The sequence below is a fragment of the Corynebacterium sp. 32222D000AT genome, from assembly GCF_053546955.1.
On sequence record NZ_JBPPVW010000005.1, the window covers coordinates 1 to 112,447 of the forward strand.

Consider the following 112,447-nt stretch of genomic DNA (forward strand, 5'->3'; position numbering starts at 1 on the left):
GCGGGGCCAAGTCGCGCCGCGGCGGGCGCGCGAACAACGCCCGCAAGGGCGGCAAGAATACCCGCACCCATTCCAAGTCCCGCGGCGGGCGCGGCGGCAACAACTCCCGGCGCCAGGCGGCGGCCAGCCACATGACCACCCGGGACGAGACTTCGGCCGGCGGCCTGGTGGTCTCCGGCCTCGCCGAGGCCGTCCACGACGGCGGCGAGGTGGATCTCACCCGCATCTACGTGGCGCTGATCGGCCGGCTCGACCGCCGCGGCCGCCTGCTGTGGTCCATGCCGAAGGGCCACGTGGAGCCCGGGGAGCCGCGGCACACCACCGCCGAGCGCGAAGTCTGGGAGGAAACCGGCGTGCACGGCGAGGTCTTCGCCGATCTCGGCACTATTGATTACTGGTTCGTCTCCGACGGGGTACGCATCCACAAGACGGTGCACCACCACCTGCTGCGCTTCGTCGACGGCATCCTCAACGACGAGGACCCGGAGGTCACCGAGGTGGCCTGGATCCCCGTCTCCGAACTCATCGAGCATTTGGCCTACGCGGACGAGCGCAAGCTGGCCCGCATTGCCCACGACATCCTGCCGGACATGGCCCGTCAGGAGGCAGCCGCCGGGAAGGCCACGCCGCGGTGATGGGACGCCGACTCCGCCGCCTGACCGCCGGTACGACCGCCTGCCTGGCCGTGGCGCTCGGAATCAGCATCGGCGGCCCGGCGGCCACCCCCGACGCGACCGCGCAGGACGCTGACTCCGCCGCCTGGGGCCAAGCGCGCCAGCCGGGCCAGCTGGACCTCGAGCTCATCGAGGCCAGCCCGGTCCAGGTGGGCGACACGCTGACCGTGCGCTTCCGGATCCACAACCCGACCGATCAGGCCGTAGACGACCTGCAGGTCACCACCCGGCGCGGGGATGCGGTGGCCACCACCGCCGAGGCCCGCACGCAGCTGGCCCAAGGCTCCTTCCCGTATTTCGGCGCCAGCGCCAACCCCGGGGCCCTGGGCCCCGGGGAGACCCGGGAGGTCAGCCTGACGATCCCGACCGGGCTGGAGGGCGAAGGCTCTTTGGCCATCACCGAGGCCGGCATCTACCCGTTGCTCTACACGCTGACCGGCACCCGCGACGGGGAACCGGTCAGCCTGTCGGAGGACCGCACGCTGCTGGATCTCGCGCCGCAGCCGGGGGAGGAGTCCCCAAGCGACGCGGCCGAAGACGCAGAAGACACAGAAGAGACAGAGAACTCCGAGCCCCACGACCTGTCTGTTATTTATCCGATTACTGACACGGTGGACATCGTGCCGGGGGATACCGGCGGGCAATCGCTGATTCTGGAGTCCGATCACCTGGCCCAGTCCCTCTCGCCCGGGGGACGGCTGGACCGCCTGGTGGATAGCTACCTGTCCCACGACCTGCAGGGCGCGGCCTGCGCGGCGCTGGACCCGGCGCTGCTCAGCGTGGTCGAGCGCATGGAGGACGGCTACACCGTCCATGACTCCCGGCCCTCGGTGGCGCACCAGGCCAAGCGCCTGCGCGATTCGTGGTTCAACGAGGACGCGGACTATCGCGGCGAGTCCGGGCAGGGCAGTAGGGCCGCCAGCCAGTGGCTGGCCAAGATCAAGCAGCTCGACTGCGTTATGGCCATGCCCTGGGCGGACGCGGATCCTTCGGCCGTGCGCAGCGTGGACAACGCCTGGCTCGATCACGAGGCCTTCGCGCACGGCGCCGAAATTATCGAGCGCCTGGCCGGCCGCCCGCTGGCCAGCAACGCCCTGGTGGGCAGCAAGGGCTACGTGACCGAGGACCTCGGCCGGCCCGCCGTGGTGGCCAACAACAGCATCTGGGCCGGCCAGGCGCTTTCCTTCGACCCCTCCCTGGGTAGCCTGCTGGCCCAGACCGGCACGCGGCCGCAGACCACGGCCTATTCCAACCCGGAGCTGCGCTACGACTACCGGGTGGACTCCGTCCTCGCGCGGGACTTGAGCGCCGCCGCAGCCCTCCGGCTGGGCGCCCAGGAAGACGACACCCTGGCCGTGCTGCCCGCCACCCTGGAGCCGGCCACCGCCGACCAGGTGCTCGCCGCGGGCGAGGCCGTGCTGGTAGATCACACCGCGCGTGCCAAGCCGGTTTCCGCGCTGCCGCTGGAAACCAACGAGGCGGCGGAGCAGGGCCTGCCGGCTGGCAGCCCCTACGTGGACCCGGCTGCTTTCGATGCCACCCAGACCGGGCGCATCAAGCAGCAGGCGAAGTACGCCGACGAGCTGACCAAGATCATGGTCAACGATCCGCATATCGCGCTGACCCGCTACGGCTTTACCCAGCCGCTGCGCCACGATCTGCTCACGGCGCTTTCGGCCACCCGGCGGACCAGCCTGCCGACCACTAAGGAGTCGGAAGAGGCCTCCGTCCGGCGCCTGGACGCCAACTCGAACACGCTGCAGGAGCTGCGCTCCTCGGTCACGCTGCTGCCGCCCGGCAACGTCTACACGCGCGTCTCGGAGTCCTCGCCGCTGCTCATCGTGGCGGAAAACGGCCTGCCGCTGCCGGTGGAGGCCACGCTGGAGTACCAGGGCCCGGATAACGCCCGGCTGAACACGCCGGAGCGGGTTCGGATCCCCGCCACCGGCTCTATTACGGTGAACATGACCGCCGATCTTCCCGAGCAGACCGACCGCATCCGTATGGAGCTGTGGCTGGCCACCCCGGAATCCGACATGATCTCGCAGCCAATAAGTATCGCCGTGCAGACCCGAGCCGGTATCCTCAGTGTCTATGGCATCGGCATCGCCGCTGCACTCGCAGTAGGTTTGGCCCTTCTTTTTAAGGTCGGGCGCAAGAAGAAATCAGAGACGTAAAAGAGCTTAAGTTTTTCTATGACCAACCAGCAGGGCCGCGAGGCTGAATCAGAATCCAGGCACGAAGAACCGAAACCCGCCGGCCTCCGCGGGCGGATCGTTTCGGCGTCGCCGCCGGCTCCCGTGCCCACCCGCCGCGAACCGGTGAACGTGCCGGCCGCGGAGCCGGTGGAGGACAAGTCGGATCTGCGCGGCAAGAACGCCGAGCAGTCCACCAGCGACCGCGACGTCGTGCGCGCGACCGGCACGATGGCCATCGCCACGCTGCTGTCGCGTATCACCGGCTTCCTCCGCCAGATGCTCATCGGCGCCACCCTGGGCGCCGCCGTCGGCACGGCGTTCAGCTCCGCCAACCAGATCCCGAACCTCGTCACCGAGATCGTCCTGGGCGCGGTGCTGACCTCGCTGGTCGTGCCGGTGCTGGTGCGCGCGGAGAAGGAGGACTCCGACCGCGGCGAGGTCTTCATCCGCCGGCTGTTCACGCTGGCCTTTAGCCTGCTCGGCGTGGTCACGCTGCTCTCGGTGCTGTTCGCTCCGCTGCTGACGGAGTTGATGCTGCCCGAAGATTCCAAGGCGAACTCGATCCAGGCGATCTCCTTTGCCTACTTCCTGCTGCCGCAGATCTTCTTCTACGGGCTCTTCGCGCTGTCCCAGGCGGTGCTGAACACGAAGAATATCTTCGGCCCGGGCGCGTGGGCGCCGGTGGTCAACAACATCATCTCTATCTCGGTGCTGTTGATGTACCGCTTCCTGCCGGGCAGCCTGCACCCGGACGCGCCCAGCGCGGTGACCGACCCGCACGTCATCCTGCTGGGCTTGGGCACCACCACGGGCGTGGTGGTCCAGGCGCTGATCCTGCTGCCGTACCTGAAGAAGGCCGGCATCAACATGCGGCCGATGTGGGGCCTGGACGAACGCATCAAGCAGTTCGGCAGCATGGCGGTGGCCATCATCGCCTACGTGGCCATCTCCCAGGCCGGCTACGTGGTCACCTCCCGGGTGGCCGCGCACGCCGACGCCGGCGCGCCGCTGGTCTACCAGAACGCCTGGCTGCTGCTGCAGGTGCCCTACGGCATCATCGGCGTCACGCTGCTGACCGCCATCATGCCCCGGCTGTCGCGCAACGCAGCCGACGGCGACGTCGACGGCGTGGTCCGGGACCTGACGCTGAGCTCCAAGCTGACCTTCATCGCGCTCATCCCGATCGTCATCTTCATGACGGCCTTCGGCACGCCTATCGCGCGCGCTCTTTTCCAGTACGGTTCCTACGGCGCCGACAGCGCCGAGCAGCTCGGCCTAACCATTAGCTTCTCCGCCTTCACGCTGATCCCTTATGCGCTGGTGCTGCTGCACCTGCGCGTCTTCTACGCCCGCGAGGAAGCCTGGACCCCGACGTTTATCATCGCCGGCATTACCTTCACCAAGGTGGTGCTGACCCTGCTGGCGCCGCTGGTGGCCAGCACCCCGGAGCACGTAGTCATCCTGCTGGGTACCGCCAACGGCTTCGGCTTCATCTCCGGCGCGGTCATCGGCGCGTTCCTGCTCAAGCGCAAGCTGGGCTCCCTGGGCGGCAAGGAGCTCAGCCGCACGATCGTGTGGGCCACGATTTCCGGCGTGGTGGGAGTCGCCCTCACGATGGCCGCGAACTGGCTGGTGGGCCTGGTGCTGCCGGATCCCATGCCGTCCATCTTCTACCTGCTGCGCGTTATCGTCTTCGGGCTGCTCTTCGTCGTCATCACCGGCCTAGTGCTGTCCCGCTCCGGCCTGCCCGAGGTCCAGAACCTGGGCCGGGCCCTGCACCGCATCCCGGGCATGGCACGCTTCATCAAGGTCGACAACTCCCAGGCCATCGAGGTCGAGGAGCCGGAGCTGCAGGAGATCCAGTCCGTGTTCACGCAGGACTCCTTCAACTCCTCGCCGGTCCCGCCGCCCATGTCCGCCGGCATTGTCCGCGGCCCCCGGCTGGTCCCGGGCGCGCCGGTCTCCGACGGCCGCTTCCGCCTGCTCAAGGACCACGGCTCCGTGGCCGGCGCCCGCTTCTGGCAGGCGCGCGAGCAGTCCACCGGCCGGACGGTGGCGCTGACCTTCGTGGACACCACCAACCAGGCGCCGTTCGCGCCGGCGAACCCGGGCCAGGCCGCGCGCCGCTCCGCCGCGGTGGCCCGCAACACCCGCAAGCTGGGCGAGCTCGGCCTGACCTCGGTGGCGCCGAACATCGAGGTGCTGTCCTACCGCTCCGGCTGCCTGGTGGTGGCCGACTGGGTCGCCGGCACCGAGCTGAAGACGGTCGCCGCCTCCGACGGGCTGGACCCGCACGCGGTCGCCCACGCGATGGGCTACATGGTCGAGGACACCGCAACCGCCCACGAGGCCGGCGTACTCATGGGCCTGGATCACCGCGACCGCATCCGGATCTCCACCGACGGCGTGGCCGTGCTGGCCTTCCCGGCGGTGCTGAGCGACGCCGCGGAGTCCACCGACCGCGAGAGCCTGAGCTCCGCGCTCGACATGCTGGTCGAGTCGACCTCGCCCACGCCGAAGGTGCTGCGCGATATCGCGGCCGATGCCGGGCTCTCCGGCGAGGAGGTCGCGGGAGAGGTGGAACAGGCCTACCGCGAACTCGACGCCGCGGACGCGGACGACAAGGAAGACAAGCAGGAGGCGCTGGCCACCGCGCAGGGCAAGACCCTGGCCGGCATCGCCCGCCGCCTCTACGACTTCGCCCCGGACGATCCGGAAGGCGACGAGGCCCTACCGGTCAGCCAGCTGCCGGACGATACCCCGGAGGAGACCCCGGAACCGACCGCCGGCTTCGGCGGGCGCGGCTACTCCGGCTCCGGCGTGCTGCTCATCGGCGTGCTGGCCACGATCTTCGTGGTGCTCATGGCGGCCCTGACCACCTGGGTGATGTCGATCCTGGGCAACAACGCCGAGAACGCGCCCATCAATACCGAGGCCGTCAAGCAGGCCGAGCCGACCCTGCTTTCGGGCCCGCCGCTGCTCCTCGACGCCAAATCGGCCGACACCGTGCCGGCGAACAAGGACGCCAAAGAACTCATCGACGGCGACAAGTCCACGCGCTGGTCCACCGAGAAGGCGGAGACCGGCGTGGTCTTAAGCCTTGAGGACCCGGTGCAGCTGCGCGACGTCATCATCGATCAGTCGGGGAGCTCCCAGGCGACGGTGGAAATCTACGCGGTGGATTCGGAGACCTTCGATCCCACGAACCCGCAGTTGGAACAGCTGCCGCAGCTGGCCAACGAGACCCTGCAGGGCTCGCGCACCTCGCTGGACCTGAAGGAGAAGCCGGAGTTCTACGACGGCCTGCTCGTCTGGGTCAGCGAACTTCCGAAGAACAAGAAGGCCACCCTGGCCGATATCCGCGTCGCCGGAGTACCGCAGTAGCTTTTCTTCCGCTGCGGCCCCGGCGGATTCCCGCAGCTAGCGGTTAGTTTAGCCGTTAACTAAAAAATTATCTCCTAGCAGGGGTTGACAGATTTAAACCTTGGTGTATCATCGTTTGTAGACGCATCAACAACAGGTGCGCGGAGAATTTCATAGACTGGCGCTTGCCAAACAAACACCGCCTACTACACCGACTACTTCAAGGAGTAACAATGACCAACCTCGCAGGTAACTTCGTTCTGGACCCGGCCCACACCACCATCGGCTTCGTCGCCCGCCACGCCATGGTGACCAAGGTCCGCGGCAACTTCACCGAGTTCGACTCCAACATCACCATCGCGGACAACATCGCTGACTCCAAGGCCGAGGTCACCATCAAGGCTGGCTCCATCGACTCCGGCAACGCCGACCGCGACAACCACGTCAAGGGCGAGGACTTCTTCAACGTTGAGTCCTTCCCGGAGATCACCTTCACCGCCACCGAGTTCCAGCTGGACGAGTCCGGCAACGGCTCCGTCACCGGCGACCTGACCATCAAGGGCACCACCAAGCCGGTCACCCTGGAGGTCGAGACCGACGGTATCGCCGAGGATCCGTTCGGCAACACCCGCCTGGGCTTCGAGGCCAAGGGCAAGATCAACCGCACCGACTTCGGCGTTGACTTCAACGCCCCGCTCAAGACCGGCGGCGTGCTGGTCTCCGAGGAAATCAAGCTGGAGATCGAGGCCTCCGCCATCAAGCAGTAAGGCGCTCGCCCCCTTCCAACAAGACCCAGACCCCGGGTCGGCTCGCAGACTTTGCGGAGCCGATTCCGGGGTTTCCGGCGTTTTCAGGCACTACTGTGGTGGCTATGACTTCCCAGACTGCCTCCGTGCCCGAACCCGCCACCCTCACCCAGGAGGCGGCGCGCCACCGCAGCGAGAACCTGCGGGTGGACTCCTACGATCTGCACCTGGATCTGAGTGCCGCGGCCACCCAGGCGACCTTCGGCGTGCACGTCGTCGTGGAGTTTTCCACCGCTGACCCGCACGTCTTCCTGGACTACCTGGGCGCCAGCGTGGATAGCGTCACCCTCGACGGCCAGCCGTGCCCGTTTGCCTTCGCCGACGGCTGGTTGACCGTCGACGACGTACCGGTCGGCCAGACCGTGCGCCTCGAGGTCCACGGCCAGAGCCGCTATTCCCGCACGGGGCAGGGCCTGCACCGCATGGTGGACACGGCGGACGACGCCGTCTATATCTACTCCCACCTGGAGCCCTCGGACGCCCGCCGCATCTTCCCGTGCTTCGACCAGCCGGACCTGAAGGCCGCATTCACCGTCCACATCACGGCCCCGGAGGCCTGGCAGATCCTGTCCAACCAGCCGGAGGTCAGCCGCACCGACTGCGACGAGGACTACGTGACCTGCACCTTCGCGCCGACGCCGCCGCTGTCGACGTACCTGACCGCCTTCGCGGCCGGGCCCTACCGCGTGGTGGAAGATAGCTGGACCCCTCAGAGCGACAGCGCCCAGCCGATCCAGCTGCGCGCCTTCGCCCGTGCGTCCATGGCGGACCACCTCGACGCCGAGATCCTCGAGCTGACCCAACAGGGCCTGGGGTTTTTCCACGCGCACTACGGATACCCGTACCCGTGGGGCAAGTACGACTCCATCTTCGTGCCGGAATACAACCTGGGCGCCATGGAAAACCCGGGCCTGGTCACCTTCACGGAGAAGTACCTCTTCCGCTCGCAGGCCACCCGCGCCCAGCACGCCGGGCGCGCGAACACCATCCTCCACGAGATGTCGCACATGTGGTTCGGCGACCTGGTGACCCCGCGCTGGTGGGACGATCTGTGGCTGAAGGAGTCCTTCGCCGAGTTCATGGGCGCGGATTCCTCGGTGGAGGCCACCGCCTACACGGAGGCCTGGGCGAATTTCGCCGGCAGCCGCAAGAACTGGGCCTGCCAGCAGGACCAGCTGCGCACCACGCACCCCATCAAGGCGGAGATCCCGGACGTGGACGCCGCCCGCCAGAACTTCGACGGCATCACCTACGCCAAGGGTGCAGCCGTGTTGAAGCAGCTGGTCCACTACGTCGGCCGCGAGGCCTTCTACGCCGGCGCGCGGGACTACTTCGCCGCCCACGCCTTCGCCGCCGCCACCTTCGACGACTTCCTGGACGCGCTAGCCGGGCACACCGACCGCGACCTGCCGGAGTGGGCGCGGCACTGGCTGCGCACCACCGGCATCGATAGCCTGCGCCCCAAGGTCACCGGCACCACGGCTATCGAGCACCTTTCCGTTTTAAGCGCGGACCCGGAATCCACCCGCCCGCACCGCCTGGACGTGACGCTGCTGGACGAGCACTTGCGCAAGCAGGCCACCTTCGACGTCGACATCGCCGCGGGCGCCGGAGCCACGGAGATCCCGGAGGCCGCCGGGCTGGACCTGCCCGCGCTGGTGGTGGTCAACGACTCGGACCACGCCTACGCCAAGGTGGGCTTCGACGCCCGCTCCCTGGAGACCATCCGCACCCGCCTGTCCGAGATCGACAGCGATCTGACACGGGCGGTGATCTGGACCGGGGTGTGGAACATGACCCGCGACGGCGCCTGGCCGGTCAGCCAGTACGTGGAGACGGTCACCCGGCATGCCGCCGCGGAGACCAACGCGACCCTGCTGGCCACCGCGCTGAACAACGCGCACTACGCGATCAACTGCTTTCTGCCGGAGGCCGAGCAGGACGCGGCCCGCACCGACTTCGCGGACCGGCTCTGGGATCTTGTCCACCGGGCCGCGCCCGGCTCCGACGAGCAGCTCATCCTGGCCCGCAGCACGATTGCCGCCCTAGCCGCCGCGCCCGGCGACGCCCCCGTCGCGCGCCTCAAGGCGCTGCTGGACGGGCAGCTTGCCGGGCTGCGCCTCGATACGGATGTGCGCTGGTCCCTGGTCAAGGCCCTGCGCGCCCGCGACGCCTTCAGCGCCGAGGATTTGGCGGCGGAAGAGGCTAACGATGCCACGCTCACCGGCGCCGCAGCCGCCCTCGGCGCGCGTTATTCCACCCCGGACGCCGCCACCAAGCGCGAGGTCTTCGACCTGGTGACCACCCCGGAGAAGTTCTCCAACGCCCAGGTCGACTCCCTGCTGGCCGCCTTCAACGCCCCGCGCTCGAAGGCCCTGCGCGAGCCCTTCGCCCAGGTCTATTTCGATAAGATCTCGCACCTCTGGGAGGCTCACCCCATCGAGATTGCCAACCGGCTCGTCCGCGGCCTCTACCCGTACCTGCCGGGCAGTGACGCCGCCACCACGGCCTTTATCGAAAGCCACCAGCCCCCGCGCGCGCTGGCCCGCGTGCTGACCGAATGCCAGGACGAGCTGCACCGCCGGCAGGCCGTGAAGGCCTCGCCGGCCCAGCGCTAGGAGCACCTCCCCGAGAAAACTTCGTCTCCCCGGGTGGCGCAGGTCGCAAAAATAAGGTGGAATAGGAGTCACCATCACTTTTTAAAACTCGGGGGTGTTTCAAGCGATGGGCTCGGGGGAGACTCTATCCAGCCATAAAACTGACCACAAAGATCACACAGCAGATCACGCAGACAAGACAAGCAGCGCAAACAGCGCAAACAGCGCAAATAGCACTGCCACTGCGGGGCGCGACAAGACCGATCAGGAACTCGTCGACGCGTATATCGGGGGAGACGGCAAGGCCTTTTCCGCCATCGTGGAGCGCCACCGCTCGCGCCTGACCACCGTGGCGCGGCGGTACACGCATAACGACACGGACGCCCAGGACATCGTGCAGGAGGCGCTGCTGCGCGCCAGCCGGAAGCTGCACACCTACCGGCGGGAGGCCCGGCTGGGCACCTGGCTGCACCGGCTGGTGATGAACTCCGGCTACGACTTCCTCAACCACCGCTCCAACCGGGAGAATTATTCACTGGACGCGGGCGTCGTGGAGGAGGACTACAACCACCTGCTGGCCTGCACCGACGACCGGGACGTGGATCTGCGGCTGACGCTCAGCAACGCCCTGCGCCTGCTGCGCCCGGATCAGCGGGTGGCGCTGTGGCTGATCGACGTCGCCGGCTTCGACGTGGCCGAGGTCGCCCGCCACCAGGGCGTGGCGCCCGGGACCATCAAGTCCCGCCGCGCCCGGGCCAAGGGTGTGCTCAAGGAAGCCATCTCTTTTTCGTCGTGAGAAACCGACGAATGGTTAAGGTTGTGTATCAACTTCCCGCAGGCCCGTGCTGTCGATGCGGGAGTTTTCCCTAGACCGAGTAGAATCTGGGGCGTTAAGCGACTCGATTTGAATCAAGGGGAGTTACACACACATGACCGTTCACAATGTCGCCATCGTTGGATCCGGCCCGGCCGGCTACACCGCGGCGCTGTATGCGGCCCGCGCGGAGTTAAACCCCATCGTCTTCGAAGGTTTCGAATACGGCGGCGAGCTGATGAACACCACCGAGGTAGAAAACTACCCCGGCTTCCAGAAGGGCATCATGGGCCCGGACCTCATGGAGGAAATGCGCGCTCAGGCCACCCGCTTCGGCGCTGACCTGCGCATGGAGGTCGTCGACTCCGTGGAGCTCGACGGCGAGATTAAGAAGCTGCACGTCGGCGACGAGGTCTTCGAGGCCCGCACCGTCATCTTGGCGACCGGCGCCGCCCCGCGTCACCTGGGCGTGCCCGGTGAGCAGGAGCTGACCGGCCGCGGCGTGTCCACCTGCGCGACCTGCGACGGTTTCTTCTTCAAGGGCCACAACATCGCGGTCATCGGCGGCGGCGACTCCGCCATGGAGGAGGCAACCTTCCTGACCAAGTTCGCCGAGACCGTGACCATCGTGCACCGTTCCGAGAACTTCCGCGCCTCCAAGATCATGCTGGAGCGCGCGCAGCAGAACCCGCAGATTAAGTGGGAGCTCAACCAGACCGTCGAGCGCGTTATCGAAGAAGACGGAAAGGTCAGCGGCCTGGAGCTGCGCGACGCGGTGACGGGGGAGACCAAGACCCTCGATGTCACCGCCATGTTCGTGGCCATCGGCCACGACCCGCGCTCGGCCTTCCTCGAGGGCCAGGTCGACCTCAACGAGGCCGGCTACGTCACCGTGACCCACCCGGGCACCCAGACCAACCTGCCGGGCGTCTTCGCCTGCGGCGACTTGGTCGATGACCACTACCAGCAAGCCATCACCGCCGCCGGCTCCGGTTGCCGCGCGGCGATCGATGCGGAACATTTCCTCGCGGAGAATCGTTAAATTATTATGAGCAATGTCAAAGAAGTGACCACTGATAACTTCCGTTCCGAGGTTATCGAGGCCGGTAAGCCGGTCGTCGTCGATTTCTGGGCGGACTGGTGCGGTCCCTGCAAGAAGCTCTCCCCGCTGCTGGACGAGATCGCAGAAGAGCTGGGCGACAAGGTCGGCGTCGTGAAGGTCAACGTCGAGGAGCAGCGCAACCTGGCGGCCATGTTCCAGATCATGTCCCTGCCCTCGGTGCTGATCTTCAAAAACGGCGAGAAGGTCGAGGAATTTGCTGGTCTGCGCAGCAAGGAAGACATTCTGTCCAAGATCAACAACCACCTTTAGCCGTGGTTCAGGGATGCTTGAAGGATGAAGGAATGAATGTGAATCGCGTTTTAAGTGTGGGCGACACCAGCGTGCGCGTCGCTGAGGCACGCGCGAACCTGGCCCGCCTCGGCCAGCTGACGCAGTACTCCGGCGAGGTAAGCGCCTGGAAGAAGCAGAGCTACTCGGAGCAAGACAAGTACTTCGATACTGAGTTGGCGGAAGCGATCAAGGCCTTCCAGCAGTCGCGCGGGATCATCCCCTCCGGTCGCATTGATGACATGACGCTGCGGGAGATGCGCCTGGCGTCCTATTCCCTCGGCACCCGTGTCCTGCAGTTCCAGCAGGGCAGCGAGCTGGTCGGCGACGACGTCTCGCAGCTCCAGTCCCAGCTGGAAGAGCTTGGCTTTTACCACAACCGCGTGGACGGGCACTTCGGCCAGTACACCCACGACGCGCTGGCTGATTACCAGCTCAACAGTGGCCTGCAGGCCGACGGCGTGTGCGGGCCGGTTACCCTCCGGGCACTGAGCCTGCTGGGCCGCCGGATCACCGGCGGCTCGGCGCACAACATCCAGGAGCGCGAGCGCGTGCGCAACGCGGGCCCGAAGCTGAGCGGCAAGCGCGTGGTGATCGATCCGGGCCTCGGCGGCTCCCGCAAGGGCCGGACCGTGACCGGGCGCTACGGCGACATCACCGAGGAAGAGCTCATCTGGGATCTCGCCCAGCGCGTTGAGGGCCGCATGATTGCCGCCGGGATGGAGACCATCCTCTCCCGCCCGCGCATGCACGATCCGTCGATCAAGGAACGCTCCGAGATGGCCAACGCCTTCGACGCGGACCTGGTTATTTCCCTGGCCTGTGACTCCTACGCCAACGAGAAGGCCAACGGCGTGGCGACGTTCTACTTCGGCTCCGAGTCCGGCAACTCCTCGCTCATCGGGGAGACCCTTTCCGGGTTCATCCAGCGCGAAATCGTAGCCCGCACGAACCTGAACAACTGCCGCAACCACGGCCGCACCTGGGAGCTGCTGCGCTTTACCCAGATGCCCGTCGTGCAGGTGGTACTGGGCTACCTGACCAACCCGCACGACACGGAGATCCTCACCGATCCCGCCAAGCGCGACGACATCGCCGAGGCCATCGTCGTGGCCGTCAAGCGCCTCTACCTCATGGACGAGGACAACCTGGCCACCGGCACGTACAAATTCGCCGAGCTGCTCGAGGCCGAGCAGTCCTAGGACTTAAAAAAGCCACGGTAAACACTAAAGCCAGCGTCGAGATTCTCGACGCTGGCTTTTGTTGTGCCCGGCAAGCCGCGGCTAGTTCTTCTCGCCCTCGATGAGGGACATGATGCGCTCGAAGTCTTCCTGGTCGCCGAATTCCACGACCATCTTGCCCTTGCGCTTGCCCATGGTCACCGTGACCTTGGTGTCGAAGCGATCGGACAGCCGCTCGGCGGAGTCGGTGAAGTACTGCGGCTGCACCGGCGCCTGGCGCTTGGCCGGCTGGTCGGCCTTGCCCTGGCGCTTGTAGAGCGTCACGGCCTCCTCAGTGGCGCGCACGGACAGGCCCTCGGCCACGATCCGGTTGGCGATTTCTTCCATCGCCTCGGCCGAATCCAGGCCCAGCAGGGCGCGCGCGTGGCCGGAGCTGAGCACCCCGGCGGCCACCCGCTTTTGCACGGCCACCGGCAGGCGCAGAAGGCGCAGCATGTTGGTCACCTGCGGGCGGGAGCGGCCCAGGCGGTCGGCCAGCTCGTTCTGCGTGACCCCGAATTCCTCCAGCAGCTGCTGGTAGGCGTTGGCCTCTTCCAGCGGGTTGAGCTGCACGCGGTGGAGGTTTTCCAGCAGGGCGTCGCGCAGCATGCTGTCGTCGGTGGTGTCCCGCACGATGGCTGGCACCGTGGCCAGGCCCGCCTTGGCGGAAGCGCGCCAGCGGCGCTCACCCATGATGAGCTCGAAGCCGCCCTCCTCCGAAGGCCGCACCACGATGGGCTGCAGGAGGCCGAATTCCTTGATCGAGTGAACCAGCTCCTTGAGCTCGTCCTCGTCGAAGACGGTACGCGGCTGCTTCGGGTTGGGCAGGATGTCGCCCACGGGCACCTCGCGGTAGGTGGCCCCGATAGCGGCCGGCTTCGGCTGCTTCTTCTTGCCAGTGTTCCCGGACTGGATGGTGGGAGCGCCCTTCACGCGCTTGCCCTCGGAACCGCCCTCAGCGGAACCTTCAGCGGGCGTGCGCGAGGTGGCGTTGCCCAGGATGACATCCGCCGCGGAATCCCCCAGGCGCGGCTTGCGGGTCGGCGCGTCCGGCCCAGACGGGATGAGCGCCGCCAGACCGCGGCCGAGGCCGCCGTGCTGCGCCTTCGGCGCCTTGCCCGCCTTGGGTGCTCCTGCTTTCTTGTCCGCCATGGTTTTAGCCTTCCTCCAATTCCGCGAAAATTTCCGGGCTTACCCCAATGGCGCCCGTGGTGGGGTGGGGGCGGTAGTCGCCCCGCTCGTCGAGTTCCCGGGCGGCCGCCACGTAGGCGCGCGCACCGGTCGAGGACGGATCATAGTCCACGACGGTCTTGCCGTAGCCCGGCGCTTCCGAGACCCGGATGGAGCGCGGGATGACGTTGCCCAAAACGACGGCGCCGAACTGATCGCGGACCTCGTCAGCGACCTGCTCGGCCAGCTTCGTGCGGGCGTCGAACATGGTCAACAGCACGCCAGAGATGTGCAGATCCTCGTTCAGGTGCTCCCGGATCATTGAGATATTGCCCAGCAGCTGGCCCACGCCCTCCAGGGCGTAGTACTCGCACTGAATGGGGATGATGACTTCTTCCGCACACGTCATCGCATTGATGGTGAGCAGGCCCAGCGAGGGCGGGCAGTCGATGAAGACGTAGTCGAATTCGTGCTCGTCCAAAAAGCCCTTGTGCAGAGCGTCGTACAGGCGGAACTCGCGCCGCACCAGAGAGACCATCTCGATCTCCGCCCCGGCCAGGTCGATGGTGGCGGGGATGCAGTAAAGGTTGTCCACGTCCGGGCACTTCTGCATGGCCTGTTCCGCGCGGCAATCACCCAGCAACATCTCGTAGCTGGAGTCCGTGCCGGAATTGTGAGCCGCCCCGACAGCGGTAGAGGCGTTGCCCTGCGGGTCCAAGTCGACCACCAACACCTTGTGCCCGGAGTCCGCCAGTGCGGCGGCGAGGTTCACGGCGCTGGTGGTCTTGCCGACACCGCCTTTTTGGTTGGCGATGGTGATAAGCCGGGGAGTAGTCATGCCCACTACTCTAGTTCACGCGCGGGACCCGGATGACGGTGGTTCCCCGCACCGTAGTGACCTCGGCTTTGCCGCCGCCGGCCCGCTTAATATCCGCGGCATCCCGCTCAAGCTCGTCGCGTACCGACTCGCCCTTTAAGGCGATCATCTCGCCGCCCTTGCGCACCAGCGGCAGGGACCACTTGGCCAGCTTGCCCAGCGGCGCCACCGCGCGGGAGGTCACCACGTCGCAGCCGCTAACGGCCTTCTTAATGGGGCCTTCCTCGGCGCGACCGCGCCAGACGGTGACGTTGTCTAAGCCCAGCAGGTCCACCACCTCGTTGAGGTAGTTGTAGCGCTTGAGGAGGGGCTCGACCAGATCCAGGTGCAGGTCCGGGCGGGCGATGGCCAGCGGGATGCCCGGCAGGCCAGCGCCGGAGCCGACGTCGACGACGCGGGCATCGGCGGCAATGAGCTCCTCGACCACGGCGCAGTTGAGCAGGTGGCGGTCCCAGAGGCGCGGGACCTCGCGGGGGCCGATAAAACCACGAGTGGACCCGTCCGTAGCGAGCGAGTCGTGGTAGGCCTGCGCCAGCGGCAGGCGGGAACCGAATACTACAGACGGGTCCAGTTGGGACACTCTATTCTCCGTTTTCTTGTGGTGTACTCCTGGGAAACTAGCCGAAGAGCTAGCCCTGGCGGCGCTGCTTCTTGCTGCGGTTGTCCTTCTTGCGAGCGCCGGGCTTGGGGGCCGTGGTGCGCTTGAGCTCGCGCTTGGCCTCTTCCTCGGCTTCTTCCTCAGCGTCCATCTTGGCGTAGATGGTGCGGGTCTGGACGAAGGTCCAGACGGTGTTGGCCAGCATGTAGAACAGCAGACCAATAGGCCAGATGAAGCCGGAGAAGACCAGCATGCCCGGCATAACCCAGAGCATCATCTTGTTCATCACGGCCATCTGCTGCTGCATCATCTCCGCGTTATCGCCCTGCGGCGCGTTGACCTTGCCGGACTGGCGACGCTTCTCCTGGCGGTTCAAGCTCATGCGCGCGTTGAAGTGGGTCAGGGTAGCAATGATGGCAATCAGCGGCACGATGATGACGGCCGCCTGCGCGACGGTGACGTCCTCGAGGACCGGGGAGTTCACGCGCAGGTTGGCTACCAGCGGAACGCCAAAGATCTTCGCGTCCAGGAACTGCTGGACCAGCTCGGGGCTGAAGATGTAGTTCGCGGTCTGGCGGTTTTGCTCCACCGTCATCGGCTCGCCGGCGGTGTGGCCCAGGCCGCCCGCCACGGAGACGGTGCGGTCGAAGGAGCGCAGAACGTGGAACAGGCCGATGAACATCGGGATCTGGGCCAACATCGGCAGGCAGCCGGCCACCGGCTTGACGCCCGACTCCTTGTAGACCCTCTGCATCTCTTCGGCAGCCTTGGTCTTGTCGTTGGCGTATTTGCTGCGGATCTCCTGCATCTTCGGCTGGATCTCCTGCATGCGGCGCGAGGACCTGATCTGCGTGATGGTCGGCTTGACCATGATCGCCTTCAAGGTCCACGTCAGCAGAACAATCGCCAGGATCCAGGTGATACCGGCCGCCGGGTCGAGCACGAAGCTCAGCAGCCAGTGCCAGAACCACAGGACGGCCGAAATCGGCCAGTAGATGATATTAAGCACTGAAACGAATTCCTAAGTTTTCTTCTTTACTGGATCAAACCCGCCGGGATGCCACGGGCCGCACTTGGCCAAGCGTGCCAGTGCCATCCCGGTGCCGCGCACGGCCCCATGCACCGAAATAGCTTCCAGTGCATAAGCGCTGCAGGTCGGTTCGAAACGACAGGTCGAAACCAGTTTAAGGCCTGATAAATTTTTTTGGTAGAAGCGCACCATAGCCACCAGCGGAACCGCAGCGCCACGAGCAGCCGGGATTTCCTCCCCGGAGCTGTTTAGGTACGGCATGCGCGGGCCAAGGCCTTCCGCAGGTCGGCGTCCAGCTGGGCACTCGGGGCGCTGCCGCTGGCGGGCAGGGCGCGAATCACCACGTCGTAGTGCCCGGGCAGTTCGTCCAGCAGCCCGAGGCACACATGGCGAAGCCGCCGGGAGGTGCGGTGGCGAACCACGGCGTTCCCGACGGCTTTCGAGACCACCAGCCCGAACCGCGGACCTGTGACCGCGATCTCGTCACGCTGGTGAGAAGTGTCTAAGACATACACCACGAGGGTGCGTGACCCAGCCCGGCGCCCGCCCTTGATGGTCCGACGAAATTGCGTCGGCGAGGTGAGCTTATGGGGTTTAGGGAGCACTGTTGTCTTAAGCGGTCAGCTTAGCGCGACCCTTCTTGCGACGTGCGGCCACGATGGCGCGACCTGCACGGGTGTTCATACGAGTACGGAAGCCGTGCTTGCGTGCACGACGACGGTTGTTCGGCTGGAACGTCCGCTTTCCCTTTGCCACGGTAAAACTCCTTGAAATTTGGGTGTGGAGGCGGAGAGTATAAACCCTCGCCTCCACGACGATTAGATTCCGTAAAGCGCAACCAAAGCGCGCGATCCCCGCGCGAGTTATGCATTTACGCGCAACCATAAAGTTGCGATAGACCCTGACAGATTACGTGACGAACCCACCTCGAAACAAATCGACACACAGGGGTACCCGAAATTACAAAGATGTTGTTTCGCCCAGCTAAGGCCATAGATTTGCCAGTCTTACTGGGATTGTGCCATCACCGTGACACCCACGCCGGGAAGCGACACGCGAAGGGGCAAAATCGCCCGCTAGACAGCGCCACGATCGAAGGGGTATCAATGAAGAATCGATATTCCACAGAAAGCACTCGGGTGTGGATAACCCTTAATCGATAGTTGAGACTTACGGAGTTTTCCGAGGTCACAAGCGGTAAACACCCGAGTGCAGTTTATCCACACCCTATCGTATAGGCTGTGGATAAACTGATCTTTCACACCTGTGAAAACTTCTGTGGAAACCGAGGTTAACCACAAAATCCCGTTGTGATTAACCCCGTGGAAAACTGTAATTTCGGCAATCTGCGCGTCCTCCGGCGCGCTTTTGGCTGCGATATGTCCCTATCCGTCAACGAGAATAAAAGGCAACGGTGTGTCTGATCCGCAAGCGAACATAAACGCCACCTGGCGAACTGTGGTCGATGATCTCCTGGCTCAATCTGAGCAGCCAGACTCCGACGTACCAACCTTTACCCACTCCCAGCGCCTGTACCTGCAGATCGCCCAGCCCATCATGGTCATGAACGGCTACGCGCTGATCGCCGCGCCCGATGAAACCGGCAAGCGCACCCTCGAGCAGGAACTGGGACACTACATCACCAAGTCCCTCAACCGGCACCTGGCCAGCCCGTGCGCCTTGGCCGTGACGGTCGCCGCGCCCGAGGCACCTGCCGCGCCGCAGCCCACGCCCGAGCCCGAACCGGAGCCCGAACCGGGCCTGCACCAGGTCGACGTGACCAAGATGCCGGACTTCCCGCACCAGATCACGGATCCGGCCGCCGCCCAGACCGCTACGCAGCCGGCGCCGGAGCAGCGCGAATTCAGCGAGCAGCCGCACCGCCGCGAGCCATGGTCCCAGACCCACGCACCGGCCAGCCTCGACGAGCTGGCGGATCACTACCAGCAGCAACAGCCGGAGGCCCCCGCCCCGGTGGAGCAGCCGCAGCAGACGCCGCACTACGGCAACCGGATGCCGCGCGAGGAGCCGGCGCACGACCCGAACCGCGATCAGTCGCTGAACCCGAAGCACACCTTCGACAGCTTCGTCATTGGCTCGTCCAACCGCTTCGCCAACGGCGCGGCCGTGGCAGTAGCCGAAAACCCGGCCCGCGCCTACAACCCCCTGTTTATCTGGGGCGGCTCCGGCCTGGGCAAGACGCACTTGCTCCACGCCGCCGGCAACTACGCGCAGTACCTGCACAAGGGCCTGCGGGTGAAGTACGTTTCCTCCGAAGAATTCACCAACGACTACATCAACTCCCTGCGCGACGACCGCCAGGAGTCCTTCAAGCGGCGCTACCGCAACCTGGACATCCTCATGGTCGACGACATCCAGTTCCTGGAGGGAAAGGAGTCGACGCAGGAGGAGTTTTTCCACACCTTCAACGCCTTGCACCAGGCCAACAAGCAGATCATCTTGTCGTCTGATCGCCCGCCCAAGCAGCTGACCACCCTGGAGGACCGCCTGCGCACCCGCTTTGAGGGCGGGCTCATCACGGATATTCAGCCGCCGGACCTGGAAACGCGCATTGCCATCCTGATGAAGAAGGCGGCCGCCGACGGCACCACCGTCGACCGCGCGGTCCTGGAGCTCATCGCCTCCCGCTTCGAGTCCTCGATCCGCGAGCTGGAGGGCGCGCTCATCCGCGTCTCGGCCTATTCTTCGCTGGTCAACGAACCCATCAACGTCGAGATGGCCGAGATCGCCCTGCGGGACCTGGCCCCGGATGCCGCCGATGCCCAGATCACCCCGGCCACCATCATGGACGTGACCGCGGAGTACTTCGACATCGAGGTCTCCACGCTGACCGGCGCCGGCAAGAAGCGCACCGTCGCCCACGCGCGCCAGCTGGCCATGTACCTGTGCCGCGAGCTCACCGAGCTTTCCCTGCCCAAGATCGGCGATCACTTCGGCGGTAAGGACCACACCACCGTCATGTACGCCGATCGCAAGATCCGCAAGGAAATGACGGAAAAGCGCGCCACCTACGACGAGATTCAAACCCTGACCCAACGGATCAAGGCCCGCGGACGCAGCTAACCGCGACAAAGAACACAAAAACCAAGGCCCGCCATCTCCCCGAGGGACGGCGGGCCTTTCTGCATCCCTACTCCTCCGGCCTAGTCCTCCCGATAACTCGGAAACTCGGTAACTCGGACACAGAGTCCACGATTCTTGGAATTACACATCTAACGGCCCGACACGAGCCCTCCCGGCTCCGCCCCATACTGGGCATCGAACCAGCTCGCAACGGGGAAAGAAGTTTATCCACAACGGTTATCCACACCTGTGTAATTACAGACTTGTAATTCATAGATCCGCCTCACAAAAATGAATTACACAGGGCAAACGCCTCCCGGCCCGATCTGTGAGGGAATTTGTGTAATTCCGGTGATCAAACCGCGCGCCCCTGTGATCAAATGACAAGAATCCGAGTTTGATCACAGAACGGTCAATTTGATCACAGAATGATCACAGCCGAACCCACAGCCCGGATCTGCGCTCCGAACTTGTCATTTAGGGCGCTATCCACAGATCCCACAGCGGTTACTACTACTGCTACTTTAAATTTCTAGAGATCCAACAAAACTAGGGTGTGTGAAAAAGTCCGGCCCTGGCTCGCCTCGCCCGCCGAGACGGCCCGGACTAGAATGACAAAATGTCGTTCAACCCGCGGATCGAGCGCGGGTAGTGATCGGGTAAGTTGGAAGCACTTACATAATTCGCGAATTTCTAGGAGCTAGACCCACCATGGATGATTCCTCTTCCGTGTCATTCCGCGTGGCCAAGGACGACCTGTCCAGCGCAGTCGCCTGGGTTGCTCGCAACCTGCCGACCAAGGTCACGCAGCCTGTCCTGCGCGCTATGCTGATCACCGCTGACGAGCAGGGACTGGAACTTACCGGCTTTGATTACGAGGTATCCACGCGCGTGCGGATCCCGGCGGAAGTGGAAAACCCCGGCCGAATTGCCGTTGCCGGCAAGCTGATCGCTGAGATTGTGGCTAACCTGCCCAACCAGCCGGTGGATCTGCGCCTGGATGGCAACAAGGTTTTGCTGACCTGTAGCTCCTCCCGCTTCGAGCTGCCGCTGATCCCCCTGGATGACTACCCGCAGCTGCCGACGCTGCCGGAGGTCACCGGCACCATCAACCCGCAGCTCTTCGTGGACGCGATCTTCCAGGTCGCCTCTGCTGCCGGTAAGGATGACACCCTGCCCATGCTCACGGGCGTGCACATGGACATCCAGGGCAAAACCATTCACCTCACCGCCACGGACCGTTTCCGCCTGGCCATGCGCACGGTGGAATGGGAGCCGGAGGATGACAGCATCGAGGCCAAGCTCTTGGTCCCCGCGAAGACCCTCCAGGACAACGCCCGCACGCTGGACACCAGCCTGAACACCCCGGTCGAGATCGCCGTGGGTACCGGCGAGAACATCGGCGGCGACGGCCTGTTCGGCCTGCACGCCGACAGCCGGGAGACCACCACGCGCATGCTGGACGCGGACTTCCCGAACGTCGCCCCGCTGCTGCCCAAGACCCACACGGCGATGGCCTCCATCGAGATCGGTCCGCTGCAGGAAGCCATCCGGCGCGTGTCCCTGCTGACGGAGCGCAACGCGCAGATCCGCATGCAGTTCACCTCCGGCCAGGTGATCCTGTCCGCCGGCGGTTCGGATTCCGGTACCGCAGAGGAAACCCTGCCGTGTGCCTTCTCCGGCGTTCCGGAGCTCATCATCGCGTTCAACCCGAGCTACCTGAAGGATGGCCTGGGCGTGGTGCACACCGACCGCGTGGTCTTCGGCTTCACTGAGCCGTCCCGGCCGGCCATTATGATCCCGGAACCCGAAAACATGCCGGAGGCAGACGCAGACGGTAATTTCCCGACCCCGGAGACCGACTTCACCTACCTGCTTATGCCGGTTCGCCTGCCCGGTTAAACAGAAAGCGGGGTGCGTCTAACGCATGTATATTCGCGATCTGGATCTGCGGGACTACCGTTCCTGGCCCAACCTGCACTTACAGCTCGAGCCGGGGATCACCCTGTTCGTGGGCCGCAACGGTTTCGGCAAGACGAATATCGTGGAGGCGGTGGGCTATACCGCCCACCTGTCTTCGCACCGCGTTAACCACGACGCCCCGCTCATCCGCCAGGGCGCCCAGAATTCGCGCGTCTCCATCACCGCGGTCAACCAGGGCCGGGAGCTCACCACGCACCTGCTGCTCAAGCCCCATGCCGCGAACCAGGCCCAGATCAACCGCACCCGCCTGAACTCGCCCCGCGAGCTGTTGGGCGTGGTCAAGACCGTGCTCTTTTGCCCGGAGGACCTGGCCTTGGTCCGCGGCGAGCCGGCCGAGCGCCGGGCCTACTTGGACACCATCATCGCCTCACGCACCCCGCGGTTAGCCGGGGTCAAGGCGGATTACGACAAGGTGCTCAAGCAACGCAACGCCTTGCTGAAGTCGGCATCGCCGGCCCTGCGCCGCGGCTACCAGGACGACGAAGGAGCCTCGGCGCTTTCCACCTTGGACGTGTGGGACGGGCAGTTGGCGCACCTGGGCGCCCAGGTGATTGCCGCCCGTCTCGAGCTTGTCGATGCCCTCTCCGAGCTCATCCCCGCCGCTTACGCGGGGCTGGCTCCCGAGTCGCGCCCGGCGGAGATTAGCTACAAGTCCACGATCGACACCAGCGACCGCGAGGTCTTAGAAGCCGTGCTGCTGGCGGAGCTGGGCAACGCTCGCAACCGGGAGATTGAACGCGGGATTTCCCTGGTCGGGCCGCACCGCGACGATCTCGTCCTGAACCTGGGACCGCAGCCGGCCAAGGGCTTCGCCAGCCACGGCGAGACCTGGTCGTACACCATCGCCCTGCGCTTGGCGGAGTTCAACCTGCTGCGCCAGGAGGGAAGCGACCCGGTGCTGATCCTGGACGATGTCTTTGCCGAGCTGGATGCGAAGCGGCGCCAGAAGCTCGTGCACCTAGCCAGCGACGCCGAACAGGTACTCATCACCGCCGCGGTGGACGAGGACCTGCCGGACAACCTCGAGACCATCCACCGCTACGAGGTCACTGTGCGCGATACCGACGAGGGCCGAATCTCGGAAATCTCTGCGGAAGATGATTCCGCGGACGCCCCGGAGGAGCAGTAGTGGCGCGCTGGGTAGAACGCGAAGAATTTGATCCCGATGACCCGGTCAGTGAGTTCTTCCACCGCATTCGCCTGACGGCCAAGAACCCGCCCAAGCTGGCTCGCCGGGCCCGCAAGCTGCGGATGGAACCCGGCCGCGAGGACCTTTCGGTACCCGGCATCGCCGGCAAGCTGTTGGGAAACTCAAAGAAGCGTGAACAATGCGACGCGGATGAGGAGACCCAGGACACCGGCGACGAGCGGGATATTCACTCGATTTCCTCGCTCAAGCGGTATACCGAGATAGACAATTACCAGGGCTATCAGGAGGGCCGCCCCAGCGGCGCCGACGGCCGCCGGGTGGCACGCTCCATCGGCGTCCCCAGCCTCGGCATGGCGCTGGGCCGCGAGATCATCGAGCGCGGGTGGCAGCAGGACCTGGCCCATGGCTGGATCATGGGGCACTGGGCCCTGCTGGTCGGAGAGCGCATCGCCGCGCACACCCGGCCGGAGAAGATTGATGGGCAGACGGTCTATATCCAGACCGATAACTCCAACTGGGCCACGGAGCTGCGCTACCTGCAGCATCAGATCATCAAGCGAATCGCCGAGACCATCGGCCCCGACGTCGTCACCGAGCTGAAGATCGTAGGCCCCAAGCAACACCGCAACTACCAGGGCCGGATGTGGGTCAAACCTCAAGGCTCCCAAGACACCTACGGCTAAATTAGCCCTTAAAAGGCGGTTTTAAGGCGTGGTAGCTGGCCTTCGGTAGGGGACCACAGTGTAGAATGATGAAGGTCTTAAAACTAGCTATAGCCAAAAGGAGAACGTAGTTCCGTGGCTGAACAACCAGCATATGATGCCGGATCAATTACGATCCTGGAAGGTCTCGAGGCAGTTCGCAAACGCCCGGGCATGTACATCGGTTCCACCGGCATACGCGGCCTGCACCACCTGATCTGGGAGGTCGTGGACAACTCGGTCGATGAGGCGATGGCAGGTTACGCCACCAAGGTAACCGTGCGCCTGCTCAAGGACGGCGGGGTAGAGGTCATCGATGATGGCCGCGGTATCCCGGTTTCCATGCACGCTTCCGGCGCGCCCACCGTGCAGGTGGTCATGACCCAGCTGCACGCGGGCGGCAAGTTCGACTCGGATTCCTACGCGGTTTCCGGCGGCCTGCACGGCGTGGGTATCTCCGTGGTCAACGCGCTGTCCACACGCGTGGAGGCGGAGATCAAGCGCGACGGGAAGCACTGGTACCAGAACTTCGTCAACGCCATCCCGGAGGACCTGGTCGAGGGCGGCAACGCCCGCGGGACCGGCACCACCGTCCGCTTCTGGGCGGATCCGGAGATCTTCGAAACCACCGACTACGACTACGACACGATCGCGCGTCGCCTGCAGGAGATGGCCTTCCTGAACAAGGGCCTGACCATCGAGCTGGTGGACGAGCGCGTGACCCAGGAGCAGCTCGAGCTCGAGGCCATCGCCGAGGCCGAGTCCGGGGAGTCGCAGCTGGATGCCGCCTCCTTCGACGACGCCGACATCAACGAGGATCCGGCCGACCCGGAATCCGCCGAGGAGCAGGCGGAGGACAAGCCGAAGAAGAAGCTGCAGAAGAAGGCCACGTTCTACTACCCCGAGGGGCTGGTGGACTACGTGAAGTTCCTCAACAAGACCAAGACTGCGATCCACCCGACCATCGTCAGCTTCGACGCCATGGGTGAGGATCACGAGGTCGAGGTCGCGCTGCAGTGGAACCAGGGCTACAAGGAGTCCGTCCACACCTTCGCGAACACGATTAACACCTACGAGGGCGGTACTCACGAGGAGGGCTTCCGCGCGGCGCTGACCTCCCTGATGAACCGTTACGCCAAGGAGCACAAACTGCTCAAGGAAAAGGACGGCAACCTCTCCGGCGAAGACTGCCGTGAGGGCCTGGCCGCGGTCATCTCCGTCAAGGTCGGCGACCCGCAGTTCGAGGGCCAGACCAAGACCAAGCTGGGTAACTCCGAGATCAAGGGCTTCGTGCAGCGCGCGGTCAACGAGCACGTCAACGACTGGTTCGACGCCAACCCGGCGGAGGCCAAGGCCATCATCAACAAGGCCGTCTCCTCGGCGCACGCGCGCCAGGCCGCCCGCAAGGCCCGCGAGATGGTCCGCCGCAAGTCCGCCACCGACCTGGGCGGCCTGCCCGGCAAGCTGGCGGATTGCCGCTCCAAGGACCCGAAGATTTCGGAGCTCTACATCGTGGAGGGCGACTCCGCAGGTGGTTCCGCTAAGGCCGGCCGTGACTCCCTCTACCAGGCGATCCTGCCGCTGCGCGGCAAGATCCTGAACGTGGAGAAGGCCCGCATGGACAAGGTGCTCAAAAACGCCGAGGTCCAGGCCATCATCACCGCGCTGGGCACGGGTATCCACGAGGAATTCGATATCTCCAAGCTGCGGTACCACAAGATCGTGCTGATGGCCGACGCGGATGTCGACGGCCAGCACATCGCCACGCTGCTGCTGACCCTGCTGTTCCGCTTCATGCCGCAGCTGGTTGAGGAAGGCCACGTCTACCTGGCTAACCCGCCGCTCTACAAGCTGAAGTGGTCCAAGGGCACCCCGGGTTACGCCTTCTCCGACGACGAGCGCGACGAGCAGCTTCAGGAGGGCCTGAACGCCGGCCGCAAGATCAACAAGGACGACGGCATCCAGCGCTACAAGGGCCTGGGCGAGATGAACGCCAAGGAGCTGTGGGAGACCACCCTGGATCCGACGACCCGCATCCTGCGCCGCGTGGATCTGGAAGACGCCCAGCGCGCCGACGAGCTGTTCTCCATCCTCATGGGCGATGACGTTTCGGCTCGCCGTTCGTTTATCACCCGCCGCGCCAAGGACGTCCGTTTCCTCGACGTCTAAGGAGGCCAACGGCAGTGGGAGTGCTACTCCTGCTGCCGTTTTTGCGTTTGCAGGTGCTGGTGGGACTTTTAGGTGGCGCGTTTAGTGGTGACGCAACCACAACAGCACGGCTTTGACGCGGCGGTTGTCGTCCTGGGGGCTAAAGCCCAGTTTCATGAAGACGTTGGCCACGTGTTTGCTGACGGCACCGGCGGTAAGCACGAGGCGCTGTTGGATTTCGCCGTTGCTCAAGCCTTGTGCCATGAGTTCTAGGACCTCTGTCTCCCGCGGGGTGAGGTTGGCTATACCGGAGCGACGCGATTGCAGAAGTGAAGAAATGACCTCGGGATCCACGGCGATTCCACCACCTACTACCTCGCCCAGGGTACGGTTTAGTTCAGCTACGTCCGCGATACGTTCTTTCAGCAGGTATCCGAACCCGCCGTGCTCGAGCAGGGAGTCGAGGTAGCTGGCGGCAACGTACTGGGACAAAACCACCACAGGCAGGTTACCCGCCCCGGTAGCCTCCCATTCACTCCGCAGGTCGTGAGCAGCGCGCAATCCGTCGTCCCTGTGTTCCGGGGGCATGCGAACATCCGTGACCACGATATCCGGTTGGACCAGGTGGACCTGTTGTTTGAGCTGGTCGGCATCGTTAGCGGTATGCACCTCGTGCCCGAGTGCAGACAAGAGCTCACGGAGACCCTCGCGCAAAAGGGCAGAGTCTTCCGCTAACACGATAGTCAATGGCCGAGTAGTGGAATCGCTCTTAGTCATCTTTTCGCTCCTGCAGGTTGCGATAGGGCACGGTGAGTTCGAGGCGTGCCCCACCCAGCCGGACATCGGGCAGTAGAGTCAACGTACCGTGCAGGTCAGCCGCCCGTTCCCGCAGTCCCACTAGACCGGTGCCGGAGGTGCTCGGGGTGGCCGGCGGACCTTGACCATCGTCCGCGATGGAGACGCGGACAGAGTCTGCCATCCATTCGACGCGCACCGCCACACGCTGGGCTTTACCGTGCTTCGTGGCATTGGTTAACGCTTCGGCCACGCAGTGGTAGGCCAGCAGCGCCGAGGTAGCGTCTAGCCCACGTTCGCGGCCGGAAAAGGAGCGTGTCGTATCCAGGCCGCTATGCACCAGCAACTCGTCGATAGCAGCCTGCAGGCCCTCATCGTAAAGGACTTGGGGCGAGATCCCGCGAACCGTGGCGCGGAGGCTCGCCAGGGCCTCAGCCGCATTATGCCGCGCGGAGCGCAGAGCCTTCTCGGGGTCGCGGTCAGACTCTAACGCCAGCTCTAGGGTGGAGAGATTCAACTGCAGCGCAGTCAGGTATTGCTGCGGGCCATCGTGCAGCTCCCGCTCTATGCGCTGGCGCTCGCCGTCGAAAGCGTCGATGACGGTCGCGCGCGAGGCGAGAAGCGAGTCCACTTCCTGTTGATTCGGGCTGAGCAGGACTGACGTGGCTTTGACGGACAGACCGGTGATAGCCCAGCTCCCGTAGAGCAGGACGATAAACAAGACTATCCCTAGCGGCCAGCACGCCGCGGCGACCAGGACCGGGTTGTCGGTCGACCAGAATCCCACGTCAAACTGGCTATCGATGGAGCTTACAAAGATGAACGGCATGGCAAACAGCAACGGGATGAAAAGCACCGCGGCAAACCACATAATCACACTGACGGCGGCCAGCAGAATTTGAATTACCAGATGGATAAGCTGCGGGCCGTTGATCATCCCCCTGGTTGGCCGGGGAGCAATATCAATTCCCATTACCCCCGCGCACGCCCGACCGAGCGCCGCTACCGCGCGTCCGACAAGCGGGAGCCAGGGCAGCAGCACTAAAGAGCACAGCATCATCGGCAGCGCGGCAAGCGCCAGGCCAAAGCTAATCCCCATCGCGCGCCACGTACACCCGCTCGCGACGAGTTTCCACGGCGCGGGCCGAAATCCGGCGAAGACTGATGATTGGTCCATAATGCTTAGACAGCTTATTAGGTCTTGACCGCTGGCACAGTAGAGCTAGCTCCCCAACAATCACGCCACCCAGCGCCCTGTTTAATCCGGCTGCCGCGGAGTGAACTTGTAACCATGCAGAAGACAACGAAGTCCCAGGCGGATGCGTCACCTGGGCTACACGCAAGGACAGTAACCAAGAAATTCGGGTCGCAGATGGTTTTTCAGAACCTCGACCTCGACATTGCCCCGGGTGAGTTCGTGGCCGTGATCGGGCCGTCTGGCTCCGGCAAAACCACGCTGCTCAACCTACTGTCGGGATTGGATACCCCGACCAGCGGCGACATCAATGCCCCGAGCCGCCGGCAACGTGCCTTCATTTTCCAGGATTACAACCTCCTCGAGGCGCTTAACGCACGACACAACGCGGAGTTGACTAGCCGTCTCATCGGTCGGAAGGTGAGTAAGGCGGTCGTCGACCGCACATTCCGGCTGCTGGGTATAGAAAGCCTGAAAGAACGCTTACCGCATCAACTATCGGGCGGGCAGCAGCAGCGGGTAGCCGTTGCCCGAGCGGTCATCGCGGAAGTCCCCTATATCTTTGCTGATGAGCCCACCGGAGCCCTCGACGATACGAGTGCGTCCGCGGTCTTGGATTGTTTAGGACAAGCTGCTCAGCAGGGCAGCACCGTAGTGATGGTGACTCACTCTCAGGCAGCCGCTGCACGGGCCGACCGGATCATCGATTTGGGGAGGGTGTCAGCATGGGACGTGGAATAGCCTATGTCTTATACAGTGAATTCGTCGCTAGCGCTTGGTCCTGGGTGGCGGTCGCGGTGTCCATGGCGATGGGAGGATTAAGCGCTGCACTAGCCCTGTTGCTCTTGGATGCCGGCGGTGATGAGGCTGGTGCCCTGGGCGGCAGCATCTTGGGGATGGCGGTACTGGTGATTGTGGCAGTGAGCTTCTCGCAGCTTCGGCTGATTATCACCGAGCGGGCATATACCTTTGCGCGTTGGAAGCTTAGCGGGATGCCAGGATGGCTGGTTTTTGTACTGTTAGGCGTGCTCATCATGGCGGTGTGCCTCCTCGGGCCTTTCCTAGGCGCTCAGCAGGCCCACTGGTTTGTCGAGCCCGCGCTGGAGCAATTACGTGCCGATGGAATTCCGCTCGGTAACCCTTCCGAAGACTTTCCCGCGGAAGCTATTGCTACGTGGGTCTGCGCTGGTGCGGGCATCGTCGGAGGGTGGTTGCCGCTATGGCGGGTCTCACGGAGAGAGCCGGCTCGTGTCCCGCCGTTCCCGGAAACGGAGGCTGGCCCGTGGGCGAAAGCCTGGCGGGTCGGTCGGACGGTTATCGCCTACGGCCTGTTGGCCGCCTTAATCTATCCGGCCGTAGCTAGGAAGATCACTGAGCCGGACGAGGTGATGTCCTGGGGCATGGGCCTGATTATGGCCTTCGTCGTCTTCGGGGGATGGTTGGTACCGCCCCTCATACAGCTGACCCGCGCGGGACGGCTGGCCGGGCCTTTGGCACAGGTCGCGGCAGCCAACCTGCGGGCCCGGGTGCGCTTTGCAGCCCCGCAGATCGTGCCGTGGGTATTGGTCGGCACGTTGTTTTTCGGCGTCGGTTCGGCGCTGCGGATCGGGGGAGCAGAGCAGGGCGCAAGCTATAGCAGCCCCGGCGTCTTTGTCGTCGTCCTAGCCCCGGTGCTGGGCCCCGCGCTCGTTGCGGCCTGCGTCACCCCGTTGTTGCTGCGACGACGGGCCCGGCGAGACTCCCGCGGATTGTTCCTATCTGGGGCAAGCCGGAGGCAGCAACTACTGCTTCAGATGTGGGAAGCAACATTTCTTACAGTCGTGGCGGCTAGTGCCTTTGTGGCGCTGGGCATTGCCATTGTGGCGCCTCTCCACGCCGCCCTGGGCCACGGCTTTTTCCCGCCCGGATGGTGGAGCCAGCTGTGGTGGTCCCCCGTCCTCATCGTCGTCGCCGCCATGTTCCTGGTGACCACAGCGATGAAGATTGCGGTGAGCCGCGCGTCTAACCCAGGTTGCGCTGCAGGATCTGTCCCATGTCGGTGACGTAGGGCTCCAGCAGGCCGGCGGCCTTGCCCCGCAGGCTCTGGTAGGCCTTGGCGAGGGTGGCGTTGTTGACCTTCTCAGCGTGTTGGTCGGCCACGGCCAGCAGGCTGTCGGTGACTTGCTGGCTGCGCGGGGCCAGGAAGACGCCGAAGTCGTCGGAGTTGCTACCGGAAAACTCCTGCCAGTAGCCCTCCAGCTCGCCCAGCACGTCGGGCAGCAGCCGGTCGATGGCCTGGGCCAAGACGTTGGGGCGGACCTTCGTGGCCGCCTTGAGGGCGGCCTTCAAGGCGAAGCCGCTTATGCCGGTCTGGCTATCGATGATCTTGTCCGCCAGCTTTTCCAGGTCGGAGACGGTGGAGTTCCGGCGGGGTTCTTTGAGCAGGGGAGAGAGATTGGTTGCGGTCATAGAAGATCAATCTACCGGTTGCTCCCGAGCGCGCAGGAAGACGCGCGCGCTGAGCTCAGCGAAATCCTCGTTGCCGGTGCTCAGCGCCGGGAAGGCGCGCAGGCAGGTGCGCAAGGCCCGGGCGGCGGTCAGGTCAGAGGCGTGCACGGCGATGCCGTCGATGTGGGCGTGGGCGGCCGCTGAGGCCGCGGCCAGTGCCGCGAAATTGCTCACGCGAGCCGCCGGGTGCAGACGCTGGTATTCGCGGGCCACGAGCAGCAGCTGTTCCGGGCTCATCGGGCGGACCGGATTTCGGATTCCAGCTGGGCGCGGCCGGGCAGCAACGAGCGGGCGAGGTCTTGGATGGCGGCATCGTTAAGCGTGCGGGCGGCCGCCAAAGTCACGGCGCGGACGACGGCCTCGTGTTTGGAGGTGCCCCACGCGGACGCCAGCAGGGTCAGCGCGTGGTCTAGATCGGGGGATAGTCGCAAGGTCATGGCCATGCCCGAAATGGTATCACCGTGATACCAGATATGACCTTTTCGGGATATTCTGGGCCCGTGAATGCCCGTCTGCGCCTTTGTCCCAGTACAATAGGTGGTTATGAGTGACAACAATAAAGAAGATTTCGATCGGATTTTTCCGATTGATATTAACCAGGAGATGGAGTCGAGTTATATCGACTACGCCATGTCCGTCATCGTCGGCCGTGCCCTCCCGGAGGTCCGCGACGGCCTGAAGCCGGTGCACCGCCGCATCCTCTACGCGATGTTCGACTCCGGCTACCGCCCGGAGCGCGGCTACGTGAAGTCCGCCCGCCCGGTCTCTGACACCATGGGCCAGTTCCACCCCCACGGCGACTCCGCCATTTACGACACCTTGGTCCGCCTGGCGCAGTCCTGGAACATGCGCTACCCGCTGGTTGACGGCCAGGGCAACTTCGGTTCCCGCGGCAACGACGGCCCGGCCGCCATGCGTTACACCGAGTGTAAGATGACGCCGCTGGCCATGGAGATGGTCCGCGATATCCGCGAAAACACCGTCGACTTCTCCCCGAACTACGACGGTAAGACCTCGGAGCCGGACGTTTTGCCGTCCCGCGTGCCGAACCTGCTGATGAACGGCTCCGGCGGTATCGCCGTCGGCATGGCCACCAACATCCCGCCGCACAACCTTAATGAGCTGGCCGAGGCCATCTACTGGCTGCTGGACAACCCGAACGCCAGCGAGGAAGAAGCCCTGGCCGCCTGCATGGAACGCGTGAAGGGCCCGGATTTCCCGACCGCCGGCCTGATTGTGGGCGACAACGGCATCAAGGACGCCTACACCACCGGCCGCGGTTCCATCCGCATGCGCGGCGTGACCAGCATCGAGGAGCACGGCTCCCGCCAGACCATCGTTATTACCGAGCTGCCCTACCAGGTCAACCCGGATAACCTCATCTCCAACGTCGCGGAGTCCGTGGCCAACGGCAAGATCGCCGGCATCTCCAAGATTGAGGACGAGTCCTCCGACCGCGTGGGCATGCGCATTGTCGTCACCCTCAAGCGCGACGCCGTGGCTCGCGTGGTCCTCAACAACCTCTACAAGCACTCCCAGCTGCAGACCTCCTTCGGCGCCAACATGCTCTCCATCGTCGACGGCGTGCCGCGCACCCTGCGCCTGGATCAAATGCTGTCCTACTACGTGGCCCACCAGATCGAGGTCATCGTCCGGCGTACCCAGTTCCGCCTGGACGAGGCCGAGAAGCGCGCCCACATCCTGCGCGGCCTGGTCAAGGCCCTCGACATGCTGGACGAGGTCATCGCCCTCATCCGCCGCAGTCCCACCGTGGACGAGGCCCGCGAGGGCCTGAAGTCCCTGCTGGACGTGGACGACGTCCAGGCGGACGCCATCCTGGCCATGCAGCTGCGCCGCCTGGCCGCCCTGGAGCGCCAGAAGATCGTCGACGAATTGGCCGAGATCGAAGAAGTCATCGCCGACCTGAAGGACATCCTGGCCAACGAGACCCGCCAGCGCCAGATCGTGCACGACGAGCTCGCCGAGATCGTGGAAAAGTATGGCGACGATCGCCGCACTCAGATCGTTGCCGCGACCGGCGACGTCACGGACGAAGACCTCATCGCCCGCGAAAACGTCGTGGTCACCATCACCGGCACCGGCTACGCCAAGCGCACCAAGGTGGATTCCTACAAGGCCCAGAAGCGCGGCGGCAAGGGCGTGCGCGGCGCGGAGCTGAAGCAGGACGACATCGTCAAGAACTTCTTCATCTGCTCCACCCACGACTGGATCCTGTTCTTCACCAACTTCGGCCGGGTCTACCGCCTCAAGGCCTACGAGCTGCCGGAGGCCGGCCGCGCCGCCCGCGGCCAGCACGTGGCCAACCTGCTGGAGTTCCAGCCGGAGGAAAAGATCGCCCAGATCATCCAAATCCAGTCCTACGAGGACGCCCCGTACCTGGTGCTGGCCACCCAGCAGGGCCGGGTTAAGAAGTCCCGCCTGACCGACTACGAGTCGGCGCGCTCGGCCGGTCTTATCGCCATCAACCTGAACGAGGGCGACGCGCTGATCGGCGCGTCCCTGGTGGGCGAAGGCGACGACATCCTGCTCACCTCGGAGCAGGGCCAGGCAATTCGCTTTACCGCCGACGACGACCAGTTGCGCCCGATGGGTCGCGCGACCGCCGGTGTGAAGGGCATGCGCTTCAAGGGCGACGACCAGCTGCTGTCCATGTCCGTCGTCCACGACGGCGAGTTCCTGCTGGTGGCCACCTCCGGCGGCTACGGCAAGCGCACCGCCATCGAGGAATACACCCCGCAGGGCCGCGGCGGCATGGGCGTGATGACCTTCAAGTACAACCCGAAGCGCGGCAAGCTCATCGCCGCCATCTCGGTGGATGAGGAAGACGAGATCTTCGCCATCACCTCCGCCGGCGGCGTGGTCCGTACCGAGGTCAACCAGATTCGCCCGTCCTCGCGCGCTACTATGGGCGTGCGCCTGGTCAACCTGGCCGACGGCGTGGAGCTTTTGGCCATCGACCGCAACGTCGAAGAAAGCGGCGAAGAAGAAGCCAAAGCAGTAGCTAAGGGCGAAAAGACCGTGGAAGACGTGCAGGCCGAACAGCTCAAGGCGAACGATTCCGCCAAGGACGAGGAGTAATACATGGCACGACGGGAAGTAACGCTTTCGCGCATCGTACCGGTCTCCGCCTTCAAGGTTGGCATGGCGATGGCCCTGGTCGGGCTCATCGCCTGGTTGCTGGCCGTGACCCTGCTCTACTTCGGCATGGCTGCCGCCGGCATCTGGGACTCGGTCAACGCGCTGGTCGGTGACGTGGGCGGTGATTTTCATGTCACCTTCGGCGTAGTCTTTTCCGCCAGCGCCCTCGTGGGCGCCATCATGGCTATCTTGGTAGCCATTTTCGTTCCGGTGATAGCGATTATCTACAACGCCATCGCGGAGCTTTTCGGTGGGTTTACTTGCGACTTCGATGACTAGGTAAACTTTCCGTGAATACCCTCTTTGACCTGGCGATTTGCTAAAGGTTGAAGGGGGTATGTAAAGTTCATAGTCGTTCCACACAGGGGCCTATAGCTCAGTCGGTTAGAGCGCATCGCTGATAACGATGAGGTCGCTGGTTCGATTCCAGCTAGGCCCACCACGGAACATGGGGCATTAGCTCAATTGGTAGAGCACCTGCTTTGCAAGCAGGAGGTCAGGAGTTCGATTCTCCTATGCTCCACAATCACCACAAACGCCAGGCGAATCCGCCTGGCGTTTTTTCTTTCCCTGCCCGGTCCCGAGGATCGTACTAGTCTGGTGTTCACCGATTAATGAAAACCTTATGCCGTGCGCGGCAGAGAGTGCAGGAAAAATAATTATGGCCGAGTTCTATTTCAACCACCCGTTTGCCGAGACCAAGCTGCGGGTGGAAGCGCCCGCCGGCTCCCGTTATGTGGTGGTCTCCCAGCGCAGCGACCAGGATCTGGAGATCCTGGATACCTTCGACGATTACGACGCCGCCCGCGAACTAGTCATGCGCACTCTCCAGGACGCCGCCAACCACATCGATGAGATGGGCTACGGCGAAGACGTCAAGGTCACCCACATGCGCTTGAAGCCGATTCCCGAATTCGCCTAAAGCCGCAGCTGGGCGCCCCGATTTTTAGGCACCGGCCCCACCGGAGTACGCTTTAAAGACATAATGGGGCTATAGCTCAGTTGGTAGAGCGTCGCGTTCGCAATGCGAAGGTCAGGGGTTCGATTCCCCTTAGCTCCACTACCGCGCAGGACCTGGCACCGGAAACGTTGTTTTCCGGGGGTCAGGTCCTTATTTTTGTCCTCGCCTCCCACCTGTTTGGGGCGCTTCGGGTGGCGGCGCTGACAAATATATTCGCTTCAGCTTTTAAGCGTTGTGTTTCCCGACTACAATACGGTGCATGAACGAAGAACCGCAGTGGCTCGACGAGGAAGAGCTGGAAGCCTTCATGTCCCTCATGGCCGTCAACATCCGGCTGACTGCTGTCCTCGACGCCCAGCTGCGGGAGGACGCGGGACTGAGCTTCTTCGATTACACGGTGATGTCGCGGCTGTCGGAGGCCCCCGAGCGCCGCATGCGCATGCGGGAGCTGGCGATCACGGCCAACGGCTCCCTGTCGCGCCTGAGCCAGGTGGTCACCCGGCTGGAGAAGAAGGGCTGGGTCGAGCGTTTCCCGGATCCCAACGACGGGCGCACCACCTTTGCCAAGCTCACCGATCCCGGCTGGGACAAGGTCGTCGCCAGCGCCCCGGGGCACGCCCGCCAGGCCCGGACGGTGGTCGCGGACAAGCTCACCCGCTCCCAGATCCGCACCATGACGCAGGTTAACAACCGCATTATTAAGGCCATCGAGGAAGACCCCCGCTTCGGCGGGCGCTTCTAGGCCGGGTAGCCGCGCCGGCGGGACACGCTTTTATCCCACGGGATCCAGAAGCGGAACGGCGCCTGCTGGTTCTTCGAAATTCCAATCCGCGGCCCGGCCACCCATTCGGGCTCGGCCGCGCGGGGCTCCAGCTCGACGGGGGAGGAGTTGTCCGCGAGCGTGAAGCCCAGGGCCTGGCCGAGGTTGCCCGGACCGCGCGCGAGGTTATAGAAATCGGTCTCGCCGCGGCGGGAATAGGCCAGTTCTGTGCCGGCGACCACCTCGCCGGCGCGCAGCAGGCAACCCTGGCCGGTGCCTTCCGGTGCGCAGACGATGTTGCCGTTGCGGTGGATGCCGTAGGAGGCGTAGACGTACAGCCTGCCCGGCGGGCCGAACATGGTCGCGTTCCGCGGGGTCTTGCCGCGAAAGGTGTGCGCTGCGGGGTCCTCGGTGCCCAGGTAGGCCTCGACCTCGGTGAGCCGGACCGCCACGCCGCCGAAGTGAAAGATACAGCCCAGAAGCTGCGGGGCGACCACGTCGGCGGGGGCGGAAAAATCAATCATGGCCCCAGACTAATAGCGGCTAGTAGACCTCGATCGAGCGGATGTGGTTGCCCAGGCCCTTGCGGGTAAAGACCGTGCGGGCGCTGGTGGGGTCGTTGGCCGCGCCCATCGCCAGCAGCAGCGGGACGTAGTGGTCGGCGGTGGGGTGGGCAATCCGCGCGCCCGGGCCCTGGTGCAGGTAGTCGGTCAGGGCGTCCACGTTGCCGGAGTGGATGTTGGCCGCGGCCCACTCGTCGAAGGCGTCGAGGTGGCCGGAGAGCTCGGGGTTGCGGAAGACCGCGAAGGAGTGGGTCATGTAGCCGCTGCCGATGACCAGGATGCCCTCCGCGCGCAGCGGGCGCAGCTTCTCGCCCAGGTCCAGCAGGTCCTGCGGGTTTAGGCTGGGCATGGAGACTTGGACGACGGGCACGTCGCCGGCCGGGTACATGGCCATCAGCGGGATAAAGGCGCCGTGGTCCAAGCCGCGATCGGCGAACTGGTGGACGGGCTGGTAACCCAGCAGGCCCGCGACGCGCTGGGCGAGCTCGCCGGCGTCCGGGGTGGGGTAGCGCAGGGTGAAGTACTCCGGGTCGAAGCCGGAGAAGTCGTAGAAGAGCGGGGCGTCGGCCGCCGTGGCGTTGATGGCCACTGGCGCGTTTTCCCAGTGCGCGGAGACCACCACGATGGCCCGCGGCTTCGGCAGGGAGCGCGACCAGTCGTAGAGGTCGTTCATCCAGCCGTGGTTGCCCAGCGCCGGCGGGGCGCCGTGGCTAATGAACAGGGCAGGAAGGGGGCCGTCGGCCGGCTCCCACCGGCGGTGCAGGTGGGTCTCGGGGAGGGCGCGTTCGCGCAGATCGTAGATGGCGCCGGCCGGCCGGGCGGGGTTGAATTCTTCGGCGAGGGTGGGCATGGGGACTCTCCTTTACTTAAAGCGTAAAGTAAGTCTAGCCCACGAATACTTAATCTGTAAAGCGTTTGACGAGAACCAGGTGGCCGTTGCGCTCGCCCTCGTGCTCAAAGCCCAGGTACTGGTAGAGCCGGTGGGCGCGGGGGTTGTCCGGATCCACCGCCAGGGAGATGCCGGGAGTGCCCAGTTTGCGGGCCAGCTCGGTGGCGGCTTGGATGAGCGAGGTGCCAATTCCTTGGCCCTTGTAGCGGCCCTCCACCGCGAGCGCGAGCTCCGGGATGCCCTCCTCGGCGTGGCCGAAGCCGTGGCTCTCCTCCGTGCCCCACATCAGCCAGACACCCCCGGCCGGGACACAGGCGTCCCAGGCGATGAACCCGCCCTCGTTCGGGTTCCACGCCGCTACGTAGTACTCGTAATCCTTATCGAAATGCTCAGAGATCTCGCCGAATTCGTCCCCGAAAGTGTCGGTCAGGAAATTCAGGCGCGCGATGTAGGTGCGATCCGATTCCTGGGTCGCACGCAGCTCGATCTGCAGCTGGTCAGAGTTCTGGTTTAGCTTGTCATCCTGTGTCTGAGAGTCCATGCGCGCCATTGTAGGCCGCGCTAGGCCAGGTGGTAGTTGGCCACCTCGTGGCCAGCGAATTCGCGGGCCACCCCGGACTCGTCCACGGAGCGGAACACGGTGTCGTTCTCAATCGCGAAACGCAGGTTTTCCACCCGGTTAGACGGATCCCCGACTATCGGCCCCGCGGTAAAATAAAAAGTCTCCCCGTTAGTAAGCTTTACCGTCAAAGATTCAATACTCATGTAGTTGAAGCTCCTTGCTCCCGACCGATCGAAGTGCACTACGTTGTTCTCCATAAATTTACGTTGTTCTCCATAAATTACTGTCCGGGGCGCTAAAGAATCTAATTAGAAGGTCCGAATGAGATCTATGCAATAAAGAAGCCACCCCCGAAAGTAAGTACAACCATGTACTCCACTTCGCGGGGGTGGCGGAAGCCGCGGGGGTGAGGGGAGGACTAGTCCTCGTCCTCGCGCAGGCGGTGCTTGCCCTCGTTATCCGAGTCGTCGGTCAGGCGGGCGGTGTCCTCTTCCGGGCGCTCAGCGGTCTCTGCCTGGTGGTTAGCCAGCTGGGCGTCCAGGGAGCCGAGCAGCTCCTCGTCGCGGTCGACCACGCCTTCTTCCACCTGGGTGGACACCGGCTTCTCCGTGGTCGAGGTGTAGACCAGCGTGGAGCCGGCGGTCTTCTCGTTGCCGCCGAATTCCTCGACGCGCGGCGGCTGCTCCGACGGGGTGTCGTTGCGGCGCAGCCAGTAGTAGACGCCGCCGCCGATAGCGGCCACCGCGGCCACGACCGCCGCGATCGGCCAGAACGCGGAGCGCTGCTGCTTCTTCTGCTTCTTGGCGGCCTGCTTGCGGGCCTTCTTGGCGGCCTTGGTGGCCTTCTTGCGGGAGTCCTGGGCGCGGCGCTCCAGCTGGTCGGCCTTCTTCTGGGACTTCTTGCGGGCCTCGGTGGCGGACTTGCGCAGGTTGGCGGTGGCGGTCTCGGTCTTATCCTTGGCCTTATCCTGGGCGTCGTTCGCCTGGGACTTAATGTCCTCGAGGGCGCGCTCCAGGCGGGCGTGGGCGGCCTGGGTCACGCGGCCGGCTTCCTTGCGGGACTCGGGGAACCAGTCCTGGGTGTGGTTGTCCACCTTGTCCGCGGCCTCCTCCAGAGCGTCGTAAGCCTGGCGGGCCTTTTCGTCCCGGAATTCAGCGAACTGGTTCCACAGGGACGAACCGACTCGGTAGGCCACGTTCAAGCTGCCAAGATTCATGGTTTCTCCTAGGTAAAGGTTTATTAATCGTTCTTATTCCAGCCTAGTCCAGCGTAGTTAACTTTTGGGTGGGGCGGCAATAGGAGGGGGCGAGACCACAGCCGGAGGTAGACCGCTTGGTTCATTTCGGGCCCCGTTTTATTCACCTGAAAATCGGAAATTGCTACAGGTAGTGCGGTTTTAAAGGTATTACGTTTGAAAAGGGCTGGTGCGAAAAATGAACAGCTTGGTACATTTCTCGCTAAGCAAACGCCCACTACCAGCAGAGGAGGTCGCCGTGGTACCCCGGATATCCGCTTCCGCGCCACTAGACCAAAACGAACTGCAGGTCTACCCGGCGCCGGCGCCCCAGCGCACCGCGCTCTCCTTCGAAGTCATCCCGCCCCGCCACGACGCGGATGCCGCCAAGGTCAACGGCCTGCTCGAAGTCTTGAGCTCCTACCGCCCCGACTACATCGCGGTCACCAGTTCCCAGCGCTCCGGGTGGCTGCGCGGCACCGCCGCCTTCATCGAGCGCATCGCCCAACGCACCCAGATGCGCCCGCTCGCGCACCTGGCCTGCACCGCCGGCACCCGCGCGGAGCTCATCGACTGGATCGACACGCTTGTCGATGCCGGCGTGCGCGGGCTGCTGGCCCTGCGCGGCGACCTCGCCCCGGGGCAGACGAGCCTGCCGGCGGGCTACCTGCCGCACGCCGACGACCTGGTGCGGCTGGTCCGCGAGTGGGAGCAGTCCCAGGCCGCCCGCTTCGCCGCCGGGCGCCTGGCCGTGGGCGTGGCCTGCTACCCGCAGGGGCACGCCGAATCCCGCAACGCCGACGAGGACATCGACGTCCTGCTGACCAAGCAGCGCTGCGGCGCCGACTTCGCCATCACCCAGCTCTTCTTCGACGCGGACGATTACCACCGCTTCGCCGAGCGCGCCCACCTGGCCGGGGTGAACATCCCGCTTATCCCGGGCATCATGCCCATGACCAGCGCCAAGCGTCTGGCGCGCATGGGCGAGCTCACCGGCCTGCCCGTTCCGGCGTCCGTCGTTAACCGCCTGGCCCAGGCGCGGGATCCGGCCGAGGAGCACGAGATCGGCCTGGAGCTGACCGCCCAGCTGGCCCGCGAGGTCTTGGCCGGGGGCGCGGGTGGGTTGCACGTCTATACCCACAACAACGCCGCCGTGACCCAGGACCTGCTGGACCGGGTGGGCATCGCCGCCGCTTAAACCGTAATCAGAACGAAAACTTAAGGAGAACACCACCATGACTTCACCGAAGAAATTCCCCGCCGCGACCATCGAGGGCTATCCCCGCGTCGGTGCGAACCGCGAGCTCAAGAAGGCCCTCGAGGCCTACTGGGCCGGGCGCATCGACGAGGCCAGCTTCGAATCCGCCGCCCATTCGCTGCGCCTGGACACCTACGCGCGCCTGAAGGACCTGGGCCTCAACGAGGACTACGCCATCCCGGCGGACGTGGCTTATTACGACCAAGTGCTGGAAACCGCCCTGACCGTCGGCGCGGTGCCGGGGCTGACGCTGGACGATGAGTTCACCCTCGCCCGCGGCAACACCGACAAGGCCCCGCTGGAGATGACCAAGTGGTTTGATACCAACTACCACTACATCGTCCCGGAGATCGCCGACGACCAGGGCTTTAGCGCCCACCCGGACCGCCTGCTCAAGCTGGTGGACGAGGCCCGCCAGGCCGGCCACACCGTCCGCCCCTACCTCGTCGGCCCGGTCACGCTGCTGGCCCTGTCTAAGCCGGCCGAGGGCGCGACTAAGCAGCCCCTGGAGCGCCTGCCGGAGCTGGTCGCCGTCTACCAGGAGCTGCTGGCCGCCCTGCACGTCAAAGGCGTGGAATGGGTCCAGCTGGCCGAACCGGCCGTGGTGGCGGATCTGGCGGTGGCCAGCGACGCCGAACTAGCCGCCCACCTCGCCGCGGCCTACCGCGCCATCCTGGGCACGCAGACCCGCCCGAACGTCTACCTGACCACCCCGTACGGCGCGGCCCGCGCGAGCCTCGACGTCTTGGAGGATTTGGCCCCGGAGGCCGTGCAGGTGGATCTCAGCGTGGGCACGCTCGTCCAGGAGCCGGGCTACCTCGACCGGGTGGCAAAGCTGGCGGCCAAGACCCACCTGGTCGCCGGTCTGGTGGACGGGCGCAATGTCTGGGCGGCCAACCTGCACGACCTGCGGGAGAAGTTCGAGCGCCTGCCCGGGGTATCGGTGTCCACCTCGGTCTCCCTGCAGCACGTGCCGCACACCGTGGAGGCCGAAAAGAACCTGCCCGTGGACGTGGTCGGCTGGTTCTCCTTCGCGGATGAGAAGATCGCCGAGGTCGTCGCACTCGCCGCCGGGCCGGAGGCGGCCCCGCAGGCCTTTGCCAAGGCCGACCGCGCCGTGCGCACCCGCGCCGAATCCACCCGCACCCACAACGCGGACGTGCAGGCCCGCACCGCGGCCCTGCCGGAAGGGGCCGTCAGCCGGCAGCCCGCCTTCGCCGAGCGCAACCGCGCCCAGAAGGAACTGCTCAAGCTGCCAAAGCTGCCCACCACCACCATCGGCTCCTTCCCGCAGACGCCGGAGATCCGGGCGGCCCGCGCGAAGCACAAGGCCGGCGAGCTCAGCGACGCGGCCTACACGGACGCCCTCAAGCAGGAAATCGCCAGCGTGGTAGCCCTGCAGGAGGAACTGGGCCTGGACGTGTTGGTCCACGGCGAGGCCGAGCGCAACGACATGGTCCAGTACTTCGCGGAGCTGCTCGACGGCTTCGTGGTCACCGAAAACGGCTGGGTGCAGTCCTACGGCTCCCGCTGCACCCGCCCGCCGATAGTCGTCGGGGACATCTCCCGCCCGGCGCCCATGACCGTGGAGTGGACCTCGTACGCGCAGTCGCTGACCGAGCGCCCCGTCAAGGGGATGCTCACCGGCCCGGTGACCATCCTGGCCTGGTCCTTCGTGCGCGACGACGTCCCGCAATCGGTCTCCGCGGACCAGCTGGGCGTGGCCTTGGCCGACGAGGTCCGGGACCTGGAGGACGCCGGGGTGGGGATCATCCAGATCGACGAGCCGGCCCTGCGCGAGCTGCTCCCGCTGCGCGCGGAGGACCGCGCCGAGTACCTGGACTGGGCGGTGCGCGCCTTCCGCCTGGTGGCGCTTGAAGCCCAGCCCACCACGCAGATTCACACCCACCTGTGCTACTCCGAGTTCGGCCAGATCATCGACGCCGTGGCGGCGCTCGATGCCGACGTCACCTCCATTGAGGCGGCCCGCTCCCGCATGGAGCTGCTCGAGGACCTGGACGAGAAGTTCCACTCCGAAATCGGGCCGGGCATCTACGACATCCACTCGCCGCGCGTGCCGTCGGTAGAGGAGATGGCGGATCTCATCCGCGCGGCGCTGAAGAACGTGCCGGCGGAGCGCCTGTGGATTAACCCCGACTGCGGTCTGAAGACCCGCGGCTACGAGGAGACGACCGCCTCCCTGCGCAACATGGTCCGCGCGCGCGACGCCGTGGTCTAGCCCGCGATCGCTGAGGGCGTGCCGCCGCACGCGGCGCGCCCTTGCTTCATTATCTATAATGGCGGGCATGACTCAGAAGACCGCTACAGCAACTCTGCACACCAACTTGGGTGACATTGTTATTGACTTGTTCGGTAACCATGCGCCGGTTACCGTAGAAAACTTCATCGGCCTGGCCAAGGGTGACAAGGAATACGCCACCCAGAACGCCAAGGGCGAGCAGTCCGGCCCGTTCTACGACGGGGCCATCTTCCACCGCATCATCGACAACTTCATGATCCAGGGCGGCGACCCGACCGGCACCGGCCGCGGCGGCCCCGGCTACCAGTTCCAGGATGAGTTCCACCCGGAGCTGCAGTTCGATCGCCCGTTCCTGCTAGCCATGGCCAACGCTGGCCCGGGCACCAACGGTTCCCAGTTCTTCATCACCGTGGCTGCCACCCCGCACCTGAACAACCACCACACCATCTTCGGTGAGGTCACCGACGCCCAGTCCCAGGACGTCGTGTCCAAGATCGCCAAGGTCGACACCGACCGCATGGACCGCCCGAAGGAAGACGTGGTCATCGAATCCGTGGAGATCGCCGAGGCCTAAGCCTTAGGCTCCCGCCCGCCCCGCCGCATCAGCCGGCCGGGCGGGCTTTTTGCTATCTCCTTCCTCCTAGCCTTCCCCGTCCTAGCCTTTCGCGTTTTCGCCCCTTGGTTTCACAGAAAGCCCTCGTTTTACCCATGACTTTCGAACAGCACCTGCGTTCCTATTACCGCACCGCCCCGGTCACCGCCTGGATCGTGGCCGCAAACTGCGCTCTGTGGCTGGCCACCGCCGTCCAGTCCCGGTCTGTGACCGACAGCTACTACCACTCCACGCTGGCGATGAGCTGGAGCCTCTGGGGCCCCGAATTCGCCGCCGGGCACTACTGGCAGGCGGTCACCAGCGCCTTCATGCACCTGGGGCTAGGCCACCTGGCGGTGAACATGTTCCTGCTGGTGCTTATCGGGAGGGAGATCGAGACCTACCTGGGCTCGGCGCGCTACGCCCTGGTCTACCTGGCGGCGGTACTGGGGGCCTCGGCCAGCATCGTGTGGATGGCCTTCACTCAGCCGACCGCCGGTGCCTCCGGCGCTCTTTTCGCCCTCATGGTGGTCCTGGTGGCCGTGAACTACCAAAGGCGCACCGATCTGCGCGCGCCCATCGTGCTCGTGGTGGTCAACATCGCCTACACCTTCCTGGCCACGGGCGTGTCCCTGTGGGGCCACCTGGGCGGCGTCGCGGTGGGCGTGGTGCTGGCCCTGTGCGTGGCGGCCCGGAACCCCAAAGTCTCCGGCTGGGGTGTCGCAGCGACTACGGCGGCGGCATTCGTGTTATTGGTGGCGCGAGCAGGCCTTTGGGGATAGGTGCGGCGTGTTATCCACGCGCGCAAGTGTTCGAAAAGATTTCACACCGGTTGTCCACATTGTGGATAACTACATTTTTGTAATTTCCGAACGCTTGTGTGTTTTTCGAATGACAAATCCCAGCGTAGCGATCATTTTTCGAAATTTTAAACCGGTGTGGAAACGGGGAAAAAAGTTATCCACAGGCTGTGGTAAATTCTGTGAATTACGGATTTTCACACTTTTATCCCCAGCCTGTGGATAACTTTTTACCCAACGGTGTCAGTAAAAGCCCTGCTTACACTATTGTAATTTACAAAAGCGCAGGTGAGTGCCCCGGTGGAAAACTTGGGGACACTGTGGAGAACTTTGCGGTGGAGAATCTCAGAGGCGGGGCAGCTGCGTCCAGCGCAGGCCGAGATCCGTGCCGCGGCCGAAGTACTCGTACGCGCGCTCCGTGCCGTCCTGGATGCCGTCGGCGACGTCCTCGCCGCCGGAGGTGATGTCCACGGTCAGCGGCTCCTGGGAGCGGACAGCGGCCACCCACCCGCCGGAGACGTACGCGCCGTCCTCGGTGCGCTCCAGGCTGTCCAGGAAGGCGGCCAGCGCGGCCTGGGCGCTATCGCGCTCGCCGTCGGTGACGACGAGCCGGACCGTCGCCGGGGTGCCGTCGTTGTGCGGGGGATTGTCCCACAGCCAGTCGTAGTCCATCTGATATTCGCGGTTAGTGCTCATGCGCAAAAGACTACGTGAAAAAGGCATGAAAAAAGGCGGCCAAAGGCCGCCTTCGGGGCAAAAGCTTAGCGCCATCCCATGGTCATCAGGAGACCAATGATGGCTAGGCCGAAGCCGATGAGGTAGTTCCACGGGCCGAGCTCCTGCATGAGCGGGATGTGCTGGCCGGCCAGGTAGTTGACCACGATCCAGGCCAGCCCGATGAGCATCAGGCCGAGCATCAGCACGATGTACCACTTGGAGGTGCCCTCCGAGTTGATCTTGACCGGGGTGCGGTTCGCCGACGAGCTGGCGGTCGAGCTGATCGGGGCGTTCTTCGAAATTTTGGCCTTTGGCATGTTCTTTCCTAACTTTGGTGTGCGGGCGGGGCGGATTCGGGCCGGGCTAGTGTTGCGCCACAGTCTAGCAGCGCTACGGCTAACGGCCCGTGACGAGGGTTTCCAGGTTGAACTCCCAATAACGGACTTCTACCTTGGTGTCCTTGCGGATGGTGTCCCCGGCGGAAACGGAGGCCCAGCCGATCTTGCCGGAGTCCACGGCGGCCCCAGTTCCGATCGGCGGGCCGACGCGCAGGTCCTGGGCGTTGCCTTCCCAGCCGGCCTCGCGCAGGGCTTCGACGGCCTCGTCCTCGGTCTTGCGGGTCAGCTCCGGCGCGGTCATGAGCATGCCGTTGGACACGCGCACCACCACGGTGCTACCGGCGTCGACCTCCCGGCCCTCGCTCTGGACCTCGAGGACGCGGTTTTCCGGTTCCTCGGAGTCGACCAGCTCGAGCTGCGGCTCGACGTCCAGGGAGTCCAGGGTCTGGCGGGCGTCGCCCCAGTCCATGCCGGTCAGGCGCGGGATGCGCACCTGCTTGACCCCCTGGGAGACGGTTACCTTGACCTTCGAGCCCTTGGACAGCTGGGAACCGGGGGCCGGCGACTGCGAGATGATCTGGCCCGCCGGGACGTCCTCGGAGTCTTCCTCGGTGATGTCATCGGACAGGGTCAAACCGGCCTCGTCGAGCGCGCGGGAGGCCGACTCCAGATCCAAGCCGGTCACCTCCGGGACGTCGGTGATCTCCTTACCGGAGGAGACCGTCAGCGTCACGGTCGCGTTCTTCTGCAACTGGGAACCGGGGCCCGGGTTCACGCGGATGACGTGGTCGCGTTCAATCTCCGGGTGGGCTTCCTCGTTGACCGAGACCTGCAGGCCCAGCTCTTCGAGCTCCTGGACGACCTCGGCGCGCGGACGGTTTTCCACCTCCGGCACCTCGACCATCTCCGCGGTCTGCGCGGGCTCGTCCGGGGCCTCCGAAGGCTTCAGGTAGTCCCAGGCGAAATAGCCAATAGCGCCGATAAGCAGCAGCGCCAGCAGAGCCGTGAGCCACTTGATCCAGGCGCTGGTGCCCTCCTCTTCCTCCGCGGCGTGGGAAGCCGGCCGGGTATCGGCCACCGGCGCGCGGTGGGAGGCGGCCGGCGCTTCGGCCTCGGGCTCGACGTGCGCGCGGGCCGCCTGGGTGACGTTGCCGTGGGCCAGGCGGCGCAGGTCCTCGGCCATCTCGTGGGCCGACTGGTAGCGATCCGCCGGGTGCTTGGCCATCGCGGTGAGGATGACCGCGTCCACATTCACGCGCCCGGTCGGCGTGATGAAATCATCCAGGTATTCCGACGGCGGAATGGGATCTTCCTGCACGTGCTGGTAGGCCACGGAAAACGGGGTCTCGCCCTCGAACGGGGTGCGGCCGGTGACGGCCTCGTACATGACGCAGCCCAGGGCGTAGACGTCGGAGCGGGCATCGGCAGCCTTGCCGCGCGCCTGCTCGGGCGAAAGGTACTGCGCGGTGCCGATCACCGCGGAGGTCTGCGTCATGGCGGAGGTGGAGTCGTCCAGCGCGCGGGCGATGCCGAAGTCCATCACCTTCACCTGACCCGTGTTGGTCAGCATGATGTTCGCGGGCTTCACGTCGCGGTGGATGATGCCGGCCTCGTGGGAGGCCTGCAGGGCATCCGCGACCGGGGTCAGGATCTCCGCGGCCTGCTCCGGGGCCATGGGCCCGTCCGCGCGGAAGATGTCGCGCAGGGTGCGCCCGTGGACCAGCTCCATGACGATGTACGGGATGGTCAGGGCGTTGTCCTCGACCTCGCCGGTGTCGAAGACGGCGACGATATTCGGGTGGTTGAGACGGCCCGAGTTCTGCGCCTCGCGGCGGAAGCGCTCGCGGAAATTGGTGTCGTGCGCCATCTCCGGGCGCAGCATCTTGATGGCCACCTCGCGGCCCAGCATGGTGTCCTGGGCCGCGTAGACCTCGGACATACCACCGGAACCGATGAGTTCACCGCGTTCGTAACGATCACCCAGCATTGGTGGTTCCACCCCCTTGGTTGGTGTAATCAGACGCCTGCGGCGAGTTATTGAATAGGTCCTCGATGTTTTCTTCCAGCTCCTCCGTCGGCAGCGACGGGGCCTCCGTCATCTCCGGCAGCTCGGGCGTCGGGGTGTCCTGTTGCGTGGTCGGCTGCTCGCGGTGCGTGGTCGGACGCGGCGTGGGCGTTTCCGTGCGCTCGCGGGTCTCCGGCTCCGGCTCCTCGGTCCGGGAGGTTTCGGGCTCCTCGACCTCCGTCTCGGTGACGGTCGCGGCTTCCTCCGTGGACGGCTCCACCCATTCGGTCACGACCGACGGCGGCGTGCTGGTGGGTTCGCTGGAACCGCGGTTGCCGGCCAGCTGCTGGGCCAGCAGGAATCCGCCGCCGACCAGCGCGACGACGATCAGGGCGATGAGCAGGCCGATGCCGAAGTTCGCCCCCGCCGAGCCCTTCTTCTTGTCCTTCCGGGCCCGCTTGTTTTCGCGGGCCTTTTCCTGGGCCAGGTGCTTGTCGCGCGTGTCCGCGACCGGGGCCGGGGCCGGGCGCACCGTGGTCGGGTTGGCGGTATCGCCCAGCATCTGGGTCGAGGCCGTCGGCGAAGGCTCGGTGGCAATCGGGGCCACGGCCGCGGATTGCGGCTGCGGCGGGCGCTTGCCCAGCCGCACGGCGGAGACGGCGTTGGCCAGCTCGTTGCCGTCGGCGTAGCGGGTGTGCTGGTCCTTGCGCAGGGCGATGCCCACCAGCTCGCGCACCGGCGCGGAAATATTCGTCGACAGCGGCTCCGGTGCCTGGCTGATGTGCGCCAACGCCACGGAGACCGAGGAATCCCCGGTGAACGGGCGGTGGCCCGCCAGCATCTCGTAGCCGACCACGCCCAGCGAGTAGACATCGGAGGCGGGGGAGACCTCGCGGCCCTGTGCCTGCTCGGGGGAGACGTACTGCGCGGTGCCCACCACCATGCCGGTGCGGGTCAGCGGGACCGCCGCGGCGGCCTTGGCGATGCCGAAGTCGGTGATCTTGACCCGGCCGTTCTGGGTGATCAGCAGGTTGCCGGGCTTGATGTCGCGGTGCACCAGGCCCATGCGGTGAATAATGGACAGGCCGTGGGCGGCCTGCTCCATCACGTCGAGCGCCATCTCCTCCGGCAGGGAACCCTCGCGGGCCAGCATGTCGGCCAGGGACTCGCCGCGGACGTATTCCATGGCGATGAAGCAGAAGGTCGTGCCCACCGGATCATCGATCTCGCGGTAGTCGTAGGTGGCCACGACGTTGGCGGAATCGATGGACTCGGCCGCTTCGGCCTCGTTGCGGAAGCGGGAGAGGAACTCGTTGTTGTCGGAGAACTCCGGGCGCAGGATCTTGATGGCGACCTCGCGGTCGTTGCGGACGTCGTCCGCCAGCCACACGGTGGACATGCCGCCGTGCCCGATGACCCACTGCAGGCGGTAATCATCACCGATGAGCGCCTGGAAGCGTTCTTGGTTATCGGCGTGGTTCATTACTGCTCCCCTCCGTAGGCCTGAAGCATGGCGCGCCCGATCGGTGCGGCCACCTGGCCGCCCGTGGCGGACTGGCCCAGGTTGCCGCCGTCCTTGACCACCACGGCCACGGCAATATCGCGGTCCGGATCGAATGCAACATACCACGTATGCGGGGGCAATCCATCGCCATGCTCAGCGGTACCGGTCTTGGAAGCAAAGGAATTGCCGTCGTAGCCGGACGTGGCTCGCTCGGAGGCGAACATCAGATCCCGCAAGATCGCGGCCGTCTCCGGGGTAATCGCCTCGGTGGCATCCTTCGGCTTGATCTCGCGGACCTCCTGCATCTGCGAATCCGTGATCCGCTTGATGAGGCGCGGCTCCATGCGCTTGCCCTCGTTGGCTACGGTGCCGGCCATGATGGCGGCCTGCAGGGCGGACATGGTCACGTCGCGCTGGCCGATGACCGACTGGGCGGTGGCGGCCGCATCCGGCAGCTCGCCCAGGTTGCCCGGGGAGGTGTCCACCCCGAGGTCATAGTTTTCGCCCACGCCGAAGGCCTCGGCGTATTTGCGCAGCTCGTCGGCGCCGATGCCCTCGCTCATCTCGACGAAGGCCGTGTTGCAAGACAGGGCGAAAGCCGTCTGCAGCGTCACCGAGTCCGCGCCGCCGCAGGCCTGTTTGTCGTAGTTGGTCAGCTGGGTCGTGGTGTTTGGCAGCGTGATCGAGGCCGCGCCGGTCAGAGTCGACGACGGCGTGAAGCCGTTGTTGAGACCGGCGGCGGTCGTGATGATCTTGAAGATGGAGCCTGGCGGCAGCGTCTCCTGTGTGGCGTGGTTGAGCAGGGGAGCGCCGTCGGCCTCCTGCAGCGCGGCCCAGTTCTCCTCCGCGTTGGGATCTCCGACCACGGAGTTCGCGTCGAAGCTCGGCGAGGAGGACATCGCCAGCACGCGCCCGGTGGACGGCTGCAGCGCGACCGCCGAGCCTTGGTAGCCCGGGGCCACCAGCTGATCGTAGGCCAGCTGCTGGAGCTGCGGATCGATGGTGACCTCGACGTTGGCGCCGTCCGGCTGCTCGCCGGTCAGCTTGTCCAGCCAGTTCTGCTTCAGCAGCGAATCATCGGTGCCGTTGAGGATCTCGTTCTGCGAGGACTCTAGCTGGGACGCGCCGAACTGGGAGGACAGGTACCCGGTCACCGGACCGAAGGCGGGGGACTGGGTCGGGTAGATGCGCGAGTAGGTCTTGTCCTCCCCGCCGTCGCCGTTGCCGTCCGGGACGGACTGCGCTAGTACGGTGTTGCCCGCGTAGATCTGCCCGCGGGCGATGGTCTGCAGCTGGTAGAACTCCCGCATATTCTTTGGGTTCTTGGCGTATTTGTCCTCGCTGAAGGCTTGCACCACCGTGAGGTTGACCAGCAGGATGGCGGTCAAGATCAGGGAGAAGATAGCGGTAAAGCGAATGGTCTTATTCATCGCTGAGCCTCCGAAACGGCGGGGAACAAGGACGTGCCGGCGTCGGCCTGGGCCTTCTCGGCCGGGCGGTTGGCGGAATTCGAGATCCGCAGCAGCAGCGCCAACAGGATGTAGTTAGCCATCAGCGAGGAACCGCCGGCCGACATGAACGGTGTGGTCAGGCCGGTCATCGGCAGCAGTGCGGAGATGCCGCCGACCACGACGAAGACCTGGATGACCAGGGTCAGAGACAGGCCGGCCGCTACCAGCTTGCCGTAGGAGTCCTTGACGCTGAGAGCGGTGCGAAAACCGCGGGAGGCCAGCAGCGCGAACAGGATCAGGATCCCGGCGAGGCCGATCAGGCCGAATTCCTCGCCGATGCCGGCCATGATGAAGTCGGAAAAGACCACCGGAATGATGTCCGGGTAGCCCTGGCCGAGGCCGGAGCCGGTGATCCCGCCGGAGGACATGCCGAACAGCGCCTGGGACAGCTGGAAGCCGTTGCTGTCGTAGTTGCCCAGCGGGTCCAGGAAGTTGGAGAAGCGATCCTGGATTTTGGTGGAAATCTGCGCGATCCCGAAGCCGCCGATGGCCACGAGCACCACCCCGATGGCCAGCCAGGACACGCGCCCCGTGGCCATGTAGAGCATGCCCAGCACCGTGGAGAACAGCAGCAGGGCCGGGCCGAAGTCGTTCGACACGCCCATGATGACGATCGCGATGCCCCAGACCACCAGGATGGGCGCGAGGTCGCGCAGGCGCGGCAGCGACAGGCCCAGGAAGCGGTAGCCCGCCACCGTGAACAGCGAGCGCTTCTGGACCAGCAGCATGGCGAAGAAGAGCAGCAGGAGAATCTTGGAAAACTCACCCGGCTGGATGGAAAACGGCCCGATCTTCATCCAGATGCGCGCGTCGGCCTGCGCCGGCTGCGGCCAGACCAGCGGCAGCGCCAGCAGGACGAGGCCGACCAGACCCAGCAGGTAGGAAAAGCGGGTCAGCGAGCGGTGATCGCGCACGATGGCCAGCACCGCGATGAACAAAATGAGGCCGGCGATGGTCCACATCACCTGCCGCACGGCCAGGTCGCGGCCCAAGGCCAGATCCAGGCGCTGGATCATGATGAGGCCGATGCCGTTGAGCACCGCCGTGACCGGCAGCATGATCTGGTCGGAGTGCGGGGCCAGCAGGCACAGCGCCCAGTGGGCGACGGCGAAGACCCCGATGAAGCCGCCGATGAGGTAGAGCACGTCCACGGACAAGATATTGCCCTGGGACAGCTCGAGGCTCACCAGCGTGATCGCGAAGACCACTGTGGCCGCTACCAGCAGCCACAGCTCAGTGGTGCGCCCGACAAATTGCTTCAGCATCTAGTTCACCTCCCGGCAGTTCACGCCCGGCTCGCGCCGGAAGCCATTGTCCTTCTTGTCATCTTGGTTGTCCGCCTTATCGCGGCAGACCGGCAGGGCGTTATCGGCCAGCCGGGTCAGCTGGCCTTGGACCTCGTCGTAGCTGCCGGAATCCAGGTTGTGGACCACGCCGCGCTCGGTGGCCGGCAGGTCTTCGACCTTGAGCGGGCTGAACCCGGCGTCGCAGGAGCCGTTGCTCAGGCGCAGCGCGCCGTCCTTGCCGAGGCAGGCGACCTGGTAGGTCTCGTGCAGGTCCTTCCCGAAGACCGAGAAGTCGGCGCCGCGCTCGAGCCGGATCTCCTCGTTCGCCCCGGCGGTGGTGACGTAGTAGTTGTTGTCCAGGTAGTTTTTGCCCCAGACGCCGACGCCGGCGATGGCGGCGATCAGCACGGCCAAGACGACCGTGGTGGCGATCCAGGTGCCGCGGGAGCTCTTGCGGCGGCGATCGGGCTCCTCGTCCGCGGCTTCTTCCTCGGTGACCAGGCGGGCCGGCGCGGAGGTCTCGCGCGGCTGGCCCGCGGCTTTGTTCGTGTGCGGCTCGATGACCTGGGGGCGACGCTCCAGGGCCGCCGCGCGGCTAGCCGCCGAATCCGGGTGGGTCGGCTCCGGGGTATCCCCGGCCAAAGCACCCACCGCCACCGGCTCGGCCGGCGCCTCGTCGCTTTCGACGACCTCGGCGATGACCATGGTGACGTTGTCCGGCCCGCCGGAGCGCAGCGCGAGTTCGATCAGCCGCTGGGCGGCTTCTTCCACGGTGCCCTGCTTGAGGGCGTCCTCGATGGTGGAGGCCGTGACGGGATCCGAGAGCCCGTCGGAGCACAGCAGCAGCCGGTCGCCGGGCTGCGCGTCCAGCATGAACAGCGTCGGTTCCACCGCGCGGCCGGTATATGCCTTGAGGATGAGCGACTTCTGCGGGTGGGAGGACACGTCGCTCGGATCGAGCTTGCCCTCGTCCACCAGGGACTGCACGAAGGTGTCGTCCTTGGTGATCTGGGTCAGCTTCCCGTCGCGCAGGCGGTAGCCGCGCGAGTCGCCCACGTGGCAGACGCCGAACTGGGTGCCGTTGAACATCATGGCCGTCAGGGTGGTGCCCATGCCCTCGGTCTCGGGGTGGTCCTTGATGTGGTTGGCGATCGACGCGTTGGCGTCGTTAGCGGCGCCGCCCAAAAGCGCCAGCATGTCGTTGTCTTCTGGGTCGCGGTTGAGGTGCTCCAGGTGCTCGACCATGAGCTGGGAGGCGACCTCGCCGGCGGCGTGACCGCCCATCCCGTCCGCCAGGACTAAAAGATAAGGCCCGGCGTAGGCCGAGTCTTCGTTGTTCTTGCGGACCAAGCCGCGGTCCGAAGCGGCGGTGAAATGTAGTTTCAGCATTAGGCAACCAGCCTTACGATAGTGCGACCCATCTTAATATCCGTTCCCACTTCGATGCGTTCTGCCTGGTCGATGCGCGTTCCCGCGACGAAGGTGCCGTTGCGGGACTCGAGGTCTTCCACGAACCACTGGGAACCGCGACGGAATAGGCGCGCGTGGTGGGAGGAGGCGAAGTCGTCGCCTAGGACGAAGTCGCAGTCCTGCGCGCGCCCCAGCGTGATGTCCTCCAGGGTGCCCAGCGCCATGTGGGAGCCCTGCAGCGGGCCTTCGGCCACGGTGATGTGGCGCGGCTTTTCTTTGCGGTCCTTCCGGCGCACCGCGGCGACGGGGCCGACGCTACTTCCGCCGGTGCGGGCCGCCTTGTTGGCATCCAGCCGCATGGCATTCAAGGCCACCAGGATAAACAGCCACAGTAAGACCAACAGGCCGATTCGCAGCGCGAGTAGCACGAATGAATCCATCGGTGACCTCCTAAAAATTATTGGGGTTTAATTGTCCAGCCCGGTGATTCGCACCTCGATGTGCGAATGCCCCAGGGTGATGACGTCGCCGTCGGCCAGCAGCCAGTTCTCGATGGGCGTGTCATTGACCGTGGTGCCGTTGGTGGACTGGAGGTCCACCAAGACTGCGTCCTGGCCGTTCCAGGTGATCTCGGCGTGCTGGCGGGAGACCCCGGTGTCCGGCAGGCGCAAGTCGGCATCGTTGGAACGTCCAATGATATTGGATCCCTCGTGGATGTGGTAGGTCCGCGAAGAGCCGTCCTGGAGGAGAAGATTCACGCTCGGACCGCTGGCAGCGGGTTCCGCGTCCTCGGGCTCGGGGCGGATAAAGGTCGTCGTGGCGGCCTCGTCAGCAGAATTACTGTTCATCTGGTTCTCCTGGGTTTCGGTTTCGTGGAAAATGGCGTCGAACCCGGTTTCTTCCTCGGGCTCATGGTCAATGAACGAAGAAACCCGCAACTGGCCGGTGCGGAGTCCGGATTCTTCGGCGATGCGAACGATGACGGGTCCCGCCAGACCCCAGCCGCTGTTGCGGATGAACCGCGACAGCTGGTCGGCCAGGTTCTGCGGGATGTGCGGATCCTGCGAGAGGTTTTCCAGGTCCTTGGAACTGACCCCCACGAGCACCACATTGGGGCTGTAGAGGTTGTCGTCCTCGCCGCGCGTGAGGTTGTCTTGGGCCTCCTGCTTGAGCAGCTCTTCAATCTCGGCGGGCACAACGCGGCCGCCGAAGACGAAGGCCATCCCGTTGTCCAGTCCGCGCTGCAGGGCAGAGTCAAACTTGGCAAGCTTTTCCATGAGTGCCATGCTGCGGTCCTCCTTCAAACGTGGATGTATTCGGCTCTGGTAATAAACCTCAACCATTATAGGCCGCGTATAGCACTAAAACGTAGCCGGAGCCCGAAAAGTTCCCACAATTGATGCGTAGATCTCACTCATTTTCCCGTGCACTAGCTGCGGATTTGTAAGTATGTGGGTATGCCGTGCTATCTTTATCTAGTCGCCAAGACAGACAATACCCAGCCCGGGTGGCGGAATTGGCAGACGCGCTGGCTTCAGGTGCCAGTGTCCTTATAGGACGTGCGGGTTCAAGTCCCGCCCCGGGCACAGCGAGCAGTTGAACAAACTGCACCACCGGAAGTAACAAACTCGAAAGGGTATGTTACCTCCGGTTTCTTTCGTTTTCCGGTTTTTAAGGGCCGAGGATTGCACGTGTGAGGATTTAGGGTGTGAATCCCACTGTCGTGGGTTTGATGGAGTAGTCGATGTTGCGGAAGCCATAGCATGAGTTGTTTTCCGCGGAGCATGGGATTAACGGCTCTTCCGGTTTTAGAGTGCATTGATTTTGTGTCGGATGTTGGCGGCGTGGATCAGGCACCGCAATATGTAGTGGTCGAGGTTGCGGAATCCCAGGGCGATGCCGCGTAGGAATTCCAACCGACCGTTAATCGCTTCCACAGGTCCGTTGGATACTCCGTGGTCGAAGTAGGCGAGGATGTCCTTGCGGCGCTTGTTCATGGTCCTGCCTAGCGGCGCGATCTCAGCGATCCCGGCGTCTTTGATGTCAACAAGCGTGTCAATGAGCGTGCTCATGGCTTTCTTGGCTGCTTGCTTGTTGGGATTGTTGTAGCAGCTTATGACTTGTTGGTAGTAGGTCCAGGTCTCTTGTAGCGGCGCGTAGTCGTCGTCGAAGTCAAACAGTTCCTCAAGCCTCCCGCGCTGCTTGTCGGTGAGTAGGCGCTCGGTGGTCAACAGTGTTTTCCGGTTGCGGTAGAGCGGGTCTTTGCTGCGGCCACGTCGGCCTGTTGTTTCTAACTGGAGCCTGGTGCGGCACTTGGTGAGCTTGTCACCGGCCAGGCGTACAACGTGGAACGGGTCCATGACTTGGGTGGCGTTGGGAATGACTTCGCCAGCGGCGGTGGCATAGCCTTGGAAGCCGTCCATGCTGATGATTTTGACCTGATCGCGGAACTGCTCGCTGTGATTATTCAGCCATGTTCGTAACGCGTCAGCGCTTCTGCCTGGGACAACGTCAAGAAGCCGAGCGGGGCGGATGACGTTTCCATCCTTGTCGTGGTGGTCGGTCATATCAACGATGACGGTGACGTATCCGTCGCGCCATGTGCGTCGGTTGTGCGACCAGCGATGCTCATCAACACCGATGACCTTGACCCCGTCGAGGTAGTGCTCGTCGTTGTAGATCAAGTCCTGGACAGCGGCTAAGGCCAAGGCGTTGGTGGTATCCCACCCCAGGCCTAATGACTTGGCTGCAGCGGCAACGCTCATCCGATCTAGGCAGAGTCGTTGCAGGATCCAGCGGGTCACCCTGTCCGTGGTCTTTGAATTGTCGGGCGCGCAGGTAAGGCCCGCGCGGAAGATCTTCTGCAAGCAGCGCTTGTTGGTGCACCGGTAGCGTGGAAGGCGCGCATGAAGGCGTGTTGGGTGGCCGACGATAGGCAGATCGACCAGGCTGCGGATGACATGGTCGCGGAATACTCCAGGCTGCCCGCACGTGGGGCATTCATTGATGGGCTCGACGGGGGACCTGACCCCCAGATGGTGGACACCTTGAAACCAGCATCTCGCTGGGGAAGTGAGGTACCTTTCCACCATGCCACGCAAGACCTACACCGAGCAGTTCAAGCGCGACGCAGTCTCGTTGTACGAGTCGACCCCCGGAGCAACGCTCAACGCGATCGCCTCCGATCTCGGGGTCAACCGCAACTCCCTGCGCACCTGGCTCGACGCCTTCGGCACCGGCACCAAGACCAACGCCAACGGTGAAAAAGTCGCCAGCCCCATTGCCGCAGCCAACAGCGCACGCACGCCTGCTGAAGGACTCTCCGACGCCGAACGCATCCGCGTGCTGGAACGCGAAAACGCCAAGCTCCGGGAGGAACGAGAGATCCTCCGCAAGGCGGCCAAATATTTCGCGGAAGAGACGAACTGGTGAACCGCTTCCGGTTCGTTGATGACAACCGAGGCCTCTACGAGGTCAAGCGGTTATGTGAGGTTTTGAAGATCAACCGGTCCTCGTATTACAAATGGAAATCAGCTGCTTCTGCCCGTCGGCGACGCGTCCTTGACGACGCGGTGCTGGGAGCGAGGATCAAGGCCGTGTTCACGGCCGAGAACGGTTGTTACGGGGCGAAACGCGTGACGGCGGCCATCAATTCCGATCCAGCCAACGACGACCTTTTCAATCACAAGCGCACCGCCAGGTTGATGCGCCAGATGGGCCTGTTCGGCTACACCAAAAAACGCCGGGTGAAGACCACCGTGTCTGCGAAACGGGCTCCGAAGGTGCCCGACCTGCTGAAACGCCGGTTCATCGCGGAGAAACCGAACACCATCTACGTCGGCGATATCACGTACCTGCCGATCGCGGACGGGTCGAATATGTACCTGGCCACCGTCATCGACTGCTATTCGCGGCAGTTGACCGGTTTCGCGATCGCTGACCACATGCGCACGGAGTTGGTCGAAGAAGCTCTCACGATGGCCCACGGGGTCCGAGGCAACCTTGACGGGGCGATTTTCCACTCCGATCATGGCAGCGTCTATACCTCTGGGCGATACCGGAAGCTGTGTGAACGATTCGGTGTCACCCAGTCGATGGGAGCAATCGAAACGAGCGCGGACAACTCGTTGGCGGAGTCGTTCAACGCCACGCTGAAACGGGAAGTCCTCCAGGACGAGTCCGTTTTCCCAAGTCAGCTCGCATGTCGTCGGGACGTGTTCCGGTGGTGCACGCACTACAACACCACGCGCTTGCACTCGTGGTGCGGCTACCGCTCGCCGAACGCCTTCGAAGCCACCGGATCAGCTACACTTACTATCGCATCTTAATTAAATCCCCGTGTCCACTTTCCGGGGTTCGGGCCCTTCATTTCTTCATCGATGTTCATCATTTGGCAAAGAACTGTAGGCGGAAGAATCAAATCGGATTATCGTTTCTCCAGCACCCTGACGTGGAATACATTCCCTGTCCCAGAACTCGATGAAGCTACTTAGAAGCGCATCATCAAGGCTGGGCAGAAAGTCCTCGATGCGCGGGCATTACATCCAGAGCGCTCGCTAGCTGAGCACTATAACCCGCTGGCCATGGCACCACAACTGGTGAAGGCGCATGACGTGCTCGACCGGGAAGTGGATAAAGCAATGGGAGCGCCTCGCAAGCTCACTTCGGAGCGCCAACGCCTAGAGATTCTGTTCGCCAACTATGCGCGGCTTATAAGAGGTTAATTATCTAGTTTGACGGGGATTTAAATGAGACGCTTGGGGGTTTATACATAGATAGCGATAGGCAATACGGTGATTGAAGGTCCTTCTACACTTGTCTTGAAATCGAGATCCAGCAGTTGGTGAGTGTCTGCCTCTTCGGCTAAAGGGCGGAGGATTTCATCTAGAGCTTCCACCTGCAGTCGGCTAAGCAGTTTGTTTCTCTCCAGGATTGGGACATTCTCTCGAATAGGGGAAATGACTTTGCCCAGAACGGTAAATCTTCCATCTAGTAGCCGATCGAAATCTTTGGATTTGAAATACTCCTTTTCGCAGACGGTAACAGCGGTCAGCGAGTGTTGGCCTGCCCCAATTGAGGCATAGAATTCTTTAGTTTCGGAACCGCGGAAATCCATTCTTATAGCAGAGGTAATGTCTGCTGCAAGTGCCGCCTGGTTCTCCGCCCTAGCGTCATAGATTTCTCTAATACCGCTGATTTTCTCTACTGGGATCTGGGTATCTGCATTAGAAGCTTGCTCTCTAAGGGTGTCTATCTCTTCAAGCCCTTTGGAGCGGTGGATATATCGAGTTATAGCCGCAGTTAACTCAGGGGTAAGGATATCGAGGATGGCGTTAGCCTCGTTAGCTTCAAAGCTAGCCTCAAATTCAATAAAATCTCCCACTTGGAGTTCCGAGGCGCTTTCTGAGTTTTCTACCCGAGTTATTAGCTCCTGCCGTCGAAGTTCGGATCGGGCTTGGTCTAGAAAAAATTCTTGGGAATAAACGAATTTTTGGTGGCGGGTTGTAGCGACTTCCTCACTATTTGATTGAGAGTGTGTATAGCTCCCTTGTGCACCGAGGTTGATTAGCCAGGGAAACACGTTAGCTTTTGCGGCAATTGCGGCCTGTTTCTCGGACCCGTCGCCTTTCCCTGTGGTCGAATTGTTTTCGAACTCGGTAGCTTCCAGTAGTCCTGCTTTGTAAATCTCTTGGATGATGCCAGAGACGAAATCTGCGTTTTGGTAAATGACCACAGTTGGGAGGGAGGGGGTGAGATGTGGGGGATGACTATCCATGTACTAGGCCTATCACATGGGGAAGGCCTGCTTTTTTAGAAACGCAGTGAGGGCAGAAACCGTTCCCCAATTCACTCGCCCTCTGGGGTCTGACAATGAAGATCATCAGATGTCTTATGAAGCGTCCTGGGTTTAGTTCCGCTTCTTCTACTACCCCCAAGGCCCGTGGACGTCAGTGGGGGAAGTTGAGTTGGCGACCTTGCGGTGGGTGCATTGGTAAAACACCAAGCGTCTTCACGAAGCGTTGGACTACGCCACCCCGCAGGAAGTAGAAATCGAGTACCATCGCACCCAGCCCGTCAATACGGGGTAGTAGAAGAAGCGGAACTAAACCCAGGACGCTTCAGCGCCGTGAAAACCGCGAACTAAAACGAGCAAACGGGATTCTTAAGACAGCTTCGGCTTTTTTCGCAGCGGAACTCGACCGACCCACGACCAAATGATCTCCTACATCGACGCGTACAAAGATCAGTTTGGGGTCGAGGCCATCTGCAGAGTTCTAAAACAGGCAGATCGTGGATTCATCACCTCTCGTGGCTACCGCAAGGCGACCACTCGTGTTCCCAGCGCAAGGACCTTAAGCGATAGCCTGCTTATCCCAGAGATACAGCGTGTGCATGCGGAGAATTTCTCGGTCTACGGCATCCGCAAAATGTGGCACGCGATGAACCGTGAAGGCTTTCATATCGGCCGCGATAAGACTGCACGACTGATGAAGCTAGCAGGTGTTTCCGGCCGCCGACGTGGGCGAACCCCTGTGACAACGATTAGCCCGAAGACACCGGATCATCGCCCGGACCTTGTGTGCCGAAACTTCCGTGCGCAGGCACCAGGCAGGTTGTGGGTTGCCGACATTACCTACGTTCGCACCCTGTCAGGATTCGCCTATACCGCGTTTGTCGTGGATGTATTCAGCCGAAAAATTGTTGGTGTTGCTACACGCTCGACGATGCGTACCGATGCGCTGCCCATGGAGGCTTTGGAGCATGCGTTAACGACTGCAGGACGAATCCATGGAAACCAGTTAATTCACCATAGTGATCGGGGCAGCCAGTATGTGTCACTGAAGTATTCCACTGCGCTAGCGGAATCCGGAATCCGTCCGAGTGTGGGAACAGTCGGCGATTCTTATGACAATGCTCTAGCCGAAACAGTCAATGGTCTCTACAAGGCTGAACTGATTCATGCCCGGGGCCCGTGGACGTCGGTCGGAGAAGTCGAATTGGCCACCTTGCGGTGGGTGCATTGGTGGAACACCAAGCGGCTTCATGAAGCTTTGGACTACGCTACCCCACAGGAAGTAGAAACCGAGTACTATCTCACCCAGCCCATCAACACAGGGCCGTAAAAGAAGCGGAACTAAACCCAGGACGCTTCAGTGCGCACCCCTACCCCACGCTCCTGAAGGTCATGGATCAGGTTGAGAGTGTCACGGACGGTGCGGCCCAGCCGGTCGAGGGTGTGGACGACAATGACATCTCCCGCGCGGGCTTGCTGGAGTCCGGGCCGATTCGTGGTGGATCCGGATTTCTTGTCGACGTAGATGTATTTATCCGCAACATCTTCTTTACGGAGCGCGTCGATCTGACGGTCGAGGTCTTGTTTTGCGGTGGAAACCCGGGCGTTACCAATATCCATGACCCACAGCGTGCCGGAAGTCTATTCTGCAGCAGGTTTTGCGAGTCAATTCGTTGGAATAGCTTGTGGAACAGTCCTCTCCTGGGGCTGTGTATTTTCAATTGGTTTCATTAAGGGTGTCTCACTTCCTTGGAAGTGGGACACCCTGATCGGTACGTGGGCCGCCACTGGCCTGGGCCGGAAGCTGCCGGCAATAGCCCTCACCTTTAAATCACGTCGGGAACACCGCCAACTAGGCGGCCGCTTCCTTCCTGCGCAGTGAAGGCCTCAGCCTGAAAGTGCAGACGACCTCTAGCAACAACGCCATCCCATGTTGAAGTTAGTTCAGCAACAACTGTATAGTTCAGCACATGCTGACTATTGCTTCTCGACTAGACGTGATGAACCGGTTGGGTCGGGCCATGGCGGATCCGACTCGTTCCCGCATTCTCCTGGCGCTGCTGGAGGGACCGGCCTACCCGGCCGCTCTCGCCCAGGATCTGGAACTGACGCGCTCGAACGTGTCGAACCATCTCGCTTGCCTGAGGGACTGCGGAATTGTTGTCGCCGAACCGCAGGGGCGACAGACCCGCTACGAGATCGTTGATGCTCATCTGGCGCAGGCGTTGAACGCGTTGCTGGATACCACCCTGGCCGTCGATGACAACGTCGAATGCATCGACGCCGGATGCGCCGTACCTGGGTGTGTCACTGGACAGGAGAGTGCGTAGTGGTAACCGGTCTACTGTCGGCGATTGGTCTGTTTATCGCCACCAATATCGACGACATCATTGTGCTCTCGCTGTTTTTTGCCCGCGGGGCGGGGCAAAAAGGGACCACGCTTCGGATTCTGGCTGGGCAGTACCTCGGCTTCATGGGCATCCTCGCGGCCGCAGTCCTGGTCATGCTGGGGGCAGGAGCATTCCTACCTGCTGAGGCGATCCCGTACTTCGGACTAATTCCCCTGGCCCTGGGACTATGGGCGGCCTGGCAGGCTTGGCGAAGCGATGATGACGACGATGATGATGCGAAGATCGCCGGGAAAAAGGTGGGTGTGATGACCGTCGCCGGTGTGACGTTTGCCAACGGTGGCGACAATATCGGCGTCTACGTTCCGGTCTTCCTCAACGTGGACACTGCCGACGTCATCATCTACTGCATCGTTTTCCTCGTCCTGGTGGCAGGCCTGGTCCTGCTGGCAAAGTTCGTGGCCACCCGCCCGCCCATCGCAGAAGTCCTTGAGCGCTGGGAGCACGTGCTGTTCCCGATCGTCCTGATCGGCCTGGGCATCTTCATCCTCATCAGCGGCGGCGCCTTCGGCCTCTAATAAGCCCATCCCGAGTGAACTGACCCCCATTTTCTGGACTGGGTTAATTCTAAATGGTTAGGGTCTTTGCGGGGGCCTGGTTCCGATACTGCATCGGGGCCAGGCCCTTGAATCGTTCTTGGAGGGTGCTGTTGCAAAGTTGGGCGGAGAGCAGCGAAGACTCAGTTTCTCATCCCCTGATGACCGCTGCGTGTGGGCGTTGTTAGGCCGTCTCGAAGACTCGATTGACGATCACCGCGTCTGGGTTCGGTTGCCCGTGAGGGCAAACATCGTGCCTTGCCCTTTCCGCAAGGAGTGCATCGCCTCCATCCCTTTCAACGTCCGATATGCAGATGTCCGGTTCTTAAACGCGCCTTTCGGCCCGAGGATCCGCTTCAGCCGACCATGGTCGCCTTCCAGGATGTTGTTGAGGTATTTCACCTGCCGGTGTTCCGCTGTTGGCGGGCAGATTCCCTCGGACTTCCACTCGGCGATTGCCCTGGCTAGGGAGGGTGCTTTATCTGTGTTGATCACTCTGGGATACCCGGCTGACGCATTGGATCTGACGGCCTTGGCCAGGAAACGCTTCGCTGCGGCCACGTTCCGCTTCGGAGAGAGGTAAAAAGTCCAGGGTCTGGCCACCGGCGGCGATCCCCCGATAGAGGTAGCACCACCTGCCGCCGACCCGGATATAGGTTTCATCCACCCGCCAGGAACTGGCCTGTGGGCAGAGACAAAGCCCTGGAATGAACTCCTGTCACCAGGGTCATTCCAGGGCATATTTCCCCTGACTAAGAGAAGCAGTGACACAGAAGGCCTACCTCAGCGTGGGCCCTGTGGGCGTGCAGGTTCCGTGTGTGGCTGGTGTGCTGTGGCATGGTCGGCAGCGATTGATGACCGACCTTGGAGCGGGTGCCTTGTCTGGTCTCGCGGTTCAGGGTGGGTGGACTATTCGGCGGGTTGGATCTCGCTCTCGGTGACCCACTTGTGGTTGGTCATCGTCATCCCGTCGACGGTGATATCAACCATGTAGACCGTCTCCTCGGTGGAGTAATCGATGGTGGCCTCAGCACCCTTCATGCCGGACATGTGCTCGGCATCTAGGACAACGCTCGCCCCGTCGGGCAGGGGGGCCTGACCCGGATCGACGAGCTCCTCATGGACGACCCAGCGGTGGTCGGTAACCGGGGCCCCACCCTCGGTGGGGGTGTAGCTGACCGAATAGGTCGTGGTATCAAACGCCCCGGAAATGGTGGCGGTGGCCCCATCCATGCCGGGCATGTGGTCAGCGGTGAGGATGACCTCGGTGCCCACCGGGTACGTGGGATCCTCGGCCTCTTCAATGCCTGCCGGCGGTGCCCCGCCGTCGGCAGGGTGGTCGTGCCCGCCGTGCTCTTCGTCGGCAGTGGTGGAGTCTTCCTGGTGGGTCTCGTGGGTCTCTGCGGTTGCCGTCGTGGTGCTGGTGGTGTCGGCATCGTCGGAGTTGTCGGCGGCGTCGCTGCAGGCGGTCAGCGCCAGGGTGGAGGTCAGTACCAAGGCGGCGAGGGTAATGCTGCGTTTCATGAGTGTTCCTTTCAAAGGTGGTGTGAGTTAGGAGTCGAGGGACAAGGTCAGTCAGTAACGGTTACGGGGGATATCGACTCACTGTGTTCTTCCTTCCCGTCGGTCGGAGCCAGGTGAGCCGGCTCCAGATCAATGCGGCGCAACAGCTGGGCGTTCAGGGCCACCACGATGGTCGAGGCAGACATCAAGATCGCGCCCACGGCCGGGGACAGCACGAACCCGATCGAGGCGAGCACTCCGGCGGCCAGCGGCACGGCGAGGATGTTGTAGCCAGAGGCCCAGATCAGGTTCTGGATCATCTTGCGGTAGCTGGCCTGGGACAGCTCAATCATCGACAGCACTGCCCGCGGGTCATCACTGGCTAAAACCACCCCGGCAGATTCCATGGCCACATCCGTGCCGGCACCGATGGCGATACCGACCTCCGCGCGGGTCAGAGCGGGGGCGTCATTGACACCATCACCGACCATGGCCACGCTCAGGCCACGCTCCTGTAACTGGGTGACCTTGGTGTCCTTGTCCTGGGGCAGGACCTCGGCGAAGACTTCATCGATCCCCAGGTCCTTGCTCACTGCCTGGGCCACCTGCTGCGCGTCACCGGTGATCATCGCGACCTTCACCCCGCGGTCCTGCAGGGCTTTGACGGCGGCGCGGGATTCGGGGCGGATCTTGTCCTCGACGGCCACGGCACCGATGATCTGACCGTCGCGGACAATATGGAGCACGCCGGCCCCACGCCCGGTCCAGGCGCTGGTGGTGTCGGTGAGCTCGGCCGGGGTGGTGAGGTTGAACTCGCGCAGCATGTTCGGCCCACCCACGAGGATCTCAGCGCCATCGACAGTGGCCCGGACCCCGCGGCCGGAGGCGGCGGTGAAACCGGTTGCGCGCAGTGGGCGGCGTGAGGCCTCCGGGTGTGCGGCCGCGGCAGCCACGATGGCGCGGGCCACGGGGTGTTCACTATCGGCCTCGGCGGCGGCGGCCAGGGCCAGCAGGTGCCCTTCCGAAGTACCGGGCACCGGGGCGACACCGGTGACCGCGTGCGCACCCTCGGTCAGGGTGCCGGTTTTGTCGAAGAGCACCACGTCGATGGTGCGCATCCGCTCGAGCGCCATCCGGTCCTTGATGAGCACCCCGGATTTCGCGGCCCGCTCGCTGGAGATCGCAATGACCAGAGGAATCGCCAGGCCCAGGGCGTGCGGACAGGCGATGACTAGCACCGTAACCGTGCGCACCACGGCATCGTCTGGGCTGCCGATGGTGGTCCACACCACCGCGGTGATCAGAGCGGAGATCAGCGCGAACCAGAACAACAACGCTGCCGCCCGATCCGCCAGGGCCTGGGCCCGGGAGGAGGACTCCTGGGCGTCGGCAACCATGCGTTGGATCCCGGCCAGGGCGGTGTCCCCGCCGGTAGCCTCCACCCGGATGCGGACGGTGTTGTCGGTGGCCACGGTACCGGCGACCACCTTGTCACCGGTGTCGCGGAAGACGGGACGGGATTCGCCAGTGATCATCGCCTCATCGAATTCGGCGGCTCCGTCGAGGATGGTTCCGTCGGCCGGCACTCGGGCACCGGCCCTCACCAGCACGACGTCGTCGACGACCAGCTCGGAGATGGCCACGGTGCGGGTAGTCCCGTCGATGACTTTCTCGGCCTCATCCGGCAGCAGGGCAGCCAGCGCGTCAAGCGCGGAGGACGCGGCCCCGAGAGCGCGCATCTCCAGCCAGTGCCCCAGCAGCATGATGGTCACCAGCAGGGCCAGCTCCCACCAGAAGTCCAGCTCAAAACCGCCCAGCCCCAGAGTGGTGACCCAGGAGGCCACAAACGCCACGGTGATGGCCATGGCGATCAGGAGCATCATCCCGGGTTGGCGGGATTTCAGTTCTTTCCATCCGCCCTTGAGGAAAGGCATTCCGCCGTAGACGAAGATGATCGTGCCCAGCACCGGGGGGATCCAGGTGGAACCAGGGAATGCCGGGAGGTGGTAGCCGAGCAGGTGGGCGACCATGGGACTGAAAATAACGACGGGAATGGACAGAATCAGCGACCACCAGAAGCGGCCCCGAAACATTGCGGTGCTGTGTCCGGCGTGTTCGCCGTGACCATGAACGTGGTGGTCTTCGTCCAGGGCGGAGTGAGGGTGATCGTGGGGCATCGCCTGGCCGTGGGAGTCGGCATCTGCGTGGTGTTCATGGCTGGCATGATCCGGGTGGTGGGTGTGGTCTGTTTCCGGAGCGGGGTGATCACCATGGTGATCACCGGAATGGTGGGGAGTGCTCATGACGTTCCTTTCGCTCAACCCGGTCGGGGTCGAGATGATGGGTAAAACCGATCAGGATAAGACGGTGTAGCCGGCCTCCTCGATGGCCCGGCGAACCATCTCCGGAGGTACGACACCGGTGACCGTGACGGTGGAAACACCACCAGCAGCGAGATCAATCTGGACGTCGTCGACCTGGGGGAGGGTCTGAAGGGCCTGGGTCACGCTTTTCGCGCAGTGCCCGCAGGTCAGGCCGGTGACCTGGTAGCTAGGGGAGGACCCTCCTGCTGACGAGTCGCTGGCGGCAGGGATGGAGGCGGTGTCGGCACGTGAGGCAGGTCCGCAACAGCTGCAGCCGTGGGAGGCCATCGGCAAGAGGCGGGGCGGGGAGGTGATCATGGGAAAGCTCCTACGAGTCGGTGGGATGCGGTGATGTCACTCTAGCGTATACCCCCCGGGGGTATATTTTCAATGGGTGGGGGCGCGGCTCTCACGCGGCGCAGGGTGTGGTCATCGAGCAGCCTCCTCACTGTCGGGAGGGGACAGCGGGAGGCGGAGGGCAAACACCGCTCCGCGACCGGGTCCGGGGGAGGTGGCGGTGAGAGTGCCACCGTGGGCCTCGATCAATGCCTTGGAGATGGTCAGACCGATACCGGACCCGCCGTCGTCCCGGCTGCGGGCGGCATCCCCCCGGTAGAAGCGTTCGAAGATGTGTCTGAGCTGGTCAGGTGGGATGCCCTCGCCGTCATCGGCGACGTGGATGAGCGCGGTGGACGCCCCCTGTCGGTGGACGCTGATCCGGACCTGCCCGCCAGCCGGGGTGTGCCGTAGCGCGTTCGACAGCAGATTGCTTATCACCTGGCCGAAGCGTTGCCGGTCCACGAACACCCGGGCGGTGTCTGTAATGGTCTCGACCTGTAAATCGACGCCTTTGTCAGCATAAGCTTCCCCCGCGGCAGCAGCGGCGGTATGGAGCAGATCCCCGAGCCCTTCCTCCGCCAGGTCCAAATCGATCCGGCGTTCCTGGGCCCGGGAGACATCGTCGATGTCTTCCATCAACCGGGTCAGGCGGGTGAGTTGGTCAGCCATGATCGTGTGGGTGGCATTATTCCAGTCCACGACCCCGTCCTGGAGACCATCGAGGTAGACCGTGAGCACCGATAAGGGGGTGCCCATTTCGTGGGCCAGATCAGAGAGCATCTGGCGGCGGACCTGTTCGGTGTGTTCCAGCCGGTCGGCCATGGTGTTGAAGGCATGCGCCAGGGTGGTGACCTCGGGGCCTGCTTTTCCGGTGGGCACGCGGATACGGGAGTTGCCGGCCGTCAGGCTGGTAGCGGCGCGGGTGAGATTCTGCAGGGGGGTGCGCAGACGACGCGATAGCCACAGGCTGGCCAGCAGGGCGCTGATCAAGGCGGTGGGCAGGGCGACGACCAGGGTGATCAGGTTGGCGCCCCGGTAGGCCTGCTCGGCATGGAACAGCTCCAGCGAGGGGTCCTCCCGGCCGGTCATCAACATATGATCATGGAATAGGGTCGGGCCCACCATCGTGGCCACGGCCGCGGCCACCAGCAGGCTAATCACCACGACCAACACCTGGGCGGCCAGGAAGCGGAAGGTCAGGCCGGGTCCGTGATTCATGGCAGCCCCACCCGGTAGCCCACGCCACGCACGGTGTCGATAAACCCCCGGCCCTGGGTGTCGGTGCCGAGCTTGCGACGCAAGTTGCCGATGTGGACATCGACGATGCGTTCATCACCGACCCAGGTGGTGTCCCAGACCTCGGTGACCAGGTCGTGGCGGGTCAGCACCTGGCCGGGGCGCAGGGCCAGGGCAACCAGCAGCTCGAACTCCGTGCGGGTGAGCTCCACGGTCGTCTCCCCCACCCGCACCTGATGGGCGACGGGGTCAAGGATGAGGTCACCGACGATCAAGGGGGTGGTCACCTGCGGTGGGGTGGTGCTGGTGCGTGGGCGGCGCAGCACCGCATGCACCCGGGTCACCAGTTCCCGGATGCTAAAAGGTTTGGTGATGTAGTCATCCGCCCCCAAGGTCAATCCGCTGATCTTATCGTCCTCGCTGCCACGCGCGGTGAGCATGAGGATGTAGCAGTCCGAGAAGGTGCGGATCCGTCGGCACACCTCCAGGCCGTCGAGTTCGGGCAGCCCTAGATCCAGCACCACAACATCGGGGGAAAAGCGACGGGCCTCGTCCACGGCCTGGGTGCCGGTGTGCGCCTGGCGGGTATCGAAGCCGGCCCGGATGAGGTAGGAGGCCACCATCTGAGCCAGGGGTTGTTCATCATCGACGACCAGCACCCGCCCCGGGGGTGTGGCGGTGGTCGGTGTGCGGTTAGCCATGGACCCCAGTATCGCTCCGGCCAGAGGGGAATACCACCCTCGCTCAGTGCCCGGCGGGGAAATCTTCATCAAATCTTCAAACATCACCCTTCGACCGCCGTCACCCCTGTGCCCCACCCCGGGCCGGCGGCATCGCCTCCCCTGGTCGGTTCAGCAGGCGCCACCAGGGATTTCACTGCCTGCACCGCATACTCGGGGCGGGTAGAAGGACATCGCCCACGGTTGTGGGGTGGTGTCCTGGTGGTGACCCAGCCCACCGAATTCACCCCTTTTTCGCCCTGTTATAAGGCCGTGAGCAGGGTTTTTGATTTCTAGTCCGTCAGGCACCCGTGCTAAATAAAGGTATGGCATCGACCTTGAGGCGGTGTCTTCTCACGGTCTTACCATGATTCAAGGAGATTGACGTGAAACGAGCAGCGTTCGCAGCCGCCGCCCTTGCCCTCGCCCTCACGGGGTGTTCGGCCGCCGACCCGGAACCCACCGCCGACGGGACGGTGTCCCAGGATACATTCCTGGCTACCCATGGCCTGGCCGCCATGGACGCGGTGGAGATCATTGATCACCTCGACCGGCAGAAGGTCACTGAGCGTCCCACGGATCTGATCGCTTCAGTGCGTGCCGATGAACTGCTGCTCTCGAGCGATGACCAGGAAGTCGTGGTCGATCTTCCCGACAATCAGACGTATGTCTCGATCGCACCCTATCTCACCTCCACCCACGACTGCTTCTACCACAGCCTCACGACCTGCCTGGGGGAACTCGACAATGAGGATATCCAGGTCACGATCACCGATGAGGTGAACGGTGAGGTGCTGGTGGACGAGGCGACAACCACCTTCGACAACGGGTTTATTGGCTTCTGGCTTCCCGATGATGCCACCGGCCTGATTGAGGTCAGCTACCAGGGGCGTACCGGCACCGTGGAGTTTTCCACCGCCGACGACGGTGCCACCTGTGTCACAGACCTGCACCTGACGTGATGGCTCAGCAGGGTCCTCACCTGCGCCTGTCTCCCGTGTCACTGAAATCTAACACCAAGGAAGGTTAAATCATGATGAACGGATTTTCCCGACGACAGTTTCTGCTCGGCGGGCTCGTCCTCGCCGGCACCGGGGCCGTGGCCGCCTGCACCAGCGACCCTGGACCCGCTGCCTCGGCACCAGGTTCCTCTCTTCGCCCCACTCCCACCCCCACTGCGCTCGGTGAGCCAACGGTGCGCCGGACACTGACCGCCCGGCCCCTCTCTCTAGATATCGGCGGTATCGAAGCCAAGACGTGGGGATACGTCTCTGACACCGGGGATGCGGCCATTGAGGCCACCGCCGGCGACGTCCTCCAGGTCGATATCATCAATGAACTGCCTGAGAGCACCTCCATCCACTGGCATGGCATCGCACTCCACAATGCAGCCGACGGTGTGCCCGGCATGACCCAGGACCCCATTGAACCTGGCGAGTCTTTCTCCTATGTTTTTGAAGTCCCCCACGGTGGCACCTACTTCTACCATTCCCACTCCGGCCTGCAGCTTGATCGCGGCCTCCACGCCCCACTGATCGTCCGTGATCCGCAAGACGCTGAGGACCAGGACGTCGAGTGGACCATCGTGCTCGACGACTGGGTCGATGGCATTCAGGGCACTCCCGACGATGAGCTCGACAAGCTCACCGGAATGGGTTCGGGCGACCATAACGGGAAGGAGGGGATGGGAGGTCACGGCCATATGATGCACGGCACCCCGGACCGGGTACTGGGCGGGGATGCCGGCGATGTGATGTATCCGCACTACCTCATCAACGGACGTATCCCCCGTGCTCACCGGACCTTCGAGGCTCGCCCGGGCGACAAGGCCCGCCTGCGGTTTATCAACTCCGGCGGTGACACCATCTTCAAGGTGGCCCTCGGTGGTCACCGCATGACCGTCACCCACACCGACGGCTTCCCTGTCCAGCCCCGGGAGACCGAATCGATCTACCTGTCGATGGGCGAGCGTGTCGACGTCGAGGTCATCCTCGGCGACGGCATCTTCCCGCTCACGGCTTTGACGGTGGGTAAGGACGACCGCGCCTTCGCCGTCATCCGCACCGCCGGCGGCCAGGTCCCCCACCCCGATGTCGACTTCCCCGAGTTGTCGTCCACCGGACTGCTTCTGTCCTCCCTGAAGCCAGCAGACCGTGCACTCCTGCCCGAGGACACACCAGACCGAGAAGTCAGCATCGACCTGGGCGGGCAGATGATGCCGTATGAATGGAGCATTCTCACCGACGGCCAATCCTCCTCCGCGACCGTGCAGGGGGGCCAGCGCCTGCGGATGGTCATGCGCAACAGGACCATGATGCCCCATCCCATGCACATCCACGGCCACACGTGGGCGCTGCCCGGCAGCGGCGGGCTACGCAAGGACACCGTCCTTCTCCGCCACGGTGAAACCATGATCGCCGACCTGATCGCTGACAACCCCGGTGAGTGGGCATTTCACTGCCATAACGCCTATCACATGGAAACCGGGATGCTCAGCTCGCTTCGCTACGAGTAACCCCCACAGCAGGGTTGAGTGCCGAGGTGGGCGGGGTGTCCCCCCGAGTAGTGGACACGGCTTTGGTGTCAGGGTTGAGCAATGTGTGCCAGGAGTCGACGGGATTGAAGTATGCGTCAGCGCGCACGGCAGCAAGTTCAATGATGCGGTCGTAGCGCTTGTTAAAGCCGGTGGTTTCGGTATCAATGACCGCAAAGACCGACATGCCCGCCTAAACGCTATCGAACACTGCAAACAACGTGGATTTCTTTGGATAGCCACACTGTGGGGTTACCCGCAAATCGTGGATAGCCACAAATCAAATCAACATGAGAGCCATTGCTTGCTGTGCCGTTGCCGAAGATGCTTTCAACAACGATCTCCAAGGTGTCCCCATCAGGCAAGGAAATATCTGTAAGGAAAGACTTTTCTAGGTTGAGGATGCCGCCTCCAGTTTCTGAAAGCAGCATATTCTAATCACCAGGTAGCTTTTTGCCAAGCTTGTCTTCGATCTCAAGGATGTGCTGATCGCTTGCCGGCTGTGCAGTGTACTCAAAAAAGCTGGCGTAGTTTTTCATGATTACCCTTTAACAATTCGTAACGGACCTGACCCCTTTTAGGTGGACACCTGCTATCCAGCCTAGTCGGGCTAGGAAGAAAGGTAATCTACCATCATGTCCAGGTACTCCGAACAGTTCAAACGCGATGCTGTGGCTCTCTATGAGAACAATGAGGACCTCTCGCTGAACGCAGCATCAGCAGAGCTTTGAAGCACTCACATACGCTACACTGACCAAAGGAGCATAGCTAACCCCCGACGTGTCCACTTTCCGGGGTTCAGGCCCGTACACCAAGGGCCAGGCGAGCCGGACGCCACGATCAGCTCGTCGTGATCCGCAGGTAGTCGACGCAGCGCTCCAAGCCTGATCTGTCAGCGCGGGAGCGGGCAGAGAGCTTTCGAGAAACTCCTTATCTACGGTGCCGATCATCTCGCGCTGGCGGGCCAGGTTCTGGTCGGCACTGAAGACACGGATATAGGAAAATCTCTGACCCACAGCGTATACCTCGGGGTTACCGGCCAGGCGGAGATTACTTGACGGTCATGCCAAATGAGTCCGCGATGGTCCGGGCGGTCTGCTTGGCGTAGGGGCCTACCCCGGTGAGCGTGGCGGATCCGGGGCCGGTCCAGTCGCCGTAACCGACCAGGTGCAGGCCCGGGTATTTTGGGGTCGTGCCGTCCAGGAGCCGGCGCACCGGCCCGAGGGACGGCCGAAACCCGGTACACCAGATCAGATGATCGGCCCGTACTTCGTTGAGGGAGTTAAACATCGGCGTCGCCGCCAACCATCCGGCGTCGCGGGCAGCGCGCACCTCAGGCAGCACGACAATGTCGCCGAGCTCCGAGTCGGCCCCCGGATCGGTCTCGCCGCGCTGGACGGCCAGGGCGCGTTGCCGGTTCCGGCGAAACAGCACCCGCCCGTCGACCTCATCGGGCATCCACCGTGGTGGATGGCGGGTATACCAGGTGACTTCGGCAACACCGGTGAGTTCGGCGGCGATCTGCGCGGCGGAGTTCGCCGCCCCCACCACAGCCACGGTCGACCCCCGGAAGGGGCCCACCCCGGGATAGTTTGCCGAATGCCACTGCGTGCCGGTAAACAATCCCGGGTATGCCGGGACGAAGGGAGTAGACCAGGTACCGGTGGCGGCTACGACATGGGGAGCCGTCCACGATCGATCACCGGCGTAGAGGCGGTAGCCTCCATCCTCCCGGTCGACGCGGTCCACGTGCACGGGGCGCTCGACGGGGATCCGGTAGCGCTGCTCATAGTCAGCAAGGTAGTCGATGACATGGTCCGACGGTGGGAACCCCTCGTAGGCTGGCATGGGCTTGCCCGGCAGGCTGGAAAACTCTGCGGTGGAAAACAACGTCATCGACGGCCACACATGCCGCCACGCCCCACCGGCACCCTCTTGATCGTCGAGGACCAAGGCGTCCACGCCTGCTCGCAGCAGGTAGTAGGCGGTGGACAGGCCCGCCTGGCCACCGCCAATAATGATCGCCTCGAAGTGTTTGCTGGTCACGTGTGTGATCGTCTCCTTCTCGTCGGTGGTGGGTCAGTCCATCTGCAACACGGTGCGCAGCTCCGCGAACAGCTCCGGGCGCACCTGATGGGTCACCGTCCGACCGACCCGGACCTTGTCCAATAACCCGGCCTCGGTCAACCGCTTCAGGTGGTGCGACACGGTCGGCTGACTCAACCCCGACGTCTCTGTCAGCTCCCCGACGCTGGCCGGGCCGCAGCCTTCGGCCGCTAACTGCGATAGCAAACGCAGGCGGGCAGGATCGGCCAACACCTTGAACAACGTGGCGTAGCGCTCGGCCTCACCACTGGTCAAGGGGCCAGCACCCAGTGAGCAACAGGCGGACAAGTCCGCCAGCGGGAGAGTCTGCGAGAATGTCATACCAACCATCCTATATTGACAACCTTCAATATAAAGGCTACTTTTTGTATTGATGCTTGTCAATATTGTGAAAGGCTCGTATGAATATGAATGTTGATAACCGCCCACGCATGACGATTTTGGACCGCTTCCTGCCGGTCTGGATCATTCTCGCCATGGCCGCTGGCCTACTCATCGGACGGGTGGTCCCCGGTATTGGTGACGCCTTGGGCGCTCTGGAGGTCGGTGGGATTTCCCTGCCGATAGCGCTTGGCCTCCTGGTGATGATGTATCCGCCGCTGGCGAAGGTTCGCTACGACAAGGCCGTCGAGATCGCCGCCGATAAACGCCTGATGACGGTGTCCATCGTCCTCAACTGGCTGGTCGGTCCGGCTTTCATGTTTGCCTTGGCCTGGATCTTCCTGCCAGATCAGCCGGAACTGCGCACCGGGTTGATCATCGTCGGCCTGGCTCGGTGTATTGCGATGGTGCTCGTCTGGAGTGATCTGTCATGTGGTGACCGGGAGGCCACGGCCGTCCTGGTGGCGATCAACTCGGTGTTCCAAGTCATCATGCTCAGCGTACTCGGCTGGTTCTACCTCCAGGTCCTGCCGGCCTGGCTGGGCCTGGAGACTACCTCGGCCGAATTTTCCTTCTGGTCGATCGTGGTTTCCGTGCTCGTATTCCTTGGCATCCCGCTGGCCACCGGAATGGCCTCCCGGATCATCGGTGAAAAAACCAAGGGCCGTGCCTGGTACGAAAACACCTACCTGCCGAAGATCTCCCCGCTGGCACTGAGCGGCCTGCTCTATACCATCGTGCTGCTGTTTTCCCTGCAGGGCGAGCAGATTACCTCCCAGCCGTGGACCGTGGCCCGCGTGGCTGTGCCGCTGTTGGCTTACTTCGTCGGCATGTTCGCCATCGCACTGATTGCGACGAAGGCGTCGGGAATGAATTACGCTCAGTCGGCGTCTGTGTCGTTTACGGCCGCGGGCAATAACTTCGAGCTGGCTATCGCCGTGGCTATCGGCACCTTCGGGGCGACCTCCGCACAGGCGCTAGCCGGCACGATCGGCCCGTTAATCGAAATCCCGGTGCTTGTCGGCCTAGTCTACACCATGCGGTGGCTGGGACCGAAACTCTTCCCCCAGGATCCGACCCTACCCGTATCCTCGACACCGTCCTCGCAGGCTGCTGTATCCGAGAAGGAGACCTTCACCTCATGAGCACCCACCCAACAGTTCTGTTCGTCTGCGTCGGCAACGGCGGAAAGTCCCAGATGGCCGCAGCCCTGGCCGCTAAGCACGCCGGTGACCGGATCGAGATCCACTCCGCCGGCACGACACCCGGCACGAAGCTCAACACCCAATCCGTCGAGGTCATCGCAGAGGCCGGCGCCGACATGTCCGCAGGCCACCCTAAGGGTGTAGATCCACAGCTGTTGCGCGAGGTCGACCGCGTGATCATCCTGGGAGGTGATGCCCAGCTGGAGCTACCCGACGGTGCCCGCGGTACGTGCGAGCGGTGGGTGACTGACGAGCCGTCCACGCGCGGTATCGAGGGGATCGAGCGCATGCGCCTGGTCCGTGACGACATCGACACCCGGGTACGCAGGCTCATCGCCGAGCTGCTTGAGAACTAATCACCCCACCCCACATCAACGACCCCGCGCGATTGTCACGCGGGGTCGTTGGTGTCTGCACCGGCTGTCAGCTCCTCGTCCGAGAGCCAGACACGCTGGTAGAGACCGGATGTGTCGGGTTAGGACGTAGCCTGCGGGTGCTGCTCCTCCTGGTCACTGGTGGTCTCAGTGGTGTCGGTGTCGTCGTCGGCGACGATCTCGACCCCGCAGCAGTCGGAGGTGGAGTTTTTCTTGGTAAACAGGTCCTTGAAACCCATGAGAGTGTGTCCTTTCGGTAGGGGTACGTGGTTTAGAGGATGATCGTCATCGCGTAGCCGGCCAGCATGGCCGCCAGCAGAATGGTGATCACGAAGGTGGCCAACAGTTTCGGCTTGAACACTGCCGCCAACATCGAGATTTCCGGTGGCGAGGCCCCCGCCCCGCCGATCATCATCGCGAAGATCGGGCCGATGGCCACCCCGGCACCCGATAAAGCCAGGGCGACCGGCAGCATCGTCTCCAGTCGGACATACAGCGGGATACCGATCACCGCAGCCAGTGGAATCAGCCACCAGACGTTTCCACCGGCCATAAATCTCAGGCCGTCTTCGGGCACGACCCCGTAGATGAATGCACCGATGGTCACGCCGATGATCATCGGAAGTCGCATGGGGCGAAGGTCGTCCCATGCCTGACGGATCGCTGCCGGGGTTTCTTGTTTGATTCCACGCCACGGGGTCCCGTCCAGCTGGTGCCCGCCCTTGACCTTGACCTTGCGCAGCTGGTCTTCCATGCCCAGCGCGGTCCAGGCCCAGGGTGCTCCCAGCGCCAGCAGCACCATGATCACCGCGTAGCTGATCGCGACCTGCCAGGAAAGGGTCAGCCAGATCCCGCCGACGATAACCGGGTTGAGCAGCGGCGAAGCGATCAGGTAGGTCACGGTGGTACGAAAGGCCACCCCGGCTTTGAGCATGCTGACAAACATCGGGATCGTCGAACAGGAACAAAACGGAGTGATCGCCCCCAATGCCAGTCCCTTGACCTGACCGGGAACCGCTCCACCAGCCATCCAGCTCTGCAACCGCTCCGGGCCGAAGCGCCGGTTGATCAACGCGACCGCATAGGATATCACCAGAAACAGCAGGAGCAGTTCGACCAGGAGGGTAGCGAACGTGCCGAGCGCGCTAATCAGCATCAACGACCTCGTTTCTCAGGGAGGTGTCCGTGCAGCAGGCGCGTTGTCCCTCCGGCGTCAACGTCGCCAGGTGCGCCAGCCAGCGCACCGGATCAGCCAGCTGAGCACAACACACCGAATTCAGCGTGGCACGACCCGTCGGCTCCGAGTCCACCAGTCCGGCCTTGCGTAGAGCAGCCAGATGATGGCTAACCAATGCCTGACTCATCCCGGTGGCCTCATGGAGCTGGCGGTTGGTCATCGACTTCTCCGCCAAGGTGAGCAGGATCGTCAACCGGTTTTCATCCGACAGCGCGGACAGTGTGGGTACGAGTAACTGGGCCCGCTCGGCGGGACTGAGATCCGACGCGGGGATGGATAAGGAAATCTCTGTAAGCACACTCCGATGTTAACAAGCGAGTACTTGTATTTCAAGCGATGGTTTAAACGTCGGAAAGGGGCCCCTTCCGGCCTTTCCCGAACGCCTCACTTTCAAGGAAGTGGGACACCATCAATGACAATGGATTGAAAATACACAGTCCCAGGAGGAGTATTTCCCACAAGTCATGCCACAACCATGTCCCATAATGTCCGCTACAGAATAGACTTCCGGCACTATTCTGGTTATGGATACTGGCTACGCTCGGGTGTCGACCGCGAAACAGGATCTTGACCGACAGATCGACGCTCTGCGCCAGGAAGGTATTGCCAGCAAATACATTTACGTTGATAAGAAATCCGGATCCACCACCAACTGAAGCGTCCTGGGTTTAGTTCCGCTTCTTTTACGGCCCTGTGCTGATCGGCTGGGTGAGACAATACTCGGTTTCTATTTCTTGTGGGGTGGTGTAGTCCAATGCTTCGTGAAGTCTCTTGGTGTTCCACCAATGCACTCACCGCAAGGTGGCTAGTTCGACTTCCCCCACCGATGTCCACGGGCCTTGGGCGTGAATGAGTTCAGCTTTGTAGAGTCCGTTGACTGTCTCCGTCAATGCGTTGTCGTAGGAGTCGCCGACTATTCCGACACTCGGGCGGATTCCGGATTCCGCTAGCGCGGTGGAACACTTCAGTGACACGTACTGGCTGCCCCGATCGCTATGGTGTGCCAGCTGGTTTCCATGGATTCGTCCTGCAGTCGTTAACGCATGTTCCAATGCCTCCATGGGCAGCGCATCGGTACGCATCGTCGAGCGTGTCGCAACACCAACAATTTTTCTATTGAAGACATCCACAACAAACGCGGTGTAGGCGAATCCTGACAGGGTGCGAACGTAAGTAATATCAGCAACCCAAAGCCTGCCTGGTGCTTGTGCACGGAAGTCTCGTTGTACAAGATCCGGGCGATGATCCGGTGTCTTCGGGCTGATCGTGGTGACCGGAGTTCGCCCGCGTCTGCGGCCGGAAACACCTGCTAGCTTCATCAGACGTGTGGTCTTGTCACGACCGATATGAAAGCCTTCACGGTTCATCGCGTGCCACATTGTGCGGATACCGTAGACCGAAAAATTCTTAGCATGCACGCGTTGAATCTCTGGGATAAGCAGGCTATCGCTTAACGCTCTCGCACTGGGAACACGTGTGGTGGCTTTTCGGTAGCCGCGTGAGGTGATGAATCCACGATCTGATTGTCGAAGCGCTCTGCAGATGGCCCCAGGCCCCAAACTGATCTTTATACGCGTCGATGTAAGAGATCATGTGGTCGTGGGTCGGTCGAGTTCCGCTGCGAAAAGCTGAAGTAGTCTTGAGAATCCCGTTTGCTCGTTTCAGTTCGCGGTTTTCTCGACGCAGGCGCCCCAAGTTCTTCTTCCATTGTTTCGCTATCCGGCGCTTTGCGGCCGTCTCGTGTAGAGGCGCTGTCGCGGTACCACGCCCGCAATGTGTGGCGTGATGCATCGAGGAGCTCACCGACTTCCTCGTAGGCGCGTTGTAGTGAGCAGGACTCCAAGCGGACCATTTCGATGACCTGATGGACCGCCTACTCCTTGAGCTCGACGGAATATTTTCTAGGCCTAGTGTCTTGTCCTTGCTTAGCTGAGAAAGGACCTAAACTCAGAACGCTTCAGTATGTTAATTAATCTAGCTGACCAAAAGCTCGGGCAAGAGTGAGAGCGAGGACGGTTCTATCGGAAGCCTTCATCTTGCGCAGTAGGACGGACACATGGTTCTTTACGGTGCCTTCGGCCAAGTAGAGAATTTCAGCGATTTCCTTGTTGTTCTTTCCTTCCGCAACAAGGGTCGCGACTTTGCGCTCTGCACGCGTCAAGGTGGTGACTCCCTCCACGGACGCAGGCTTTTTAGATGATGGACTGCAGCACGCGTTTGTTGGTCGGTGCAGCATGCGGGCAATACGGGGATCGAGGACGATGCCGCCGCTGGCGGCGGCATCGATCGCTTCCGCGAGATGATTGGCATCAATGTCTTTGAGTAGATAGCCTGCAGCACCAGCATCGATGAGTGAGCGGACCAGTGTGGCGTCGTCGAAGGTGGTGAGAACCAGTACGGGAACATGAGGGTAATGGGTCGCACACTCGCGTACGACAGCGAGCCCATCGAAGTCAGGCATGACCGCATCAGTGACAACAATGTCGGGTGCAAAAGCATCGATAAGCGAGCTCACCTCTTTTCCATTAGTAGTAGTTGCGACGACCTCGCACTCGTCGATGGTGTCGAAAATTAAGGCGAGACCGCGGAGAAGCAGCTCATGGTCATCGATGAGAATTACTCGGTTAGTCATACGTTGATCTGTCCTTCTGTTAGCAGCTAGTCACAGGCAGTTCGATACTGAGAAGAAACCCATCAGCAATTCCCCCGTGCCCCGAAACGAGGACTCGTCCGCCAAGCGCTCCGGCGCGTTCTTGTAGCGAGCGAATACCAAAGCCAGCCTGCGAGTCATCAGAACCTGGGCCGTTGTCGGAAACCGACATAGTGATGACGTTGAAATCGCTGTCAAAACTCACGGACATGCGTGCCGTGGTGGTGCTTGCACTGTGTCGGACCACGTTGGTTAAGGCCTCCTGTGCCGCAGCGAGAAGAATATTCTCCACGGGAGGTGTGAGTTCTGGGGCGTTTGATGCTACTTCTACCTCAACGGTCAGTGCGGTAGAAGAAAAGGAGTTTCCCAACGCAGTCAGTGCGTCATAAAACCCTTCGGATTCTAAACGAATAGGGTGGAGAGCCCGCACGACAGTGCGCATATCGTCGAGAGTGGCAATTGTTGTATTGCGCGCATGAGCTATCTCTTCGGCGGCACGTTCTGGGTTCTTCGCTATCATGCGTTGGGAAAAATCCAAGCTCATGCTGATGGCCGTGAGCCGATGTCCTAAACCATCATGCAAAGCTGCTGCAATGCGTCCGCGTTCTTCAGAGAGCGTGAGCTCCCGGGCGGTCTCGATAGAGCGCCGTAGCTGTTCATTTGCGACGGCGAGTTCTGCAGCCCGATGGGTCTTCTCTACAGCATCGGTGGCTGCCGTACGGGCAAGGCGTGCAAGAAAGACACCGATTGCTATCAGCGAGAACGACGCTAGAGCTTCGGTAATGATTCTGCCAAGGCTAGAACCGGAGACGACATGGATTCCGACTACGGCTAAAACAGGGAACAGACCGTAGATGATTCCAGCACGCAACGACTGGACAATGACTACGGCCACGACCCCAAGCCAGATTACTACCAGCGAGGACGAGTTATTTGCGGTGAGGAATACAACTAGGGCTGACGCAGCGAAGCACCACGTAGCCGCAGTGAGAGGCAGGCGCTTTTTTACCGCGTGCGACCACCAGATTTCAGTGCCAAGGAAAAGCGTCAGGGCTACGAGTTGAGGGATCATCGCCTGGGGAGTATCCCAGCGAACAATAGCCAGAATCATAAACACCGCTACTGGGCTGAGGAAAGCTAGAAAAGGCTGCGCAAGTATGGCGACGTCGTAGGTCGACGCAACATACGTGGATGGAGCAATGTAGCGAGCTCGGGAAGGCATAGGGCTAATCCTAGATCACCCGACCCATGACGTGGGTCATGTTTTCAGCGACCTGAAGTAATGACTGGAGACACTTAAAAACAGCTCATAGTAGCTGTAATTTTCCTGACATGAACAAACCTCAATTACCTCTTTCCCCACGTCTTCCATTGAACTGGTGGGGACTCTTGGTTCGCATCGTTGCCGCATTCGTCATACTTATGGCCTCTAATATGGTGCGTGTTCCGTTGCACCAGCTTCCCATCGCGAGGCGAGACGACGCTGTGGGTATCGGAGCTAATGCTGCTATCTTTCTGCTGACCCCCCTCGCTGTCGTGATCATGCTGTGGGGATGGTTGCGGTTTGTCGAGCGGAGAAAACTGCGAGCTATCGGGCTTCTCGATATCTCGAAAATCCTCCCTGGGATTCTCGGTGGCACGGCTGTCGTCGCAGTACCGATGGTAGTTGGCTGGGTTTTCTTATCTGCTTTCTCGGAGCCTGTGGCACAGCACGATGCAGACCCCAGCACTGCTCCAGTGGGAGTGATAGTGGCAGGTGTCGTCTTTGTTCTAGTACGTTCTTATTTCCTGCAAGGGATTCCAGAGGAATTGATTTATCGTGGATGGCTGTTTTCTACTACAGATGAGCGACCCGTATTCACGGTAGTGTGGACGACCTTGGCTTTCACTGTTCCGCACCTCTCCTCCTCGGGTGGGCAGCAAAGCACAACAGATTTTCTCTTATACCTCGTTCTTCCCTTAGGCATGGCGGTTCTCGCCGGCGCGGTGGTTGTGTGGAAGAAAAGCGTGTGGTGGGCGGCCGGTACACATGGTGGCATGCACGCGGTGATGACCGTGTTGGGAGGCCTCGTTCCCGTCGTCCTAGATTCGACGGCGTGGATCATACTCGGCGTGACGCAGCTTGTTACGGGGTTTGCCCTACTGGCGTGGTGGCATTCGAGAAAGAAGAGGCCTTAGATTTCCCTTTGAGAATGCTGCATGGTTTGTGTCTGGTTAATTCACAAAACAGTGAACCCAGCAAGTCTGCTGATTCCCTCTGAGTATCGTTGAGTGTGCATAAACCCGAAAGGGTATGAGGTGCAAAGAGTATCTCTTTTCGTGGGAAAGAATGGCTGAGTATGTCGGGGAAAGAAATCCATGGCGTCGACGTGGACGCCCAGGGGCGTTGCGCGCACTGGCATAGCGCGGTGGATGTGGTGGCCAACAAGTGTGCGACGTGCGGGCAGTTTTACGCGTGCTCTATCTGCCATGCGGAGCTTGCCGATCACCCGTTCGGCGCGATGGATAAGCAGGCGGACGCGGTTTTGTGCGGCGTTTGTGGGGAGACGATGAATTACGGGCGTTACCGGCTAGCCACCGCCTGCCCGGCGTGCGGGCACCCGTTTAATCCCGGGTGTCACGCGCACGAGGAGATCTACTTCCAGCTGGGTCCGGTCGACTAGAAGGACGACAGAGAGCCGAACTGCTGCTGCACCTGGGTTAGCGCGGTGCGAGCCAGGGCGGCGAGATCCGGGATGCGGAAGGTCTGACCGGCGAAAGGCACGTCGACGGTCGGCTGGCCGGGCGCGACCGCCAGCTCAATCACGTTCTGGGCGCGGTGGGTGTTCTGCGGAGCGCGGTTCTGATGGGTGTTTTGTGGGGCAGGCTGCTGCTGGTTGCCCGACTGTCCCAGGTTGCAGCGGTTGACCGCGTCGTCCATGCGGGCGATGGCGGAGCGGATCTCCCCGCCGCGCGGGTGGAAGGTGGCCACGGACAGCGCCTGGCTGCGCTTGGACTGGTAGTCGCCGGGGTTGGTCCAGTAGCTGCGGGCCTTTTCGCAAGAGATCTGGCCGGCGGGCACCTTGGCCAGCAGGTCGTCGACGGGATCGGCGGAAGCCACGGCGGGGGTTGCAAGGGTAGCGGTCAACACGAGGGCAGCGAGGCGTTTCTTCATGGGATACATCTTGGCACGAGTTCGCGGTTCGGGAAAGTGTACGCAGGAAACTTTCTAGACGCCCAGGAAGCGCCGCACCAGGCTGCGGTAGGCCCGGACCGTGAGATCGAGATCCTCCAAGTGGAGCGCCTCGTCGTGGCTGTGGAGCTGCGAATTGGCCTCGGCCATGTCCCGGGCCCGTGCGTGGAGGGCAAAGCCGTAGCCGTTGCCGCCGGCGCGCCGGGCGATGCGCAGGTCCGAGCCGCCCGTCGCCAGCACCGGGGTGACGTCCAGGTCGGGGAAGAACTCGTGGGCGGTGGACTCGATGGCCTGCCAGAGCGCGGTGTCGGTGCCCGACTGCGTGGCGTCTTCGGTAATGAGGTGCTCGATGGTGACCTCGTCGGCCAGATCGCCCAGCGCCTGGCGCAGGAACTCGTCCAGGTCCTCCTGGGTCTGGCCGGGGAAGGGACGGATGTCCATCTCCAGGTATGCGTGGGAGGGCAGAACGTTGATAGCGCCGCCGGCTCGCAGGACGGTCTGGGACAAGGTGGTGTGCGAAAAGGCGTGCGCGTAGGCGTCCAGGTTGCCGAAGGCACGGTAATCTTCCGCGGTGCCCTGGCCGCCGATGAGCGCTTGCTCCGTGGCGGGATCGAAGCGGAACGCCTTGACGAAGCCGGTCCAGGTCTCGCTGGTGGCCACGGGCGTGGATGCCTCTGCGATCCGCCGGGCGACCTCGCCGATCTTCACGATGGCGAAGTCCTTGCCGAAGGGCGTCGAGCCGTGCCCGGCGTCGCCGTGCACGTGCAGGCGGCGCTGGCCCGCGCCCTTTTCGCCCACGTTGAAGGCCAGCGAGTTCGGCAGGTGGCTGCCGCCGGTCTCCGACAGGCAGTTGTCCCAGCTCATCGCCTCCGGGTGGTGGGCATACAGCCAGCGCGAGCCCCAGCCGCCGCGGGCCTCCTCGTCCGCCAGGGCGGCGAAGGTGAGATCGCCCGCTGGCTTCCCATGGCGGGCCACCTCGCGGGTCACGGCGGCCATGGTGGCAGTAATGAAGAGCATGTCGACGGCGCCGCGGCCGTAGAGCACGCCGTCCTCGATGACGGCATCGAAAGGCGGCTTGGTCCACTTGTCTTGGTCGACGGGCACGACGTCCGTGTGGCCCATCAGGGTCAGCGGCTCGCCGTCGCCGCCCGGGACCGTAAACAACACCGAGACCCGCCCGGGGTGGGGCTCAAAGCGCTGGACCTGCACGTTAGTGCCGGCAAAGAAGCGCTCCAGCGTGTCTGTGTTGCGGACCTCGTGGCCCGAATCATCGGTCAGATCGTTGACGCAGGCGTTGCGGATAAGCTCCTGGAGTAGCTCCAGGGTGTCGTCGTACAGGCTGGTGTTTTCGCTCATGCACCCCAGCCTAGTGCCGCGGTCCACCCGCGAAAGAAATAAACTTAAAGTTGCAAAATTAAACGCCGTTCAACTTTGTTCGCTACGCTACCCGTATGAGTATTGTTGATATCGCCTGCGAGAAGGCCTTAGAGCAGGGCATCGGCCTGAATGAAGAAGAGCTCCTGCAGGTCCTTTCCGTCCCCGACGAGCAGCTGGAAGAAATCGCCGACATCGCGCATAAAACTCGCCTGCGTTGGTGCGGCCCGGACGTTTCGGTGGAAGGCATCATCTCCATCAAGACGGGCGGCTGCCCGGAAGACTGCCACTTCTGCTCCCAGTCGGGCCTGTTCGCCTCACCGGTGCGCGCTGCCCGCCTGGATATCGCCGAGCTGGTGGAGGCCGCGAAGAACACCGCCAAGACCGGCGCGACCGAGTTTTGCATCGTCGCCGCGGTCAAGGGCCCGGACGATAACCTCCTGGACCAGGTGGGGGAGGCCATCGCCGCCATCAACGCGGAGGTCGACATTGAGATTTCCTGCTCCCTGGGCACCCTGACCCGCGAGCAGGCGCAGCGCCTGAAGGACATGGGCGCGCAGCGCTACAACCACAACCTGGAGACCGCGCGCAGCTTCTTCCCGCAGGTGGTCACCACCCACACCTGGGAAGAGCGCCGGCAGACCCTCGACTTCGTCCGCGAGGTCGGAATGGAGGTCTGCTGCGGCGGCATCATCGGCATGGGCGAGTCCCTCGAGCAGCGCGCCGAGTTCGCCGCCCAGCTGGCCGAGATCGAGCCCTGCGAGGTGCCCATGAACTTCCTCGACCCGCGGCCGGGCACCCCGTTCGCGGATCGCCCGCTGGTTCCCCTGGGCGAGGGCCTGCGCGCCGTCGCCGCCTTCCGGCTGGCGATGCCCGCTGTCACCCTCCGCTTCGCCGGCGGCCGCGAGCTGTCCCTGGGCGACGACGGCACGGAGAAGGGCCTGCTCGGCGGCATCAACGCCATCATCGCGGGCAACTACCTGACGACCCTGGGCCGCCAGATCGAAAAGGATGTGGACATGCTCGGGCGCATCGACCTGCCCATCAAGGCGCTGTAGATGTCGGGGAAATCTGCGGAAACTAATCACTCCGCGCTCGCCGCGTCCGTCCTCGCCGGCGATCCGCCCGTCTACCACCCGAATACCGGACAGCTCCTGGAAGCGGTCTCCGCCCTGCACCCGGCGGCCGCGGCCGGCCTGGACGTGCCGCGCTACTGCCGCCTGTGTGGGCGGCGGATGGTGGTCCAGGTCCGCCCCGACGGCTGGCACGCGCGGTGCTCGCGCCACGGGGAGCTGGACTCGAGCTGGCTTTTCGTCGAGACCATCCGGGAGTCGGACTAGAGCTGCCGGACGATGGTGCGCACGATGGCGCGCACCCGCCGGTCCACCGGCAGGTCGTGGTGGAGCACCACCGCGCGAGAATCAAAGTCCTGGACGTAGATGTTGCGCACCGTGCCGTCCTTGACCTTGCTGGGGGACAAAAAGCAGGTCTCGGGCGGGACCACCACGGCATCGTGGCGCGTAGCGATGCACGTGTAGGTCACGCCCTCATCCAAGTCGCCGCCGTCGTTAACGGCGCTCAAGATCTCGCTGCCGACGATCTGCTGCTGGCCGGCGTCGCCGAAGAACGACTGGATGATGGATTTCATGATGGAGTCGTTGCGTTTGCTGGCCATCAGCGGGCTGATGATGCCGCCTTCGGTGGTGCCGTGGTTGGGCGCGCCGATCGAGATGAGGTGGCGGACCTTGCTGGCCCCGCCGAGCACGCGCATCCAGTAGCGGGCCAGCAGCCCGCCCTGCGAGTGGCCCGCGATGATGACCTTCTCCGCGCCCGTCATGGTCAGCACCGCGTCGATATAGGCGCCGACCTGCGCGGCGGACTCGGGCAGCAGGCCCGTCGCCCGCGTGCCGTAATCTGGGGCGAAGACGGCCCAGCCGTCCTCGCGGAGCTCGCCGCCCAGGATCTGCCAGATGCCCTTGGAATCGGCCGTGCCGTGCAACAAGATGATGGGCCAGGGGCGGTCCGGGCTGGGGCGGGCGGTCCAGTCGTCCTCGAAGATGCCGCGGGGTTTCAGCCGCGCGCCCAGCGGGAGCGAGTCCACCGTGGAGCTCGAGCCGGCCGAGTCGACCTCCTCGTTGGACACGGCCATCCGGGTGCGTGAATCCTCGCTCAGCGAGCCGAAATAGCCCTCCTTGGTGGGGTCTTTGCGCAGCATCTCGGCGATCTCCTCGGCGACCTCCTCGCGCAGCGCGTTGGGCGGGGCGGTGTTCTTGACGCCGAAACGGGGGTTGGCCGGGGCATCGTTCGACCAAAAGCGGCGCAGCTGCTTTTCGATTGTGGAGCGCAGTTCCTGTAGTGCATCAGCGGCCACGTACAACCATCTCCTTATACAATCCGGGGCCTTCCAGCCTAGCGAACTAGCAGGTGAGGCGGATTAGGAAAAACTTTTTTAAAAAAATGTCATCCGAAGGGTTGACGCTCTTTCCAAAGTATCTTAAAGTAAGCCTTGCCTAATCACGGGCGGTTGTTTTGCAGAAGTTGCGCTCCACTCCTTCTGTTTAGCACCGATTAGATTAGTCATGGGGAGAAGGCCCCGCCAGCGTGCAGCCGGCGGGGCCTTCGTTTACGCGGTAGTGTGGCGGCATGCGCAATCAGGTAGAGACAGTGCAGGTGCAGACGGTGGACGAGGCGGTCACGCGCCTCATCGAACTCTACGAGCAGTCCTGTCGGCGCTCCCACGACTTCGCGGACTACGACCAGGTCCGCTACCCCAAAATCACCGTCGCCGTGCGCGAGTGGCACCCCATCGATCGCTCGCAACCCTTCGGCTACGTCAACGAGGCCGGCAACTATTCCGCGGTGATCTCCAAGCCCTACCTGCTGCGCGACTACCTGACCGCCCAGCTGCAGCGTCTAGTGGACAACTACCCGTGCGATATCTACGTCGGCTACTCGGACGTGCGCATCCCGCCCGAGTACATCCGCGGCGCCCCGCCGGCCCCGCAGGACCGCGGGACCACCGTCCCGCGCCCCACGCTCGACGACGTCAACGACGCCATCATCGACGGCGACTGGGACGCCTTCCACGGCGCGGAGAAGCCGCTGTTCCACTTCGGGCCGCAGCGCTTCGACATCGCCTGCGAGCGGATCGAGCACTACACCGGCATCGAGGTCGACACGGTGCAGAAGTACATCCTGTTCACCAACTACGCCATGCACACCACCGAGTTCGTGCAGTTCGGGCTACGCGAGCTCGCCAGCGAGGACTCGCGCTACACCGCGCTGGTGCTGCCCACGGGCGAGACCATCCACCCCAACGACGCGGTGGACCTGGACGTCGACGAGCTGACGCTGACCTCGCGCTACCAAATGCCCCGCTTCGACCTCATCACCGCCGCCGGCGACGGCATCACGATGATCAACATCGGGGTCGGCCCGTCTAACGCGAAGACCATCACGGACTGCCTGGCCGTACTGCGCCCCGAGGCCTGGATCATGATCGGCCACTGCGCGGGCCTGGACGGGCGCATGCGCATTGGCGATCTCATCCTGGGCAACGCCTACCAGCGCGACGACGGGCTCCTGGACGAGCCGGTCACCCCGGCGAACCCGATCCCCGCCATCCCGGAAATCCAGCGCATGCTGGAGGCGAGCGTGGACGAGATCTACGGCGCGGACAACCCCATCATGCGCACCGGCACGGTCTTGTCCACCAACGACCGGAACTGGGAGTGGCGCACCACCCGGCAGCTGTGGGAGTGGCTGCGGGCATCGGCAGCCGTGGCCGTGGACATGGAGTCCTGCACGCTGGCCGCCAACGGTTACCGCTACCGCGTGCCCTACGGCACCCTGCTGGCCGTCAGCGACCTGCCGCTGCACGCGGTGCCCAAGCTGCCGGCCCAGGCGCAGGCCTTCTACTCGAATTCCAAGCAGGCCCACGTCATGTGCGCGGTGCGCGCGGTCGAGCAGCTGGCGGAAAACCCGTCCCGCCTCCACACGCGCAAGCTCCGGCGGGCGCTGGGGGAAGTGCCTTTCCGTTAACGCTAATCCGGCGATAGACTAGACGGAAAGTTTCCCCATACGAGAGTCTGCAACCGTGATAGGAGCACCACGTGACTAATCCCCATAACCCCGACTGGGCGGTACCGGAAAGGGAGAACCTCACTTGGGAGACGTTTGGTGAGGCCAGCCGCAACCTATCGCAGCAGATCATCGACTCGGGCTGGATGCCGGATCTCATCATCGGCGTCGCCCGCGGCGGCCTGATCCCGGCCGGGGCCATCGGCTACGCCATCGGGGTCAAGGCCATGGGGTCCATCAACGTGGAGTTCTACACCGATATCGGCAAGACCCTGCCCGAGCCGGAACTGCTCCCGCCGTACCTGGACGCCTCCGACATGGACGGCAAGAAGGTCCTGGTGGTCGACGACGTCGCGGATTCCGGCAAGACCCTCGACCTGGTCTGCCGCATCCTCGAGCACGAGGATCTGGATCCGGAAAAGCCGAAGCTGAACGTGGACGTGCGCTCGGCGGTCATCTACACCAAGCCGGTGACCATCTTCCACCCGGACTTCGTGTGGCGCGAGACCGACAAGTGGATCAACTTCTGCTGGTCGGTCCTGCCGGTCATCACCGCGGATGGTTCTTTCCAGGAAGGGTCCTAAGACTCCGGTGAATGACACAGGTTCCCTGGGCGTAGCGGATAGCTTCCGCTACGCCTTTTCCTCTGCCCGCCGGCTGCGCATCGAGGTGCTCGGCGGCCTCGCGGTTTCCCTCGCCCTTATCCCGGAGGTGCTGAGCTTTTCCATCCTGGCGGGCCTGGACCCACGGGTGGGCCTTTTCGCCTCCGTGGTGATGGCTATCTCCATCGCCTTTACCGGCGGGCGCCCCGCGATGGTCTCCGCCGCGGCCGGCGCGGTCGCGCTGGTCATCGCCCCGCTCTCGGCCAGCCACGGCCTCGACTACGTGGTCGCGACCATCCTGCTGGCCGGGGTGCTGCAGCTGGTGCTGGCGGCGGTGGGCATCGCCAAGCTCATGCGGTTCATCCCGCGCAGCGTGATGACCGGGTTCGTCAACTCCCTGGGCATCATGATGTTCACCGCGCAGTTGCCGCACCTGCAGGACGTGCCCTGGCTGGTCTACCCGTTGGTCGGGCTAGGCCTGGTGCTCATGCTCGCCGCCCCGCGCCTGCTGCCGGCCATCCCGGCGCCGCTGATTACCATCGTGGTGCTCACCGCCCTGGTCATGATCTCCGGCTGGGAGGTCCCTGACGTGGCTGACCAGGGCGAGCTGCCGGACTCGCTGCCGGGCTTGTTCCTCCCCGATGTGCCGCTGAGCTGGGAGACCCTGCAGATCATCGCGCCCTACGCCCTGGGCGTTGCCCTGGTGGGCCTGATGGAGTCGTTGCTGACGGCCAAGCTGGTCGACGGCATCACCGATACCCACTCGGACAAGACCCGCGAATCCTACGGCCAGGGGATAGGCAATATCCTCTCCGCCCTCATCGGCGGCATGGGCGTGTGCGCGATGATCGGGCAGACGATGATCAACGTCCGCGGCGCCCGCGCACGGACCCGGCTGTCCACGCTCATGGCCGGCGTCTTCCTGCTCATCCTCATCCTGGTGCTGGGCCGGACCGTCGGGCGCATCCCCATGGCGGGCCTGGTGGCGGTAATGATCATCGTGGCGGCGACCACCGTCGACTGGCATTCCCTGCGGCCGCGCACGCTGCGGGCGATGCCCTGGTCCGAGACCCTCGTCATGGGCATTACAATGGCCGGGACCCTGATTACCTCCAACCTGGCAGTCGGCGTGGTGCTGGGCGTGCTGGCGGCGACGGTCAGTTTCGCCCAGCGGGTCTCGCACGTGGTGACCGTCGACCAGACCGGGCCGGGGGAGTACGCGGTGTCCGGCCAGCTCTTCTTCGCTTCCTCGAATGACTTGGTCTATTCCTTCGATTACGCGCCGGGCACGGACAAGGTCTCCATCGACTTTTCGGCCGCGACCCTGTGGGATACCTCCACCATCGCGGCCGTCGATGCCGTGCGCAGCAAGTACGCCTCCCGCGGAATCGAGGTAGAATTTAGGGGACTGGACGACGAAAGCCAGCGGCGGATCGAGAAATTCAACGAAGCATAACGCAGGTTACGTTAACATAACCTTAAATTGGTAAGGATTTCCTGCCTGGAAATAGTTTTTTAAACGCGTATACTTATCAGTAGTTAACCACCGATCCGAGAGAAAGGTCCAGGTCATGGACGAGAAACTGCAAACCGCAATGAACAACCAGGTCAATTCCGAGCACCAGGCGGCGCTCATCTACACCCAGCTGGCTTACGAGATGGATAACCTGTCCTTCCCGGGCATGCGCGACTGGTTCCTGGGTCACGCCGACGAGGAGCGCACCCACGCTCAGAAGTTCGCCGACCACCTGCTGGCCCGCGGCTACCGCGTCGAGCTGACCGACATCGCTATCCCGTCCCTGAAGGCTGCCACCCCGCTGGACGCCTTCGAGGCCGCCTTCAAGCACGAGCAGAAGGTCTCCGCCGAGATCCGCGAGATCGCCCGCATCGCGGACGAGGTCAAGGATCTGGATTCCCGTAGTCTGGTCAACTGGTTCCTGGACGAGCAGATCGAGGAAGAGGACACCGTCTCCGAGATCATCGACCAGGTCAAGCTGGTTGGCAACGACGGCTCCGGCCTGCTGCGCATCGACGCAAACCTGGGCTCTGCCGAATAAAGAATTAGACCAAATAACGGTCCGGTTAAAATAATCACTTTTGTCCCACTGGAGGCTTCTCCGGTGGGACAATTGTATTTTATGACCGCAAAGCAGAAAACGACCGCCGCCATCGCCCTCGGGCTGATGGTTCTCGCTTTGGTCGGGGGACTGGCACTGACGGCGGTAGACATCGCGTGGGGGATCTTCTTCTCCTCGGCCGCCCTCATGCTGAGCCCGTTCGCCGGCATGGCCATGCTCGCCGGCGTGCGCTTCCTGCGCGCCAGCGGCCTCGTCAAGGCCTTCTTCGGGGTCGGCGGCGTCCTGCTCCTGGCGGCCATCGCCCTGTTCTTCGTGAACCCCGCGGGCACGGGCCTGCCGGAGCTCATCGGCGGCGCCACCTGCGGCATCGTCGGCCTGTGCCTGCTCCAGCCCCGGGTGGTCACGCATGGCTAAGGCCAAGCTGCTCTTCGATCTGTACGGCGTGCTCATGCGGCTGCCCTCGGCCGCGGACCGCCGCCTCCTCGAGGAGACGCTCGGGGTGCAGGACAGCGCGCGTTTCTGGGAGACCTACGAGGAGTTGCGCCCGCCCTACGACGCCGGGCTGGTCTCCGACGAGCGCTGGTGGACCGCGCTCGCCCGCCGCAGCGGCCTGGGCGACATCGACACCAGCCAGGCCGTGGCCGCGGACATCGCGGGCTGCCTCGAGGCGGACATGGAGATGGTTGGCTTCGTGCAGTCGCTTATCGATGCCGGCCACCCCGTCGGCGTCCTTTCCAACATCCCGACTGGGCTCGCCGCCGTCGTGCGGCGCGAGCACCCCTGGCTAGAGGATTTCGCGGCCGTCACCCTGTCCTGCGATATCGGGGTGGCCAAGCCGGAGGAGCAGGCCTACCTCGTCGCCGTCGATGCCCTCGGCGGCACCCTCAAGGACACCATCTTCTTCGACGACCGCGACGACTTCGTGCGCGAGGCCCGCGAGGCGGGGTTGCGGGCCGAGCGCTTCGAAGGCATCGATAGCGTGCGGAAGGTGCTTTCTACACCCTGACCTTGCGCAGCTCGAGCGGCACGCGCAGCAGCGGGTCCAGGGCGACGGCGCGCGCGACCGCGCGGACGATCTCGCGGTGGGTGGGGATCATGCGCAGCTGGACCTCGGCATCGGGGGCCTCTTCCCGCACGGCGCTGGCGAAGCGGCGCGGGGCCTGCGGGTCATCCACGAAGGCGGAACCGGCCACCACCACGGTATTCGGGTGGTGCTCGCGCACCAGCCGGGCGGCGACCACGCCGAGATCGTGCGCGCGCTCATCGAGGATGGAGCGTGGGGCATCGGCAATGCTGTCGACCGTCACGCCCTGCTCCGCCGCCTTCTTGAGCACCGCCGCCGTCGACAGGGAATCCTGCGCGGGGCGGCCCTGCGGATCGGTCAGCGGGGTGAGCTGCTGGACCCCGTCGTCGTTGGACAGGGCCGCGCCGATGGAGTCGTCCGCGAAGAGCACTAGGACCTTGTCCTCGGAGGCGATGTCCGCGGCCTGGGTCTCGGAGCCCAGGATGGCCGGGATGGCTGCGGTGACCACGACCGGCACGCTGAACTGGAAGCGTAGGCGCTCGGCGATGTCGACGCCATTCCACCCCAGGTTCGGGGCGTAGACGAGGCCTTCGTCGTCGACCTGGCCGGAGGTGGTCACGCCGACGGAGACCAGCGCCTGGTCCAGGCCCGCGGTCAAGCGGTTGATGCCGGCCATGATGTGCTCGATGAAATCCGCCTCGCTCAGCGATGCCACCGGGGTGGTGATGTCATCCTCCCGAATGGTGCGGCCCTTGGTGTCGTAGAGGCCGATATAGGTCGAGGAGGTGCCGATGGCGATGCCAGCCAGCAGCCAGTTGTTCTCTGCTACCTCCAGCGGCACCGTCGGGCGTCCGCGGCCCTTCGTGCGGGTCAGGTCGGTGCGCTCTTGGATGAGCCCGGCCTGCAGCAGCGCCGTGGTCGCGCGCGTGATGGTGGGCTGGGACAGGCCGGTCGCTTCCACTAGCTCGCTCCGAGTGATGATCGGCTTGAGGCGCACCAGGTGGAGGCACTTGGCGGCGGGTGTGCGTGGGCGAGTGAAGGCCGGTCCTGGCTTGATCATGCAACTTAGTATAAAGAGAACAGACTGCATTGTCTAATTCTATACGTTGACCGGTGGCCGAAATTAGACTGCATGGTCTAGCAATTGTGGTGTTTTGGTGCGGAAATGTCAGATTTTTCGACATCACCCCCTCCGCCCGGCCATTACCTGTTCGACCGTCCGCAACCAATTGCAGGAGCGCCGGGACATCGGACCCTCGGGGCTGGTGGCCTGCCAGGTGCCGTCGTTGAACAGCCAGATGACGTCCGAGGTGTGCGGGTCGATGACGTAGGTCGCGCGCCCGTCGGTCTTGATGTTGTGGTGGTGCTGACACAGGTTGACGAGGTTGTACGCGGCCGTCGGGCCGCCGTCGCCGAAGTCGACGCAATGGTCCTTCTGGCAGCGCTCCGCCTTGACCGTGCAGCCGGGGTAGCGGCACGTGCCGTCGCGGCCGTTGATGAAGGCCTTGATGTCGTTCGGCGTCGCGTAGTTGCGGCTGCGCTTTTCCGCGATATCCGACATGTGGCGGACGGTGGTTGCTGCGTCCGCCAGCTTCTGGCCGCTTTTGTGGCTAATCCAGCCGAAACCGGCGACGAAGATGGGGGCATGGGGGACGTCGCTGGCCTGGTAGAGGTTGAGGACCACTTGCGGGGAGGAGTATTCCCCGAGGATGAGGCCGGCGAGCGCGGCGGCCGGGCTGATGCCGTGTTCTTTGGCGGTGCGGGAAATGGCGTCGTCTAGTTGGGCGGTGGTTGCGGGGTCGTAGTCGGCGTAGATGCCGGCGCGGGATCCTGACTGGGACTCGCAGGAATAGTTGCCGCCGTCTGGGCCGGAGGTATCGGTCGAATCTTTCGACGTGTCTTCGGGCTGTTCCGTGGCCACCAGGCTGTTGAGCTTGCGGCGCAGGTTGGCGTAGGAGGGCAGGCGCTGGCCCGGGCGGGTAGGGCTGAGGTATTTGTTTAATTCAGTATCTATGCGTTCTAGAACGTCCTGGGTGGGCTCGCCCAGGTTATTTAAGACTTGGTCGATCAGGATGAGGTAATTGAAACCGATGTGCTGGAGTCTTTCCACGGTTTCTTCGAGCTGGGGCAGGGTGTCGAGGCGTTCGAGGGCTAAGCAGCGGTTGAGGCAGGCGGTATAAGAAAGGCCGGTGCGGGCGGCGAGGTTGCCGACGGTGGTCTCGCAATCCTCGTTAATGGGCGGGCGGAGGCGTTGCCACAGGTGGTAGTCAACGCGGCGGATCTGGGTGGCCTCGTGGGCGATAGGGCAGTTCGGTGTATTGACGGTGTAATAAGGGTCCATGACATTCTCCCCGAATGAATGTGTCGTAACTATGTTCTAACCCAACCCCCATAATAGCAATCCAAACCAGCACCGCAACCCCTGCGCCAAACTTTTTCGAAACTATGTTGCAATTTTCGAAGGGGACTAGTTCGGGAACTGATGCCTAAGTGTTATCTTCCTGCCGGCAGCGGGAAAAGACCTGGTAAGGGCGACTTTGGCGGGGCAGGAGGCATTCAGCGTTCTCACCGCGCCGCGCCAGGTAGCGGTGAAGCGGGGAAAGTGGCTAGACTTCCCAATCATGAGTTCCGAGCATAACGCCGAGCGTCAGCCTTCCCTTCTGGACGCTTCGTGCGATAATTTCGCAGCTGATTTGGCAGCCCTGACCCCTACCGATGCGACGGCGTGGGGCGTTGCGGGCTACGAGGGTGAGTTGCAGGACTTCTCGCCCGAATACTACGAAGCCGTGGCGGACCGTACCCGCGAGATGATTGCGGATCTCGACGCCCTGGATGACTCGACGGACGAGTCGGACGACGAGGACGACTTCGACGACGTCGACTACGTGACCGCAGCCGTGTTGCGCGATCGCCTCTGCCTGGACCTAGACATGCACCACCGCATGGAGGACCTGCGGCTGCTCAACAACATCGCCTCGCCGGTCCAGACCATCCGGGACACCCTCCTGCTCATGCCGCAGGAGACCGAGGAGGACCTGGACGCCATCCGCTCCCGCCTGTCCAAGGTGGGCAGCGCGCTGGCGGGTTATCGGGACTCGCTGACGGAGGCGGCATCGCACGGCTTGGTGGCGGCCAACCGCCAGATCAATGAGGTCATCGGCCAGTGCAACGCGCTGACGGATAGCGACTCGATGCTCGACGAGCTCGGCCTGGCCGAGGACTCCGCCGAGGTGGAGCACGCCAAGCAGGCTTTCGAAGAATTCTCCGCCTGGCTGTCGACGGACCTGCAGCCGCAGGCGCCGACCTCGGACGCTTTCGGCCGCGAGCGCTACGAGCTGTTCTCCCACCTGTTCGTGGGCGACGTCGTGGACGTGGACGAGGCTTATCGCTGGGGCCTGGAGCAGCTGCGCGAGATCAACGCCGAGCAGGAAAAGATCGCCCATAGCCTCTACGGCAACGAATGCACCGTGCGCACGGCGATGCGCAAGTTCAACCAGGAAGAGCGCTACCTCCTGCGTGGCAAGGACGCGCTGGTGGAGTGGATGCAGTCCACGGCCGACCGCGCCATCGAGGAGCTGGACGGCAAGTACTTCGACGTGCCGGAGCAGGTGCGCGAGATTGAGTGCTGCATCGATCCGGCGGGCACCGGCGGGATCTTCTACACCCAGCCGGCGGATGACTTCTCCCGCCCGGGCCGGATGTGGTGGTCGGTGCCGGCCGGCCAGGACGTATTCCACACCTGGCAGGAGTTGACCACGGTCCACCACGAGGGCGTGCCGGGCCACCACCTGCAGATCGGCCAGGCCCTGGTCGAGCCGGATCTGAACCTGTGGCGCCGCAGCGTGTGCTGGAACTCCGGCCACGGCGAGGGCTGGGCCCTCTACGCCGAGGAGCTCATGGCGGAGCTCGGATACATGGACGATCCCGGCTACCGGATGGGCCTTTTGGACGCTAAGCGCCTGCGGGCGGCCCGCGTGGTCGCGGACATCGGCCTGCACCTGGGCAAGAAGATGCCGGACGGCTCCGGCGTCTGGGACAAGTCCCACGTGCACACCTTCATGCGGGAGAACACCGCGATGGACTCGGCGAACCTCTCCTTCGAGGTCAACCGCTACCTGGGCTGGGCCGGCCAGGCGCCATCGTACGCGCTGGGGGCGCGCCTGTGGCGCCAGACCCGCGACGAGGCAGTCGCGCAGGGCATGAGCGAGCGCGAGTTCCACGCCGAGGCGCTGGCGCTGGGCTCGGTGCCGATGTCCATCCTGCGCGAGACCATCCTCGACTAGGTGCTAGCGTTTCCTCCGCGTGAAGAGGCGGATGAGCTGGGGCAGGTAGCCGGCAATCACCAGCACGATGATGAGCCGGATGAGCTGGATGGCCACCACTGCTGGCCCGGCCCCGCCTTCGGAGGACAGCGCCAGGACGGTCTCGAGCGCGCCGGGGCTGGTGGCCAGGTAGGCCTCGAAATAGGTGATGTCCAGCGCCCAGGTCAGCGGCCAAGCAGTTGCCGCGCAGAGGGCGATGACCACGACGATATAGGCCACGGTGGCGGGCAGCTGCGCCGCGAACCGCTGCAGTGCGGGCCACGACAGGCCGCCGCCGCAGACCCAACCGATGCACATGAACGCCAAGATTCGGAAGGGTTCGATGGGCTGGAGGGTGAGCTCACCGGGCAGGAACAACGAGGCCAGCACCGTCAGCAGGAGCGGGCCGATCACGCCCGGGGCGGGCAGGCGGAGAAGCTTGCCGAGGGGCTCGCCGGCGAAGGCGATGGCCAACACGAGCAGGATCATCCACCAGTGCTGATCCGGCTGCGGGGCGTCGACCGGATGGGAGTCGGCCGGGGTGGATAGGAAGCCGACGACGACCGGCAGGGTCATGGACACGGTCAGCAGGCGCAGGTACTGGGTCAGCGCCACGTAGCGGTAGTCCGCGCCGAGGTCGTCGGCGAGCACCGGCATCATGGACGCCCCGCCGGGCAGCATGGACAGGATGCCGGTGTCCCGGCTGACGGCCTTCGGCTGGGCGCGGTGCAGGAGGAGCCCGCCGCCAATGCCGACTAGCACCGTCACCAGGGAGACCACGACGCCCGCGGGCAGGAAGCCGACGATGCGCGACAGCGGCACCGTGGTCAGGGGGATCGCGGCCAGGATGCCGATGAACCCGCGGCTGAGCGCGTAGACGTGGCGGTTGACGGGCAGCTCTTTGCGGGTCGCCAGCGCCATGCCGGCGGAGACCACGATGGCGGCCACGATCCAGGCCGCCGGCACGTTCCAGTGGTCAAAGAGCCAGCCGAGGCCCACGGAGGCGGGCGCGACAATCATCCAGCGCACTGCCAACGGCATGCGGGCACCTCCTTGTAAATTCGATCCCCTTTATACTATTGGCCTTATACTGTTGCCATGGAAATAGGCGCGGGAACCTGGGCACTGCTCGTGGCGGGGGCCGGGGTGGCCGGCTGGATCGACGCGGTCATCGGCGGCGGCGGGCTGGTGCTCATCCCCCTGATCTTGGCGCTGGTTCCCGGCGTGGCCCCGGCCACGGCGCTGGCGACGAATAAGGTGGCGGCGGTCTCGGGCACGGCATCGGCGGCGGTAACGCTGGTGCGCAAGGTGCGGCCGCCCGCGCGGGAGCTGGTGCCGATGGCGGTGTTGGCGGCGGTGGCCTCGGGCGTGGGTGCGCTGATGGCCTCGCTGCTCAACGAGGACGTGATGCGGCCGCTGATCATTGTTCTGCTGCTCGCCGTGGGCACGTTCATCGCCTTCAAGCCGAGCTTCGGCGGCGGCGACAGCGAGGGGATCCACTCTGGCTGGCGGTCCTGGGCGGCGCTGGCAGCGACGGCTGCGGTGGCGTTCTACGACGGCATCTTCGGGCCGGGCACCGGCATGTTTTTGATCATGGCTTTTACCGCCATCTTCTCCCAGAACTTTCTGCGCTCGGCGGCGATGGCGAAGGTGGTCAACACCGCGACGAACCTGGGCGCGCTGGTGGTCTTCATCGTCGGCGGACACGTGTGGTGGACGCTCGGCATCGTCCTGGCGGTGGCCAATATCGTCGGCGCGCAGCTGGGCGCGCGCACGGTGCTGGGCGGGGACACGAAGCTTATCCGCTACGCCCTGCTGACCCTCGTGGTGGTCATGAGCTGCTACCTCGCGTGGCAGCAGTGGGGCTAGGCCGGGTCTTCCGGCCAGGCGTGCTTGGGGTAGCGCCCGCGCATTTCGGCGCGCACCTGCTGGTAGGGGCCGGACCAGAAGCTGGCCAGGTCGTCGGTGACCGCGAGCGGGCGGCCGGCGGGGGACAGCAGGTGGAACTGGACCGGCAGGCCGGCTATCGCGGGGGAGGAATGCAGCCCGAAGCACTCCTGGAGCTTGACGCGCACGACGGGACGGCCGGTCGCGTAGTCGATGCGCGGGTGCTTGCCCGAGGGGACCGTGAGGCGTTCGGGCGCGGCGGCATCGATGTCGTTGGGCCACGGCAGCAGGCGCTGGAGCGCCGGGTACATGTCGACCTCGCGCGGGGGCTTGCCGCGGACGATGTCGCCGAGCTCTGGGCCCAGCCAGTACTGCGGATCGGCCTTTTGTGGATCCGGCCAGGGATCGCCGAGGCGCGCGTGGAGGAAGGCCAGGCGGTCGAAGAGGCGCTGCGCCTTGTCGGAGAAGTGGAAGATTTCTAAGCCAGTCCGTTCGAGCAGGCGGGCGAGGGCCTCTGCCGCGGCCTCCGGGCTCGGCTGGGTCGGGGTGGAGCTGAGCTCGATCTGCCCGGCCCGGCGGATCTGGCGGGCGCGCAGCTTGCCCTTGACGAAGTCGGTTTCCAGCTCTTCGGTCACGCCGATGATGTCCAGCGCGTCTTCTTCGGAAATGCGGGCGGCGGCGCGGATGGTGCCGCCCTCGGCGGAGCGGGTCACGACCGCGGTGGCCAGCCACTCGGAGCCGTCGAGGCCGAGGTCGTGGGGCAGGCGGGCCCGCGTTCCGGAGGCCAGCAGGTAGGTGTCGTCGTTCACGCGGCGGGCGATCCAGCGGGGGAAGGCCAGCCCGGTGATGGCGCCGGGATCGCTGACGCCGCTGCCGGTGCTCACCAGCTCGGCCAGGCGCTGGGATTCGGACTTCGGCGCGCGCTGGCGGGCGATGTCGCCACGGGGATCGTCGGCCAGCACGGCGACGGTGGCCGCGGCGGACGGCCCGCATTCGATAAGGGCGCGGCCCAGGTGCGGGTCCAGCGGCAGGCGGACCAGGCGTTTGCCTAGCTGGGTCAGGTGGCCGCCCCGCAGGGCGTCGAGGGATTCCAGGTGTTCTCGGGCGCGGGTCAGGTGCTGCGGCTGGGGGCTATCGAGCAGCGGGCAGTCGCCCCAGGCGGCCAGCTGCAGGGCGGCCTGGGTGAGATCCGTGGTGAGGATCTCCGGGGTGATGGCCTCGGCCGCGTGCTCGTAGTCGGCGGCGGAATAGGCGCGCACCACGGTGCCCGGGCCCTCGCGGCCGGCGCGGCCGGCGCGCTGGTCCGCGGTGGACTTGGCCGAGCTGATGGTGACCAGCCCCGTCATGCCGCGGCTGGCATCCAGCCGGGGCACGCGGGACAGGCCGGAGTCGATGACGGTGCACACTCCGGGCACGGTCAGGGAGGACTCGGCCAGGGAGGTCGAGACCACGATCCGCGGGGTGGACGAGGGTTGCAGGGCCGCGTCCTGCTGCCGGGAATCTAGGCGTCCGTGCAGGGGGAAGCTGCCGGGCAGGCGGCCGACGACGTGTTCGACCTCGCGCACGCCCGGCACGAAGACCAGGGCGGAGTGCCCGGTGGCGGAGACCTGCTCCTGCGCCAGCTGGGCCAGGTGGTCCAGGAATTCCCGGGAGCAGCTGCTGCGGTCGGGGTGTGGGCGGTAGGAGATATCCAGCGGGTAGGTCACCGCCGGGGTGCTGAGCGTTTCGGCTCCTAAGAATTCGGTGAGCTTGTCGCGCTCGAGGGTGGCGGACATGGCTACCAGCCGGAAGTCGTCGCGCAGCTCGGCGAGCTCCAGGCACATGCCTAGGATGAGATCGGTATCCAGCTGGCGCTCGTGGACCTCGTCGATGGCGACGGCGGAGATACCCTCCAGATCCGGATCCCGCAGCAGGCGCTGGAGGAGTACGCCCGGGGTCACGAACTCGACGTGGGTGCCGGGCTGGTGCTCGCCCTTGACGCTGAAACCGACGGCCTTCGGGGCTCCGGAGAGGTGGCGCAGCCGGCGGGCGGCGGCGCGCACGACCACGCGGCGGGGCGCGGTGACGATGACCTTGCCCCCGCAGTGGTTGGCCAGGGCGGGCGGGACCAGGGTGGTCTTACCGGTGCCGGGCGGGGCTTGGATGACTAGGCGCCCGGTGGCATCGACAAGCGTGGGCAGGCGGTCAATGACCCCGGCCACGGGCAGGTCGCGGCCGATCCGTGCGATGTCGAACATGTCATCCAAGCTTACGCACGACCCGCCCGGGGAGCCAAGCACCAGGGAATTGTCCGGCACGTCCTTGGTGACCAGGGTGCCGGCGCCGATGACGCAGTTGTCGCCGATGGTGACCCCGGGCAGGACGGTGACGTGAGCGCCGAACCAGCAGTTGGTGCCTACCGTGATGGGGTGGGCGATCTCCCAGCCGGCGGCGCGCATCGTCGCGTCGTCGATCGGGTGGCCGACGGTGATAAAGGAGCAGTGGGGGCCGACCAGGGTGCCCGCGCCTAGCCGGATCTTGGATTGAGCCAGGAAAGTCGCGCCGAAGTTGATGAAGACGTTGTCGCCGCAGATGAGGTTGTAGCCGTATTCCACGTTGGCCGGGGCAAACCACCCGGGGACTGCGGATTCTTCCGGTAAAAGCTCTCGCAGGATGGCTTCGGCGGCGTGCGGTTCGGTGTTGCCCAGGTCGTTGAACTGCTTGATGAGCCGGAAGCCGCGGAGTTGTTCCGTGCGGAGCTCGTCGCTGCCGGGCAGGTGCCACCGCCCGGATTCCATGCGCTCGCGGGTGCCGTAGACCGCGTGATTGTCCTCGCTGTCCTTGATCGTCATGCTGTCTATTGTGCCGACAATCGCGCCGCTGGTTGTGCCAGACTGGGTGTCATGCTTTTCGAGGTGGAGCGCCCCACGGCCAAGGTCGCGCCCGGGGTGGCGCACGTGCCGGGCTACTGGTCGGCGCCGGAGCAGCACGCGTGGGTCGCGCGGTTTAGGGACCTGGCGCGCCGGGCCAACGGCACGCCCTTTGCCATGCAGCGGCCCCAGCTGGCCTCCGGCGGGCGCATGAGCGTGCACATGCTGAACCTGGGGCATTACTTCGACTATGACAGTTACCGCTACGTGGACCGGAAATTCGGACACACCGTCCCGGCCCTGCCCGGGGATCTTCGGCAGGCGGCTATCGATGCCGTCTCCCGCGCCGCCGCCCTCGCCGAGGAGCTGGTCCCGTGGGCGGAAAGCTACTTGCCGGACATGGCCCTGGTGAATTATTACCCGCCGGGCGCGCAGATGGGCATGCACCAGGATCGCTACGAGTCCACGCGGGCGCCCATCGTCTCCTTTTCCATTGGGGAGGAGGCGCTGTTTCGCATCGGCGGCACGGAAAACCGCAACCGGCCCTGGGAGGAGGTGACGCTGGCCTCCGGGGATCTCATCGTCTTCGGCGGCCCGAAGCGTTTTGCTTTCCACGGGGTGCCCGAGGTTCGCCCCGGCACCGCGCCGGAAGGCTGCGGGCTGGCGCAGGGCCGAATCAATGTCACGGTGCGGCAGGTCTTTTCCGGGTAGGCTGTGCCAGAAACACTTAACCGTTAAACTGAAAGGAAGTCCGACATGGCAAAGATCGGCATCATCATTGGCTCTATCCGCGAAGGTCGCCTGGGCGAAGCCGTCGGCCGCTGGGTCGAGGGTATCGCCCGCGACCGCGCTGAGCAGGGCGTGGACTACGAGCTCATCGACCTGGCTGCCTTCAATGTTCCGCTGCTGACCGCCGCCACCGTCCCGGGCGCGGCCAACAAGCAGTACGACGACGCCAACGTGCAGGCGTGGTCCAAGGCTATCGATGCCTGCGATGCCTTCGTCTTCGTCACCCCGGAGTACAACCACTCCGTGCCGGGCGCCTTCAAGAACGCCTACGACTCCTTGGGCGCGGAGTGGGCCGGCAAGCCGGTCGCCTTCGTCGGCTACGGCGCCTCCGGCGCCATCCGCGCGGTCGAGGCCTGGCGCCTGGTGGTCAGCAACTTCCAGATGGCCCAGCTGCGCAACCAGCTGGAGGTCTCCATCTTCTCCGACTTCACCGACGGCGAGTTCACCCCGGACGAGGACAAGACCAAGCGCATGGACAACATCCTGGCCGAGCTCGAGGATGCGCTGGGCAAATAACCCCCCGGCGGAGTATTGCTTCGATTTTATAAAGCCTCAATATAGGCTTCGTTGATACATCAAGGTGTGTGGAATTACCCCCGGTGGGAGAAAGTCGCTGGCGGTCGCGCTGCGGGGTGCCTGGCTGCTTGTTACGGTGTCTGCGGCCGGCGGTGCCCACGGCATTCGCTGGCCCAGGACACCGTTATTTTTGAGTAGAAAGGACTTTCCGTGACCTTCCCGTTCATCCCGAAGAAGGGCATCGCCAGCGCGCTGGCTGCCGCACTGGTGACGACCGGCGCTGCCGCCCCGGCAGCGCCGGCCAACGAGCTGGATTCCAACATCCAGGGCCCGTTGGTGCTGGCCGAAGCGATGTACTACGACGCCGGGGAGGACGAGATCCGGCTCGACGAAGGCAAGATTGACCACGATCGCGTCACCGCCGAAGAGATTGATCAGGTAGAGGCTGGCCTGGCGGATTTGACCGATGAGCAGGTGGACCAGGTGCTGATCGACAACGGCTACGAGCCGGACGAGATGCGCGACTCGGATAACGACAACTCCGGGGTCTCCTTCCGGATCGCGCCCGCCATCATCTGGGGAGGCGTGGCCATCTTGGGTATTCTCACCGGTGGCGGATTGATCTTCTACTCGATGTACACTTCCCATGCAGAAAAGCAGAACCTGATTAACCAGTGCTACCAGAACGGTGGCAGCCCGGTGGTTGACAGCCGCGATTCCGCCGGCGTGGAGGGTACCACCGATTCCGGAGCAGCTAAGAATGAAGGAGGCTACCGCTTCGAATGCCAGAAGTAGAAACGACTCGAAACGCCCCCATGGTGGTTGCCGCGATCGTTGTGGTGGGGCTGTTCCTGCTGCTGCTGTTGTACCTGGGCCTAAGCCGCTACTACAACGCGCAGGAGCTGGACTCCCTCGTGGAGGGCGCCGAGGCTAACGGGCAGAGCTACTCCGTGGAGATCCACAACGGTCTGACGGGTAGCTATTCCTTCCGCGCCCACTAGCCGGCGATGTCCTTGAGTGCCGCCAGGTGCTCACGGAAGGCAGCGCGACCACGCGCGGTGAGGCTTACCCACACGGTGTCCTTGCCGCGCGTGGAGCCGTATTCGCGGAAGCGGCTGACGTATTCTACCTCCTGTAGGGCGCTGAGCTGCTTGGAGAGCGCGGACGGGCTTAAGCCCACCTCCCGGGCCAGCGAGGAAAACTCCATCTCTTGGTTGACTGCTCCCTCGGTCGCGCCGTAGGCGTTGAGTACGGCGCAGATTTTAAACCGGTTGAGAGGGTGGATGACTGGATCGAGCTGGCCGTTCATGAATGATTCCGCTCCCGGGAGCTGAGATCTAGGGCGCCACTGCCTAGGGCCCACCACACGCTGGCAAAGGCCAGGAGGCCAAGAGGTAGCACGACCCAGGCCGGCAGGTCGTGGGCGAAGATGAAGGCGGACATCGGCCAATAGAGGCAGAAAAGCCCCAGCCCGTAGCGCTTGTCCGCGGAGGGTGCGGCGAAGGGATCTTGGCGGTAAGACTGGCGCACCCGCGGGTAGCGCCGGGGCAGGAGGAAGGCGGCGACGAGTATAACGGCAACGACGATGAGGAGCGCCCACCAATGGCGGGGCCGAAACGCCATGAGCACGAAGGCCGCCAGGTAGGTCAACGCCAGGCAAAAGCGACCCAGGGTGGGAACAGGGCGTTCTTTTTCTTTGCGAGGGATTCGTTAAAGGACAGAGCCTCGGTGGCCTGCTTCTTCTCATTGTTTTCCACAGTGGAAAGTATGACACTTTCCGTACTAGAAAACAAGGGTTTTGTTACACTGCGGGGCATGACTAATCATGACGCGGGTAACAAGAAAGTAGCAATCGTGACGGGTGCCTCCTCCGGGATTGGCGCCGCGAGCGCGCGGGCGCTGGCAGCCGACGGCTGGCACGTGATCGTGGCGGCGCGGCGCAAGGACCGGCTGGACGCCCTCGCGGAAGAAATCGACGGCACCGCCATCGAGCTGGACGTCGCCAGCCAGGAGTCCGTGGACGCGCTCGCCGCGCAGGTGGACCGGGTGGACCTGTTGGTCAACAACGCCGGCGGCGCCAAGGGCCTGGAGCCACTAGTCGACACCAAGATCGGGGACTGGCAGTGGATGTATGACGTGAACGTGCTGGGCACGGTACGCATGCTGCAGGCGCTGGTGCCGAAACTAGAACAAGCCCCGGATAACTCGGGGCTTGTCATCAACATGGGTTCGGTGGCCGGCTGGGGCGTCTACGAAGGCGGCTCCGGCTACAACAGCGCCAAGCACGGCGTGCGGGTGATCTCCCGGGCGCTGCGGCTGGAAAACCACAACATCCGCACCACGGAGATCGACCCGGGCCGCGTGGCCACCGATTTCTCGCTCGTCCGCTTCAGCGGCGACGAAGAGCGCGCCGCTAAGGTCTACGACGGCCAGCTCAACCTCGCCGCCGAGGACATCGCGGAGGCGGTGCGCTGGGTGGCGTCCCTGCCCGCCCACGTCAACATCGACGTGATGACGGTCAAGCCGCGCACCCAGAGCTAGGAGCTAAGAGCCTACTTCTGCAGACCGAACTGGCCGGAAACGGCCGGGGTCAGGTTCTGGTAGACGTGCTTGTGCTCCTGGTACTCTTCCAGACCCGTCGGGCCCAGCTCGCGGCCGTTGCCGGACTGCTTGTAGCCGCCCCACTCGGCCTGCGGCAGGTACGGGTGGAAGTCGTTGATCCAGATGGTGCCGTGGCGCAGGCCGCGGGCGACCTGCTCGGCCTTGCCCGCATCCGTGGTCCACACCGCGCCGGCCAAGCCGTACTCGGTGTCGTTGGCGATCTCGATGGCCTCCTCCTGCGTGGTGAAGGTCTCCACCGTCACGGTCGGGCCGAAGGCCTCGTCGTGGACGCAGTCCATCTCCCGGGTGGTGTCATCGATGATGGTCGGCAGGTAGTAGATGCCGGCGCCCAGGTCCGTGTTGCCGGTGCCGTGCTGGCCGTTGGTGTCCTCGCTGGTGGCCGCGCGGCCGCCGGTGAGGATGGAGGCGCCCTGCTCGCGGGCGCGGTCCACGTACTCGGCGATCTTCTCGCGGTGCTCGGCGGAGATCAGCGGGCCGGTCTCGGCCTTGTCGTCCGTCGGGCCGCCGATCTTGATGTTGTTGGTGCGCTCGACCAGGGCCTCGATGAACTTGTCGTGGATGGATTCCTCCACGATCAGGCGGGAGCCTGCGGAGCAGACCTGGCCGGAGTGGAAGAACGCGGCGTTGAGGGCGTTGTCCACGGCGGCGTCGAAGTCCGCGTCGGCGAAGACGACGTTCGGGTTCTTGCCACCTAGCTCCAGCGCGGTGCGCTTGACGGTCTCCGCGGCGTTCTTGGCGATCAGCTTGCCGGTGACCAGGCCGCCGGTGAAGGAGACCATGTCCACGTCCGGGTGCTGGGACAGCGGGTTACCGCAGTTGGCGCCGGCGCCGGTGATCAGGTTGGCCACACCGTCCGGCAGGCCGGCATCGCGCAGCACGGCCATGAGCAGCATGGCGGTGTGCGGGGTCAGCTCCGCCTGCTTGAGGACGAAGGTGTTACCAGCAGCGATGGCCGGGGCAACCTTCCAGGACACCTGCAGCAGCGGGTAGTTCCACGGGGTGATCAGGCCGCAGACGCCGACCGGCTCGGCGTCGATACGGGAGCGCACGTTCGGGTCCGCCGGGTCGACCACGCGGCCGGCCTGGTGGGAAGCCAGGGTGCCGAAGTAATCGAAAGCGCCGGCGATGTCTTCCATGTCGCCCATGGACTCTTCCAGGCGCTTGCCGGTGTCGGCGGATTCCGCCTTGGCGAAAAGCTCCTGGTTGTCGCGGATGGCCTGGGCCACGCGCAGCAGCAGCTTGCCGCGCTCGATGGCCGGGACGGAGGACCAGGTGCCGGCATCGAAGGTGCGGCGGGCGACTTTGATAGCGCGGATCGTGTCCTCGTCGGTGGCTTCGGAGACCTCGGCGACGACGGTGCCGTCGGCCGGGCAGGTGATGGTGCGGGTGCCGCCCTCAGCAGCGGCCTCCCACTGGCCATCGATGAATAGGGACTTCGGACCGTCGCCCGTGTGGACGCCGGAGAGGAGCTCCGTCGTAGAAGGATCAAACAGTGCGTTCTGGGTGCTCAACAAAGCATCCTTTCTTGTCGGCGCTTTAATAGGGGCCGGCATTCGTATTCAAACAGGGAAGTTGTTCGGTTCCGCTTTCCGGTCTACCAGAACTAATTATCCTCGCGCCAGATCTGCTCGGGCTCTGCGCCATCGGAAACATCGGACTCACCTGGGCGTTCGGACTGCATGTGCAGGAAGGCCAGGTGGCGTTCGTAGAGATCCAGCACGTTGTTGATGAGCTGGTTCTCGCTGTAGCCGTAGACGTCGTAGCCCAAAGAACCGGTGAGATCGTAGACCTCGAGGCGGAAGTATTCCTTCTGATCACCGGCCAGGAACTCCGGGCATTCGGAGGCCACGGGGAAGAGCTGGTAGCGGAACTTGCGCTCGTTGTGCAGCGTGACCTGCAGGTCCAGCTGGGGCAGTTCCAGGTCAGGCAGCTCGCTGGTCAGCAGGATGGCGTCGTAGCCGCGCTGGCGCATCTGGACCGCGACCTTTTCCAGGGCGAACTCGGCGGTGTTCCGCATATAGGTGTCCATGTCCTGCTTGGTCGGGTAGGTATTGGCGCGATCCAGGCGCTGCTTCCAGCTGTCGCCGTCGGCGGCGATCCGGTCGGTGCGGCCGGAGATAACGCCGTGGAGCGCGGTGGTGCGCGCCTCCTTCTGCAGGTTTTCCAGGCGCAGCGACTTCCACAGGGAGAACATCACCAGGTAGATGACCACGGCGAAGGGCAGGCCCATGACCACGGTGGCGGACTGCACCGTGGCGATGCCGTCGATCTGCAGCAGGGCCAGGGTCAACAGACCCACGGCGATGGACCAGAAGATGCGCAGCCAGCGGGTTCCGTCTTGGCGACTGTCGGTGATCTTCGAGGTGAAGTTCGACATCACCAGCGCGCCGGAGTCGGCCGAGGTGATATAAAGCAGCAGGCCGATGCCCGTGGTCAGCAGGATGATGAAGCCCGAGGCCGGGAACTCCTGCAGCATGTCGTAGAAGCCCTGCTCCGGGATGTTGACCGCGTTCTCGGCGAACTCGGGGTAATCACCCGAGCGCACCATGTCCAGGGCGGTGTTGCCGAAGAAGGACATCCACATCAGGATGAACAGGAACGGGAAGGTCAGGGTGCCGAAGATGAACTGGCGCAGGGTGCGCCCGCGGGAGATACGCGCCAGGAACAGGCCCACGAAGGTAGCCCAGGCGATCCACCAGGCCCAGAAGAACAGGGTCCAGGACTGCATCCACTCGGAGGTGGCGGCCGGATCATCCGTGAAGGCCATGGTGTCCATGGTCCAGGACGGGAACTTGGAGACGTAGTCGCCCACGTTCATCACGATGGCGTCGAAGAGGTAGGCGGTCTTGCCGAAGACCACGATGTAGATCATCAGTGCGATGGCCAGGAAGACGTTGAGCTCCGACAAGAAGCGGATGCCCTTGTCCACGCCCGAGACGGCGGACAGGGTAGCGATGGCAATCGCGATGATGATGAGGGCGGACTGCAGGCCGAGGCCCTGGTCGATATCGAAGATGAGGTGGATACCGTAGGACAGCTGCACCACGCCGATGCCCAGGGAGGCGGTCACGCCGAAGACGGTGCCCAGCATGGCGGCGACATCTACGGCGTCGCCGACTGGGCCGTGCACGCGCTTGCCAATGAGCGGGTACAGCGCGGAGCGGATGGCCAGCGGCATGTTCAGGCGGTAGGCGAAGTAGCCGAAGGCCATGCCCATCAGGGCGTAGAGCGCCCAGCCGGTCAGGCCGTAGTGGAACATGGCGTAGACGACGGCCTCCTTGGCCGCCTCCATGGTCTCCGGCTCGCCGGTGGGCGGGGCCAGGTACATGGTCACCGGCTCGGCCACGGCGAAGAACATCAGGTCGACGCCGATACCGGCGGCAAAAAGCATGGAAGCCCACGCGAAGGTGTTGAACTTCGGGCGCGAGTGATCCGGGCCCATCCGGATATTGCCGGAACTGGAAATCGCGATGTAGAGGACGAAAACGACCGCGATGGTCGCGGTCAGGATGTAGAACCAGCCGAGGTTGGTGCTGATCCAGCCGGTGACGCTGGCCAGCGTGTTGGCGGCGTGTTCGCGGCCCAAGCCGGCGTAGAGCGCCATCGCGATGATCAGCACGCTGGAGACGGTGAAGACGGGCCAGTTCGTCTTGGGCGGCTCGACCTCGTCGGCGCCGACATCGGAGCCGGTTTCCGCCTTGTAGCTGCCTACCAGGGCGCGGACCTGGTAGCGCGATCGGTGTTTGGTGCGCGCCTTGCCTTCTGAAGAAGGTTCGGCTTTAGCGGGTTGGGGCGATTCAGGATCATGTGGATCGAAATTCGCCATGGATCACTCCTCTGAAGTTGTTAGCGCCCTGGCCCGCACCGACGCCCAAACGGACATAGACGGGCTTAAGGCTAAACGCTCAAACATATTTGATTCATATATTCGAAACGGCGCAAAAAACCCGAGCGCATTTAGGGTGGGAAGGGACAAAGGCACTATCGAAAATACCAGTATGGAACACGTCAAACTTATCCTATTCTGGGCAAATTGCAAGCTTCTCAGGTAGGCTCGTTATGTAAGTAGGAGCGGAATAATGCGTATTTGTCCATGCACTGATTGCATAATATGCATTTCTGAACACCGCGAAGAAAGGAAGTGCTTTCCGTATGGGTCTATTAGACAAGGTGACTAAGAATAACTCGAAGAAGGTAACTGACGAAGTAAGCGACGTGGTTGTTGTCGGCGGCGGCTCCGCCGGCTCCGTGGTCGCTGCTCGACTGACTGAAGATCCCGAAACCCGCGTGCTGGTCCTGGAAGCCGGCCGCAACGACTCCCTGTGGGACCTGTTCGTCCACATGCCGTCGGCGTTCTCTTTCCCGATCGGCGCCAAGCACTACGACTGGATGTACGAGTCCGAGCCGGAGCCGGAGATGAACGGCCGCCGCGTCTACCATGCCCGCGGCAAGCTGCTGGGCGGTTCCTCGTCCATCAACGGCATGATTTTCCAGCGCGGTAACCCCATGGACTACGAGAAGTGGGCCGACAACCCGGGCATGGAGCACTGGGACTTCGCCCACTGCCTGCCGTACTTCAAGAAGATGGAGACCGCCACCGGCGCCGACCCGAACGATCCGCGCCGCGGCCACAGCGGCCCGCTCTACCTATCCCGCGGTCCGGCCACCAACCCGCTGTTCCAGGCCCTGTTCAAGTCCGTCCAGCAGGCGGGCTACAACCTGACCAACGACGTCAACGGCTACCGCCAGGAGGGCTTCGCGCCGTTCGACCGCAACATCCGCCACGGCAAGCGCTGGTCCGCGGCCCGGGCTTACCTGCACCCGAACAAGCAGCGTAAGAACCTGGAGATCCGCACCCACGCCTTCACCACTAAGGTCCTCTTCGACGGCCAGAAGGCCATCGGCGTGGAATATGAGTGGGAAGGCGGCGTCCACCGCGTCTACGCGGACAAGATCGTGCTGTCTGCCGGCGCCATCAATACCCCGCAGCTGCTGCAGGTCTCCGGCATCGGCGACCGCGAGCTGCTGGAGTCCCACGGCATCGAGGTCGTCAAGCACCTGCCGGGCGTGGGCGAGAACCTGCAGGACCACCTCGAGGTCTACATCCAGTACGAGCTGACCAACAACACGGATTCCTCCCAGCCGTACCTGGATAAGTGGCGCTGGCCGTTCATGGGCCTGGAGTGGCTGCTGACCAAGAAGGGCCCGGTGGGCACCTCCCACTTCGAGGCCGGCGGCTTCGTGCGCTCCAACGACAAGGAAGCGTACCCGAACCTGATGTTCCACTTCCTGCCGATGGCAGTGCGCTACGACGGGCAGAAGGCCGACGTCAAGCACGGCTTCCAGTGGCACGTTGGCCCGATGTTCTCCGACACCAAGGGTTACGTGCGCATCAAGAGCGCCGACATCCACGAGAAGCCGGAGATCCTGTTCAACTACCTGCGCACCGACCAGGACCGCCGCGAGTGGGTCGAGGCCGTGCGCGTGGCCCGCTCCCTGCTGGACACCGAGGCCATGGAGGAAGTCGGCGCCCGTGAGTTCAGCCCGGGCTCCGACGTCCAGACCGACGAGGACATCCTGGAGTGGGTCCGCAACGACGGCGAGACCGCGCTGCACCCGTCCTGCACCACCAAGATGGGCTCCAAGGACGACGAGATGGCTGTCGTCGACCCGGAGACCATGCAGGTCTGGGGCATCGAAGGCCTCTACATCGCCGACGCCGGTGTCTTCCCGAACGTCACCAACGGCAACATCTACGCCCCGACCATGATGGTGGGCGAGAAGGCCGCCGATCTGATTGCCGGCCGCACCCCGTTGGAGCCGGAGTACACCTCCTGGTACAAGGCCGGCGAGGACATGCCGCTCTACGCCGAGGGCGAGAAGGTCCGTGACCACAAGGACGCCATCGAGGGCGCCTGGTAAACCCACGGAAAACGCTCCGTTACACTAAAACCGTCACCTGCCACCCCGGCAGCGTGGCGGTTTTTCAATGACTGCCCCTTTAAATTACGGAAGGTAGAAACCCCCATGAGCATGGCCTCCCTGCTGACGCTCATCGGCGTGTGGATAGTCCTGCTGGTAACCCCGGGCCCGGACGTGGTGCAGGTGATCCGCACCGCGCCGCGCTCGCGCCGGGCGGGCCTTTTGTGCGCGGCCGGGATCGCCACCGGCACGGGTGTATGGCTGGCGGCCTCCCTGGCGGGCCTGTCCGCGCTGATTGCCGCCCGCCCGGAGCTGCTCAGCGGCTTGCAGGTCATCGGCGGCGGGGTGCTTATCTACATGGGGCTTAGCTCCCTGCGCGGCGGGCTGCGCACGAGCCAGCCCGAGGCCGCGCAGCCCGAGCGCGTCCAGGGGGTGCTCACCGCCGGCAAGTCCTATCGCCTGGGGCTGATGACCAACCTGTCCAACCCGAAGGCCCTGGTGTTTTTCGGCGCCGTCTTCGCCCAGTTCCTTTCCCCGGGTATGTCCGCGCTGTGGACCGTGGCGGTCGGCCTCATCCTCTTGGCCATCTCTTTCGCCTGGTTCGGCGGCTTTTCCCTCGTCGTGCGCACCGCCGCGCGCTGGTTGGCCCGGCACGGCAACTGGCTGGACATCGTCGCCGGCATCATCTTCACCATCTTCGGGCTTGTCATGGTGGTGGAAGGAGTCATGGGCCTGGTTAATTAGCCCAGTACACAAACCTGTTTCCCACTAGGTGGGATGGAGCGTACCTTCGATGGCGGTATCAACTCCGCCGTTTGCGGAGCCAAAGAGAGCTCATCCAAGGTCCCGATGTGCGGTCGGGGCCTTGCAGTCGTTTCTACAGGAGGTGCGCGTGTCTTTAGTCTCTTTGCTCACGCTGATGGGGGTGTGGCTGGTGGCCATGGCCTCACCGGGGCCCGACGTCATCCAGATCATCCGGCTGGGGTCCCGCTCCACCCGGGCGGGGCTGTGGGCGGCCCTGGGCAGCTCCACCGGCCTGCTGCTCTGGGTGGTGGCCTCGCTGGCGGGCCTGTCCGCCCTGATCGACTCGCACCCGGGGATTCTCATCACGCTTCAGCTGCTGGGCGGTACCTACCTGCTGTGGATGGCCTACAGCGCTATCAAGTCCGGGCTGGCGCAGCGCCGCGTGCCCGCCCGCGTGGTGCAGACGGAGACCTTCCAAGAGGACAACCCGGATTCGGCGCCGCGGGTGTGGATCACTGCCGGCAAGGCTTACCGGATGGGTTTCATCTGCGATCTGTCGAACCCGAAGGTCGTCATCTTCTTCGGCGCGGTCTTCTCCAATTTCTTAGAGCCGGGCATGAGCCTGGGCTGGTCGGTGCTGCTGGTGGTGTTGCTGGTGGGCGAGTCCCTGGCGCTTTTCGGCGCCGTCGCGCTGACCGTGCGGGCGTTTTCGCGCTGGATGTCGCGCCACTCCTCGTGGGTGGATCTCTTCTCGGGCGTGGTCTTCCTGCTCCTGGCCGCGTTCATCCTCTACGAAGGTGTGCGCGGGGCAATCGGGGTAGCCTAAAGGCATGATTTTCACGACGACGAACACAGTAGAAGGCCGCGAGATCGACACGTACCTGCGGGTCATCGCCGGCGAGACGGTTTCCGGCATCAATTTCTTGAAGGACTTCGGCGCGGGCATCCGCAACATCACTGGCGGGCGCTCCGCCGGCTACGAGGAAGAGGCCGTGCGGGCCCGCGAGTCCGCCCTGAACGAGCTGTGGAACCGCGGCCAGGAGCTGGGCGCGGACGCGATGATCGGCATCGCCTTCGACTACACGGTGCTGGGCACGTCCAACAACATGCTGATGGTCACGGCCTCGGGCACCGCGGTGACGCTGAAACCCCAGCGGTAGACTGGTCCGCATGGCGGAAATTCTAGTGCCCATTGCGGGCGAGTCCATCAAGATTGGCCAGTTCCTCAAGCTCGCCAGCGCGGTGGCTACCGGCGGCGAGGCCAAGGAGCTCATCGCCGCCGGCGAGGTCACCGTTAACGGTTCGGTGTGCCAGACGCGCGGCGAGAAGATCGTGCCCGGCGACCGGGTGCAGGTAGCCGACGCCGTCTTCGTGGTGGGCCAAGCCGACGACGCGGACGACGACTTTTTCGACGAGGCCACGGCCGATGATGATTTTGACCCCGAGAAGTGGAGGAACCTGTAGATGCCAGCATTCGAGGCCGAGGTAGGCCTGCCCTTCTGGATCGACTTGACCACCGCAGACCATCCGGCCTCGGCGGAGTTTTACCGCTCCGTGCTGGGCTGGGACATCGAGGGCGAGCCGGGCGGTTACCAGACCGTGACGGTCAAGGGGCTGCCGATCGGCGGGTTTATCCCGCAGCCGGAAGGCGCCCAGACCCCGGATACCTGGGTCACGCATTTCCTGTCGGCGGATATCGCGGCCGACTGCGAGCGCGCGGAGCGCCTCGGCGGCAAGGTGATGGCGGATCCGCGCTCCATCGAGCGCGGGCAGATGGCGCTGCTGGTGGATCCCACCGGTGGCCTCTTCGGGCTGATCCAGCCCGCGGCACCCACCAGCTTTACCGCCGGCGGCGAGCCCGGCTGCGCGGTCTGGCACGAGCTGAGCGTCACGCGGGATTTCTCCGCGGCGCTCGACTTCTACGGCGAGCTCTTCGACTGGGAGCTGCGCACCAGCCCGGGCAGCGCAGGGGAGATCGAATACGCCACCGCGGAGGCCGAGGGCGCGGCCTTTGCCGGCTTCTGGAACGCGCAGGGACAGTTCCCGGACCAGGTCAATAGCTTCTGGCAGACCTTCCTGGGAGTCGCGGACCTCGACGCCGCGGTGGAGCAGGCGCAGGCCCACGGCGGGGAGGTCATCCGGCCGGCCGAAGAGTCCCCGTTCGGCCGCATGTGCCTGCTGGCCGATGCCACCGGCGCGACGGTTACCCTGGTCGAGACCCCGCCGGCGCCGGAGGAAGAGCCGCGCGAGTCCGACGACGTGCTCAACCTCGGCGGCTAAGTGAAAGAGACGGTCCGCAGCGTCTGCGCGGCCATCCCGGCCGGCAACGTCACCTCCTATGGCGAGGTGGGCAAGGTCGCCGGCGTAGGCGCCCGCTACGTCGGCTGGTTCTTGAGCCGGCATGGCGCGCAGTTGCCGTGGTGGCGCGTGGTGCGCGCCGACGGCACCTGCCACGATCCGGACCGCGCGCGGGCCCACTGGCAGGCGGAAGGAATCGCGTTTTCCGCAGGTAGAGTGGATATGCGGCAGTGCGGTATCGCCGCTGAAGAATTACAGTCCATCTGGCAAAGGGGTTGAGTGTTTGCGCGCTGGGTTTTTCCTCCTGCTGGCGATTGCCAGCGAGGTGGTCGCCACCTTAGGACTGAAAATAGCCCTGGATCATCCGTGGGTCTACGCGGTGGTGGTGGCCGGCTACGCGGCGGCCTTCGCGCTGCTGCATAGGGTCCTCAAGCTGGGCATGGCCATCGGGGTGGCCTACGGCATGTGGGCCGCCGGCGGGGTAGTGGCCACCGCCGCGCTGTCGGCGGTGTTGTTCGGGGAGACGCTGACCTGGTTGAAGATTACCGGAATGGCGCTCATCGTGGCCGGCGTCGCCTGCGTGGAGATGGGCGCCAGGCCGCGCCCGCAACCGGCCCCCGTGGAGGTGGGTACCGTATGAGCTGGGCGTATATCATCCTCGCGGTGCTCTGCGAGGTCGCCGGCACGATGAGCCTGCGGATGTCCGCGGTGCGCGG

Annotated in this window: 109 protein-coding genes, 4 tRNA genes and 8 pseudogenes (1 of these 121 cut by a window edge); 64 read left to right on the forward strand and 57 right to left on the reverse strand. The window is 63.9% G+C overall.

The genetic code is table 11. The annotated features are described in order from the left end of the window. From ACEE23_RS04025 to ACEE23_RS04065, 9 genes are all read left to right on the forward strand, one after another. The coding region (locus ACEE23_RS04025; protein ID WP_448873536.1) for an NUDIX hydrolase at positions 1-635 on the forward strand (635 nt) is incomplete at its 5' end. Continuing rightward, complete coding sequence (locus tag ACEE23_RS04030) at positions 635-2,851, forward strand: hypothetical protein (protein ID WP_368520657.1); 2,217 nt, start codon at positions 635-637, stop codon at positions 2,849-2,851. The genes ACEE23_RS04025 and ACEE23_RS04030, both read left to right, overlap by 1 nt. An 18-nt stretch (positions 2,852-2,869) precedes the next feature. Then, on the forward strand, positions 2,870-6,256 hold the full coding sequence (murJ, locus tag ACEE23_RS04035) for a murein biosynthesis integral membrane protein MurJ (protein WP_368520656.1): 3,387 nt from the start codon (positions 2,870-2,872) through the stop codon (positions 6,254-6,256). 212 nt (positions 6,257-6,468) lie between these two features. Then, entirely contained in the window at positions 6,469-7,002 is a 534-nt protein-coding gene (locus tag ACEE23_RS04040) for a YceI family protein (RefSeq protein ID WP_368520655.1), read from the forward strand. A gap of 104 nt (positions 7,003-7,106) precedes the next feature. Next, positions 7,107-9,659: an aminopeptidase N gene (pepN, locus tag ACEE23_RS04045; RefSeq protein WP_368520654.1), complete on the forward strand. Its 2,553-nt coding sequence runs from the start codon at positions 7,107-7,109 to the stop codon at positions 9,657-9,659. Positions 9,660-9,924: 265 nt separating this feature from the next. Further along, positions 9,925-10,434, forward strand: a complete 510-nt coding sequence (locus ACEE23_RS04050; RefSeq protein WP_368521646.1) for an RNA polymerase sigma factor — start codon at positions 9,925-9,927, stop codon at positions 10,432-10,434. A 133-nt stretch (positions 10,435-10,567) separates the two neighbouring features. Next, the gene (trxB, locus tag ACEE23_RS04055) at positions 10,568-11,494 is read left to right on the forward strand and encodes a thioredoxin-disulfide reductase (protein ID WP_368520653.1); all 927 of its coding nucleotides are present in this window, start codon (positions 10,568-10,570) and stop codon (positions 11,492-11,494) included. 6 nt (positions 11,495-11,500) lie between these two features. Then, positions 11,501-11,824, forward strand: a complete 324-nt coding sequence (gene trxA, locus ACEE23_RS04060) for a thioredoxin (protein WP_070767829.1) — start codon at positions 11,501-11,503, stop codon at positions 11,822-11,824. Positions 11,825-11,862: 38 nt separating this feature from the next. Then, positions 11,863-13,044, forward strand: coding sequence for an N-acetylmuramoyl-L-alanine amidase (locus tag ACEE23_RS04065; protein ID WP_368520729.1), 1,182 nt, complete (start codon positions 11,863-11,865; stop codon positions 13,042-13,044). Between the two features lie 81 nt (positions 13,045-13,125). On the opposite strand, the gene ACEE23_RS04070 is transcribed toward ACEE23_RS04065, so the two are convergent. From ACEE23_RS04070 to rpmH, 7 genes are read right to left on the reverse strand one after another with little or no spacing between them, the layout of a single operon-like run. Beyond that, positions 13,126-14,214: a ParB/RepB/Spo0J family partition protein gene (locus ACEE23_RS04070; RefSeq protein WP_368521633.1), complete on the reverse strand. Its 1,089-nt coding sequence runs from the start codon at positions 14,212-14,214 to the stop codon at positions 13,126-13,128. Positions 14,215-14,218: 4 nt separating this feature from the next. Continuing rightward, positions 14,219-15,070: a ParA family protein gene (locus ACEE23_RS04075; protein WP_448871354.1), complete on the reverse strand. Its 852-nt coding sequence runs from the start codon at positions 15,068-15,070 to the stop codon at positions 14,219-14,221. Positions 15,071-15,080: 10 nt separating this feature from the next. After that, a complete protein-coding gene (gene rsmG, locus ACEE23_RS04080) occupies positions 15,081-15,689 on the reverse strand; it encodes a 16S rRNA (guanine(527)-N(7))-methyltransferase RsmG (protein WP_368520650.1) in 609 nt (202 codons plus the stop codon). A gap of 49 nt (positions 15,690-15,738) precedes the next feature. Beyond that, entirely contained in the window at positions 15,739-16,716 is a 978-nt protein-coding gene (yidC, locus tag ACEE23_RS04085; RefSeq protein ID WP_368520649.1) for a membrane protein insertase YidC, read from the reverse strand. Between the two features lie 12 nt (positions 16,717-16,728). Next, on the reverse strand, positions 16,729-16,998 hold the full coding sequence (gene yidD, locus ACEE23_RS04090) for a membrane protein insertion efficiency factor YidD (protein ID WP_368521634.1): 270 nt from the start codon (positions 16,996-16,998) through the stop codon (positions 16,729-16,731). Continuing rightward, on the reverse strand, positions 16,986-17,342 hold the full coding sequence (gene rnpA / locus ACEE23_RS04095; RefSeq protein WP_368520647.1) for a ribonuclease P protein component: 357 nt from the start codon (positions 17,340-17,342) through the stop codon (positions 16,986-16,988). The genes yidD and rnpA overlap by 13 nt, the downstream gene beginning before the upstream one ends. 7 nt (positions 17,343-17,349) lie before the next feature. Continuing rightward, entirely contained in the window at positions 17,350-17,493 is a 144-nt protein-coding gene (rpmH, locus tag ACEE23_RS04100; RefSeq protein WP_035106118.1) for a 50S ribosomal protein L34, read from the reverse strand. Between the two features lie 660 nt (positions 17,494-18,153). Here rpmH and dnaA point away from each other — a divergent pair. The 5 genes from dnaA (at position 18,154) to gyrB (ending at position 25,824) form a co-directional block, all read left to right on the forward strand. Then, the gene (gene dnaA, locus ACEE23_RS04105) at positions 18,154-19,821 is read left to right on the forward strand and encodes a chromosomal replication initiator protein DnaA (protein WP_448871351.1); all 1,668 of its coding nucleotides are present in this window, start codon (positions 18,154-18,156) and stop codon (positions 19,819-19,821) included. A gap of 711 nt (positions 19,822-20,532) precedes the next feature. Continuing rightward, complete coding sequence (dnaN, locus tag ACEE23_RS04110; protein ID WP_448871349.1) at positions 20,533-21,723, forward strand: DNA polymerase III subunit beta; 1,191 nt, start codon at positions 20,533-20,535, stop codon at positions 21,721-21,723. 25 nt (positions 21,724-21,748) lie between these two features. Next, the gene (gene recF / locus ACEE23_RS04115) at positions 21,749-22,933 is read left to right on the forward strand and encodes a DNA replication/repair protein RecF (RefSeq protein ID WP_448871347.1); all 1,185 of its coding nucleotides are present in this window, start codon (positions 21,749-21,751) and stop codon (positions 22,931-22,933) included. Then, positions 22,933-23,637, forward strand: coding sequence for a DciA family protein (locus ACEE23_RS04120; RefSeq protein WP_368520643.1), 705 nt, complete (start codon positions 22,933-22,935; stop codon positions 23,635-23,637). Before recF ends, ACEE23_RS04120 begins: the two co-directional genes overlap by 1 nt. A gap of 114 nt (positions 23,638-23,751) precedes the next feature. Then, complete coding sequence (gene gyrB, locus ACEE23_RS04125) at positions 23,752-25,824, forward strand: DNA topoisomerase (ATP-hydrolyzing) subunit B (protein WP_368520642.1); 2,073 nt, start codon at positions 23,752-23,754, stop codon at positions 25,822-25,824. Between the two features lie 81 nt (positions 25,825-25,905). On the opposite strand, the gene ACEE23_RS04130 is transcribed toward gyrB, so the two are convergent. Together ACEE23_RS04130 and ACEE23_RS04135 are read right to left on the reverse strand one after the other, a co-directional pair. After that, on the reverse strand, positions 25,906-26,550 hold the full coding sequence (locus ACEE23_RS04130) for a response regulator (protein WP_448871344.1): 645 nt from the start codon (positions 26,548-26,550) through the stop codon (positions 25,906-25,908). Positions 26,551-26,572: 22 nt separating this feature from the next. Continuing rightward, positions 26,573-27,775 carry a sensor histidine kinase gene (locus ACEE23_RS04135; RefSeq protein WP_448871342.1) on the reverse strand — a complete coding sequence of 401 codons (1,203 nt, stop codon included), beginning with the start codon at positions 27,773-27,775 and terminating at the stop codon, positions 26,573-26,575. A 195-nt stretch (positions 27,776-27,970) separates the two neighbouring features. On the opposite strand from ACEE23_RS04135, the gene ACEE23_RS04140 reads away from it, so the two are divergent. Together ACEE23_RS04140 and ACEE23_RS04145 are read left to right on the forward strand one after the other, a co-directional pair. Then, on the forward strand, positions 27,971-28,534 hold the full coding sequence (locus ACEE23_RS04140; RefSeq protein ID WP_448873538.1) for an ABC transporter ATP-binding protein: 564 nt from the start codon (positions 27,971-27,973) through the stop codon (positions 28,532-28,534). Between the two features lie 104 nt (positions 28,535-28,638). Next, entirely contained in the window at positions 28,639-29,835 is a 1,197-nt protein-coding gene (locus ACEE23_RS04145; RefSeq protein ID WP_448871338.1) for a hypothetical protein, read from the forward strand. On the opposite strand, the gene ACEE23_RS04150 is transcribed toward ACEE23_RS04145, so the two are convergent. Genes ACEE23_RS04150 through ACEE23_RS04160 form a run of 3 tightly spaced genes read right to left on the reverse strand, consistent with a single transcriptional unit; the run spans position 29,795 to position 30,723 of the window. Further along, on the reverse strand, positions 29,795-30,241 hold the full coding sequence (locus ACEE23_RS04150) for a DUF6918 family protein (protein ID WP_368520641.1): 447 nt from the start codon (positions 30,239-30,241) through the stop codon (positions 29,795-29,797). The genes ACEE23_RS04145 and ACEE23_RS04150 overlap by 41 nt on opposite strands. Positions 30,242-30,247: 6 nt before the next feature. After that, positions 30,248-30,517, reverse strand: coding sequence for a cell filamentation protein Fic (locus tag ACEE23_RS04155; RefSeq protein ID WP_368521636.1), 270 nt, complete (start codon positions 30,515-30,517; stop codon positions 30,248-30,250). Beyond that, positions 30,514-30,723 carry a CopG family transcriptional regulator gene (locus ACEE23_RS04160; protein WP_368520639.1) on the reverse strand — a complete coding sequence of 70 codons (210 nt, stop codon included), beginning with the start codon at positions 30,721-30,723 and terminating at the stop codon, positions 30,514-30,516. The genes ACEE23_RS04155 and ACEE23_RS04160 overlap by 4 nt, the downstream gene beginning before the upstream one ends. Positions 30,724-30,823: 100 nt before the next feature. Here ACEE23_RS04160 and gyrA point away from each other — a divergent pair, with 100 nt between their 5' ends. The 7 genes from gyrA (at position 30,824) to ACEE23_RS04195 (ending at position 35,142) form a co-directional block, all read left to right on the forward strand. Beyond that, positions 30,824-33,379, forward strand: a complete 2,556-nt coding sequence (gyrA, locus tag ACEE23_RS04165) for a DNA gyrase subunit A (protein ID WP_368520638.1) — start codon at positions 30,824-30,826, stop codon at positions 33,377-33,379. Between the two features lie 3 nt (positions 33,380-33,382). After that, the gene (locus ACEE23_RS04170; protein WP_368520637.1) at positions 33,383-33,718 is read left to right on the forward strand and encodes a DUF3566 domain-containing protein; all 336 of its coding nucleotides are present in this window, start codon (positions 33,383-33,385) and stop codon (positions 33,716-33,718) included. 86 nt (positions 33,719-33,804) lie between these two features. Then, positions 33,805-33,881: transfer RNA gene (locus ACEE23_RS04175), tRNA-Ile, on the forward strand. Between the two features lie 8 nt (positions 33,882-33,889). Beyond that, positions 33,890-33,962: transfer RNA gene (locus ACEE23_RS04180), tRNA-Ala, on the forward strand. Positions 33,963-34,100: 138 nt separating this feature from the next. Next, positions 34,101-34,361: a hypothetical protein gene (locus ACEE23_RS04185; RefSeq protein WP_368521638.1), complete on the forward strand. Its 261-nt coding sequence runs from the start codon at positions 34,101-34,103 to the stop codon at positions 34,359-34,361. A 65-nt stretch (positions 34,362-34,426) separates the two neighbouring features. Beyond that, positions 34,427-34,499, forward strand: a tRNA-Ala gene (locus tag ACEE23_RS04190). 160 nt (positions 34,500-34,659) lie between these two features. Continuing rightward, positions 34,660-35,142: a MarR family winged helix-turn-helix transcriptional regulator gene (locus tag ACEE23_RS04195; protein ID WP_368520635.1), complete on the forward strand. Its 483-nt coding sequence runs from the start codon at positions 34,660-34,662 to the stop codon at positions 35,140-35,142. On the opposite strand, the gene ACEE23_RS04200 is transcribed toward ACEE23_RS04195, so the two are convergent. The 5 genes from ACEE23_RS04200 to ACEE23_RS04220 form a co-directional block, all read right to left on the reverse strand. Continuing rightward, entirely contained in the window at positions 35,139-35,684 is a 546-nt protein-coding gene (locus tag ACEE23_RS04200) for a DNA-3-methyladenine glycosylase (RefSeq protein ID WP_368520634.1), read from the reverse strand. The two genes, ACEE23_RS04195 and ACEE23_RS04200, sit on opposite strands and share 4 nt — an antisense overlap. A 19-nt stretch (positions 35,685-35,703) precedes the next feature. Next, entirely contained in the window at positions 35,704-36,573 is an 870-nt protein-coding gene (locus ACEE23_RS04205; protein WP_448871333.1) for a DODA-type extradiol aromatic ring-opening family dioxygenase, read from the reverse strand. 49 nt (positions 36,574-36,622) lie between these two features. After that, complete coding sequence (locus tag ACEE23_RS04210; protein WP_368520632.1) at positions 36,623-37,153, reverse strand: GNAT family N-acetyltransferase; 531 nt, start codon at positions 37,151-37,153, stop codon at positions 36,623-36,625. Positions 37,154-37,173: 20 nt separating this feature from the next. Further along, entirely contained in the window at positions 37,174-37,377 is a 204-nt protein-coding gene (locus ACEE23_RS04215) for a hypothetical protein (protein ID WP_070767849.1), read from the reverse strand. 215 nt (positions 37,378-37,592) lie between these two features. Then, positions 37,593-38,390 (reverse strand): hypothetical protein, encoded by a 798-nt coding sequence (locus ACEE23_RS04220; RefSeq protein WP_448871331.1) that lies wholly within the window; start codon positions 38,388-38,390, stop codon positions 37,593-37,595. A 277-nt stretch (positions 38,391-38,667) separates the two neighbouring features. Between ACEE23_RS04220 and ACEE23_RS04225 the strand changes: the two genes are divergently transcribed. From ACEE23_RS04225 to ACEE23_RS04240, 4 genes are all read left to right on the forward strand, one after another. Further along, on the forward strand, positions 38,668-39,606 hold the full coding sequence (locus tag ACEE23_RS04225; RefSeq protein ID WP_368520630.1) for a methylenetetrahydrofolate reductase: 939 nt from the start codon (positions 38,668-38,670) through the stop codon (positions 39,604-39,606). A 37-nt stretch (positions 39,607-39,643) separates the two neighbouring features. Beyond that, the gene (metE, locus tag ACEE23_RS04230; RefSeq protein WP_368520629.1) at positions 39,644-41,905 is read left to right on the forward strand and encodes a 5-methyltetrahydropteroyltriglutamate--homocysteine S-methyltransferase; all 2,262 of its coding nucleotides are present in this window, start codon (positions 39,644-39,646) and stop codon (positions 41,903-41,905) included. A gap of 58 nt (positions 41,906-41,963) precedes the next feature. Further along, positions 41,964-42,500: a peptidylprolyl isomerase gene (locus ACEE23_RS04235; protein ID WP_368520628.1), complete on the forward strand. Its 537-nt coding sequence runs from the start codon at positions 41,964-41,966 to the stop codon at positions 42,498-42,500. Between the two features lie 134 nt (positions 42,501-42,634). Then, positions 42,635-43,300, forward strand: a complete 666-nt coding sequence (locus ACEE23_RS04240; protein ID WP_368520627.1) for a rhomboid family intramembrane serine protease — start codon at positions 42,635-42,637, stop codon at positions 43,298-43,300. A 363-nt stretch (positions 43,301-43,663) separates the two neighbouring features. Here ACEE23_RS04240 and ACEE23_RS04245 read toward each other — a convergent pair whose 3' ends face one another. From ACEE23_RS04245 to ACEE23_RS04285, 9 genes are all read right to left on the reverse strand, one after another. After that, on the reverse strand, positions 43,664-44,014 hold the full coding sequence (locus ACEE23_RS04245) for a hypothetical protein (protein ID WP_368520626.1): 351 nt from the start codon (positions 44,012-44,014) through the stop codon (positions 43,664-43,666). A 65-nt stretch (positions 44,015-44,079) separates the two neighbouring features. Then, on the reverse strand, positions 44,080-44,352 hold the full coding sequence (gene crgA, locus ACEE23_RS04250) for a cell division protein CrgA (protein ID WP_368520625.1): 273 nt from the start codon (positions 44,350-44,352) through the stop codon (positions 44,080-44,082). Positions 44,353-44,431: 79 nt separating this feature from the next. Further along, positions 44,432-46,360, reverse strand: a complete 1,929-nt coding sequence (gene pknB, locus ACEE23_RS04255) for a Stk1 family PASTA domain-containing Ser/Thr kinase (protein ID WP_368521639.1) — start codon at positions 46,358-46,360, stop codon at positions 44,432-44,434. After that, complete coding sequence (locus tag ACEE23_RS04260; RefSeq protein WP_368521640.1) at positions 46,350-47,861, reverse strand: serine/threonine-protein kinase; 1,512 nt, start codon at positions 47,859-47,861, stop codon at positions 46,350-46,352. The genes pknB and ACEE23_RS04260 overlap by 11 nt, the downstream gene beginning before the upstream one ends. Next, positions 47,861-49,312, reverse strand: a complete 1,452-nt coding sequence (locus ACEE23_RS04265; RefSeq protein ID WP_368521641.1) for a penicillin-binding transpeptidase domain-containing protein — start codon at positions 49,310-49,312, stop codon at positions 47,861-47,863. Before ACEE23_RS04265 ends, ACEE23_RS04260 begins: the two co-directional genes overlap by 1 nt. Next, positions 49,309-50,658, reverse strand: a complete 1,350-nt coding sequence (locus ACEE23_RS04270) for an FtsW/RodA/SpoVE family cell cycle protein (RefSeq protein WP_368521642.1) — start codon at positions 50,656-50,658, stop codon at positions 49,309-49,311. Before ACEE23_RS04270 ends, ACEE23_RS04265 begins: the two co-directional genes overlap by 4 nt. Continuing rightward, the gene (locus ACEE23_RS04275; protein ID WP_448871326.1) at positions 50,659-52,068 is read right to left on the reverse strand and encodes a PP2C family protein-serine/threonine phosphatase; all 1,410 of its coding nucleotides are present in this window, start codon (positions 52,066-52,068) and stop codon (positions 50,659-50,661) included. It abuts the gene before it with no gap. Beyond that, positions 52,068-52,529 (reverse strand): FHA domain-containing protein FhaB/FipA, encoded by a 462-nt coding sequence (locus tag ACEE23_RS04280; RefSeq protein WP_290223960.1) that lies wholly within the window; start codon positions 52,527-52,529, stop codon positions 52,068-52,070. The genes ACEE23_RS04275 and ACEE23_RS04280 overlap by 1 nt, the downstream gene beginning before the upstream one ends. A 27-nt stretch (positions 52,530-52,556) precedes the next feature. Continuing rightward, positions 52,557-53,375 carry a DUF3662 and FHA domain-containing protein gene (locus tag ACEE23_RS04285; protein ID WP_368521644.1) on the reverse strand — a complete coding sequence of 273 codons (819 nt, stop codon included), beginning with the start codon at positions 53,373-53,375 and terminating at the stop codon, positions 52,557-52,559. Between the two features lie 215 nt (positions 53,376-53,590). Here ACEE23_RS04285 and ACEE23_RS04290 point away from each other — a divergent pair. Next, positions 53,591-53,675, forward strand: a tRNA-Leu gene (locus tag ACEE23_RS04290). Positions 53,676-53,897: 222 nt separating this feature from the next. Here ACEE23_RS04290 and ACEE23_RS04295 read toward each other — a convergent pair. Continuing rightward, positions 53,898-55,088 (reverse strand): annotated as a pseudogene (locus tag ACEE23_RS04295) (ISL3 family transposase); the annotation flags it as partial. Between the two features lie 91 nt (positions 55,089-55,179). On the opposite strand from ACEE23_RS04295, the gene ACEE23_RS04300 reads away from it, so the two are divergent. Together ACEE23_RS04300 and ACEE23_RS04305 are read left to right on the forward strand one after the other, a co-directional pair. After that, positions 55,180-56,417 (forward strand): IS3 family transposase gene (locus tag ACEE23_RS04300; protein WP_368521645.1). Its coding sequence is split into 2 segments (ribosomal slippage): positions 55,180-55,507 and positions 55,507-56,417, totalling 1,239 coding nucleotides; the frame shifts between segments, so codons are not numbered across the junction. A 39-nt stretch (positions 56,418-56,456) separates the two neighbouring features. Next, positions 56,457-56,813 (forward strand): annotated as a pseudogene (locus tag ACEE23_RS04305) (type IIL restriction-modification enzyme MmeI); the annotation flags it as partial. A gap of 41 nt (positions 56,814-56,854) precedes the next feature. Here the strand turns inward: ACEE23_RS04305 and ACEE23_RS04310 are convergent. Next, positions 56,855-57,823, reverse strand: coding sequence for a DUF6414 family protein (locus ACEE23_RS04310; RefSeq protein WP_368521716.1), 969 nt, complete (start codon positions 57,821-57,823; stop codon positions 56,855-56,857). Positions 57,824-58,212: 389 nt separating this feature from the next. Here ACEE23_RS04310 and ACEE23_RS04315 point away from each other — a divergent pair. Next, positions 58,213-59,213, forward strand: a pseudogene (locus tag ACEE23_RS04315) (IS3 family transposase); the annotation flags it as partial. 23 nt (positions 59,214-59,236) lie between these two features. Here the strand turns inward: ACEE23_RS04315 and ACEE23_RS04320 are convergent. After that, positions 59,237-59,503, reverse strand: a pseudogene (locus ACEE23_RS04320) (recombinase family protein); the annotation flags it as partial. A 350-nt stretch (positions 59,504-59,853) separates the two neighbouring features. Here ACEE23_RS04320 and cmtR point away from each other — a divergent pair. Further along, positions 59,854-60,213 (forward strand): Cd(II)/Pb(II)-sensing metalloregulatory transcriptional regulator CmtR, encoded by a 360-nt coding sequence (cmtR, locus tag ACEE23_RS04325; RefSeq protein WP_035106074.1) that lies wholly within the window; start codon positions 59,854-59,856, stop codon positions 60,211-60,213. Beyond that, the gene (locus ACEE23_RS04330) at positions 60,171-60,809 is read left to right on the forward strand and encodes a cadmium resistance transporter (RefSeq protein ID WP_197418401.1); all 639 of its coding nucleotides are present in this window, start codon (positions 60,171-60,173) and stop codon (positions 60,807-60,809) included. The genes cmtR and ACEE23_RS04330 overlap by 43 nt, the downstream gene beginning before the upstream one ends. A 202-nt stretch (positions 60,810-61,011) precedes the next feature. Here ACEE23_RS04330 and ACEE23_RS04335 read toward each other — a convergent pair. From ACEE23_RS04335 to ACEE23_RS04360, 6 genes and pseudogenes are all read right to left on the reverse strand, one after another. Further along, positions 61,012-61,512, reverse strand: a pseudogene (locus ACEE23_RS04335) (IS6 family transposase); the annotation flags it as partial. 224 nt (positions 61,513-61,736) lie between these two features. Continuing rightward, on the reverse strand, positions 61,737-62,351 hold the full coding sequence (locus ACEE23_RS04340) for a YdhK family protein (protein WP_046453122.1): 615 nt from the start codon (positions 62,349-62,351) through the stop codon (positions 61,737-61,739). Between the two features lie 47 nt (positions 62,352-62,398). After that, positions 62,399-64,633 (reverse strand): copper-translocating P-type ATPase, encoded by a 2,235-nt coding sequence (locus ACEE23_RS04345; RefSeq protein WP_368521717.1) that lies wholly within the window; start codon positions 64,631-64,633, stop codon positions 62,399-62,401. Positions 64,634-64,684: 51 nt separating this feature from the next. Next, positions 64,685-65,011 carry a heavy-metal-associated domain-containing protein gene (locus tag ACEE23_RS04350; RefSeq protein ID WP_238801655.1) on the reverse strand — a complete coding sequence of 109 codons (327 nt, stop codon included), beginning with the start codon at positions 65,009-65,011 and terminating at the stop codon, positions 64,685-64,687. Between the two features lie 111 nt (positions 65,012-65,122). After that, positions 65,123-66,250, reverse strand: coding sequence for a sensor histidine kinase (locus ACEE23_RS04355; protein ID WP_368521718.1), 1,128 nt, complete (start codon positions 66,248-66,250; stop codon positions 65,123-65,125). Next, positions 66,247-66,969, reverse strand: coding sequence for a response regulator transcription factor (locus ACEE23_RS04360; RefSeq protein WP_448871320.1), 723 nt, complete (start codon positions 66,967-66,969; stop codon positions 66,247-66,249). Before ACEE23_RS04360 ends, ACEE23_RS04355 begins: the two co-directional genes overlap by 4 nt. A gap of 404 nt (positions 66,970-67,373) precedes the next feature. Between ACEE23_RS04360 and ACEE23_RS04365 the strand changes: the two genes are divergently transcribed. Together ACEE23_RS04365 and ACEE23_RS04370 are read left to right on the forward strand one after the other, a co-directional pair. Next, positions 67,374-67,949: a CueP family metal-binding protein gene (locus ACEE23_RS04365; RefSeq protein WP_368521441.1), complete on the forward strand. Its 576-nt coding sequence runs from the start codon at positions 67,374-67,376 to the stop codon at positions 67,947-67,949. A gap of 71 nt (positions 67,950-68,020) precedes the next feature. Continuing rightward, entirely contained in the window at positions 68,021-69,502 is a 1,482-nt protein-coding gene (locus ACEE23_RS04370; RefSeq protein WP_448871318.1) for a multicopper oxidase domain-containing protein, read from the forward strand. Here ACEE23_RS04370 and ACEE23_RS04375 read toward each other — a convergent pair. From ACEE23_RS04375 to ACEE23_RS04390, 4 genes are all read right to left on the reverse strand, one after another. After that, the gene (locus tag ACEE23_RS04375; RefSeq protein ID WP_052292422.1) at positions 69,480-69,707 is read right to left on the reverse strand and encodes a 3'-5' exonuclease; all 228 of its coding nucleotides are present in this window, start codon (positions 69,705-69,707) and stop codon (positions 69,480-69,482) included. The genes ACEE23_RS04370 and ACEE23_RS04375 overlap by 23 nt on opposite strands. Positions 69,708-69,720: 13 nt before the next feature. Beyond that, complete coding sequence (locus ACEE23_RS04380) at positions 69,721-69,951, reverse strand: hypothetical protein (protein ID WP_368520592.1); 231 nt, start codon at positions 69,949-69,951, stop codon at positions 69,721-69,723. A 619-nt stretch (positions 69,952-70,570) separates the two neighbouring features. After that, entirely contained in the window at positions 70,571-71,566 is a 996-nt protein-coding gene (locus ACEE23_RS04385; protein WP_368521443.1) for an ArsO family NAD(P)H-dependent flavin-containing monooxygenase, read from the reverse strand. A gap of 33 nt (positions 71,567-71,599) precedes the next feature. Then, the gene (locus ACEE23_RS04390) at positions 71,600-71,947 is read right to left on the reverse strand and encodes a metalloregulator ArsR/SmtB family transcription factor (RefSeq protein ID WP_368520591.1); all 348 of its coding nucleotides are present in this window, start codon (positions 71,945-71,947) and stop codon (positions 71,600-71,602) included. Between the two features lie 86 nt (positions 71,948-72,033). Between ACEE23_RS04390 and arsB the strand changes: the two genes are divergently transcribed. After that, entirely contained in the window at positions 72,034-73,152 is a 1,119-nt protein-coding gene (gene arsB, locus ACEE23_RS04395) for an ACR3 family arsenite efflux transporter (RefSeq protein WP_448871315.1), read from the forward strand. Further along, positions 73,149-73,568 carry an arsenate-mycothiol transferase ArsC gene (locus tag ACEE23_RS04400; RefSeq protein ID WP_448871313.1) on the forward strand — a complete coding sequence of 140 codons (420 nt, stop codon included), beginning with the start codon at positions 73,149-73,151 and terminating at the stop codon, positions 73,566-73,568. The genes arsB and ACEE23_RS04400 overlap by 4 nt, the downstream gene beginning before the upstream one ends. A 119-nt stretch (positions 73,569-73,687) precedes the next feature. On the opposite strand, the gene ACEE23_RS04405 is transcribed toward ACEE23_RS04400, so the two are convergent. The 3 genes from ACEE23_RS04405 to ACEE23_RS04415 are packed head-to-tail and all read right to left on the reverse strand — an operon-like array spanning position 73,688 to position 75,121. After that, positions 73,688-73,825, reverse strand: coding sequence for a hypothetical protein (locus ACEE23_RS04405; protein ID WP_169833256.1), 138 nt, complete (start codon positions 73,823-73,825; stop codon positions 73,688-73,690). A gap of 32 nt (positions 73,826-73,857) precedes the next feature. Beyond that, on the reverse strand, positions 73,858-74,742 hold the full coding sequence (locus ACEE23_RS04410; RefSeq protein ID WP_448871363.1) for a permease: 885 nt from the start codon (positions 74,740-74,742) through the stop codon (positions 73,858-73,860). Next, entirely contained in the window at positions 74,732-75,121 is a 390-nt protein-coding gene (locus ACEE23_RS04415; protein WP_448871310.1) for an ArsR/SmtB family transcription factor, read from the reverse strand. The genes ACEE23_RS04410 and ACEE23_RS04415 overlap by 11 nt, the downstream gene beginning before the upstream one ends. A 226-nt stretch (positions 75,122-75,347) precedes the next feature. Between ACEE23_RS04415 and ACEE23_RS04420 the strand changes: the two are divergent. Continuing rightward, positions 75,348-75,476: pseudogene (locus ACEE23_RS04420) on the forward strand (recombinase family protein); the annotation flags it as partial. Positions 75,477-75,506: 30 nt separating this feature from the next. On the opposite strand, the pseudogene ACEE23_RS04425 reads toward ACEE23_RS04420, so the two are convergent. From ACEE23_RS04425 to ACEE23_RS04435, 3 genes and pseudogenes are all read right to left on the reverse strand, one after another. Then, positions 75,507-76,675, reverse strand: a pseudogene (locus ACEE23_RS04425) (IS3 family transposase). 117 nt (positions 76,676-76,792) lie between these two features. After that, the gene (locus ACEE23_RS04430) at positions 76,793-77,455 is read right to left on the reverse strand and encodes a response regulator transcription factor (RefSeq protein WP_368520587.1); all 663 of its coding nucleotides are present in this window, start codon (positions 77,453-77,455) and stop codon (positions 76,793-76,795) included. 19 nt (positions 77,456-77,474) lie between these two features. Further along, entirely contained in the window at positions 77,475-78,695 is a 1,221-nt protein-coding gene (locus ACEE23_RS04435) for a sensor histidine kinase (protein WP_448871308.1), read from the reverse strand. A gap of 110 nt (positions 78,696-78,805) precedes the next feature. On the opposite strand from ACEE23_RS04435, the gene ACEE23_RS04440 reads away from it, so the two are divergent. After that, positions 78,806-79,651, forward strand: a complete 846-nt coding sequence (locus ACEE23_RS04440) for a CPBP family intramembrane glutamic endopeptidase (RefSeq protein WP_368520585.1) — start codon at positions 78,806-78,808, stop codon at positions 79,649-79,651. A gap of 161 nt (positions 79,652-79,812) precedes the next feature. Then, complete coding sequence (locus tag ACEE23_RS04445; RefSeq protein WP_368520584.1) at positions 79,813-80,136, forward strand: CHY zinc finger protein; 324 nt, start codon at positions 79,813-79,815, stop codon at positions 80,134-80,136. Here ACEE23_RS04445 and ACEE23_RS04450 read toward each other — a convergent pair. Both ACEE23_RS04450 and ACEE23_RS04455 read right to left on the reverse strand, forming a co-directional pair. Continuing rightward, positions 80,133-80,627, reverse strand: coding sequence for a hypothetical protein (locus tag ACEE23_RS04450; protein WP_368520583.1), 495 nt, complete (start codon positions 80,625-80,627; stop codon positions 80,133-80,135). The two genes, ACEE23_RS04445 and ACEE23_RS04450, sit on opposite strands and share 4 nt — an antisense overlap. Positions 80,628-80,681: 54 nt before the next feature. Continuing rightward, positions 80,682-82,001 (reverse strand): M20/M25/M40 family metallo-hydrolase, encoded by a 1,320-nt coding sequence (locus ACEE23_RS04455; RefSeq protein WP_448871305.1) that lies wholly within the window; start codon positions 81,999-82,001, stop codon positions 80,682-80,684. Between the two features lie 95 nt (positions 82,002-82,096). Between ACEE23_RS04455 and bioB the strand changes: the two genes are divergently transcribed. Together bioB and bsaP are read left to right on the forward strand one after the other, a co-directional pair. Beyond that, positions 82,097-83,077, forward strand: coding sequence for a biotin synthase BioB (bioB, locus tag ACEE23_RS04460; RefSeq protein ID WP_448871303.1), 981 nt, complete (start codon positions 82,097-82,099; stop codon positions 83,075-83,077). Next, positions 83,078-83,359, forward strand: coding sequence for a biotin synthase auxiliary protein BsaP (gene bsaP, locus ACEE23_RS04465; protein WP_368521445.1), 282 nt, complete (start codon positions 83,078-83,080; stop codon positions 83,357-83,359). On the opposite strand, the gene ACEE23_RS04470 is transcribed toward bsaP, so the two are convergent. Further along, entirely contained in the window at positions 83,356-84,390 is a 1,035-nt protein-coding gene (locus ACEE23_RS04470; RefSeq protein WP_368520580.1) for an esterase/lipase family protein, read from the reverse strand. The genes bsaP and ACEE23_RS04470 overlap by 4 nt on opposite strands. A 272-nt stretch (positions 84,391-84,662) precedes the next feature. Here ACEE23_RS04470 and amn point away from each other — a divergent pair, with 272 nt between their 5' ends. From amn to ACEE23_RS04500, 6 genes are all read left to right on the forward strand, one after another. Then, positions 84,663-86,060, forward strand: coding sequence for an AMP nucleosidase (gene amn, locus ACEE23_RS04475; protein ID WP_368520579.1), 1,398 nt, complete (start codon positions 84,663-84,665; stop codon positions 86,058-86,060). Between the two features lie 71 nt (positions 86,061-86,131). Beyond that, positions 86,132-86,683, forward strand: coding sequence for a phosphoribosyltransferase (locus ACEE23_RS04480; RefSeq protein ID WP_368520578.1), 552 nt, complete (start codon positions 86,132-86,134; stop codon positions 86,681-86,683). Next, positions 86,658-88,157, forward strand: a complete 1,500-nt coding sequence (locus tag ACEE23_RS04485) for a SulP family inorganic anion transporter (RefSeq protein WP_409338201.1) — start codon at positions 86,658-86,660, stop codon at positions 88,155-88,157. Before ACEE23_RS04480 ends, ACEE23_RS04485 begins: the two co-directional genes overlap by 26 nt. A 115-nt stretch (positions 88,158-88,272) precedes the next feature. After that, complete coding sequence (locus ACEE23_RS04490; protein WP_368520576.1) at positions 88,273-88,758, forward strand: ferritin; 486 nt, start codon at positions 88,273-88,275, stop codon at positions 88,756-88,758. 81 nt (positions 88,759-88,839) lie between these two features. After that, on the forward strand, positions 88,840-89,193 hold the full coding sequence (locus ACEE23_RS04495) for a hypothetical protein (protein ID WP_368520575.1): 354 nt from the start codon (positions 88,840-88,842) through the stop codon (positions 89,191-89,193). Then, on the forward strand, positions 89,186-89,785 hold the full coding sequence (locus tag ACEE23_RS04500; RefSeq protein ID WP_368520574.1) for an HAD family hydrolase: 600 nt from the start codon (positions 89,186-89,188) through the stop codon (positions 89,783-89,785). Before ACEE23_RS04495 ends, ACEE23_RS04500 begins: the two co-directional genes overlap by 8 nt. On the opposite strand, the gene ACEE23_RS04505 is transcribed toward ACEE23_RS04500, so the two are convergent. Together ACEE23_RS04505 and ACEE23_RS04510 are read right to left on the reverse strand one after the other, a co-directional pair. Beyond that, on the reverse strand, positions 89,775-90,863 hold the full coding sequence (locus ACEE23_RS04505; RefSeq protein WP_368520573.1) for an ROK family transcriptional regulator: 1,089 nt from the start codon (positions 90,861-90,863) through the stop codon (positions 89,775-89,777). The genes ACEE23_RS04500 and ACEE23_RS04505 overlap by 11 nt on opposite strands. Positions 90,864-90,986: 123 nt before the next feature. Next, entirely contained in the window at positions 90,987-92,144 is a 1,158-nt protein-coding gene (locus tag ACEE23_RS04510; RefSeq protein WP_368520572.1) for an HNH endonuclease signature motif containing protein, read from the reverse strand. Between the two features lie 280 nt (positions 92,145-92,424). Between ACEE23_RS04510 and ACEE23_RS04515 the strand changes: the two genes are divergently transcribed. Continuing rightward, positions 92,425-94,086 (forward strand): DUF885 domain-containing protein, encoded by a 1,662-nt coding sequence (locus tag ACEE23_RS04515; protein WP_368521446.1) that lies wholly within the window; start codon positions 92,425-92,427, stop codon positions 94,084-94,086. A gap of 3 nt (positions 94,087-94,089) precedes the next feature. On the opposite strand, the gene ACEE23_RS04520 is transcribed toward ACEE23_RS04515, so the two are convergent. Continuing rightward, positions 94,090-95,145 (reverse strand): AbrB family transcriptional regulator, encoded by a 1,056-nt coding sequence (locus ACEE23_RS04520; protein WP_368521447.1) that lies wholly within the window; start codon positions 95,143-95,145, stop codon positions 94,090-94,092. A 57-nt stretch (positions 95,146-95,202) separates the two neighbouring features. Here ACEE23_RS04520 and ACEE23_RS04525 point away from each other — a divergent pair, with 57 nt between their 5' ends. Then, positions 95,203-95,973, forward strand: coding sequence for a TSUP family transporter (locus ACEE23_RS04525; protein WP_448871297.1), 771 nt, complete (start codon positions 95,203-95,205; stop codon positions 95,971-95,973). Here ACEE23_RS04525 and ACEE23_RS04530 read toward each other — a convergent pair. Then, on the reverse strand, positions 95,970-98,228 hold the full coding sequence (locus ACEE23_RS04530; protein ID WP_448871361.1) for an ATP-dependent RNA helicase: 2,259 nt from the start codon (positions 98,226-98,228) through the stop codon (positions 95,970-95,972). The genes ACEE23_RS04525 and ACEE23_RS04530 overlap by 4 nt on opposite strands. Before the next feature lie 111 nt (positions 98,229-98,339). Further along, a pseudogene (locus tag ACEE23_RS04535) lies at positions 98,340-98,822 on the reverse strand (maltose acetyltransferase domain-containing protein); the annotation flags it as partial. Positions 98,823-98,873: 51 nt separating this feature from the next. Between ACEE23_RS04535 and ACEE23_RS04540 the strand changes: the two are divergent. The 4 genes from ACEE23_RS04540 to ACEE23_RS04555 all read left to right on the forward strand — a co-directional run bounded on the left by ACEE23_RS04540 (position 98,874) and on the right by ACEE23_RS04555 (position 101,146). After that, entirely contained in the window at positions 98,874-99,551 is a 678-nt protein-coding gene (locus tag ACEE23_RS04540; protein ID WP_368520567.1) for an alpha-ketoglutarate-dependent dioxygenase AlkB, read from the forward strand. 45 nt (positions 99,552-99,596) lie between these two features. Then, the gene (locus tag ACEE23_RS04545; RefSeq protein ID WP_368520566.1) at positions 99,597-100,145 is read left to right on the forward strand and encodes an NADPH-dependent FMN reductase; all 549 of its coding nucleotides are present in this window, start codon (positions 99,597-99,599) and stop codon (positions 100,143-100,145) included. A gap of 210 nt (positions 100,146-100,355) precedes the next feature. Then, positions 100,356-100,940, forward strand: a complete 585-nt coding sequence (locus tag ACEE23_RS04550; RefSeq protein ID WP_368520565.1) for a chromosome partitioning protein ParB — start codon at positions 100,356-100,358, stop codon at positions 100,938-100,940. Then, on the forward strand, positions 100,928-101,146 hold the full coding sequence (locus ACEE23_RS04555; RefSeq protein ID WP_070768564.1) for a hypothetical protein: 219 nt from the start codon (positions 100,928-100,930) through the stop codon (positions 101,144-101,146). The genes ACEE23_RS04550 and ACEE23_RS04555 overlap by 13 nt, the downstream gene beginning before the upstream one ends. On the opposite strand, the gene ACEE23_RS04560 is transcribed toward ACEE23_RS04555, so the two are convergent. Both ACEE23_RS04560 and ACEE23_RS04565 read right to left on the reverse strand, forming a co-directional pair. Then, positions 101,143-101,454, reverse strand: coding sequence for a transcriptional regulator (locus ACEE23_RS04560; RefSeq protein WP_368520564.1), 312 nt, complete (start codon positions 101,452-101,454; stop codon positions 101,143-101,145). The two genes, ACEE23_RS04555 and ACEE23_RS04560, sit on opposite strands and share 4 nt — an antisense overlap. Next, positions 101,451-101,795: a hypothetical protein gene (locus ACEE23_RS04565; RefSeq protein ID WP_448871294.1), complete on the reverse strand. Its 345-nt coding sequence runs from the start codon at positions 101,793-101,795 to the stop codon at positions 101,451-101,453. Before ACEE23_RS04565 ends, ACEE23_RS04560 begins: the two co-directional genes overlap by 4 nt. A gap of 165 nt (positions 101,796-101,960) precedes the next feature. Between ACEE23_RS04565 and ACEE23_RS04570 the strand changes: the two genes are divergently transcribed. Then, positions 101,961-102,686 carry an SDR family oxidoreductase gene (locus ACEE23_RS04570; protein WP_368520562.1) on the forward strand — a complete coding sequence of 242 codons (726 nt, stop codon included), beginning with the start codon at positions 101,961-101,963 and terminating at the stop codon, positions 102,684-102,686. 11 nt (positions 102,687-102,697) lie between these two features. On the opposite strand, the gene ACEE23_RS04575 is transcribed toward ACEE23_RS04570, so the two are convergent. Together ACEE23_RS04575 and betT are read right to left on the reverse strand one after the other, a co-directional pair. Further along, the gene (locus ACEE23_RS04575; protein WP_368520561.1) at positions 102,698-104,278 is read right to left on the reverse strand and encodes an aldehyde dehydrogenase family protein; all 1,581 of its coding nucleotides are present in this window, start codon (positions 104,276-104,278) and stop codon (positions 102,698-102,700) included. Between the two features lie 92 nt (positions 104,279-104,370). Continuing rightward, positions 104,371-106,593 (reverse strand): choline BCCT transporter BetT, encoded by a 2,223-nt coding sequence (gene betT / locus ACEE23_RS04580; protein ID WP_448871291.1) that lies wholly within the window; start codon positions 106,591-106,593, stop codon positions 104,371-104,373. Positions 106,594-106,919: 326 nt separating this feature from the next. Between betT and betA the strand changes: the two genes are divergently transcribed. The 9 genes from betA to ACEE23_RS04625 all read left to right on the forward strand — a co-directional run. Next, positions 106,920-108,689, forward strand: a complete 1,770-nt coding sequence (gene betA / locus ACEE23_RS04585) for a choline dehydrogenase (RefSeq protein WP_368520559.1) — start codon at positions 106,920-106,922, stop codon at positions 108,687-108,689. Positions 108,690-108,794: 105 nt separating this feature from the next. Then, complete coding sequence (locus ACEE23_RS04590) at positions 108,795-109,433, forward strand: LysE family translocator (RefSeq protein ID WP_368534473.1); 639 nt, start codon at positions 108,795-108,797, stop codon at positions 109,431-109,433. A 148-nt stretch (positions 109,434-109,581) separates the two neighbouring features. Continuing rightward, positions 109,582-110,259: a LysE family translocator gene (locus ACEE23_RS04595; protein ID WP_368520557.1), complete on the forward strand. Its 678-nt coding sequence runs from the start codon at positions 109,582-109,584 to the stop codon at positions 110,257-110,259. 4 nt (positions 110,260-110,263) lie between these two features. Beyond that, complete coding sequence (locus ACEE23_RS04600; RefSeq protein WP_448871288.1) at positions 110,264-110,593, forward strand: heavy metal-binding domain-containing protein; 330 nt, start codon at positions 110,264-110,266, stop codon at positions 110,591-110,593. Between the two features lie 10 nt (positions 110,594-110,603). Continuing rightward, positions 110,604-110,897: an RNA-binding S4 domain-containing protein gene (locus ACEE23_RS04605; protein WP_368520556.1), complete on the forward strand. Its 294-nt coding sequence runs from the start codon at positions 110,604-110,606 to the stop codon at positions 110,895-110,897. Beyond that, positions 110,898-111,713, forward strand: coding sequence for a VOC family protein (locus ACEE23_RS04610; protein ID WP_368520555.1), 816 nt, complete (start codon positions 110,898-110,900; stop codon positions 111,711-111,713). Next, positions 111,714-112,010 (forward strand): MGMT family protein, encoded by a 297-nt coding sequence (locus ACEE23_RS04615; RefSeq protein WP_290224161.1) that lies wholly within the window; start codon positions 111,714-111,716, stop codon positions 112,008-112,010. A 4-nt stretch (positions 112,011-112,014) separates the two neighbouring features. After that, positions 112,015-112,371, forward strand: coding sequence for a DMT family transporter (locus ACEE23_RS04620; protein ID WP_368521450.1), 357 nt, complete (start codon positions 112,015-112,017; stop codon positions 112,369-112,371). After that, positions 112,368-112,447, forward strand: partial view of a DMT family transporter gene (locus ACEE23_RS04625; RefSeq protein WP_368520553.1) — the 5' end (the start) only. Its footprint extends 238 nt past the window's final position; only the first 80 of its 318 coding nucleotides appear in the window; its start codon is at positions 112,368-112,370; its stop codon lies off the right edge, out of view. The genes ACEE23_RS04620 and ACEE23_RS04625 overlap by 4 nt, the downstream gene beginning before the upstream one ends.

Excerpts from the sequence above, each read along its gene's own strand:
- ACEE23_RS04030 (WP_368520657.1), top strand. The coding sequence starts at position 635 with ATGGGACGCCGACTCCGCCGCCTGACCGCCGGTACGACCGCCTGCCTG.
- murJ (WP_368520656.1), top strand. The coding sequence starts at position 2,870 with ATGACCAACCAGCAGGGCCGCGAGGCTGAATCAGAATCCAGGCACGAA.
- ACEE23_RS04040 (WP_368520655.1), top strand. The coding sequence starts at position 6,469 with ATGACCAACCTCGCAGGTAACTTCGTTCTGGACCCGGCCCACACCACC.
- pepN (WP_368520654.1), top strand. The coding sequence starts at position 7,107 with ATGACTTCCCAGACTGCCTCCGTGCCCGAACCCGCCACCCTCACCCAG.
- trxB (WP_368520653.1), top strand. The coding sequence starts at position 10,568 with ATGACCGTTCACAATGTCGCCATCGTTGGATCCGGCCCGGCCGGCTAC.
- trxA (WP_070767829.1), top strand. The coding sequence starts at position 11,501 with ATGAGCAATGTCAAAGAAGTGACCACTGATAACTTCCGTTCCGAGGTT.
- ACEE23_RS04070 (WP_368521633.1), bottom strand. The coding sequence starts at position 14,214 with ATGGCGGACAAGAAAGCAGGAGCACCCAAGGCGGGCAAGGCGCCGAAG.
- ACEE23_RS04075 (WP_448871354.1), bottom strand. The coding sequence starts at position 15,070 with ATGACTACTCCCCGGCTTATCACCATCGCCAACCAAAAAGGCGGTGTC.
- yidD (WP_368521634.1), bottom strand. The coding sequence starts at position 16,998 with ATGCCGTACCTAAACAGCTCCGGGGAGGAAATCCCGGCTGCTCGTGGC.
- dnaN (WP_448871349.1), top strand. The coding sequence starts at position 20,533 with ATGGATGATTCCTCTTCCGTGTCATTCCGCGTGGCCAAGGACGACCTG.
- recF (WP_448871347.1), top strand. The coding sequence starts at position 21,749 with ATGTATATTCGCGATCTGGATCTGCGGGACTACCGTTCCTGGCCCAAC.
- ACEE23_RS04135 (WP_448871342.1), bottom strand. The coding sequence starts at position 27,775 with ATGGACCAATCATCAGTCTTCGCCGGATTTCGGCCCGCGCCGTGGAAA.
- ACEE23_RS04140 (WP_448873538.1), top strand. The coding sequence starts at position 27,971 with ATGGTTTTTCAGAACCTCGACCTCGACATTGCCCCGGGTGAGTTCGTG.
- ACEE23_RS04150 (WP_368520641.1), bottom strand. The coding sequence starts at position 30,241 with ATGACCGCAACCAATCTCTCTCCCCTGCTCAAAGAACCCCGCCGGAAC.
- ACEE23_RS04155 (WP_368521636.1), bottom strand. The coding sequence starts at position 30,517 with ATGAGCCCGGAACAGCTGCTGCTCGTGGCCCGCGAATACCAGCGTCTG.
- ACEE23_RS04160 (WP_368520639.1), bottom strand. The coding sequence starts at position 30,723 with ATGGCCATGACCTTGCGACTATCCCCCGATCTAGACCACGCGCTGACC.
- gyrA (WP_368520638.1), top strand. The coding sequence starts at position 30,824 with ATGAGTGACAACAATAAAGAAGATTTCGATCGGATTTTTCCGATTGAT.
- ACEE23_RS04170 (WP_368520637.1), top strand. The coding sequence starts at position 33,383 with ATGGCACGACGGGAAGTAACGCTTTCGCGCATCGTACCGGTCTCCGCC.
- ACEE23_RS04185 (WP_368521638.1), top strand. The coding sequence starts at position 34,101 with ATGGCCGAGTTCTATTTCAACCACCCGTTTGCCGAGACCAAGCTGCGG.
- ACEE23_RS04195 (WP_368520635.1), top strand. The coding sequence starts at position 34,660 with ATGAACGAAGAACCGCAGTGGCTCGACGAGGAAGAGCTGGAAGCCTTC.
- ACEE23_RS04200 (WP_368520634.1), bottom strand. The coding sequence starts at position 35,684 with ATGATTGATTTTTCCGCCCCCGCCGACGTGGTCGCCCCGCAGCTTCTG.
- ACEE23_RS04205 (WP_448871333.1), bottom strand. The coding sequence starts at position 36,573 with ATGCCCACCCTCGCCGAAGAATTCAACCCCGCCCGGCCGGCCGGCGCC.
- ACEE23_RS04210 (WP_368520632.1), bottom strand. The coding sequence starts at position 37,153 with ATGGACTCTCAGACACAGGATGACAAGCTAAACCAGAACTCTGACCAG.
- ACEE23_RS04215 (WP_070767849.1), bottom strand. The coding sequence starts at position 37,377 with ATGAGTATTGAATCTTTGACGGTAAAGCTTACTAACGGGGAGACTTTT.
- ACEE23_RS04220 (WP_448871331.1), bottom strand. The coding sequence starts at position 38,390 with ATGAATCTTGGCAGCTTGAACGTGGCCTACCGAGTCGGTTCGTCCCTG.
- metE (WP_368520629.1), top strand. The coding sequence starts at position 39,644 with ATGACTTCACCGAAGAAATTCCCCGCCGCGACCATCGAGGGCTATCCC.
- ACEE23_RS04235 (WP_368520628.1), top strand. The coding sequence starts at position 41,964 with ATGGCGGGCATGACTCAGAAGACCGCTACAGCAACTCTGCACACCAAC.
- ACEE23_RS04240 (WP_368520627.1), top strand. The coding sequence starts at position 42,635 with ATGACTTTCGAACAGCACCTGCGTTCCTATTACCGCACCGCCCCGGTC.
- ACEE23_RS04245 (WP_368520626.1), bottom strand. The coding sequence starts at position 44,014 with ATGAGCACTAACCGCGAATATCAGATGGACTACGACTGGCTGTGGGAC.
- crgA (WP_368520625.1), bottom strand. The coding sequence starts at position 44,352 with ATGCCAAAGGCCAAAATTTCGAAGAACGCCCCGATCAGCTCGACCGCC.
- pknB (WP_368521639.1), bottom strand. The coding sequence starts at position 46,360 with ATGCTGGGTGATCGTTACGAACGCGGTGAACTCATCGGTTCCGGTGGT.
- ACEE23_RS04260 (WP_368521640.1), bottom strand. The coding sequence starts at position 47,861 with ATGAACCACGCCGATAACCAAGAACGCTTCCAGGCGCTCATCGGTGAT.
- ACEE23_RS04265 (WP_368521641.1), bottom strand. The coding sequence starts at position 49,312 with ATGAATAAGACCATTCGCTTTACCGCTATCTTCTCCCTGATCTTGACC.
- ACEE23_RS04270 (WP_368521642.1), bottom strand. The coding sequence starts at position 50,658 with ATGCTGAAGCAATTTGTCGGGCGCACCACTGAGCTGTGGCTGCTGGTA.
- ACEE23_RS04275 (WP_448871326.1), bottom strand. The coding sequence starts at position 52,068 with ATGCTGAAACTACATTTCACCGCCGCTTCGGACCGCGGCTTGGTCCGC.
- ACEE23_RS04280 (WP_290223960.1), bottom strand. The coding sequence starts at position 52,529 with ATGGATTCATTCGTGCTACTCGCGCTGCGAATCGGCCTGTTGGTCTTA.
- ACEE23_RS04285 (WP_368521644.1), bottom strand. The coding sequence starts at position 53,375 with ATGGCACTCATGGAAAAGCTTGCCAAGTTTGACTCTGCCCTGCAGCGC.
- cmtR (WP_035106074.1), top strand. The coding sequence starts at position 59,854 with ATGCTGACTATTGCTTCTCGACTAGACGTGATGAACCGGTTGGGTCGG.
- ACEE23_RS04330 (WP_197418401.1), top strand. The coding sequence starts at position 60,171 with ATGCGCCGTACCTGGGTGTGTCACTGGACAGGAGAGTGCGTAGTGGTA.
- ACEE23_RS04340 (WP_046453122.1), bottom strand. The coding sequence starts at position 62,351 with ATGAAACGCAGCATTACCCTCGCCGCCTTGGTACTGACCTCCACCCTG.
- ACEE23_RS04345 (WP_368521717.1), bottom strand. The coding sequence starts at position 64,633 with ATGAGCACTCCCCACCATTCCGGTGATCACCATGGTGATCACCCCGCT.
- ACEE23_RS04350 (WP_238801655.1), bottom strand. The coding sequence starts at position 65,011 with ATGATCACCTCCCCGCCCCGCCTCTTGCCGATGGCCTCCCACGGCTGC.
- ACEE23_RS04355 (WP_368521718.1), bottom strand. The coding sequence starts at position 66,250 with ATGAATCACGGACCCGGCCTGACCTTCCGCTTCCTGGCCGCCCAGGTG.
- ACEE23_RS04360 (WP_448871320.1), bottom strand. The coding sequence starts at position 66,969 with ATGGCTAACCGCACACCGACCACCGCCACACCCCCGGGGCGGGTGCTG.
- ACEE23_RS04370 (WP_448871318.1), top strand. The coding sequence starts at position 68,021 with ATGATGAACGGATTTTCCCGACGACAGTTTCTGCTCGGCGGGCTCGTC.
- ACEE23_RS04375 (WP_052292422.1), bottom strand. The coding sequence starts at position 69,707 with ATGTCGGTCTTTGCGGTCATTGATACCGAAACCACCGGCTTTAACAAG.
- ACEE23_RS04380 (WP_368520592.1), bottom strand. The coding sequence starts at position 69,951 with ATGCTGCTTTCAGAAACTGGAGGCGGCATCCTCAACCTAGAAAAGTCT.
- ACEE23_RS04390 (WP_368520591.1), bottom strand. The coding sequence starts at position 71,947 with ATGACATTCTCGCAGACTCTCCCGCTGGCGGACTTGTCCGCCTGTTGC.
- arsB (WP_448871315.1), top strand. The coding sequence starts at position 72,034 with ATGAATGTTGATAACCGCCCACGCATGACGATTTTGGACCGCTTCCTG.
- ACEE23_RS04400 (WP_448871313.1), top strand. The coding sequence starts at position 73,149 with ATGAGCACCCACCCAACAGTTCTGTTCGTCTGCGTCGGCAACGGCGGA.
- ACEE23_RS04405 (WP_169833256.1), bottom strand. The coding sequence starts at position 73,825 with ATGGGTTTCAAGGACCTGTTTACCAAGAAAAACTCCACCTCCGACTGC.
- ACEE23_RS04410 (WP_448871363.1), bottom strand. The coding sequence starts at position 74,742 with ATGCTGATTAGCGCGCTCGGCACGTTCGCTACCCTCCTGGTCGAACTG.
- ACEE23_RS04430 (WP_368520587.1), bottom strand. The coding sequence starts at position 77,455 with ATGACTAACCGAGTAATTCTCATCGATGACCATGAGCTGCTTCTCCGC.
- ACEE23_RS04435 (WP_448871308.1), bottom strand. The coding sequence starts at position 78,695 with ATGCCTTCCCGAGCTCGCTACATTGCTCCATCCACGTATGTTGCGTCG.
- ACEE23_RS04440 (WP_368520585.1), top strand. The coding sequence starts at position 78,806 with ATGAACAAACCTCAATTACCTCTTTCCCCACGTCTTCCATTGAACTGG.
- ACEE23_RS04445 (WP_368520584.1), top strand. The coding sequence starts at position 79,813 with ATGTCGGGGAAAGAAATCCATGGCGTCGACGTGGACGCCCAGGGGCGT.
- ACEE23_RS04450 (WP_368520583.1), bottom strand. The coding sequence starts at position 80,627 with ATGAAGAAACGCCTCGCTGCCCTCGTGTTGACCGCTACCCTTGCAACC.
- ACEE23_RS04455 (WP_448871305.1), bottom strand. The coding sequence starts at position 82,001 with ATGAGCGAAAACACCAGCCTGTACGACGACACCCTGGAGCTACTCCAG.
- bioB (WP_448871303.1), top strand. The coding sequence starts at position 82,097 with ATGAGTATTGTTGATATCGCCTGCGAGAAGGCCTTAGAGCAGGGCATC.
- bsaP (WP_368521445.1), top strand. The coding sequence starts at position 83,078 with ATGTCGGGGAAATCTGCGGAAACTAATCACTCCGCGCTCGCCGCGTCC.
- amn (WP_368520579.1), top strand. The coding sequence starts at position 84,663 with ATGCGCAATCAGGTAGAGACAGTGCAGGTGCAGACGGTGGACGAGGCG.
- ACEE23_RS04485 (WP_409338201.1), top strand. The coding sequence starts at position 86,658 with ATGGTTCTTTCCAGGAAGGGTCCTAAGACTCCGGTGAATGACACAGGT.
- ACEE23_RS04490 (WP_368520576.1), top strand. The coding sequence starts at position 88,273 with ATGGACGAGAAACTGCAAACCGCAATGAACAACCAGGTCAATTCCGAG.
- ACEE23_RS04495 (WP_368520575.1), top strand. The coding sequence starts at position 88,840 with ATGACCGCAAAGCAGAAAACGACCGCCGCCATCGCCCTCGGGCTGATG.
- ACEE23_RS04500 (WP_368520574.1), top strand. The coding sequence starts at position 89,186 with ATGGCTAAGGCCAAGCTGCTCTTCGATCTGTACGGCGTGCTCATGCGG.
- ACEE23_RS04505 (WP_368520573.1), bottom strand. The coding sequence starts at position 90,863 with ATGATCAAGCCAGGACCGGCCTTCACTCGCCCACGCACACCCGCCGCC.
- ACEE23_RS04510 (WP_368520572.1), bottom strand. The coding sequence starts at position 92,144 with ATGGACCCTTATTACACCGTCAATACACCGAACTGCCCTATCGCCCAC.
- ACEE23_RS04515 (WP_368521446.1), top strand. The coding sequence starts at position 92,425 with ATGAGTTCCGAGCATAACGCCGAGCGTCAGCCTTCCCTTCTGGACGCT.
- ACEE23_RS04520 (WP_368521447.1), bottom strand. The coding sequence starts at position 95,145 with ATGCCGTTGGCAGTGCGCTGGATGATTGTCGCGCCCGCCTCCGTGGGC.
- ACEE23_RS04525 (WP_448871297.1), top strand. The coding sequence starts at position 95,203 with ATGGAAATAGGCGCGGGAACCTGGGCACTGCTCGTGGCGGGGGCCGGG.
- ACEE23_RS04530 (WP_448871361.1), bottom strand. The coding sequence starts at position 98,228 with ATGTTCGACATCGCACGGATCGGCCGCGACCTGCCCGTGGCCGGGGTC.
- ACEE23_RS04540 (WP_368520567.1), top strand. The coding sequence starts at position 98,874 with ATGCTTTTCGAGGTGGAGCGCCCCACGGCCAAGGTCGCGCCCGGGGTG.
- ACEE23_RS04545 (WP_368520566.1), top strand. The coding sequence starts at position 99,597 with ATGGCAAAGATCGGCATCATCATTGGCTCTATCCGCGAAGGTCGCCTG.
- ACEE23_RS04555 (WP_070768564.1), top strand. The coding sequence starts at position 100,928 with ATGCCAGAAGTAGAAACGACTCGAAACGCCCCCATGGTGGTTGCCGCG.
- ACEE23_RS04560 (WP_368520564.1), bottom strand. The coding sequence starts at position 101,454 with ATGAACGGCCAGCTCGATCCAGTCATCCACCCTCTCAACCGGTTTAAA.
- ACEE23_RS04570 (WP_368520562.1), top strand. The coding sequence starts at position 101,961 with ATGACTAATCATGACGCGGGTAACAAGAAAGTAGCAATCGTGACGGGT.
- betT (WP_448871291.1), bottom strand. The coding sequence starts at position 106,593 with ATGGCGAATTTCGATCCACATGATCCTGAATCGCCCCAACCCGCTAAA.
- betA (WP_368520559.1), top strand. The coding sequence starts at position 106,920 with ATGGGTCTATTAGACAAGGTGACTAAGAATAACTCGAAGAAGGTAACT.
- ACEE23_RS04590 (WP_368534473.1), top strand. The coding sequence starts at position 108,795 with ATGAGCATGGCCTCCCTGCTGACGCTCATCGGCGTGTGGATAGTCCTG.
- ACEE23_RS04600 (WP_448871288.1), top strand. The coding sequence starts at position 110,264 with ATGATTTTCACGACGACGAACACAGTAGAAGGCCGCGAGATCGACACG.
- ACEE23_RS04605 (WP_368520556.1), top strand. The coding sequence starts at position 110,604 with ATGGCGGAAATTCTAGTGCCCATTGCGGGCGAGTCCATCAAGATTGGC.
- ACEE23_RS04610 (WP_368520555.1), top strand. The coding sequence starts at position 110,898 with ATGCCAGCATTCGAGGCCGAGGTAGGCCTGCCCTTCTGGATCGACTTG.